Here is a 115,343-nt window from a genome sequence, read left to right as displayed (position 1 = left end):
AAGCTGGGGGTGGACGCGCATGAGATCACCCGCCATTTCGATTCGGTGTCGGTGTGCCTGTCCAAAGGGCTCGGCGCGCCGGTCGGCTCGGTGCTGTGCGGCTCAAGTGAGTTCATCGCCAAGGCCCGGCGTCTGCGCAAGATGGTCGGCGGCGGTATGCGTCAGGCTGGCATCCTGGCAGCCGCGGGGTTGTACGCGCTGGAGCATCAGGTCGAGCGTCTGGCTGACGATCACGCCAATGCCAGCGCTCTGGGCAAAGCGCTTGCAGACCTCGGCTTTGACGTCGAGCCGGTGCAGACCAACATGGTTTACGTACGGATCGGCGATCGCGCTCAGGCACTTAACGCACTGTGTGCCGAGCGCGGTATCGTGCTGAGCGCTGCGCCGCGATTGCGCATGGTCACCCATCTCGATGTGACGGCTGCGCATCTGGACAAGGTGGTGGCGGCCTTTGCCGAATTTGGCGTTCGCTGATCGGGTGATCAGCCCGATTGCCGGTTTCTATCGAATAACACGCTGTACCGAGCGTACAACGCCTATATAATGCGGCCCTTTGCCGTCGCTGCGTCGAATGACGCTATGCATGTGCCAGGCCGCAGTTTCCGTGGAAGAACCTATGAAAAGCGCAGAAATCCGTGAAGCCTTCCTTCGCTTCTTCGAAGAGCAAGGCCACACCCGAGTCGCCTCCAGCTCCCTGATCCCGGGCAACGACCCGACCCTGCTGTTCACCAACGCAGGCATGAACCAGTTCAAGGATTGCTTCCTCGGCCAGGAAAAACGGGCCTACACCCGCGCCGTGAGCAGCCAGAAGTGCGTACGCGCCGGTGGCAAGCACAACGACCTGGAAAACGTCGGCTACACCGCGCGTCACCACACCTTCTTCGAAATGCTGGGCAACTTCAGCTTCGGTGATTATTTCAAGCGCGACGCGATCACCTACGCCTGGACCTTCCTCACCGGCGTGCTGAACCTGCCCAAGGAAAAACTCTGGGTCACGGTTTACGCCTCGGACGACGAAGCCTACGACATCTGGACCAAGGAAATCGGCGTGCCGGCCGAGCGCATGGTACGCATCGGTGACAACAAAGGCGCGCCTTACGCCTCTGACAACTTCTGGACCATGGGCGACACCGGCCCGTGCGGCCCATGCACCGAGATCTTCTACGACCACGGCGCCGACATCTGGGGTGGCCCGCCGGGTTCGCCGGAAGAAGACGGCGACCGTTACATCGAGATCTGGAACAACGTGTTCATGCAGTTCAACCGTACGGCCGACGGCGTGCTGCACCCGCTGCCAGCGCCATCGGTCGACACCGGTATGGGCCTTGAGCGCGTCAGCGCCGTCCTGCAACACGTCAATTCCAACTATGAAATCGACCTGTTCCAGAGCCTGCTGGCCGCTGCTGCAAAAGCCATCGGTTGCAGCAACGACAATCAGGCGTCCCTGAAAGTCGTCGCCGACCACATCCGCTCCTGCGGCTTCCTGATTGCCGACGGCGTACTGCCGTCCAACGAAGGCCGCGGCTACGTGCTGCGCCGCATCATTCGTCGTGCCTGCCGTCACGGCAACAAGCTGGGCGCCAAGGGCAGCTTCTTCTACCAGATCGTCGCTGCACTGGTCGCCGAAATGGGCGAAGCCTTCCCCGAGCTGAAGAACCAGCAGGCGCACATCGAGCGCGTGCTGAAGGCTGAAGAAGAGCAGTTCGCCAAGACCCTGGAGCAGGGCTTGAAGATCCTCGAGCAGGATCTCGCCGAACTCAAGGGCGCCATCGTCCCCGGCGACGTGGTCTTCAAGCTGTACGACACCTACGGTTTCCCGATGGACCTGACCGGCGACATCGCCCGCGAACGCAACCTGACCCTCGACGAGGCCGGTTTCGAGCGTGAGATGGACGCCCAGCGTGAACGCGCGCGTTCCGCCAGTTCCTTCGGCATGGACTACAACAGCCTGGTCAAGGTTGACGTGGCCACGCAGTTCACCGGTTACAAAGCCACCGCAGGCGAGGCCAAGGTCGTCGCCCTGTACAAAGACGGCCTCGCGGTCGAGCAATTGAGTGAAGGCGAGGACGGCGTGGTCATCCTCGACCAGACCCCGTTCTACGCAGAGTCCGGCGGCCAGATTGGCGACAGCGGTTACCTGACCGTGGGCGATGCGCGCTTCGACGTGAGCGACACCACCAAGACCGGCGGCGCGTTCCTGCACCACGGCGTTCAAGTGTCGGGCAGCCTGAAAGTCGGCACCACCGTCAGCACCGAAGTTGCCGCCGAAGTGCGCCAGGCCACTTCGCTGAACCACTCCGCCACGCACCTGCTGCACGCTGCATTGCGCCAAGTGCTGGGCGATCACGTCCAGCAGAAAGGCTCGTTGGTCGACAGTCAGCGCCTGCGTTTCGACTTCAGCCACTTCGAAGCCATCAAGCCCGAGCAGATCAAGGCGCTTGAAGACATCGTCAACGCCGAAGTGCGCAAGAACACCGCCGTCGAAACTGAAGAAACCGACATCGAGACCGCCAAGCAGAAGGGCGCCATGGCGCTGTTCGGCGAGAAGTACGGCGACAACGTCCGCGTGCTGAGCATGGGCGGCGGTTTCTCGGTCGAGCTGTGCGGCGGCATTCACGCCAACCGCACCGGCGACATCGCGCTGTTCAAGATCATCAGCGAAAGCGGTGTGGCCGCCGGCGTGCGCCGTATCGAAGCGGTGACCGGCGCCGTGGCACTGGAATACTTGAACGCGGCTGAAGAACAACTGAAGGAAGCCGCGAACCTGGTCAAAGGCAATCGTGACAACGTTCTGGACAAGCTGTCGGCGGTGCTGGAGCGCAATCGTCTGCTGGAAAAGCAACTGGAACAACTGCAGGCCAAGGCGGCCAGTGCTGCGGGCGACGATCTGTCGGGCTCGGCAGTGGACGTCAAAGGCGTCAAGGTTCTCGCTGCCCGCCTCGACGGTCAGGATGGCAAGGCGCTGCTGGCCCTGGTTGATCAATTGAAGAACAAGCTCGGCCGCGCAGTGATCCTGCTCGGCGGGGTGCATGAAGACAAGGTCGTGCTGGTGGCAGGCGTCACCAAAGACCTGACTGGCCAACTCAAAGCCGGTGATTTGATGAAGCAGGCGGCTGCCGCAGTAGGCGGTAAAGGCGGCGGTCGTCCTGACATGGCGCAAGGCGGCGGTGTTGATGCTGCCGGACTCGAAGCAGCGCTGGCACTGGCTGTTCCGTTCGCCGAGCAAGGTATTTAAGTCGACCCACCCGGGGCCCGTCATTCGGGCTCCGGCGCTTCGCGGTTTGAATGATAACGGGCGCCCTTCATGGGCTGAGGCGGCTTTGAGATGGCTTTAATCGTACAAAAGTTTGGCGGCACCTCGGTGGGCTCGGTCGAGCGCATCGAACAGGTGGCCGACAAGGTCAAGAAATTCCGTGATGCGGGCGATGATCTGGTGGTGGTGCTTTCGGCCATGAGCGGCGAAACCAATCGCCTGATCGAACTGGCCCGGCAAATCAGCGACCAACCGGTGCCACGCGAGCTGGACGTCATCGTGTCCACCGGCGAGCAGGTCACTATCGCACTGCTGGCCATGGCGCTGATCAAGCGCGGCGTTCCGGCTGTGTCGTATACCGGCAATCAGGTTCGCATCCTCACCGACAGCGCCCATAACAAGGCACGCATTCTGCAGATCGACGATCAGAAGATCCGCGCCGACCTGAAGGCCGGTCGTGTGGTGGTGGTCGCCGGATTCCAGGGCGTCGATGAAGACGGCAATATCACGACCCTGGGTCGTGGCGGGTCCGACACCACCGGGGTGGCCCTGGCTGCGGCATTGAAAGCCGATGAATGCCAGATCTACACCGACGTCGATGGCGTCTATACGACGGACCCGCGCGTAGTTTCGCAGGCCCAGCGTCTGGACAAGATCACCTTCGAAGAAATGCTGGAGATGGCGAGCCTGGGCTCCAAGGTCCTGCAGATCCGCGCGGTCGAGTTCGCCGGCAAGTACAACGTCCCGCTGCGCGTACTGCACAGCTTCAAGGAGGGTCCAGGCACCCTCATTACCATTGATGAAGAGGAATCCATGGAACAGCCGATCATTTCGGGCATCGCCTTCAACCGCGACGAAGCCAAGCTGACCATCCGTGGCGTGCCAGACACCCCGGGCGTTGCGTTCAAGATTCTCGGTCCTATTAGCGGCGCGAACATCGAAGTCGACATGATCGTGCAGAACGTTTCGCACGATAACACCACCGATTTCACCTTCACTGTGCACCGCAATGATTACCAGGCCGCGCTGCAGGTTCTGCAGGACACGGCCAACGAAATCGGCGCCCGTGAAGTCATTGGCGACACCAAGATCGCCAAGGTTTCCATCGTTGGTGTCGGCATGCGTTCCCATGCCGGTGTTGCCAGCCGCATGTTCGAAGCGCTGGCCAAGGAGAGCATCAACATTCAGATGATCTCGACGTCCGAAATCAAGGTCTCGGTGGTGATCGAAGAGAAGTACCTGGAACTGGCCGTACGCGCACTGCATACCGCTTTCGAACTCGACGCACCGCGTCAGGGCGAGTAAGTCTTGGGCAGGAGGCCCGGTTTCGGCCGCGCCTTTTGCGGGTGGATGTGCGAGAGTCGCTATTCTTTTTCCGGCGCTGGTCGATACTGAGGCATGGACCTGCGGCCGCTTCCGGCCGGGATCATGCTGTTTGTCTGTGCAGACTGTAGTCCCTTGAATGTAAGCCGTAAGGAGATAGGTATGCTGATTCTGACTCGCCGGTGCGCGGAAAGTCTGATCATTGGTGATGGTGAAGTCACCGTGACCGTGCTCGGCGTAAAAGGCAATCAAGTACGGATTGGGGTCAACGCGCCCAAGGAAGTAGCTGTTCACCGCGAAGAGATTTACCTGCGTATAAAGAAAGAGAAGGACGAAGAACCAAGCCATTAATTTTTATTGAATTTTTGGTTTGCAAACGGGGAAAAGGGTGGTTATTATACGCCCCGTGTTGCGGAGAGCTGGCCGAGTGGCCGAAGGCGCTCCCCTGCTAAGGGAGTACACCTCAAAAGGGTGTCGGGGGTTCGAATCCCCCGTTCTCCGCCATTATTTGCGTAGTACGTTGTAATCTGGCTTGATCGGTAAGTTGTTGAATTTACTAGAAAAAGTGCTTGACCAAGAGATTTGACGGCCTATAATGCGCGGCAACAAATGCACTCGTAGCTCAGCTGGATAGAGTACTCGGCTACGAACCGAGCGGTCACAGGTTCGAATCCTGTCGAGTGCACCATTTAAGCGTTGTTTGTAGTGATACGAACATCAGTCTTAAGTTAGAAAGAGCCTGGCTTCAACAGGTCTTCGGAAGCACCACTCACTTCCAGAAGTAAAATGCGATGCCCAGAGGTGAACTGGTTTAAAAAGCGCCATCTGCACTCGTAGCTCAGCTGGATAGAGTACTCGGCTACGAACCGAGCGGTCACAGGTTCGAATCCTGTCGAGTGCACCATAAAACGAAAAGCCCGCATGCAAATGCGGGCTTTTTGCTTTCTAGCGTTTGCCTTTTACACAGCCGTGCTCATCGAATGACACCTGTCGGCTGCGTCCCTTCTTTTCCTCATACACATATCGGACTTCAGCGTTCCGGCTGATGATCTTGTCCGGTCGTCCGAGCAAATTTTCCACATCACGTTTGCTCATCCCCGTTGGCGTCTGCCGATTGATGATTGCCTTGCGGCGCTGCTCTGCGCTCAGGATATTTCCGCAACCATCATCGCGCTGACCCACGACCACCACCTCCCGGCTTTTGCGATCTTTCGTCACCTCCGCTTTTGAAGTTGGAGGAGGGGGTGTGAAAGTCATGCCTGATGCCGGGTTGATACCCTGTGGCGTTGTCGTTTGGCCGCTGGGGCAGCTCAGCGTGGTAAAGGTCACGCTGCCGCTTTGATCCTGGCAGCGATTGACGGTGGAGGCACCTGCGCCGAGTGGCGAAAGCAGTAGCAGGGTGATGAAGAGCTTTTCAGTGTTCAGCGGCATCGCGACGTCCTCCCTGGCCTGTGTCCGCAAAGGGTAGCGATGAGGATTTCTCACGGCGAGCGAGTTTTGTTCGCCGGATGTGACCGCGCGATATCAGGGACTCGGACAACGGTTAGGGATGCGATGCAACCGATTGTTTCAGGTTGAATTTTTAGCCTCCCGTCACGGCAAGCGGTGTATGATTGCGCCCGTCAGCCCCGCCGGGGCTTGTGGACTACCTCCATGGACTTACCCAGTAGCAACTCAATACTAAGTTTCACCAATCAAGAATCGACTGATTGATCTTCTGGCGGGTTCCACTGCTGGGAGTGGAGTTCGCCTATGACCCAAATCGAAGTAAAAAAGACGCAGGAAAGCCTTCAGGATCGTCTCGCCCAAGTCATCGACTTGCTGCAGCGTCAGCGCATCGTCGAAGACCTGACACACCGTCAGGAAGGCCAGCACCAGGATCGTGTCGAAAACCTCGTTCACCGGCAGAACCTCGTCGAGCTGCAGCGTAAGCTCGACGATCTGCACTCTGCCGACGTTGCCTACATCCTCGAAGCACTTCCCCTCGAAGACCGTCTGACGGTCTGGCAGCTGGTGAAGGCCGAGCGTGACGGCGACATCCTTCTCGAAGTGTCCGACTCCGTTCGGGAAACCCTGATCGCCGACATGGACGATCATGAGCTGCTGGCCGCCGCCAAGGAAATGGACGCCGACGAGCTCGCCGACCTTGCTCCAGAGCTGCCGCGCGATGTCGTCCACGAGCTGATGGAGGCGCTGGACAGTCAGCAGCGCGAGCGCGTGCGCTCTGCTCTGTCCTACGACGAGGAGCAGGTCGGCGCCCTGATGGACTTCGAGATGGTGACCATCCGTGAGGATGTCAGCCTGGAAGTCGTTCTGCGTTATCTGCGCCGTCTCAAAGAGCTGCCCGGCCACACCGACAAGCTGTTTGTGGTCGATTCCGATGGCGTGCTCAAGGGCGTGCTGCCCATCAAGCGTCTGCTGGTTAACGACCCCGAAAAGCAGGTGTCGGAGGTCATGGCCAGCGACCCGGTGAGCTTCCATCCTGACGGCGATGCATATGAAGCCGCCCAGGCGTTCGAGCGTTACGACTTGATTTCCTCCCCGGTGGTCGACAAGAACGGCAAGCTCATCGGCCGTCTGACCATCGATGAAATGGTCGACCTCATTCGCGAGGAGAGCGAGACCGAAGTGCTCAACATGGCGGGTCTGCGCGAAGAAGAAGACATCTTCGCGTCGGTCTGGCGTTCGCTGCGCAACCGCTGGTCCTGGCTGGCGGTCAACTTGATTACAGCCTTTCTCGCCTCGCGTGTGATCGGCCTGTTCGAAGGCTCCATCGAGAAGCTGGTGGCGCTGGCGGCATTGATGCCGATCGTGGCGGGGATTGGGGGTAACTCGGGCAATCAGACCATCACCATGATCGTTAGGGCCATGGCTCTTGATCAGGTCAACACCGGCAACACCTCACGCCTGATGCGCAAAGAGCTGGCCGTTGCGCTCATCAACGGTCTGGTGTGGGGCGGGGTGATAGGGATCGTTGCTTATCTTCTCTACAACAGTTGGTCCCTTGGGGTGGTGATGACCGTCGCCATGACATTGAATCTGCTATTGGCGGCGTTGATGGGTGTGCTGATCCCGATGACCCTGGCGCGGCTCGGGCGCGATCCGGCCATGGGCGCCAGTGTAATGATCACGGCCATGACGGACAGTGGCGGATTCTTTATCTTTCTCGGCCTGGCGACCGTGTTTTTGCTTTGACCTCATCGCCTCAATCGAAACCGCCTTCAGGGCGGTTTTTTAATGCGCGCAGACAAGGTATTAACCGAATTTCAGGTACAAAAAAGCCAGCGGTGCGCTGGCTTTTAAGTCTCTGACTTGCGCGACTTATTCGTCGTCGTTTGCCAGGCTAGTGTCATGTGCAATCAGGGAAACCAGCGCGTTCTGTTGGCGATGAGCCAACTGACGGAAGCGCTGCAACAGCTCACGTTCGTGAAGCGAAAGCTCCGGGCTGTCCAGACGCAGACTTGGCTCATCACCCAGCGCGCCTTCTTGAATCAGGCTCTGCTCAATACGCGCAATGATTTCCGAGTTCATGCTGCGATGGTGCTGTTTGGCGACGTCCGCAATACGCTCGCGCATGCCTTCCGGTAGACGAACTACGAACTTGTCAGCTGTGCGACTGGAATAATTGGCCTGTTTCATAGGGCTCATATATTTAACCGAATTAGTTCAAAGAGAGAGGCGGTTCTTGCATTAGGCCGCGAGATGTCATGCTCTGACTGTCTTTTAGACGAAATGTTCAACCAGCCCGCATAAAGGACCGACATCCTGCATCAATACGTCGAATCCTTGGCGTCAAATGTGTGACAAATATTGAACTAGATAAAGGCTTTTAGCCAGCACCAATTATCCGAATTGCGTGCTGGTTTGCAAAGTGAAAAGACCAATGGCCTGACAGTGCTGGGTCAGCGCCGTGATGGCTATCTGTCTCCAGCGTAGTGGGAGAGTGAGCAAAATACGAGGAGGGAGTGAATAAAAAGACGAAGGGTCGGCTGCGGCGTGACCGCTTTGCATACGCCTCGGCCGCCTTGAAGACGGCGATTCTCCTTGCAAACAGACCGGCGTGGGCCTGGCAAGGCGTCAGGGCTTGGCCTGCCGCAAGATCGGGTCGAACTTGATCCGGCGCCCTACGAAGAGTGCTGCAACGAACAGGCTGGCAAAAACGCCTGCCGCGGCTTTTGCCAAGGTGCTCATGGTTTCCATCGAAGGCACCAGTAGCTGGTCTGCGGCAAGGGCCATCAGGGCCAGGATCAGGAATGAAATTGCTGCTTTGGACATGGTTGCTCTCTATGGTTGCTCTCTGGGAGAGAGCTCATCGAACTCTTTGAAACTACCGATCAGCGATTTTTTCAGAATACCCAACGGTCCTGGCGGTTGACGGATACCGCCTCGTCACTGTCATTAGCCAGAATAGCGTCAGTGCCTTGGCTCGGCATGGCTGCGAATCTGGGAGCTTGCTGCAAGAGGTAATGAGGCTGCGCCTGTATGGCGACGTTCTCTGACCCGACCGCCGCTGACTTGCTGCCATCATCCTGGAAGTGGAAGGCGACCAATGCGACAAGCGCGGCAGCGTTAAGCAGGGACAGGGTCATGTTCATCTCGGGTACCTTCGCAGGGATGGCGTACAGAAGGGTAATTTGCGAAGAAAGGTATTGCAGCCTGCATGCCAATCTCGAACATGAATAAAACCCACATAAATCAATAGCTTAGGGCTTATTTGGCGAATTGTAGGGTTGCGTTTTGCAATATGGCCTATTGCCGTCGTTGCATTCTGCACGATGGCCCTTCGATGTGACGGACAGCCAGCGGCCTACAGCTCCCGTTGATAATGACGACATGACAAGCATGCGCCTTGCCGTTAAGATGCACGCCGTCCGTTTTAGTGTCCTCTTAGTTCAACGGATAGAACGAGCCCCTCCTAAGGGCTAGATGCAGGTTCGATTCCTGCAGGGGACATATCTGATCCATCTCCATTCCCGCCAGAACACCGTTCCTTCCCGGTAACGCGTCCCGGCCGCCGGCCATTCAAACCCATCTGTCATTCATGCCTGCGTGCTCGCTTGAGCGTGCTGATCTGCATACCAGCGATTGCGACCATTATTTTTCGCGTAGTAGAGATAGGCATCTGCCGCTTTGATCATGCCGGCGGGGGTCGTGTCTTCCTGCGCAGGAAACCTGACTGTGACGCCGGCGCTTGCGGTGACGATTCGCTCAGGATGATCGGCATGTTCCAGCGCGAGCCCACGGATAGCCTGCAGGATGTCCTCCGCAAGACGCCCTGCACCTTGGATGTCAGTGTCCGGGAGCAATATCGTGAATTCCTCTCCGCCGTAACGAACGGCGAGGTCCGCAGGGCGTTTCAGCACGCCGCTGATGGCCTGAGCGACCTGCTGGAGGCAGTCGTCACCCGCGCCGTGGCCGTAGCGATCGTTGAAGCGCTTGAAGTAATCGATGTCGAGCATGATCAGGGCAAGCGGGTAGCGCTGACGTTTCGCGCGCCCGATTTCGCTGTGGAGTGCCATGTCGAGGCGCCGGCGGTTGCCCAGCCCGGTCAGGCTGTCGGTCAGTGCCATGTCTTTGACCGCCTGGTGGGCAAGGCGTATTTCACTTTCCATGGCCATGCGGCGGCGCAGCTGGGTGAGTACGATGAAGGCAAATCCGATGAGCCCGGCAACCAGGACCAACAGCACGAGTCCGGACTTGAACAGGTCGCGACGCCACGGCCCTACGAAGGACTCTCTCGACAGCCCCGCTTCGACCACCAGCGGGTAGCTGGACAGGGCGCGGTAAGCGTACAGCCGGTACGTGCCGTCAACGATGGCTTTGACTTCCGCAACCCCTTCGTCGTCGGTCGGCAGGTAGCGTTTGAATATCTCGCTGTCGGCCAGGCTTTGCCCCACCATCGAATCCATGAAAGGGCGCCTGATCAGGATAGTGCCATCGCGCATCGCCAGGACCAGCGCACCACGATCATCAATCTTGAAGTCGCCGTAGTAATCCATGAAGTAGCTGAGCTTGATGGTGCCCAGCAGCACGCCCGCGAACGAACCGTCCGGGTTATTCAGCCGTCGGGAGACCGGGATAATCAGCTCGCCGGTGGACCGGCTCTTGACCACGTTACTGATGCGCACACGGTGATCGGTGTGGGTTCGGTGATAGTTAAAGTAATCCCGGTCTGCGTTGTTTGCAGTCTCCGGGGTGATGTCTTTGTCGGTGACGATCCATCGACCGTCGGGGCCGTAGATGAACAGCCCGTGGAGCTGAGGCATGAGCCTCGATTGCTGCACCATCAGGGCGTGAATGCGCGGAACGTTGATATTGGCCAGGCCGTCGCCTTCGACCCGCTCACCCAGGGCGTACGTCAGGATGTCGACCTGCCTGATGGCGTCCTCAGCGTGCTGCGCCGTGGCACGGGCCAGATTGGTGACCGAGTCCCGGGCGAAGTCGTACGCGTGGTTGTAGTCGCGCCAGGCGCGCCACCCCTCCACCGAGATGAACGTCAGCAGCACCAGAATCATGAAAGCAAGGGTCAGGCGAAACACCGCCGTGTTGCGCCCCGGGCCCAGGTCCAGCAGATCGAAGGCGCCTGACGGCGGTGGATGCTGTTCGCCTCCTGGCATGCTCGCGGTCTCCTGTGATAGGTCAGCTATGGACGCTGCCGACCGCTTTGATCAGCGCGTCTGCCATTTCTTCCGCACTCAGTTGAGGGCTCGATATGGTTTTTCGCATCGTCTCGATCGGCATGCTGGGCACTGGCGCCTCCTCGGGGCGCTGGACGAAACTCAACCCGCCGGCGTTCTTGACCGCTAACGCACCCTCTGCACCATCGGAGTCGCCGCCTGACAGCACCAGGCTGATCACTCGCTCGCGAAACACTTCGGCAGCAGTGATGAACAGGCGATCGGCGGCAGGGCGTGCAAGGTGCACCTTGGGTCCGTCGTCGAGATGAATGATCCCGGGGGAGACGATTTCCAGGTGTCGGTCAGGAGGTGCCAGGTACACGCGGCCAGGCAGCACCGGCTCGCCTTCCTCACCATAGCCTACAGGCAGCGTCGAGTAACGACCGAGCACTGAAGCCATGTAGTCGGGACCTGAAGGGAGCGTGTGAATGACGATGAGCACCGCAGCGGGGAAATCCGCCGGCAGCTTGACGAGCAGGTGCCGCAGGGCCTCGGTCGCGCCTTGTGAACCTGCGATGACGACGACATCCCTAAGCACCCGTGTGTTCGTGGCGTCCATACCTTTCTCCCTGATTGGTTCTACAGGATGGACCCAACGCAAGCGCTTGCCGTTCACTTTCACCTCATCAGCGGTCGCTGACGCTCTTCAGGCAATCCGCAAGGCCCTTGGGTGGGTGAACAGGCAATAAAAAAGCCACGAAACGCGGAGTCTCGTGGCTTTCGTGAACGGCTGCAGCGGAATCGATGCTAGCGGTCAGGCGTGCTTACAGCGCCATGTCGCTGGCGGGCTTGCTTTCAGCAGGCTTGCCTGGCGCAGCAGTGCTGGTGCCGACGCTCTGATCGAGCACAGGCGGTTTGCCCAGTTGCAGCACTTCGGCGGTGTAGTTCCACTCTTGCTGAACAGCAGCTGGCGACTCATTCAGCTTGGTGCCATAGCTCGGCACGATCTGATGGATCTTCGCTTGCCATTCAGGCGTCGCGACCTGAGTCTTGAACAGTTTTTCCAAGACGTTGAGCATGATCGGTGCAGCAGTCGACGCGCCTGGCGATGCGCCCAGCAGGGCAGCGATGGTGCCGTCCTGGGAGGAAACGACTTCGGTGCCCAGTTTCAGCACGCCGCCCTTGTCCGCGTCACGCTTGATGATCTGCACGCGCTGACCGGCTTGCCACAGGCGCCAGTCTTCTTTCTTGGCGTGCGGGAAGTATTCCTGCAACGCCTTGAAGCGGTCGTCGTCAGACAGCATCAACTGACCGGCGAGGTACTCGACCAGCGGGTACTGCTCGACGCCCACTTTGGTCATCGGCCAGAAGTTGTGGGTGGTCATGCTGCTGAACAGATCGAAGTACGAACCTTCTTTCAGGAACTTGGTGGAGAAGGTCGCGAACGGGCCAAACAGAATCACGCGTTTGCCGTCCAGCACGCGTGTGTCCAGGTGCGGAACCGACATGGGCGGGGCGCCGGTGGAGGCGATGCCGTAGGCCTTCGCCATGTGCTGCATGGCAACGGTCGGGTTCTCGGTCACCAGGAACGAACCACCAACCGGGAAGCCTGCGTAGTCCTGAGCTTCGGGAATGCCGGATTTCTGCAGCAGCTTCAATGCGCCGCCGCCTGCACCGATGAACAGGAACTTGGCGTCGGTACCGGTGGTGGTGCCGTCTTTCAGGTTCTTGTATTCAACGTGCCACGAGCCGTCGTCGTTGCGGGTGATGTCGTTGACTTCGCTGGACAGCTTCAAATCGAAGTTCGGGCGGGTCTGCAGGTACGACACGTACTGGCGGGTGACTTCACCCCAGTTGACGTCGGTGCCGATCGGCGTCCAGGTGGTCGCCAGCTTCTGCGAAGGATCACGGCCTTCCATCATCAGCGGGACCCACTTGGCGATCTGCGCCGGGTCTTCGGAATACTGCATCGGGCGGAACAGCGGGCTGGCTTGCAGCGCGTCATAACGCTTTTTCAGGAATTTGATGTTGTCATCGCCCCACACGAAGCTCATGTGCGGTGTGGTGTTGATGAACGAAGGCGGGTTCTTCAGGACGTTCTGGCGGACCTGCCAGGACAGGAACTGACGGGTGACCTGGAAGGCTTCGTTGATCTCGATGGCTTTGGAGATGTTGACCTTGCCGTCTTTGTCTTCAGGCGTGTAGTTCAGCTCGGCGAGACCGGAGTGACCGGTGCCTGCGTTGTTCCAGCCGTTGGAGCTTTCTTCGGCCACGGCGTCGAGGCGCTCGACCATTTCCATCGACCAGCTCGGCTCGAGTTCATTGAGCCAGACGCCCAGGGTCGAACTCATGATGCCGCCGCCGATCAGCAGTACATCGACTTTCTTGCTTTCTGCGGCATGGGCTTGCAGGAAGGTGGCCGAAATCGCGAGGCCCAGTAGAGCGGTGCTCGTTTTCTTGAACATCGAATCATCCAATAGATAGAAAGTTATCCGCCTGCAGCAATCGTCGCGCAACGTCCTGCGATGCCGGGCGCCAGTGTGCGGCGCGAACGTCAGACAGGCTTCGCTCTCGGAAAACGAGGAGGAAGGGTCAAGAGGCCAGTGAACAGGTCGACCTCGTGTTCTATGTCCCTCGGTGCTGTGCTTTTTATTCGATCATTGGAATCAGCAGCTTGAGTAAACATCATCCACCGCAGGACCTGGTCATCAGGTCCATCCCCTGCGGCGGGCGGGGATTGTACCCGAAATGTCATTTTCGACAAATCGGGTGTCAAATTAGTCAATACGCCATTTTGTCTCAGGGTGGCGATTGGCTGGCCGGGCGCCGAAACGCCAAGCCGGTTACAGCGTGAATTTACCGACCATGGCGTGGAACGACACGGCCAATCGCGACAGCGCCTGACTCGAGGCGCTGGTCTGGTTGGCGCCCGCCGCGGTCTGTGTCGACAAGTCCTGGATGTTCACCAGATTGCGGTCTACTTCGCGAGCCACTTGCGCCTGCTCTTCCGCGGCGCTGGCGATGACCAGGTTGCGTTCGTTCATCTGGCTGACGCCCTCGCTGATGCGTGCCAGTGCGTGGCCGGCCTCGGTCGCCAGCGACTGAGTGTGCACGGCGATTGCCTGACTCTTGCCCATGGCCTGTACGGCTTCGTCGGCGCCATTGCGCACCTTGGTGATCATCGACTCGATTTCGCCGGTGGAGGTCTGAGTGCGGTGGGCAAGGGCACGTACTTCGTCCGCCACCACCGCAAAGCCTCGGCCCTGCTCGCCAGCGCGGGCGGCTTCGATGGCGGCATTGAGTGCCAGCAGGTTGGTCTGCTCGGCGATCCCGCGGATCACGTCGAGCACTTTGGTGATATCGCGGATCTGCCCGGCCAGCGCTTCGACGCGTTGGGTCGAGTCGGTGATTTCCACGGTCATGGTATTCATCGCGGTGACAGCCTGTTGCACTTGTTGCTGGCCCTTGATGGCATCTTCGGAGGTCTGCGCAGACACCTGCGACGCGCTGGCGGCGTTGCGCGCCACTTCTTCCACTGCAGCGGTCATCTCATTGACGGCCGTGGCGGCTTGCTGGATTTCATCGTTCTGACGCATGAGCCCGCGGGTGCTGTCATCGGTGACCATGGTCAGTTCTTCAGCGGCGGACGCCAGTTGGTCCGACGCGGTGGCGATCTGCTGTACCGTGCCTTTGAGGCTGCCCTGCATGTTGGACAGCGCCTTGAGCAACTGGCCGGTTTCGTCCTGGCCGCCGACGTGGATGGGCTGGCTCAAATCTCCGCCCGCGACCCGGGTGGCGCTGGCCACCGATTGGTAGATAGGACGGGTGATCATTCGCGTGACGATCAGCCCCAACGCAATGGCGCACACCACCGCGATCAACGAACCGATGATCAGAATCCACGTCACCTGCTTGTCCGTTTCAACCCCCGCCTGGGCCTGTTCGTTGGCCTGGCGCATGTTGGATTCGATCATGAGTTTCAGTTCAGCCATGGTCTTGCGGTAGCTGGGCGTCACGCTGGTGGCTGCCAGTTTGCTGGCTTGCTCCAGGTCGCCGCTCTGCGCCACAGACAGCGCATTGAGGGCGGCGCTGATGTAAGCGGCCCAGTCGCGTTCGAAGTCATCGCCTGCGGCTTTTTCATCCGCTTCAAGCGGCGTTGAGCGATAGACCTTGAAGTCGGTCTCGGCCTGGGCCTGATTTTCTTTCAGTGACTGGATCGCCGCGTTGATGTCGTCCGGGTTGGCCTTGAGCGCGCTCAGTCCGATGGCCTTGAAAAAGTCGCGGTTGGTGGCGATGACGTTGGCCTTCACCGAATCGACTTTGGCGATCGATACCAGGTTGTCGCTTACCGTGTTTTCAAACAGCTCGTAGAGGCGGGAGATACCGCTCTGACCCAGCACGCCCACGACCACGGTGATCAGCGCACACAGGCAAAAAGCCGAAAGGAGCTTGGTCTTCAATTTCAGGTCGGTCAGCCAGGACATGGGGTGCACTCGAAGGGAATGGGTTGTTGCTGTTGGCTACGCGTTGCATGACTGGATATCGGCTGGGCACCCAAGGACTTTACCCGCTCGTGCACGTCTCATTCGGCGTCGATGCCCCCGTCAACCCGACGCGCGCCCGTCACTTTTCCCGCGCGGCGTGCCTAAGCTTTGCCCTGCAGCCGCCGATAACTCGGACAAGCGGCGTCATGCCGCAACTCTATTGGCCGTCTCTGCCCGACGTTGGGAACGAGACCGCCGCCCTTGCAAGTGCCTCAGGGCCGACTATTTATCCGGTGACAGGAATCTCGATGCTGGCGTGGAACCAAAAAACCTTTCTGATCGTCGACGATTTTTCCGACTTCCGCAGTTCGGTCCGCTCGATGCTGCGCGAGCTGGGCGTCAGGGCAGTGGACACTGCCGACACCGGCGAAGAGGCGTTGAAGATGTGCGCGCAGAAGCGTTACGACTTCATCCTCCACGACTTCAATCTGGGCGATGGCAAGAAAAATGGCCAGCAGGTGCTCGAAGACCTGATGACCGATCGGCTGATCAGCCATGAAAGCGTGTTCGTCATGGTCACCGCTGAAAACAGCCAGGCGATGGTGATGAGCGCTTTGGAGTGGGAGCCGGATGCATACCTTACCAAGCCGTTCAACCGCGCGAGCCTGGCTCAGCGTCTGGAGAAGATCGTTCAGCGCAAGACCCTGCTCAAACCGATCCTGCAAGCGCTCGATCGCAGCAACCCCACCGAAGTGCTGGCGGCCTGCCTTGCGCTGACCAAACAGGACCCCCGTTTTGCGCCGCTGTGCCTGCGCTACAAGGCCGACGCACTGCGTGACCTCAACCAGCACGAGCCGCTGGAAGCCTTTCTCAAGTCGATCCTCGCGGACCGCCCGCAACCCTGGGCGTATGCGGCATTGGGCAAGCTGCTGTTCAAGCGCGGACGCAATGCCGAAGCGCAAGCTGTGTACGAAGAAGCGATTCGCGCCTTCAACGCCATGCCAGTGTTGTACGACGGGCTGGCCGATGTGTTGGTGGCCAGCGGCGACAACAAGCGCGCCCAGAAGATGCTGGAAGAGGCGGTGCGCTTGTCGCCCTACGCCGTTCGCCGTCAGCGTTTGCTGGGCAAGCTGGCGCTGGAAAATGAGGACTTCGACGGTGCGTCGAAAGCGTATCGTCAGGCCGTTTCCCAAGGCCAGTTTTCTCGCTTCAAGGACCCGGAAACCAACCTGGGTTTTGCTCAGGCATTGATCAGCCGTGGCGGCGAGCGCGGACTGGATGCGCGCACTCGCGTTGAGATCAACCAGACCCTGACCGAAGTCGCCAAAGAGAACGGCAACGATGCCGGCCTGCAGGTGCGCGCGCGTCTGATGAAAGCCACCAGCGTCGCGTCTTCCGATCCGGACATGGCCGCCAAGCTGACCGAGCAGGCGATGGAGCGGCTCGAGGGCATGGAGCAGTTTCTCAGCGCCGATGCGGCGCTGGCGGTGGCGTCGCAGCTCAAAGCCCTCGGCCAGGAAAACGCCGGCGCGGGCATTCTGAAAAGCTGTGCCGAGATCTACGGCGACGATCCGGTGGTTATGCAGAACATCGCCAAGCAGACCGACGATCCCGAGATTCTCGGTGCGGGCAAAGCGGCTATCGACTTTAACGTTCAGGGCATTCGCTGCTACCGCGCCGGCAAGCTCGGCGAGGCGCAGGATCTGTTCCGCCAGGGCCTGGCCCTGCAACCGAAGAACATCAGCATCGCCCTGAACATGGCGCAGTCGCTGCTGCACATGGGCGTTCAGAACCTCGACGCGGCGAGCCTGGCGGAATGCCAGAACAGTCTCAAGATGGTCGGCAAGATGCCAGAGACCGACCCGCGCTTCGAGCGCTTCCAGAAACTGCGGCTGAGGGCTTTCGGCGAATGAAAGATCAGGATCTCGGACTCGACTTCTCTATGGTGATTGCTTCCACTGTCCATGACATGAAGAACTCGCTGGGTTCGTTGATTCAGGCCCACGGTCAATGGGTCAAGCAGCTTCCCGAGAACTGTCGTGGTACGCCGGATCAGGGTGTCATCGATTACGAATTCGCCCACCTGAACGGCATGCTGGTGCAGCTGCTTGGGCTGTACAAGCTGGGGGTCAACCAACTGCCGTTGCGCCCGGATTATCACGAGCTGGATGATTTCATCGAAGCGCAGCTGGCCTTTCATCAGGAAGTCCTCGTCAGTCGCGGCATCTCTGCCCGCTTTACCGTCGATGCTTTCGATTTGCCGGGTTTCTTTGATCGCGAGCTGGTGGGCTCGGTGGTGTCCAACGTGGTCATCAACGCCATTCGCTTTGCGCGCAGTGAAGTGCTGATTACGGCAGGACAGGTCGGCGAGCAACTGGTGATCAGCATCAACGACGACGGCCCGGGCTTTCCCGCGCGCATGATCGAGGAGCAGACCGACTACGTGCTGGGGATCAACCAGAACAGCGGCAGCACAGGATTGGGTTTGTACTTCGCGGCGAACATTGCCCGGCAGCATCAGCGCAAAGGCGTCCCCGGCCACATCGAAATCGCCAACGGCGGCGCCTTGGGCGGCGGGTTGTTCAGTATTTATCTGCCCTGAGATTGCGCGCGCTTTGCTGCGGTCGACAGCAAATCAAAGGCTTCCCGGCTAAAGCCGGTCCTACGAAGTGCATGCGTCGTTTTGTGGACTTACAACTTCACGCCTTGCCCCAACACCACATTCAGCGCGTTGCGCGCATCGTCCAGTTGCACCAGCGTGGCGTGGTGGGCGCCCAGTGCATCGCGATTTTCGATGGCAGTGAGGATCGCACGATGGCGGGGCAAGGCCAGTTCGTGCAGGTTCGGGCGTTTGTTGGAATGCTTCAACGCTTCGCGCAGTGCCAGCGACAGCATGTTGCACAAGTGCGCGAGCAGGTCGTTGTGAGTGGCGTCGGCGATGCGGCTGTGGAAATCGAGGTCGGGTTGCAGCACGTCTTCGACGGTCGGCGCGGCAGCCATGCGCTCGTAGGCTTCGCCAATGGCGGTGAGGTCTTCGGGGGTCGCATGTTGCGCGGCGAGGGCGGCGGCGGCCGGTTCGATGATGCTGCGCACGCTGGTGAGCAGGGCGAAAAATTCATTCTGCGGCGAGCTTTGCATCAGCCAGTGCAGCACGTCCGGGTCGAGGATGTGCCATTCGCGGCGCGGCTTGACCACCGTCCCCACCCGTGGCCGGGAATACACCAGCCCTTTGGCGACCAATACCCGCGTGGCTTCGCGCAGCACCGGACGACTGACCGCATATTCTTCACAGAGCAAGGCTTCGGCGGGGAGCTTGTCGTCGGGCTTGAAGCGACCCGAGACAATCTGCATGCCGATGTCCTGGACAATGCGCGAGTGCATGCTTTTACGGTCGGAGGGCTTACGGTAATCCATGGGGCGCGGGGCGATCCTGAGCGGTGAATGCGGCGCATCATAGCATTGGCGGCGAGAGAGGCGCGCCGCCCGAAATGAGCTGGGATTGTTCGGCCGAACACCGAACCTGTGGGAGCGAGCTTGCTCGCGAAAGCTTATGTCCAGCCGCCAGAGATGCAGCGGCTGGACTGACGTCTTCGCGAGCAAGCTCGCTCCCACCAGACCGTGGCTGACTTGAGATTTCGAGCCATGCCGAGGACCTGTGGGAGTGAGCTTGCTCACGAAAGCTTATGTCCAGTCGCCGGGTCTCCTGTGGCTGAAAATCAGCATTCGCGAGCAAGGCGGCGCATTCAATCAATGGCTCTCAATCAATGGGAATGCCGGGGCACTTCCGAGCCGCGCATGCCGACCAGGAAGTCGAAGTCGCAACCCTGGTCCGCCTGCATCACGTGGTCGATGTACAGCTGACGGTATCCGCCGATCAACAACTGTGGCGGCGCTTGCCAATCGGCCAGGCGCGCGGCCAGTTCCGCTTCGGGGATGTCCAGGTGCAGCCGACCGGTTGCGCAATCCAGCTCGATGAAGTCACCTTCCTGCACCACCGCCAGCGGACCGCCGGCAGCCGCTTCGGGCGCCACGTGCAACACCACTGTGCCGTACGCCGTGCCGCTCATGCGTGCATCGGAAATCCGCACCATGTCGGTCACGCCCTGGGCCAGCAATTTGGCCGGCAGCCCCATGTTCCCAACTTCGGCCATGCCCGGATAACCCTTAGGCCCGCAGTTCTTCATCACCAGAATGCTGCTGGCGTCGACGTCCAGATCCGGATCGTTGATGCGCGCCTTGTACATGTCGAAGTTCTCGAACACCACCGCACGGCCCCGGTGCTTCATCAGCGCAGGCGTGGCGGCGGACGGCTTGAGCACTGCGCCCAATGGTGCAAGGTTGCCGCGCAGCACGCAGATACCGCCATCGGCCACCAGCGGATTGTCGATGGCGCGGATCACTTCGTCGTCGCCATAGATCGGCGAGTTCTGCACGTTTTCCCACAGGGTCTTGCCGTTGGCGGTCAAGGCGTCGGGGTGGGGAATCAGATTGTTCTCGCCCAGACGACGCAGCACTGCAGGCAGGCCGCCGGCGTAATAGAACTCCTCCATCAGGAAGCGCCCGGAAGGCTGCAGGTCCACCAACGTTGGCGTGCCGCGACCGATGCGGGTCCAGTCGTCCAGTTCCAGGTCCACGCCAATACGACCGGCGATGGCCTTGAGGTGGATAACCGCGTTGGTCGAGCCGCCGATGGCCGCGTTGACGCGAATGGCGTTTTCGAAGGCTTCGCGGGTCAGGATTTTCGACAGACGCAGGTCTTCGTTGACCATCTGCACCGCGCGCATGCCGGACATGTGCGCCAGTACGTAACGACGAGAATCGACGGCAGGAATCGCAGCGTTGTGCGGCAACGAAGTACCCAGCGCTTCGGCCATGCACGCCATCGTCGAGGCGGTGCCCATGGTGTTGCAGGTACCGGCCGAGCGGGACATGCCTGATTCGGCGGAGAGGAATTCGTCGAGGCTGATCTGCCCGGCTTTGTAAGATTCGTGCATCTGCCAGACGATGGTGCCGGCGCCGATGTCCTTGCCTTTGTGTTTGCCGTTGAGCATCGGCCCGCCGGTGACGACGATGGCCGGGATGTCACAGCTGGCGGCGCCCATCAACAGGGCAGGGGTGGTCTTGTCGCAACCGGTCAGCAGCACAACGCCGTCGATGGGGTTGCCGCGGATCGCTTCTTCGACGTCCATGCTCGCCAGGTTGCGGGTCAGCATCGCGGTCGGGCGCAGGTTCGATTCGCCGTTGGAGAAGACCGGGAATTCCACCGGGAAACCACCGGCCTCGATCACGCCGCGCTTGACGTGTTCGGCGATGGTGCGGAAGTGGGCGTTGCAGGGAGTGAGCTCGGACCAGGTGTTACAGATGCCGATGATCGGCTTGCCCTGGAACTGATGGTCGGCGATGCCCTGGTTCTTCATCCAGCTGCGGTACATGAAGCCGTTCTTGTCGGCGGTACCGAACCACTGGGCGGAGCGCAGCACGGGTTTCTTATCGGAATCAGACATAAATCGGCACTCTTATTGTTAGGGCTTATTTGTAAGACTAAAGGCTGCAGGTGCCGACTAAAATAGGCCGAAAATGTCACGAGTGGAAGAGTTGTAGTCTTAAATAGTAATACTATATAGTCGATCTCGACCGAGGGACGACCCTGCCGGCTTCTTCCGCAGCGATGCGCACACGAAGGCAGAGGCGATCCCCGCAGGCTTCCATAACAAAAACAATGAGGACCGCATCCATGAGCCAGGAACTCAGGCTTATTCGTCGCATCACCCTGAAACTTATTCCCTTTCTGATCCTGCTCTACCTGATCGCATATGTGGATCGTTCTGCGGTCGGCTTCGCCAAGCTGCACATGGGCGCGGACGTGGGCATCGGCGACGCGGCCTATGGCATGGGCGCCGGCCTCTTCTTCATTGGCTATTTCCTGTTGGAGATCCCCAGCAACCTGATGCTCGAACGCTTCGGCGCGCGGCGCTGGTTTGCCCGGATCATGCTCACCTGGGGCGCCATCACCATGGGCATGGCGTTCGTCCAGGGCCCGACCAGCTTCTATGTCATGCGCTTTCTGCTGGGCGCGGCCGAAGCGGGCTTCTTCCCGGGCGTTCTGTACTACATCACTCAATGGTTCCCGGTCCGCCATCGCGGCAAAATCCTTGGCCTGTTCATTCTTTCCCAACCCATCGCGATGATGATCACCGGCCCGATTTCCGGCGGTCTGCTGGGCATGGAAGGGGTGGCCGGTCTGCACGGCTGGCAGTGGCTGTTCCTGTGCATCGGCGCGCCGGCGATTCTGCTGACCCTGCCGGTCCTGCGCTGGTTGCCTGACGGCCCGAAAGACGTGAAGTGGATGGACCCGGTCGAGAAACAGTGGCTCGCCGGCGAGCTGAAAAAGGACCTGGAAGAATACGGCCAGACCCGCCACGGTAATCCGCTGCACGCGTTGAAAGACAAACGCGTTCTGCTGCTGGCGCTGTTCTACCTTCCGGTCACCCTGAGCATTTATGGCCTGGGCCTCTGGCTGCCGACGCTGATCAAACAGTTCGGCGGCAGTGACCTGACCACCGGCTTCATCTCTGCTGTGCCGTACATCTTCGGCATCGTCGGCCTGCTGATCGTCCCGCGCAGCTCCGACCGGCTCAATGACCGCTATGGTCACCTGGCGGTGCTATATGTCATCGGCGCTATTGGTTTGTTTCTCAGCGCGTACCTGACCGTGCCGGTGCTGCAACTGGCGGCGCTGTCGCTGGTAGCGTTCTCACTGTTTTCCTGCACCGCGGTGTTCTGGACCTTGCCCGGTCGTTTCTTCGCCGGCGCCAGTGCCGCGGCGGGCATTGCGTTGATCAACTCGGTGGGCAATCTGGGCGGCTACATCGGCCCCTTCGTCATCGGCTGGCTGAAAGAACTGACCGGCAATCTGGCCAGCGGCTTGTACTTCCTTTCGGGCGTGATGATCTGCGGCCTGATTCTGACCGGCGTGGTCTACCGTGTCCTGGAACGCAAGCACGTCTTGCCCGAGTCCAAATTCGCCGCCAGCGCGCGCGGCTCTCGTTAACCTCAGGCCGCTCTCCGGGGCGGCCGTGTAGACCCCAAACAGGAGAATCCCATGCATTTAGTACAGTTCGAGCTGGGCAACGGCCAGCGTCGCGTCGGTCTGGTGGACGGCCCGCTGGTGCGCGAAATCCAGGGCGCGACCAGCACCCGTGATCTGGCCCTGGCAGCCATCGACAAAAAAATCTCCCTCGCTGAACAGGTCGACAGCCTGGGCCTGGGCGACAACCACGATTACTCGCAGCTGCGCGCCGATCTGATGATTTTGCCGCCACTGGATCACCCCGATCCGGCGCACTTGTTGGTCAGCGGCACGGGCCTGACCCATCTGGGCAGCGCCTCGGCCCGGGACAAAATGCACCAGCAGGGCAATGACGAAGCGGGCATGACCGACACCATGCGCATCTTCAAATGGGGCCTGGAAGGCGGCAAGCCAGCAGCCGGTCAGCCGGGCGTGCAGCCGGAGTGGTTCTACAAGGGCGACGGCAGCATCGTCATTCGTCCGGGTGAGTCGTTCCCGCAGCCGCCGTTCTCCGAAGACGCTGGCGAAGAGCCTGAGCTGAGTGGCCTGTACGTGATCGGTCACGATGGCAAGCCTTACCGTTTGGGCTTCGCCATCGGCAATGAATTCTCTGATCACATCATGGAACGCAAGAACTACCTGTACCTCGCCCATTCCAAACTGCGCGCCTGCTCCTTCGGCCCGGAACTGCGGGTTGGCGAGCTGCCGCAGAATCTGGCGGGCACCAGCCGCATCCACCGTGACGGCCAGGTGCTGTGGGAGAAGGAATTCCTGAGCGGCGAGGCTAACATGTGCCACAGCCTGGAAAACCTTGAATACCACCACTTCAAATACGCCCAGTTCTTGCGGCCGGGTGATGTGCATGTGCATTTCTTCGGCACCGCGACGCTGTCGTTTGCCGACGGCGTCAAGACTCAGCCGGGCGACACGTTCGAGATCAGCCAGCATGAGTTCGGCGCGCCGTTGATCAATGGCATTGCCCCGGCCGAGGCCGTTTTCCAGCCGGGCGGCATCAAGCAGCTTTAAGGCATCAAGCCCTGCAGAAGCGCGCGCTCCTGCAGGGCTTTTCGTATCCGCGTCCTGCACACCCCGACACCCCCATAAAAACAAAACGAGGTGCGACCCATGACCGCCACTGCCATCCCGCTGGAACGCCTTGATGCCGACGCCCTTGAGGACAGCATCTATCGCAAGGTGAGCTGGCGAATCGTGCCGTTGTTCATCGCCTGTTTTCTGTTTGCCTACCTGGACCGCGTCAACATCAGCTTTGCCAAGCTGCAGATGGCCAGCGACCTGGGATTCAGCGAAACCGTTTACGGCCTGGGCGCGAGCCTGTTCTTCGTCGGTTACTTCCTGTTCGAAGTGCCAAGCAATGTGCTGCTGCACAAGATCGGCGCGCGGATCTGGATCGCGCGGATCATGGTCTCGTGGGGCATCGCCTCCGCCTGCATGATGTTCGTACAGACCGAATTCTGGTTCTACACGCTGCGCTTTCTGATCGGTGTGATGGAAGCCGGCTTCGTCCCCGGCGTCCTGTATTTCTTCACCCAGTGGTATCCGGGCTCACGTCGGGCGCGGGTCAACTCCTACTTCAAAAGCTCCATCTGCCTGTGCGGGATCGTCGGCGGTCCGATTGCCGGGCTGATCCTCGGTCACTTCGACGGCGTCATGGGCCTGGCCGGCTGGCGCTGGCTGTTCCTGATCGAAGGCATTCCGTCCATTCTGCTCGGCGGCGTGGTGTTCTGGCTGGTCAAAGACCGTATCGAAGACGCCACCTGGCTCAGTGATCAAGAGAAACAGGTGGTACTGGCGCGCATGGCAAAAGAGGCCAAACCCGTCGTTAAACAGACCGTAAAGGACATCTGGAAACACCCGACCACCTACGTGATGTCTGGCATTTACCTGTGCCTGGTCATGGCGCTGACCGGGCTGTTGTTCTGGATGCCGCAGTTGATCAAAACCGCCGGCGTGACCGACACCCTGAACATTGGCTTGCTGACAGTGATTCCGTATGTGGGCGCGGTGATTGGCAATCTGCTGATCGGCGCCAGCTCCGACCGCCACGGCGAACGCCGCTGGCACATGGCGGGCTGCGCGACGCTGACCGCTGCGGGCTATCTGGTCTGTGCGTTGTTTCCCGGACAACTGGTGCCGCTGATGATCGGCATGACCATGATCATGACCGGCATCATCGCCTGGATGCCGATTTTCTGGACCATCCCGCCGCGCTTTCTCACCGGTATCGCCGCCGCTGCGGGCATCGCGCTGATCAACTCCCTGGGGCAACTGGGCGGGTTCATCGCGCCGTTCATGGTCGGCCGCATCAAGGACCTCACCGGCACGGCGACGCCGGCGCTGTTCGCGTTGTTCGGCGTCAGCGTGCTGGCCATCGCGCTGATCGTCTGGGGCATCCCTTCGCGCTACTACGCGAAGGAAGCGGTTCAGGACTGAACCTGCGGTCATCGGACGCCGAGGCCAGCGCCTCGGCGTCTTTTCACCTATCATTCGCGCTTTCACTGATGCGAACCACTGCCATGACCACCACACCTCAATCCCTTCGCACTGAACTCCAGGCCGCGCTGACCGCCCACAGCATGCTGGAAATCGACGGCCTGCACGCCTTCGAGTTCACCCTCGACGAAATGCTCCAGATCGAAAGCATGGACGGCCGCGAACGCAAGGTCTGGCGCTTCTCGCTGGCGCAGATCGACGCTGCCGAATTCGATGCCGCGCTGCAGAGCTGGGTCATCAATGACGGCAACGCCGACCACCGCATCGTCGTGCTCAATGGCATCTCGGCGAGTGACGAGGATGAAGAGGGCGAACAGGAGTAATCGCGTACTGACGCACCGCAGAAGGCTTGTGTGTGGGAGCGAGCTTGCTCGCGAAGGCGGCACAACCCCATGGATGGTTAATGGATGAACCGTCTTCGTGAGCAAGCTCACCCCCACAGAGATTGTGTTCAGCCAAGTGACACCGCAGTTTCAGCCTGACGGGTCGCCTACGCTGTCCCCGCCAGGCAACTACTTTCCGCAATACGCTGTCATAGCCGTGACATTCCGCGTGCACGGCGCGCCAACAACTCCAACAAGAGAACACTCCAATGACTCCCAGAATTCTGCCGTGGTTAGTGCTCGCCAGCAGCCTTTCCGCGCTCTCCGTTCAGGCCAAACCCATGACTGATTATGACGTACTGGTCGGTTCGTATACCGCCGGCGCCAGCGAAGGCATTTACCGCTTCGGCTTCAACACCCAGACCGGCCAGCTCGACGCCAAACCGCGTCAGGTGATCAAGAGCGACAACCCGTCCTGGCTGACGCTCTCCAAAGACCAGCGTCATATGTTCGCGGTCAACGAAAACGGTCCGGGCCAGAAAGACGTCGTCGGCAAGGTCAGCAGCTACGCTATCGACCCCAAGACCCACGCGGTGTCGTTTCTCAATCAGGTTGACACCAAAAGTGACGAGCCGACCCATTCCAGCCTGAGCCTGGACGGGCGTTTCCTGTTCGTTGCCAATTACGCCGTAAACCCTGATCCGGGTGGCGTACTGGCGGTCGTGCCGGTCGGCAAGGACGGCAAACTAGCGCCGGTGGTGCAGACCGCCACCCACGAAGCCAGCAAGGTCAATCCGGAGCGCCAGGCTTCGTCCCACGTCCACGCCGCAGTCCCCACGCCCGAGGGCAAGTACCTGATCGCCATGGACCTGGGCGCTGACAAGATGTTTGTCTTCAACTACGACGCCAAACAGCCTCAGCCGCTGCAACCGGCGAAGGTGCCTTCAGTCGACCTGCCACCGGGCAGCGGTCCGCGTCACCTGACCTTCAGCAAAGACGGCAAGCACGCCTGGCTGACCATGGAAATGAGCGCCCAAGTCGCGGTGTTTGACTATCACGACGGCGTGTTCAAGCAGACCCAACTGGTGGACCTCGCCAACAAGGAAGGTCAGCAAAACCGCGCTGCCGGCGGCCTGCACACGTCGCCGGACGGCAAATTTCTCTACGTTGCCAACCGTGGCGAAGTGAACGAGCTGCTGGTGTTCAGCATCGATGCCGCGAATGGCCAGCTCAAGGAAATTCAGCGCCGCACCGTGGAAGGCAAGGAGCCCCGCGAGTTCGCCTTCGACCCAAGCGGCCACTTCGTGCTGATTGCCAACCAGAAAAGCAACCAGATCGTGACCGTCCGCGTTGACCCGAAGACCGGCCTGCTGGGTGACACCGTGCAGAAAGTCGACTTCGATTCGCCGTCTGACTTCCATTTCCTTACCGCGCACTGACATCCCGTGACGCTTTGACGCAGGCTGAGCCCTTGATTTTCAAGGGCTCAGCCGGTGTATCAATTCAAGTGATAAGGGCTAGTGCCAGAAAAGATTTTTTCCAAATCCTCCTCGGGCGTAACTTTCATTCCACGGCCACGACGGTCAAGACTTGAAACGACACACCACAGCGAGGTACCCACCATGAACTTCAATCTCTTCTCCATCATCGCCGCGTCCGCCATCTCCGCCACCGTTGCATTGCCTGCCAGTGCCAGCGTTGAAGCGACCGACAAAAAAGTCAGCTCGACCCAGAGTTACACCCCGAAGTACCTGCAACAAAGCGCCAACTTCTACGCCGCTCTGGATCACAAGATTCAACAATGAATAGGAACTCGAAGTGAATCCATTCCCCGTTAACGAACGTATCGTTGCCGGGGAATGGATTTGTAAGAACCTGGTTTTCAACGGCAAGTTTTTGATCACCGGAAAACGCTTTCGCGAGCAACTTCGTCTTCTACAGGTCGATGCGACCCACTGACCACTGCGTGTCAGGCCATGCATCAAGTGTCGGCGAGCTTGTTAGCGAAAGTGTTGAATTTCCTCCCCTTTGGTCCCCGTCTGCTGAATAAGCGATGGGGATTTTTTTGTGGGTTGTATTCAAGGGGGCGACGCCCGGTTTCCGACAGCAGGCACTGATCCTGTGGAAACGAGCTTGCTCGCGACGACTGCATTTCAGCCTCTGGAGATTGGGTGGATGTCCCAGCCTATTCGCGAGCAAGCTCGCTCCCACTTGGATTGATGTAAATATGACCAATGCGTTGGTCTATTAACCTGATTAACTTCTTGAATAATCAACCCCATCGATGTTTTGAATCGCCAGCCATCGTTATTTAATAACTATCACTTCAAGCATTCTGGGCGCCTGAAACAGACACGTCCCGGAGCAACAAACATGGCCACTGCCATCCTCACTTCAATCAAACACGGCGCTTACACCGCCATCGCGTTGTATGTTGTTTTCATCGCAGTGGTCACCGTCATCAGCACGAACCCACAAATAAATGCCCCGTCACAGATGTCGACGCAAACAGCGTCCGTTGACCTCAATCGTGCGGCTGTTCAGTCCCAGGGGCGTGCATCGTGAAAGGCGCGAACTTCTGGGTGATTGTGTTCTTCGCACTTATCAACAACGGCTGCTCATTGCTCGGCCATGGCGAGAGTTCAGTGGGCGGTGTGGCGCGCAGCATGGAGTTCAAGACCGAGGTCGCGGAAGCGGTCGAGATGCAGCGCTCGCAGAAGCTCAACGCCGGAAATCCGCCGCCACGGCACAGCGAGATGATCTCGCCGATCTTTCAGTTGGACGTGGTGTAGCGAAGTGGTTTGGCTATTAACCGATGCGGTTGCAATCAGCGTTTGGCCATCGCGGTGATGAACAGGTCCGAGGCGAGAAATCGCTGTAACCAGCGTTGCAGGTTGGGGTAGGGGCTTTGCCAGAACCAGTCCGCATCCACCGCGCAAAATTGCCGTATGAAGGGCGCTATGGCGATGTCGGCCAGGGTCAGTCGATCGGCGATCAGAAAGTCCCGTGACGCCAGTAAATCGTTCAGCCTGCGCAGAAACCTCTCTCCCCGCTGGCGGTAGTCTTCCTGGGTGAATTCGGGATAACGCACGGCGTATTTGTAGTGATCCAGATCCTGCTTGAACCTGCCGTCGTTTTCCTCGATCAGCTCGGCGATGTGCCGCTGCCCGTTAAGGTCTTGGGCCAGGGACCAATCGTCCGGGTCATGCTGCGCCAGGGCCCAATGCATGATGTCCAGACTTTGCTCCAGTACCCGGTCGTGCAGCACCAGAACCGGCACGGTGCCCTTGGGTGAGCGTTCGAGCATCTCGACCGGTTTGGCCTTGAGGCTGACTTCCACTGTGTGCACCGGTACGCCGCAATACCCCAGCGCCATGCGGGCGCGCATGGCGTAGGGGCAGCGGCGGAACGAGAAGAGCGTCGGCACCGTCGATTCAGCGTGAGGCGCCGACGTCATGCTCAGGCCTCGGTCAGTTCGCCGCAATCGGCGATGACGACTTTCTTGCTGGTGCGGCCGGATTGCGAACCCAGCGCTTCGATGGCCTTGACCACGTCCATGCCTTCAACGACTTTGCCGAAGACGACGTGCTTGCCGTCCAGCCACTCGGTGACGATGGTGGTAATGAAGAACTGGCTGCCGTTGGTGTTCGGGCCAGCATTGGCCATCGACAGGTCACCAGGCGCGGTGTGCTTGAGGGTGAAGTTTTCGTCTTCGAACTTGTTGCCGTAGATCGACTTGCCGCCGGTGCCGTTGTGGTTGGTGAAGTCACCGCCCTGCAGCATGAAGTTCTGGATCACACGGTGGAAGGACGAACCCTTGTAGCTCAGGCCGTCGCCTTTTTCGCCGGTGCACAGTGCGCGGAAGTTTTCAGCGGTTTTCGGAACGACGTCGTTGTGCAGCTCCATGACGATGCGGCCCATTGGCTCGTCGTTGGCAGTGATGTCGAAGAATACTTTTGAGTTTGCCACGTGGTTTTACCTTCTTTCGAGTTTGGCGCGACTGTCGCGCAAGGGATACAGGGTTGCACAGAAACGCCATCGGGCGCTTCCGTGCGTCGTGAAAAAACGGATTAGCCGCTGCTGACCTCGACGCTGCTCAGGCCATTGCCCTGACGCCGCACCTGAATCTGCACGGGGATTCGCTCGTGCATTTCCTGTACGTGGGAGATGACGCCGACCTTGCGGCCCTGGGCTTGCAGCCCGTCAAGGGCGTCCATGGCCAGTTGCAGGGATTCAGGATCGAGGCTGCCGAAGCCTTCGTCGATGAACAGCGATTCAATCTTCAGCGTGCTTGACGCCATGGAGGCCAGGCCCAGCGCCAGGGCGAGGGACACCAGGAACGTTTCCCCGCCCGACAGCGAATGAACCGAGCGCAGTTCGTCGCCCATCTCGGTGTCCATCACCAGCAAGCCGAGCATGCTGCCGCCGCGTTTCAGGCGATAGCGACGCACCAGTTGCTTGAGTTGCGCGTTGGCGTGGTGCACCAGCAGATCAAGGTTGTAGGCCTGGGCGATCTTGCGGAACGTGTCGCCGGTGGCGGAGCCGATCAGCGCGTTGAGCCGGCCCCAGCGCTGATATTCAGAGTGCGCTTGGGCGATGCGTTCCTGCAGTGCGCTGCTGGCGTCGCGACGGCGGTTGTCTTCACTGACCTGGGCGCGCAAGTCGGCGCACAGCTGGTCCTGAATGACCGATTGCGCCTGGGCTTCGGTCAACGCGGTCAGTAACTGCTCGGCATCGCCGCTGTCGCTGTGCTGGGCCTGATGTTGTTGCAACTGCGCCGCACGCTCTTCCATCAACACCCTGGCTTGCTCCAGCGCCTTTTCGCTGGACTGCAATTGCTGACGTAACTCGCCAACACTGTCGTCGCTCATCCCCAGCAAGGTCTCAAGCGCGGCATCATCCAGCTCGCTGTGGCTGCTGCGCCACTCGGCGATCTGCCGTTCGAGTTCTGCCAATTCCTGTTCAAGGGCCAGCAAGCGGTGTTGCTCACCCTCCAGTTCGGCGGTCAGCTTGATCAGTTCGCTGCGCGCCGCTTGCAGTTCGTGTGCGACGGCGGCCTGAGCCTCACGGGCCTGTTCGACCGCCTGTTCAAGGGCGTGCTGCCAGCGCTCGGGCGACGCGTGATCGCCGAGGGTCTGTGCCAGGCGCTGTTGCACCGTCTGTTGCTGCTGATGACGGGCCGCGAGTTGCGCTTGCACCTTTTGATGTTCGGTCTCGCGACTCTGCTGCGCAACTTGCTCGCGTTCTAGTTTTTGCGCCCGCTCGCTGTGCTCCTGCTGCTCGGTCTTCTGCTGATCGAGCTGCTCGACGCGTGCGGCAATGTCGTTGTCCAGCTGCATGAAGCTCTGGGTCGCCGACTCGCGCCACTGGCTCAGGCTTTCGGCGGGTAGCAGGGGTTCGAACTCCTGCAGCGCCGCTTCGAAATCCTGGTTGTCCAAGGCGATGTGGCGTTGCTGATCGTCCAGCAGCTTCATGGCCTGCTGACTGGCCTCGCGCGCCTCAAGCACTTGCTGCTGCAGGGACTCGGCATCCCGCTGCACTTTCAGCAGACGGGTCTGGCGCTGCTCGGCGCTGACGATGTCCTGAGCCAATTGGTGCAGGCGTTCGCTCAGCCAGTCGCCGCGCAGGTGCTCGGGTTGCTCCAGCAAGCGCGGATACAGCGGGTGAGCTTCCAGCTCAGGTGCCAGGGTTTGCAGCTGTTCGGCCAGTTGGTCCTGCTGCGGTTTGGATTGCTTAAGCTGGTTATTGAGCTCGGCAACTTCGGCGCGCAGCTCGGCGAGCTTTTCGCTGAGCTGCCCGACGGTTTGCCGGGCGCGCGCCTCTTCGCCATCGTCATGGCCGGACAGCGCTTCCAGCAACGCGGCCGACTGGTGATACGGATGCTCTTCGCTGCCGCACACCGGGCACGGTTGCTGATCGACCAATTGCTCGCGCAGTTGCTCGACACTGGCGCTGCGGGCCAGGCGCTGGCGCTGCAGCAGTTCAACGGTGACCTTCAGCGCCTGCTCGGCGGCTTCGTGTTCGGCCTTGAGTTTCAGGCCTTGGGCGATGCCTTGGGCGCGACGCTCAGTGGCCTGCTGCTGGCGGGTTTGCACGTCCAGCAACCGGCCGGCGACGTCCTGATGGCGCTGCCACAGGCGTTCGAGGGAGTCGCTGGCGCTGTGCTGCTGACGGTTGTCCTGCAGCAGTTGCCCCAGCCGCTCGATGTCGTGGCTGACCGCGTCGGCCTTGACCTCGGCATCGTCGTAAAGCGCCTGCAAGGCGCTGCGGCGTTCGCTCAGGGTCTGCTCGGCGAGGGTGGCGTTTTTCTCCAGCTGCGGCAGCTCGGCACGGCCCTGAATCAGGCGCGCGCTGAGTTGCACGGTTTGCTGCAAACGCGGCCGGTAGGCGCCCCACGACTGACTCAAGGTGGTCAGTGACGCGCTCTGTTCCAGTTGCTCGGCGATCGACTGCAAGCGCGCTTGGACCTGGCGCTGCTGCTCGGCGAGTTGATCGAGTGTCGACTGGCCCTCGGTGCTCGCCTGCTGCGCGGCGCGTGCCTGCTCGCCGAGCGGTTGCAGCTCCTGATTCAGATGATTGAGCTGAGCCTGTTGCTCGAACGCTTCACTCAGGGCCGGCCGCGCGTTGGCCAGTTGTTCCTGCGCCTGCTGCAGCGCGCTGTCGGCGCTGATGCGCTTGCTGTCCAGCGCGGCGATGTGCCCATCAAGCCCGGTTTGCTTGAGCTGATGGGCCTGAATCGCGGCGGTGAGCGGCGCGAGCTGAGCTTGAAGCCGGGCGCGCTGACCGAACAGATGCCGCTGTGGCGCCAGACGCTCCAACAGCGCAAGCCGCTGGCGATCAGCGCTGTATGCGTCCCATGTCTGTTGGGCGCTGGTGAGCTGTTCGTTGGCGGCCTGATGGCTGTCGCGCAGGCGATTCAATTCCTTGAACCACTGCTGCTTGAGCTCCAGCTCGCGCAGGTGCGCCTGTTGCAGTTTCAGCTGCTGCTGAGCGTCGTTGAAGCGCTGCTCAAGCTCGGCGCGCTGCTCCGGCTCCATCGGCGTCAGCGTGCCGGCCTGGGCCTGAAGGGTTTTCAGCGCTTCTTCGGCTTCCTTGCTTTTGCTGTAGGCGCGGCGGCCCAACTGGCTGTAGATCGCCGTGTCGGTGAGCTTTTCCAGTAGCTCACTGCGGTCTTTGTCGTCGGCCTTGAGGAAGGCGCTGAACTCGCTTTGCGCGAGCATCACCGCGCGGGTGAACTGCTCGAAGTTCAGCCCCAGGCGCGCTTCCAGCAGGGTCTTGTACTCGGTCTTGTTCTGGGTGCTGAGAACCTGCTCGCTGTCCAGGTCGATCAGCGTCTGGCGGCTGGCCTGCAGTTTTTTCGTGGCGTTGTCGCGGGCGCGGTTGGCTTCCCAGCGCGCGCGATAACGACGCTTGTCGATGCCGACGAAATCCACCTCGGCGTAACCGCTGCCGGTGCCGCGACGCAGCAGGTTGCGCGGGTCGTTGGTGCTGATGTCGCCATCGATCTCCGGCACGCGGGACTGGCCGATGTTGTTCAGCCGGGGAATCGCGCCGAACAGCGCCAGGCACAGGGCGTCCAGCAACGTGCTTTTGCCCGCGCCGGTGGGGCCGGTGATGGCGAACAGGCCGGCGCTGGCGAGGGGCTCGGCGGTGAAATCCAGCTCGAAGGGGCCGGCCAGCGAGGCGAGGTTTTTCAGGCGAATGGCGAGGATTTTCATGGCTGCTCGCTCTCCAGCTGCACGTCCTGAAGCAGGGTCGCGAAGTCCTGCAGCGTCTGCTCATCCACTTCGCTGCCGTAACTGTCCTGCCAGGCGCGGCTGAACAGTTCCTGCGGGCTCAACTGGTCCAGTTCGATCAGGTCTTGATTGGCGTCTTCGCGTCCGCCCTTGCCGGCGTATTCGGCGGCGATCCGCACCAGCCGCACGGCCTTGCCTTCCAGCGCGGCCTCGATCTGGTTGCGCAGGTCGGGTTGCGGTTCGTCCAGGCGCACGCGGACTTCGAGCCACGGCTGGCGGTCGACGTCGGCGAGCAGGTCTATGTCCGGCAGATCCCGCAGTTGCAGCAACAGCTCGGCCAATGGCGCCGGGCCGACCCTTTGCAGATTGACGGCGCGGGGTATTAACAGCGGTTTCACGCTGACCAGCTTGTCACCGTCGCACTCGATTTCGAGGATCTGATGCTGGTAGCCGATTTCCGAAAACGACAGGGGAATGGGCGAGCCGCTGTAGCGAATGCGGTCTTCGCCGTTAATCCGCTGGGGCTTGTGCAGGTGACCCAGTGCGACGTAGGTGATGCTGTCGCCGAACAGGCTCGCGGGCAGAGCCTCGGCGTTGCCGATGATCAGGCTGCGTTCGGAATCTTCCGACACCGAGCCGCCGGCCATGTGCGCGTGGCTGATGGCGATCAGCGCCTGGCCTTTCTTGCGCCGCTGATTCGCGGCGCCGATGAGCATTTCATGGACCTGACCGATGCCACGCAAATAGTTGTCGCCCAACGCCGCGCCGGTCACTTCGGCCGGCCGCAGGAAGGGCAGCGCCAGGCACCAGCCGACGATTTTGCCCTTGGCGTTGCTCAGCGGCAGCAACAGGCGGTCAACGTCGAGCACGCCGTCGTCGAGCCAGAGCACCCGGCCCAGCGCGTGGGTGCGCAGGCGTCGCATCAGCGGCGCGGGCAGTTCGATGCGCGAGCCGGAGTCGTGGTTGCCGGCGATCATGACGATGGTCAGCTGCGGATTCTGTTCATGGGCGCTGACGATGAAGTCGTACAGGCGCTCCTGGGATTTGACCGGCGGATTGACGGTGTCAAAGATGTCGCCGGCGATCAGCAGGACATCCGGTTTGCGCTCGGCCAGACGGGCCAGCAGCCAGGTCAGAAAGCTGGCGTGTTCAAAATCTCGCTCCTGACCATGAAGGTTCTGGCCGAGGTGCCAGTCGGAGGTGTGGAACAGACGCATGGGGGTACCTTGGTTTAACAATCAGCGCATTGTGTCTGTGACCGGAGAATGCGCTGATCGATGGAAATCATTTTGGATAAAGCGGCGGCAAGCTGTCGCCTCCGCTCGGGTCCTGGGGGTTTTCGATGGCGGGCAGCGCTTTGACGGCGCGCCAGAGGTCGTCGCCCAGCCACAGTTTTTCCGTCTCGCTGTACAGCGCGCCATTCAGGCCATCCAGCGCGTGGGAAAGCGGCACGAAGCGCGCGGCCATGTCGGCGAGGGTTTCCGGCTGCTGACGGGCCCAGGCGTCCAGGGCCTGGCGGGTGGCGTGGGGGTCGTTGGCCAGGCACGCGCGTTTCAGGTCGTCGAGCACTGTACGCGGACTCGGCCCCGTTTGCGCGACCCGGGCCAGCGCCGGTTGCCAGCGACCGCGCCACCACAGGCCGAAGCCCAGCAGCGTGGTGAAACTCAACAGCACCGTGCTCAACTGCCATGGCCAGACCGGCGGCCCAATCACCGTCACATTTGCGTTGTCGCTCACCGGCGTGTCCACGGCAAAAGCAGGGTTGAGGCTGACCTGCAAGGTGCGAGCGGGAAGGGCGCTGTGCTCCAGGTGATCCTCATGGGTATTCCACCAAACCAGATCGACAGCGGGGATTTCGATGGCACCGGGACGATTGGGCACCAGCGCTTCACGCTCCTCGCGCACGCCGGTCAAACCGCGTTCGCCGGGCTGATTGCTGAGTTGCGGCTGATCGGGGTAACGGCGCAACGCACTGACGTCAGTGGCGGGCAGCGGCGGCAACTGCGCGCTGGACAAGCCTTCGGCCTTGAGCTGCAAGGTGCGCGTGAGGGAATCACCGACCTGACTGTGGGCGGGATCAGGGCTCCAGCTTTCGCTGAGGCTGACGCTGCGTGCCGGCAGCCATGGCGTGTCGGCCGGGTAGTGCGCGGGTTGCGGCTTGACGTCGAGGGTCAAGGGCAGCGACGTCACGTGCATCAGTCGGCCGGGTTTCGGCCCGCTGGCAATCGCGCCCGGCGCCATGGCGGCGGCCGCAGCGGCGTCGGTAGTGTCCTGAACCAGCGTGGCGCTGAACGCCTGTGCCGGGATGGTCAGCACACCGCTGTGCTGGGGGTACAGCGCGTAACGCATTTCGATTACGCCGTGGCGAACGCCATTGATTTGCTTCTCGTACGTGCGCGTCTCGCCGAGCTTTTCGATGCGCGCGTCCGGCACTTGCAACGGTGTCAGGCTGCTGTCGTCGAACAGCGACACCGAGTGGTAGATGCGCACGGTGAGCAAGACCTGCGCCTGAACATACACGCTGTCCTGATCGAGGCTCGCCTCCATGAACACCGGGGCGAGCTTCTGCTCCTGACCCTGGGCGGCAGGGCCGACGTCGACCACTTGCAGCACGATCGGCTGGCTGGTCATTTCGCCCAGCTTCAGCGGCGGGATTTCGATCGAACCGCTGTGGCGCGGCATCAGCGTGATCAGCCAGCGGGTCGTCGCGTGGACGTTGCCTTCCAGCGTGGTCAGGCTGTTGAGCTGGCGGGTGTCGCGGACCTCGAAGTCGGCGTCCAGCGCGCTCATGTCCGGCCGGCCGAAGACGGTCGCGTCGTCGGTTTCAAGGGTCAGTTCAACGGTTTCGCCGGTGTTGACGCGCGTGCGGTCGACGCTGGATTGCAGGGTGGAGCCTGCACTGTCGGCCTGCGCCAGCTGCGCCACCAGGGCGAACAGGCACCACATTCCTGCGATCAGCAACCTGTGCAGACGACTCATCGGGTCTTTTCCTGATGCTGCTGTTGTTCGTACCAGAATTTGCGCCGCAACAGCTCACCGGGTTCGTCGGGGATCTGTCGCAGCCATTGTTCGAGCGCCTGTTTCTGCTCGCCATCGATTTGCCCGTCCCCCGGTTTGCCGGAAGCGCGGGCAGGCTCATCGCTGTCGGATCCTGCGCCGGAAGCCTGCTCGTCGGTGGCGCTTTGCTGATCGCTGGCCGAGCGGTCTGCATTGGCATCCTGCGGCGCTGACTGCGCGTTCGATGACGTCTGTCCGGCATTGCCTTGGCGGGCATTGTCGGCGTTCTCGTCAGTCTTTGCCTTCTCGTCTGCTTTTGCCTGATCCGACGCTTTGCTTTGCTCCAGGAGCTGTTCCACCAACGCCTTGTTGGCCAGTGCCGCCGGGAAGTCCGGTTGCCGTTCCAGCGCCTGTTCATAAGCGTCGATGGCGGCTTCCAGCTCACCACTTCGGGCCAGCGCATTACCACGATTGTAATGGTCCGCGGCGCTGCTGCCCTGGGCAAAGCGCTGGACGGCGCCAGCGTAGTCACCGGCCTGATAGAGGGCAACGCCTTGCCACTGCGGGTCTTCGAAGTGCCGCGCGGCTTCTGCCGGATGATGCCGCTTGAGCAGGTGCTCGCCCTGCTGATCGGGACGGCGCCACAAGTCTTCGAAACCAAAGGCATAGCTGGGTTGCGGTACGGCCATCAACAGCAACGGCAACCCCAACAGCCAGCCGCGACGCCCGGCGCAACCGGCCAGCAGCAGAAGCGGCAGCAGCAACCAGTAGCCCTGATCCGCCCAGCGGTCGAGCCGCACTTTCTGGCCCTGGCTGATAAGGCTCTTCGGACCGTCGAGCAGGCTGAGTTCGTCGAGGTCCTGATTGTCCAGGCGCAGCGCGGTGTAGCGACCGCCCATGCTGTCGGCGAAATCCTTGAGCACAGGCCCGTCCAGACGCGGCACGAGAATGCCGCCCTGGGCGTCCTTCAGGAAACCGCCTTTCTCTTGCGTGACTGGCGCGCCTTCCGCCGTGCCGACACCGAGCATTAACAAAGGGGGGGCATCGCGTCCGGTCATCGCGGCGCGAATCCCCTGACGTTCGGCGTCGCTGAGGGATGAACCGACCCACAGCAGTCGCCCCTGGCCCAGGTCGCCCTGTTCTAGCAAATCCAGCGCCTTGCGCACGGCGAGGTCTGCGCGCTGGCCGGCTTCAGGCATGATCGATGGCTTGATCGCATCCAGCAGGTTTTTGCTGGTCGCCAGGTCATCGGACAGCGGCACCAAGGTGTGGGCGCTGCCGGCGTACACGATGATCGCGGTCTGTGAATCGCTGCGCGCCTGTAGCAGATCGAGCAACTTGCGCCGCGCCTGTTCGAGTCGGGTGGGCGGGCTGTCAGCCGCGAGCATTTCCGGGGTCAACTCGATCATCACCACCAACGGATCGACCGGCCGCTGGCTGTTCTGCTCAACCCGCTGCCAGCTCGGCCCGAGCAGTGCCAACACCGCCAGCAACCAGCCAAGGCCCAGCACCACCCACGGCAATTTGCTTTCCCGACCGCCGCCACCGCTGAGCAAAGCAGAATGAAAGGCGCTGGGAATAATCATCTGCCAGCGCCCGACGCGCTTCTGCCGATTCCATAACCGCCACAACAGCCAGCCAAGCGCTGGCAGCATCAGCAGCCACCCCGGGCGCGACCAATGGGGCCAGAGACCGGACAGGAACTCGATCATGGGCGCCTCGTCAGGCGCTTCAAGTGCTGAATCCACTGCGTGCGCCGAACGAACGTCGGCCGGCGCGCGAAGAAGTGATAAACCGGGTTGTTCGGCCAACGCTCCTGAACCACCAGCAGCAGGCTCAACAACAGGGCCATCGTCAGCGGCACGTGATAAAGCGCCCGGGCCGGACGTGCCTGGGTGGGTTGTTGCGCGACAGGCTCCAGCCGGTCCAGCGCCTTGCCGATGCTGGCGAGTTCGGCGCCGTTTCGCGCACGGAAATACTGCCCACCGCTGACCGCGGCGATTTCCCGCAGCGCAGGCTCGTCCAGATCCAGGCTCGGGTTGAGGCCGAGAATGCTGGTGGCGCCTTTGTCAGGGTCGGCGCCGATGCCGATCGGGTAGATTTTCACGCCTTCGCTGGCGGCCAGGCGCGCGGCGGTTCGCGGGTCGATCTGGCCCGCATTGTTGGCGCCGTCGGTGACCAGAATCAGCACACGGCTCTCGGCCGGACGCTGGCGCAGACGCTTTAAAGCCAGGCCGATCGCGTCGCCGATGGCGGTGTTCTTGCCGGCGATGCCGATGCGCGCTTCGTCCAGCCAGACCCGTACGGTCTTGCGGTCGAAGGTCAGCGGCGCCTGCAGGTACGCTTGGCTGCCGAACAGAATCAGGCCGATGCGATCGCCCTGACGGTGCTCAAGAAAGTCCCCGAGCAGCGTTTTCACCAAGGTCAGCCGGCTGACCTCATCGTTTTTCCAGACCATGTCCGGGTAATCCATCGAGCCCGACACGTCCACCGCCACCAGCAAATCGCGGCCGCTGGCGGCAACCGGCAACGGCTCGCCGAGCCATTGCGGGCGGGCGGCAGCGACCAGCAGCAGGAGCCAGACGGTAATGAACGGCAACTGACGCCGCCAGCCCGGCAAACGGGTTCGGGCGCGGCGACCGGCGAGGCCTTCCAGCTCGGGGAGAAAGCTGATTTTCAACGCCGCTTCGCCGCTGTCTGCGGCGGGCAGCACGAGGCGCATCAGCCATGGCAGCGGGAGAAGGGCAAAAAGCCACGGCCAGGCGAATTCAAACATGCTTGCGAATCCAGGTCTCGACCGACTGGGTCAGGCCGTTGATGGCCTTGTCGTCGAGCTTGCATTCCGGTTTGTAGGCGCCCTCGACGAGAATCATCCAGCGCGTCAGGCCGGCGGCCGGGCAGCGGTTGTCGAGAAACGCCAGCCATTTGCGGCCGTTGAGGGTGTGGCTCTGGCTGTAGGGGTAGTGATTGCGGCACAGGCGCTTGAGCAGGCCATTGATCTGCTGCAGCCAGGCACCGGCCGGGGCGCCGTCGTAGGGTTTGGGCATCTGCGCGAGTTCGATCAGCGCGGCCTGGCGCAAAGGGTCCAATGGCTCGACGGTTTCGCGGCTGGCCTTTTTCGGCAGCAGCGTGCGCGCGCGCCACAGGCCGTAGCCCAGCGCCGGCAGCAGAATCAGCAACAGCCACCAACCCGGCGCGGGCGGCCAAAAACCGACCGGCTCCGGGAGAATCAACGGTTGCAATTGGTCCAGCGCACTCATGGCTGTTTCACCGGACGCTGACCGTTGAGGTATTCGCGCAGTTGCTCGACCATTTCCCGCTGGGTGCTCAGCGGCATCATCAGCACGCGCAGCTTCTGAGCCAGCAATTCCCAGCGCGCCTGACGCGCCTCGCCCTGGTCGCGGTAGCTCTGGCGCAGGTCGGCGTTCAGCGTGTCGAGTTCCAGGTGCGCGCCGCGATCAGCAAAGCGCAGCAGGCCGGCAGCGGGCAAGGCGTGATCCAGCGGATCGGACAGCGGCAGCAGCAACAGGTCGCAGTGCCGTGACAGCAAGGTCAGTTGTTGTTCGGCCGAGTCGGACAGCGCGCGCTCATCGCACAGAATGATCGCCAGACTGCCCGGACGCATCACCTCCCGCGCACGACGCAGCGCCACGCCAAAGGTGTCGCGGTCAGCAGCGGCTTCGGTGTGCAGCGACTGATTGACCCGCACCAGCCGGTTCAGCAGTTGCAGCAGGCTTTGTTTGCTGCGTCGCGGTTTGATTTCGTAATGCTCGTTGTCACCAAACACCAGCCCGCCGACACGGTCGTTGTGGCCCAGCGCTGCCCATCCCACCAGCGCAGCGGCTTGGGCGGCGAGGACTGACTTGAACATCAGCCCGGACCCGAAAAACAAACGGCGGCTTTGCTCGACCATGATGAAAATCGGTCGCTCGCGTTCTTCGTGAAACAGTTTGGTGTGGGGCTCCTGGGTACGAGCGGTGACGCGCCAGTCGATGGTCCTGACGTCGTCGCCGGCCTGATAGACCCTGACCTGATCGAAATCGACCCCGCGCCCGCGCAGCTTGGAGTGGTGCAGACCGATCAACGGGCTGCGCTGGCTGGGCGTTGAAAACAGCTGCACTTCCCGCACGCGATGACGCATTTCAATCAGCTCGGCGAGGCTGATGCGAATGCCCGGTTGGGAGATCAGATAGGGTTGCATGGGGTCAGGCGACGGCCACGACGTCGAGAATGCGCTGGATCACGCGGTCTTGATCGATGCCGGCCGCTTCTGCTTCAAACGACAGAATGATGCGGTGTCGCAACACGTCGAACACCATCGCCTGAATGTCTTCGGGGCTGACGAAATCGCGCCCGGCCAGCCAGGCGTGGGCCCGGGCGCAGCGGTCCAGGGAAATCGAGCCCCGGGGGCTGGCGCCATAACCGATCCACTCGGCCAGCTCGGCATCGAACTTGGCCGGCGTGCGGGTCGCCATCACCAGCTGCACCAGGTATTCCTCAACGGCATCGGCCATGTACAGACCGAGGATTTCCTTGCGCGCGGCGAAAATCGCCTGCTGGCTGACCCGGCGCTCGGGCTTGGTCTCGCCATTGAGCGCTTCGCCCCGGGCCTGCTGGAGAATCTTGCGTTCGACGGTGGCGTCCGGAAAACCGATCTTGACGTGCATGAGAAATCGATCGAGCTGCGCCTCGGGCAGCGGGTAGGTGCCTTCCTGCTCGATGGGGTTCTGCGTCGCCATCACCAGAAACAGCGGCGACAGGTCGTAAGTGCTGCGCCCGACGCTGACCTGACGCTCGGCCATCGCCTCCAGCAAGGCAGATTGCACCTTGGCCGGGGCGCGGTTGATTTCGTCGGCGAGCACCAGGTTGTGAAAAATGGGGCCTTGCTGGAACACGAAACTGCCGGTTTCCGGACGATAAATCTCGGTGCCGGTGATGTCGGCGGGGAGCAGGTCGGGGGTGAACTGAATGCGATGGAATTGCGCTTCGATGCCTTCAGCCAGCTCTTTGATCGCTTTGGTCTTGGCCAGACCGGGCGCGCCTTCGACCAGCATGTGGCCGTCGGCCAGCAGCGCGATCAGCAAACGCTCAACCAGTTTCTCCTGCCCGAGGATCTGGGTGGAGAGAAAGGTTCGCAGCGCGATCAACGCTTCACGATGTTCCATCGATGACGGTTCCTGGCAGGTTCGCAGCAGCGCCAAGTCGGCACCGAAGCTGGGGGCGTTACTTTAATCGATCCGGGGCTTGGCGACTAACGGCGAAGGGGGTTTTTGCAGGATTTTCAGGGAAGGGTGTCGCAAAGTGGTGAATCAGTTGAAGGATACGAATCCTCGCTCGGCTCGTCAGCGCTAGCAGAAAGCATTTCTCAGAGCTGCCAGCGCATTGCTCAAACTTTTTTACGGGTGCTTACCCTCTGTAGTCGCGGGTCGCAGGCTGAAGCTTCTTGTATGACTACGCCGTTAGTCGGTTCTGACCGGCGGATTGGCGTGGGTCTGCTTGACTTATTTTAAGGATCTTGTGCGGTGATCCATTAATGGAAGCGTTATCTCAGGATGAGGACCGTCATGAAGAAGATCGTCAAGAATTCCGCCAAGTCCGTTTCGGCCCTGGATATGCTGCTGGGCAATACACGGCAGACCAAGGCTGGAATTTCTGCGCTGACCCAGCAGTTCAGTTCGGTTCTGAGCCTGGCCCAAGCCAATATTCCCCGCTTGATGAAGCAAAACCCGCAGATGCACATCACTGAAGCCCGCGATATCCATTCGCGTGCGCAGGCGATGTCTGTCGTGATTGCCCGACAGTTTCGCGAGCAACGTCTGACTGCCTCAGTGCGCCAGGCTAATCGCCCGCCGTCAGGAATCAGAGGGTTGGTGGATGGCCCTACCTACACGGACATGTTCAACCCGGACTGGGCCAATCACTGTCCGCCGGATGCCATTGAAGCCACCACTTCACCCGTTGCCTATCTGGCGGATCTGTATCGGTTCGCGCTGGAGTTGGAGGCCTCCGGTGATCAGAGCGCAATCATCAGCCTCGACGCGCGGCGGCCTGATCTGAAGGACCTGCTGCTCGACCACACTGCGCTCAACCGCGTAGAGCCGACCATTGTGTTGGTCAACGAGATTCTGGAGAGCTCGATCCGTGGTCATCTGGACAGCATCGCGCTTGTGGACAAGCCGGTCGACGATGCGCTACTGGAGGCGCGCTACCCCAATGCGCTGCCGTTCGAGCGCTACACCAGCCAGATCAACTACGCCCTCGGCCGCAAGAATTACACCCTGGGCGATGCCATACGCGCGGCGGACCCTGATTATCCGTACTTCAAGGAGCCCGGTGTGCATTCCTTGCTGTCGGACATCGCGCTGATTCAGGACACCGGGTTTGGTCCAGTGCAGCAGGGGTTGCTGCTCGAAGCACCGTATTTTCCTCAAGACGATGCCCCGGCACATCCGCTGAGTTCAAGCCGAGGCCGCATCGATCCGCGCACCCGCCTGTTGCGCGATGAAACCGACCTGGGCACCCCCACAACGTTTTATCTGGACAACTTTGGTGTGGGCGGTTTTACCGATTTGGAGGACACCCAGACGTTTTGCCTTCGCACCGGGCTTACCACCGAGGAACTTGAAGCCTTATTGTCCGTCGGTGCGTTCGCAACGACCCGTTCATCCAACGTCACTCAGGGCGCGGGGCAGGCAGTGGATGGCAGCCTGTCCGGTTCGGTCTACATCAACGCTGGCGCATCGCCGGCGATGGGCATTGAAACGCTGCCAGCGCAGAACGGCGGTCCCGGGCCAAGGCATCGCCTCACCGGCAGCTCGCCTGATCGATTTGATCGCATGAACCGGATGATCCGCTTATCGCGCTGGCTTGAGCTGCCATTTCACGAAGTGGACCTGCTGCTGGTGGCCTCGTTGCAAGCCGAGCAACAGGCATCCACTGTCGCTCGCAGAGTCAAGGCAGGCGACTCGAACCCCTACCACATCACCCAGAACACACTCCGCTCGCTGGGCCTGTTTCAGATCGTGCGCAAACGTTTTGGCGCGACCGCCGAAGATTTTGCCGCGTTGCTGTACGGGTTGGGCACGTATGGACGGGGGAAGACCGCGTCGCAATTTGATCAGGTGTTTAACGGCCAGGCGTTGTTTGAGGTGCCGCTGATTCTCGACGACCAGCCGTTTTCGATCATCCCCGAGAACGAGGCTGAGCGGCAGAAGATCAATCACTTGTGCGCGGCGCTGGGGATGACCTACGAGGTGTTTCGCTATGTCGCCAAGGTGGTGCGACAGACCTACGCCGGGCAATCGTTGAGCTGGTCCCGCGAGGTGGTTTCAGCGTTTTATCGCCTGGTGAAACTGCCGCGTTATCTAGGCCTCAATACCGTTGAAGCGCTGGCGCTGCTGGAGTTGCTGGATGACGGCGGCAGCCATCTGGTTTCCAAGCTGGCTGGGGTAACTCAGATCGCGACCTATTACGCCTCGTCCAACACCGACACCTTGAGTGTGCTTCATGCACTGGTGGACTTCGGCGGCTGGATCAAAGAAAACAAGTGGGGCGTCGCTCAACTGTGCCAGCTGGTGCTGCCACCTGCGACCCAGCCCATTGCCACCGAGGCCGAACAGGGTCTGCTCGAGCAAATACATTCGCGCCTGACAGCCGCGCTGATCACCGACAGCAGCTTTGCGCAAGTCGGGGCGCCGGACGTATCGGTGACGGTGAAGCGGGATGAGCTGGGCAAGGAGTTTTATGCCAGTGACCCGATTGACTGGTTTGCTCAATTGTCCGGCTTTATTGATGAGGGTCAGACCGGTGCCCCCTCCAGAGGGTTGGTCAAGAATCTTGACGGTGAAACAGAGGATTCTTTTGAAAGCGCATTGAGCGGGCAGGTGTCCAAAATATTGGTCGACCTTGGCCTGGCCGTGGACGAGCTGCATCCGAAAATCACCAACATGGTCATGCGCGCTCGAGGGGCACAGGAAGCTTTGCTCATGGAGGGGCTGGCCAGCTATTTGAGTACCTCGGCCGACCTTGCAAAGGCTCTGTTGTCCTGGGCACATGGCAGTCGTTATCAGCTTCTGCAGGAAGTGGTGAGGGTTTATGGCGCACGGTCTTCGACGACCGTAGAAATTGGCGACGAGGTTTTGCTGGTGCTTCAGGCGCTGACGAAGCGCGGTGTTGTCAGTTCGCACTTGGGGTTAAGCCCCGCACTGATCGCGCAACTGGTAGAGCATTACCCATGGTTTGGCTTGGAAAACGCCGAGATGTCACTGAAATTGGTGTTTTTTCTCACCCAGTACGCCATGGTTTTACGGCTGAGTGAGCAGAATGAAGAAACCCTGTTGGACTATTTTCGGCTGATCAACACCCTCTGGGTGGATGCAAGCGATGCGGACAAACGTCTGATCCGCGAAAGTGCTGCCAGCAAACTGGCAGGATTTTTGCGCTGGGGCGCCCGCGAGGTGCTGGCGTCGTCCTACCACATCAACCCTGATGACGGTGTGGTTTTCAGCTTGCGAGACTTCGACACGGTCGTCCGGGTTTCCCTCCTGAGTCATCGCACAGGGCTGGACGCCAGAGCGTTATTGGCACTGCATTTACTCGCGCCCACCAGTGTCATTGGGGCTTACCGCGAGGCTGCTGAACTGGCTTTGAGCTGCCTTACCCAGTCGTTGCAGATCGTTCCTGCTGAAGAAGTTGGACAGAGCTTAAATAGCACTATCACCGTAACACCCGATTATCTGGTTGCTAACCGCGCAGGTGAGACTGCGACCTATACCATTACATTGCGCGATTTCATGGATGTGCCGTTTGAGGGCATCAGGGTTAGATGGGCGACCGATCTGGGCGCATTGCAGCAGACGGAGACAGTCACAGATAAAAACGGTGTCAGCTATACGACACTGGAAAGCGGACCTGACATGGGCGTTGCAAATGTGGTCGCCAGCTATGGACTCGGTGAAACGCTCAAGGCACCTGGCGTCACAATTGATTGTGATGAAGAGACCATTCACTTCATTGAGGGCACTTATGAAGGGGATCCGGCATTGGCCAATAAACTGGAACCGATCTATTTCACACTGAACGCGGTGGACGATTTCGGTAATCAGGCTGCCGACCGCGCGGTCGAGTGGGGTACAAGCCTGGGCGAGTTTCAGCGCTATCAAACCATTACCGATCAGGCCGGCCGTACCCGCGCTGAACTGCGCAGCAGCTCGGCCGGAAAATCCGCTGTGATCGCACACTATAGAAACGGCCGAGACTTCGAGTTTATAGAGGTCGAGTTCGTCAGCATCCCTTACTTTCAATACGTCAGATTCTCGACAACGGTGGTTGTCGGTATTGAAGTGGAAGTTTCTTGTGCGCTGGTTGAACTCAATGGCACGCCCAAAGAAGGGGAAGAGGTCACGTGGAGCTCCGATCTCCCCGGCCTGCTTGACGAGGTGAGTACGACGAATAGCGACGGCGTGGCCACGGCAACGTACGTGGCCTCCGCAGTGGGCAGTGTCACGGTTGAAGCGAAATGGCAAAGCACGTCGAAAAGCAGCGAAAGCACGGTCGTTTATCCATTAGCGGAAATTGTGAAACAAGAGGCAAGCAGTGATCAGTTCTTGGTGGGAAGCCCCCATCCTATTTTGTTTAAGGTTTGGCTGGAATTGGACGGAGAGGTTGCTCCACGTACGCTGGTGGAGTGGTCGACGACGGAGGGTGTCGAAAGCACGAGTTATAGCGATAAAGATGGGGTGGCAGTTTTTAATTCGACGTTCAAGCACGGGGAGCATGTGGTGACAGCCAGGGTGAGTGGCACTGACGATTCGGTAACCTTCAATGTCTCCGCAATGCCTCCGGTAGAGTTCACCGTGGAAATGAAGAAAGGCATGTTCGATGAAAACTCGCCTCTTCTCCTTTCCCGTAGCGTGCCCAATAATCTTCTCGTCAAAGTAACCGATGAGTCCGGAACGCCTATTCCCGGTGTTGAGTTTCAATTGGATTTTGTCGGTGAGGACCCGGCTTTAATGGGCGTCACCATCCAGGGCCTGGGCGAAACACAGCTTTCAACCCTGGAAGGTGTCAACTTTGGTATCCAAGCGGCGCCTGGTGATAAGGGCACCATGACCCTCAAACTGACCGGTGCCCTGCTGGAAGAGTGGCGCGAAACTTACCAGCTTGGGTGGATTTATCAATTTTATACGTCGAGACTTTTGCCTGACGATAATCTGAATTTGAGGTGGGTCTGCGAAGTCACTCTGCCTGATCCTTACGATGGGCCAGTTGTCGACGACCTGGGAGTTATCACTATAAGTGCGGTTGAGCAAGATATCAGTTTTCCGGTGTCCGTAAAGCTTGACGGACGCCCCCTTTATTTGGGTATCCCATCGAAAGACCTGTCAAGCGTGCCTAACGGCGCCGTCATGACGGCTTCACGTCTCGAAGCGTTGGAGGGGTATTTAGTCGTACTGGCTGGGCAGAGTACCCTTACTAGAAATTAGCGCTCTGGCAGGTGTTCAGGGTGGATGAACGACATAGAACTAGTACCTGACGAAGCGCTATGGAGTTTAGTTGTTCTGCCATTGTTTGTTAGCAAAACCCTTGTTGGTGTTCGCGCATGTGCGATGACAAGGAGCGGATGCGTGGCTTCGTACAATCTTGTACAGGCTGCGTGGTGGTAGATTGATGTAAATATCCGATATCAAAGGAATGACGTGATGAAAACTGAAGACGCGAAAAGTGTGCAGCAAGAACCTGGCTTCTCTTTTAGCTGGGCGTTGAAAGGTGAAAGGCTAGAGCGTGAAGATGCACCCTGGCTACTCGGGCGAGATGTTCGTTATGAATTGACGGTTAATACCGTGAATCTGGATGGAAATCCAATGAGCGGTATTAAATACCAGCTTAAAGTAAATGCCGAGTTGTTTGACAAATACTTATTTTTAGTGTCCCCGGTAAACAAAGATGTGGTCAGCACTACGAGGGGCGATGCTTTCGAGATTTTCGCTCGGTTACGCCCTAACGCGTCGAATTACGAACACACCAATGTTACGTTTGAAATATCTCTGGAGTCTGAAGGCGGTGTCGTCCAGAAAATTGCATTTGCCATGGGTAGATTAGCCCAGTGGTCGCTGTTTTCTGTTATAGAAGAAAATAGTTCCTATTGGTTTTCGGCCATCAGTGCGTGGGCAGGCGAAGGGAATCCAGGTTTCTGGGATTGGGATACCTCTAAGATTAATGAGTGCGACATCAGTATTCCAGTTCCAGGTTTAGAAGTGAAGGCGAGATCGGTGGACTATACTGACGACGGCAGGCTGAGAGTATTTCATCGCGTCGATAAGGCGTCGTTCCCAGGCTTGGCTGGGACTGACGTGGAGGTAAACTATAAACCTGGATTTTCGGGTAATGGATACTGGGGAACACTCCCTCATACGCATGTTTTTCAGTTGCCTGAGAGTCGAAATCCAAGGGCGTAAGTTTGTTTGAAGAGTCAATACGACGGGGCGGTATCATCATGGACGATAACTTTCATTCGCAGCTTCATCAACAACACCGCGACGCCCTGGTCGCTTACTACCTGGGCCAGCTCGTGCCCAACGCAGACGCTCCTGCACTGGCTAAACTCGTAGCGCCGGACGATCTTTACGAATACCTGCTGATCGACAATCAGGTCAGCGCCGAAGTAGACACCAGTCGGGTTGCGCAAGGCATTGCCAGCATTCAACAGCACGTGCACGCCATCTATAACGGCATGGAGCCGGGGTTTGGGGAGATTCCCGATCTCGCCGAGCACACTCGTACGCAGCAATTGTGGCGTGAGGGCATGAGTGAATACAGCACCTGGGCGGGTTACCAGATGCTGGCCGACTATCCGGAAAACTATCTCGACCCGTCCTTGCGACTGGGCAAGACCGAGGCGTTCAAGGCGCTGGAAGGGGATCTGGCGCAGGCGCGACTGACAACGGATACGGTGCAAAAAGCGCTGGGCAACTACCTGACGCTGTTCGAAGAAGTCAGCAACCTCAATACGGTGGCCTGTTATATCGACGGCGTGGATTTTCGCCAGTCCGACTATTACTTTATCGGCCGCCAGACAGTGGAGCCGTTCGCTTGTTACTGGCGCAAGGCGGCCATTGATCTGGATGGGAGCAGCCCGGTGGTGCCACCGGCCGCGTGGACTGAGTGGAAGAAGATCGAAACGCAAACGTCTGGACAAGTTACTCACATCCGCCCGGTGGTGGTGGAGGGGCGTCTGCATGTGGTGTGGCTGGAACAACTACGAGAAGGACTGGACGCAAATGAAAAGCCCAAGGCTGACAGTTTTATCTATCGACTGAACGTGAGTTACCTGCAAAGCAACGGGCGATGGAGTGCTGCAATCGCGTTGCGTGAATGCACGATGCCTTCGTTTGAAACACTCGAAGCGTCGGATTATATGCTGATAGCTACGTTTGATAACCGCTCTCATGCAGATCCCAGACTCATCATCGGCTTTTTAAAACGACACGTTACTGTCGTGGAAGGCTACGCATTCGTGCTGGTGAAGGATAAGTACTGGCAGTCCGTCACACCGACTTCGGCATCCATGACCTCAGCACTTTCCGCGCTGGTGAAGCAACTGGGTGGCGATCGCGGGCGCGCACAAGTTCTGATGGAAGGTGCCGACGCTGACGGGAAAGTGTGGACCCTGGACCGCGTGGACCTGAATCCAAGCGGTGACAACGATCCTGGCGTCTTGACTCCGTTTCTCGATCTCAATGTACGCATCAAAGTGATTGACCAGGTTTGCAACATTGAGTCCATCGGCGTGTGCAGCAAGCCGCTGTATGAGGACGCTGAAGGGATCACTCCCCTACGTCGCAACTTCGGTATCTGGAAAAGCGTGCCAGACGCCGATCTTGCTGTTGTGCTGAACGGCTCGGCCAGAACGATTGCGCAAGTTGATCCATGGAGCGGCGAGTTGACGTATCCGATGCGCTTCGGCATGAAAAAAGAGGCGGGCAGCCTGGGCTACAACGAATTCACCATCACCCGCAAAGAACGTTCCGATGCGATGCCCACTATCGTCACCACCGCCGATGGTAGCCAGTTCATCGATCTGGAATGCCTGTTGGTGCCGTCTCTGCGTTACGTGCGGCTCAACACCGCCTTCGCCGGTGAGCTTGTGCGCAGGGCCGAGGTCTCTGTGGAGGCAGCGCTGGGCTGGGAGGCACAGCACATGCTCGAAGGCGCTGCACCGTACAAGCAGCCCCAGCCCGTCGATTTCAACGGCGCCAACGGGCGGTACTTCTGGGAGCTGTTCTTTCACCTGCCACACCTGGTCGCGACGCGTTTGCATCAGTCGTTCGACTACGCGGGCGCTGAACAATGGCTGCATTATCTGTTCAATCCACAGGCGCGGGTGGCGCCGTTGCATCCCGCTCCTGCGCTTGTGGACTGGCTGCCCTACTGGACCAGCCGACCTTTGGCGTTCGCCGATGACCCGTCGCGCGACACCGCCGCGCCACGGGACCCGGACACCATCGCGTATGGCGCGCCTTCACACTATCGCAAAGCCATTTTCATGCTCTATGTGGACAACCTCATTGCCTGGGGCGACTCGCTTTACCGGCAGGTGACGCGCGACACCTTGAACGAAGCCCAGCTGCATTACGTCCGTGCACTGTCGCTGCTGGGGCCTCTGTCCAAGGGGCGCAGCATCAGCCAATGGACGCCGCAAACCCTGGCTCAAGCCGCCCGTCATGAGGATGACGCCTTGGCAGCTTTCGAGGTATCAACCGCCGCGTCCCTCGAACACGTGACTTGCGCGTCTCTGGGTGCCGAATCCTGGCTTCGCCTGATCGACGCTCCCTGGTTTCGCCTGCCGGTCAATACCCGCCTGCTGGACGTGTGGGACCAGCTGGACGCGCGTCTCTACAACCTGCGCAACAACCTGACGCTGGATGGCCGGCCGATGAAGTTGGCGTTGTATGAGGCCCCGGCCAACCCGCAGGACCTTCTGCGTGCTCAACTGGCAGGCAGCAGCGCCGCCGTCCGGCGTCTGGGTGCACTGGCGATCATTGCGCCTTACCGCTTTACGGCGATGCTGATGGGTGCGCGGTCGGCGGTGGACACGCTTATGGCGTTTGGCAGTCAACTGCAGGCGCATATGGAAAACCGCGACCGCGCCGAACAGCAGAGTCTGCAACAGGCTCATCTGCTGGAGCTGACACGGTTCGTGGAAACCTTCGACACTCAGGCCATCGAGCAGGCGGAACTCAACCTCGCAGCGTTGAAGTCACGTCGTGAGCAACTGCACGCCAAAATCGCGTCCTACGACAAGTGGCTGGAACAGGATGTCAGCGATGCGGAATTGGCGGCGGAACAGATGCTCGCCGGAGCCAGTGCCTCACGGATGGTAGCGGCCGGATTACGCTCAGCCGGCAGCGCGTTGAGCGCGCTTCCCAACACCATCACCTTGATATGCGCCCCGGTGCCTATCCCGGTACCGGGTGGATGGACCTGGGGAGGGCCGCCCTGGGCGGCGGCTTCACTGCTGGAGGGTTCGGCCCTCTATTTTTCGGACAGTGCCGAAGCGCAGTTACGTGCCGATGCCCGTGAGCGGCGGCGCACCGAGTGGGCGTTCCTCAAGGACGAGGCGCAAAATCAGCTCGAGGCGCTCGCCCTGCAGGATGAGCTGCAGCAGATGTTGATTCGTTCAGCACAACTGAAACGCGATCGCTCTCGCAAATCCAGTGAAGCGGCGCAGGCGCTGTATGCATTTATCCAGAACCGCGCCACCAATGCTGCCCTGTATCAGTGGTTGGGCGGGCAGATGGCCACGCTTTATTTTCAGGCCTACGACGCCGTGTTTTCGCTGTGCCTGGCCACCGAAGCATGCTGGCAGTACGAGATCGGAGATAGCGACACGCGCTTCATACCGGTCAATGCGTGGCAGGACAACCGCCACGGGCTTACGGCAGGAGAAAGCCTGGGGCTGGGGCTGATGCAAATGGAGTCGGCCTTTCTTGTGCGCAATGAGCGGTCCCTTGACCTGGCAAAAACCGTATCGCTAAGACGCTTGCTGGCTGACTACCAAACCGACGGAAACGAGGCAGGCTGGCCTTCCGTGATCGCCCAGTTGCGTGCGTCCGGCACACTTGATTTTGCCTTGAAGCCATCGCTGTTCGACCGGGATTATCCGGGCCACTACTTGCGTCGACTGGGACAGGTAACGCTGTCGCTGCCCGGCGTGCTGGGGCCGTTCGAGAACGCCCGGGCGGTGCTCGGACAACTCACTAACAGCTACTTGCTGAAGGCTGATCCGGGTGGTTGCAAACACATGTATCAGCAGGCCAATGAGTTGCCGGGCGAGCACGATGACGTCAATCCCAGGTTTGTCATCGCCAATCCCAGATCAGGGCAGCAGATCGCGATCTCAGGTGATACCGAAGACAGCGGTCTGCATACGCCCCTGGGGGGGGATGAGCGTTACCTGCCCTTTGAAGGGACTGGCGCAGTATCGAGCTGGACGCTGACGTTTGCCCGACATGAATGTGTCACGCAGCAACGGATGTTCGATGAGTTGCAGGACATCATCATCCACCTGCGCTATCGCGCTATGGACGGTGGAAAAGTGTTTGCCGAACAGGTCAAGGCGCTGCTGCCACCCCCTGACCAGCGTCGGTTAGCGGCGACGCTGGCCGCCAGTCTTTAACAGGATCGTGCCGCTCTGGCGGCGCGGCGTACGCACATCAACGGATGATGAGGGCAAGGCCATGAGCCAGGCAATTATTGGGGTTCTGGAAGAACAACGACGGGATGCTTTGGTCGCCTACTACCTGGGCCAGCTCGCTCCGCAGGGAAACGCGGCGTTGAGTCCGGCGCTGACCCAAGACGATCTCTACGAGTATCTGCTGATCGACAATCAGGTCACCGGGCAGGTGGACACCAGTCGAGTGGCGCAGAGCATTGCCAGCGTCCAGCAACATATTCACGCCATCTACAATGGCATGGAGCCAGGCTACGCCAACGCATCCCGCGAATCGCTGACGCTCTGGCGCGAGGGCATGTCGCAGTACAGCGTGTGGGCGGGCTACCAGATGCTTGCGGATTACCCCGAAAACTATCTTGACCCGACGCTGCGACTCGACAAGACGAGCATGTTCGAGACTTTTGAGTCAGAAATCGCCCAGGCCCGGTTGTCTCGGGACTCGGTTCAAAGCGCGTTGGGCAACTACCTGCAGGCATTCGAGGTGATCAGCAATCTGCAGATCACCGGTTGTTATGTGGACAGCACGAAGTTTGTGGATGCCGATTACTATTTTATCGGACGGCAAAGCATCGAGCCGTTTGGGTTCTATTGGCGCAAGGCGCATTTATATCCGGGAGACGATGCAACCAAGGCGACCATGGCGGGCTGGACACAGTGGTTGCCGATTGACTCGGTTTCGGGTGCACATATAAAACATTGTCGGCCGGTTGTCATGGATGGGCGTTTATATGCGGTCTGGGCTGAATCAGGGAAAGCGATGTATGACGATGCCGGGGCGACGACCGGTGAGTTCGAATATCATCTGAAGCTGGCGTATCGAAGGCTTGATAATGGCTGGAGTGTGCCAATTCATCTTCAGTCGGGCGTGGCACCGGATGAGTTGCTCGCCAATGAGGTGAGTGCCGAGGGTGTTGTTACAAAAGGCTATCGACTCGGTGTTGGCACTGACCGGGCCGCTGATGGTGGTCGGCTGTTAGCGGTGCACTTTGTCTCACAAGGATTCGAGCCTGATATCAACACTTACCACGTGCGCGACAGTCTTTTACACCCTGTCAACCTTGATGTCTCCGGGAGCATGGGTGCAATGCTTGGCGCAGACAGCCGTCGGGTTCAGTTCGCCTTCGACGATGTGGCCAGCAAGTATACGATTGCGCCGATAACGTGGGATCAAGCAAGCGAGGGAACTGTACTCGGGAGAGGAGAGTTGGCGGTCAATCAATACTTGACACTTCACGTCGATTGGAAAAACGGAGTCGGGACCCTTCAAGGGTTCTGCAATAAGGCAGTCAATGTAAAGCGAGACAGTGATTTTATTTATAGTAAATCCATCGACTACAGTCAGCGGTATGGATTTCATGTGGACGTCATCTCAGGTATCGGCGATTTAACATTCAGCGTGATCAGGTTCATCGACAAGCACCTGGAGATTCCTTCTATAGACGCATCACTCATTTATGCTGGAGAGGTGCTCTGTACCGTTACTGAAGCCGACTTCGTGGACTACGCTGACGAGTATTTCAGTTATATGCAGGCACAGAAAGTTATTAAGTTTGATCAAGAGGCGTTTGAATTGACGGGCAGTGACGGTGAGTTCATCGCCAACATTAGCGATAGCATGGACTGGCCACTGGATTGTGCTCACTACAAGCCTAATTACCAACCGGCGGAGATGGAGTGGGTTATCCGCCGCTTCGATCCTAATATATCGGTAGGGAGTGGCACATTAATTTTAAATGGCGCTGCCAAGACGCCCTTGCTCGATCACGAGTGGGGGACGCAATATGACCCCAATCGTGTGTATCAGTGGGGTGAAAAACTTGGTGATGACATGAATTTCGGCGCAAACGCATTCAAGGTCGAGCGGGTGCCTGTATCCAACCCCGCTCCATTGATCAAAACAACCCCAGCCGGCGCGCATTACCTTGATCTCAGCACCATCGGCATCGATGCCAGCGCCGCTTCCATTCGCCTCAACACCCTTTTCGCGAAGGAACTGTCGCACAAGGCTGCTTTCTCGCTGGAAAGTGCGTTGTCCTGGGAAACCCAGCACACCGTAGAACCTGAATTACCCGGCCAGACCGCGCCGGTTTACCTGGACTTCGATGGCGCCAATGGCCTTTATTTCTGGGAGATTTTCTTTCACGTCTCGCACTTGGTCGCCTGGCGCTTACAGCAGGAGTTCGACTACTCAGAAGCGCAGGCGTGGCTGGAGCGCCTGTTCAATCCGCAAATGCGCGTGGCTCCACTTTACCCGCCGCCTTCGACAACCGATTGGCTGCCTTACTGGAGTTGCCGTCCGCTGGGCCTGCCTGATCACTTCAACACCGAGCTGGAAGGTTTGGGCAATCCTGACGCCATCGCGCGAGGGGCGCCGTCGCACTACCGCAAAGCGATATTCATGCTCTACGTGAACAACCTCATGACCTGGGGCGACATGCTGTATCGCCAGGTCACCCGCGACACCCTCAACGAGGCCAAGCTGCTGTACGTTCGGGCAGGCTCCCTGTTAGGCCCGTTGTCGAATGGCCGCAGTATCAGCCGCTGGACGCCCGCGACCCTGTCTGCTGTGCTGGAACCGGAGAAGCGTTCCTTTGCCTTGATCGAGTCGTCCATGCTCGACGCGCTGCGTGACTTGATCCCGCTGCGCGATGACGGCGCACCCTGGCTGCGTCTGCTTGATCTCCCGGCTTTCCGACTGCCGGTCAACAGCCAGTTGCTGGACCTGTGGAGCCAGCTGGAGCAACGGCTGTTCAACCTGCGGAACAACCTGACGCTGGATGGCAAGCCGATGCAATTGGCGCTGTACGAAGCCCCGGCCAATCCGCTGGACCTGCTGCGTGCGCAGTTGAGCGGCTCGAGCCTGAGCCAGCGGCGCCTGGGCTCGCTGGCAATCATCCCACCGTATCGTTTTCGCGCCATGCTGCCGCGCACCCAATACGCGGTGGAAATGTTGATCCGTTTTGCCCAGCTAGTGCTCAACCACATGGAATCCCGGGACCGAGCCGAGCAGGATGAGCTGCAGCAGGGGCAGATCGTCGATGATCTGGCGACCTTTGCCGAGCGGCTACAACAAAATGCCATCGATGAGGCCGGCAAAAGCCGCGACGCGTTGCAAGCAAGTCGGCGCGGTGTCGCCGCGCGCAAGGCGTATTACGACGCGTTAGTGCGCAAGGATGTCAGCGCCCTGGAAAAATCTGCCCATGGCAAGCGTATGGCTGCGATGGGCTCTACCGTTGCTGCCCGGGCGCTGGGTGCCGCGGGACACTTCGCCAACCTGGCGCCTAACCTGTTCGGTGGTGCCACCGGTGGCATGCACTGGGGCGGCGCTGCTTTTGGCCCGGCGGAATTAGCCGAAAGTGCCGCTGCAGTATTGTCGGAGCTGGCCCAGGTACAACTGACCACTGACCTGCAAAATCGCCGTCGTGACGAGTGGCAGTTCATGGCCAAACAGGCTGAGTTCGAGCTGGAAATACTCGATCAGCAGATCCAGGCGCAGGAAGTGAACATGCAGTCGGCCACAACCAGTCTGGAACAGGCCACCAAAGCGCGGGAACAGGCGCAAGCGATGTACGCCTTCATCAAAGGGCGGGCCTGCGGCGCTGGGCTGTATCAATGGTTGTTGAGCCAGATGTCGACGCTGTATTTCCAGGCCTACGACGCCGTGCTCTCGATGTGCTTGAGCACCGAAGCCTGTTGGCAGTATGAAATCGGCGACCGCGATACGCGGTTTATCTCGACCACCGCCTGGGCTGATAACCGCTTCGGGTTGACAGCGGGCGAGTCCCTTAAATTGGGCTTGCTGCAGATGGAGTCGGCGTATCTGAGTCGTCATGAGCGGCGCCTTGAACTGACAAAAACCGTGTCGCTCAAAGCGCTATTGCAGGATTACGATCCAGGCGCCGCTTTATCGTCGCAGACCGCTGCCACGGGTTGGGACGCGGTGGTCGAGACACTGCGGGCCGAAGGTGAAATCAATTTTCAGCTCAAGTCCTCGACATTCGACAAGGACTACCCCGGCCATTACTTGCGCCAACTGGTGCGGGTGTCGGTGTCATTGCCAGTCGTGCTCCAACCCTATCAGGACATTCATGCAACGCTGAGCCAGCAGTCCAGCAGTTATTTGTTGAAGCCGCAGATTGGCAATGTGAAATACCTTTATCAACAGGCTGGGGAGCTGGCAGAAGGCGACGAAGATATTCGTCAGGATCAGATCGTCTTTAACCCGCGATCCAATCAGCAGATTGGTCTTTCCAGCGGTGTTGATGACCATGGCATGGCTACGCTGGACTTTGGCGATGAGCGTTATTTCCCGTTTGAAGGCACGGGCGCCATCTCCAGTTGGACGCTGAGTTTCCCCAACCATGAATCCGAGAGTCAGCAGGCTATGCTTGCAACGCTGACCGACGTCATCTTGCATGTGCGATACATGGCGCTCGACGGCGGAAAAGCGTTCAGTGAAGAGGTCGAGGCGTTGGTGGCGTCGGTCGAAGAAGGGGAGGCCCGTCGTCGCTCACCGCCGGGTGTACTCCACGACCGGGTCACTCACTAGCGGATTTCGCTGATGTATGCCCCTACATCCTTGAGGATGATTCGCAACGTCGCATCCAGATCGGCCAGCTCACTGGCCGGCGTGCTGTGCAGGATTTCGTAGGACGTATCTCCGCCCAGATGGATGGCGTCCCCGGCGTCAATCTCCAACAGCAGGCGGGTGGCGCTGAAGGTGACGATGATCTGCTCGTCGACGTGAATGGTGTCGTCGCGGAAGGTGATGTCGACTTCGTCCTCGTCCGGAAAGCGCGCCAGCATGAACAGGTCGCCGTTTGACCCATGGCAACACGCCAGCGCCATGTCATCTTCTTCCTCGTCACAGGGGTTGTAGATGAAACTGTCGGTGGTCATGAGCATGGGGATGTTCCTTGAGGGCGTCTGGGGGGGCTGAGCGGGATTTTGCCAGTGTTCGCGCACATTTGCCCACTCACTCGTACAAGGCCCGGGTTGTCATCTCAGCCAGGTGGCGCCTTCGCCGCTTTCGCAACATCCCGTAGCAACCCGATGTCCGAATATGTCGCAGCACCGCAAGCAGGCGCGCGGCTGGTCTCGTTAAGCTGCGTAGCAGATGAAACGCTGTACAGCCGAGCCTGCCTGGGCGACGGTGTACACGGTTCATTCGGGTCGGCCAGATGTGACGGCGCACACACGACAAGCGTTAGTACTTAAGCAAAGCGCTACGCTTTGCCCGTAGTCACGTTTTCCTGACTATCCTCGTGCAGCGGTAAACGCGACACTCGACCCGGCACCACGCATCTCTCCTAAGACCGTATATAAAAGCCCAAGCGGAGTACCAAAGATGGCGTTCTTCACCGCAGCCAGCAAGTCCGACTTCCAGCACCAACTGCAAGCGGCACTGGCCCAGCACATCAGTGAACAGGCACTGCCACAAGTGGCGCTGTTCGCTGAGCAGTTCTTCGGCATCATTTCCCTGGACGAGCTGACCCAGCGTCGGCTCTCCGATCTGGCAGGCTGTACCCTTTCTGCCTGGCGTTTGCTTGAGCGCTTTGAACATTCCAGCCCGCAAGTGCGGGTCTACAACCCCGATTACGAGCGCCACGGCTGGCAATCCACGCACACCGCCGTGGAAGTCCTGCACCACGACCTGCCGTTTCTGGTGGACTCGGTGCGCACCGAGCTCAACCGCCGCGGCTACAGCATCCACACCTTGCAAACCACCGTACTGAGTGTGCGACGCGATGCCCGTGGCCAACTGGTCGAACTGCTGCCCAAAGGCACCAGCGGCGACGACGTCCTGCAAGAATCGTTGATGTACCTGGAGATCGACCGTTGCGCCAATGCCGCGGAGCTGAACGTGCTCGCCCGCGAACTGGAGCAGGTGCTGGGTGAAGTCCGCGTCGCGGTGGAAGACTTCGAGCCGATGAAAGCCAAGCTCCACGAGCTGCTGGCCGGCATCGACGCCACCGAGTACAACATTGACCCCGAGGAGAAATCCGAGGTCAAGGTGTTCCTCGAATGGCTGGTGAACAACCACTTCACCTTCCTCGGTTACGAAGAATTCACCGTCAGTGACGAAGGCGAGGGCGGTCAGCTCCAGTACGACCCGTCGTCCTTCCTCGGCCTGACCAAACTGCTGCGCGCGGGGCTCACCGCCGATGACCTGCACATCGAAGGTTATGCAGTGAAGTACCTGCAGGAGCCGACCCTGTTGTCGTTCGCCAAGGCCGCGCACCCAAGCCGCGTGCATCGCCCGGCGTATCCGGACTACGTGTCGATCCGCCAGATCGACGCCGACGGCAAGGTCATCAAGGAGTCTCGCTTCATGGGCCTGTACACCTCGTCGGTGTACGGCGAAAGCGTGCGCGCCATTCCCTACATCCGCCGCAAGGTCGCCGAAGTCGAGCGCCGTTCCGGGTTCGACGCCAAGGCGCACCTGGGCAAGGAACTGGCGCAAGTGGTTGAAGTGCTGCCGCGCGACGACCTGTTCCAGACCCCGGTGGACGAGTTGTTCACCACCGTCATGTCGATCGTGCAGATCCAGGAGCGCAACAAGATTCGCGTGTTCCTGCGCAAAGACCCGTACGGTCGTTTCTGCTACTGCCTGGCCTATGTGCCGCGCGACGTGTATTCCACCGAAGTCCGTCAGAAGATCCAGCAAGTGTTGATGGATCGCCTGAAAGCCACCGACTGCGAGTTCTGGACCTTCTTCTCCGAATCGGTACTGGCGCGCGTGCAGCTGATCCTGCGGGTGGACCCGAAAGTCACCCTCGACATCGACCCGCAGCAGCTGGAAAACGAAGTCGTTCAGGCCTGCCGTTCGTGGAAAGACGACTACGCCAGTCTGGTCATCGAAAGCTTCGGCGAAGCCCAGGGCACCAATGTCCTGGCCGACTTCCCGAAAGGTTTCCCGGCAGGCTACCGCGAGCGTTTCGCCGCGCACTCTGCCGTGGTCGACATGCAACACGTGCTGAGCCTGTCCGAAGCCAATCCGCTGGTGATGAGCTTCTATCAGCCGCTGTCGGGGGACAAGGCGCAGCTGCACTGCAAGCTGTACCACGCTGACACGCCGCTGGCGCTGTCCGACGTGCTGCCGATTCTTGAGAACCTCGGCCTGCGCGTGCTCGGTGAATTCCCGTACCGCCTGCGCCACACCAATGGCCGCGAATTCTGGATTCACGACTTTGCGTTCACGTACGGCGAAGGCCTGAAGCTGGACCTGCAACAGCTCAACGACACGTTGCAGGACGCCTTTGTCCACATCGTGCGCGGCGAAGCCGAGAACGATGCCTTCAACCGTCTGGTGCTGACGGCCGGTTTGCCGTGGCGCGATGTGGCGTTGCTGCGGGCCTACGCCCGTTACCTGAAACAGATCCGTCTGGGCTTCGACCTGGGTTACATCGCCAGCACGCTGAACAACCACGCCGACATCGCCCGCGAGCTGACGCGTCTGTTCAAGACCCGCTTCTACCTGGCGCGCAAGCTGAGCGGCGGCGACCTCGACGACATGCAGCAGCGCCTGGAACAGGCGATTCTGACCGCGCTGGACGGCGTGCAAGTGCTCAACGAAGACCGCATCCTGCGTCGCTACCTTGACCTGATCAAAGCGACCATGCGCACCAACTTCTACCAGAGCGACGCCAACGGCCAGAGCAAGAGCTACTTCAGCTTCAAGTTCAACCCGCGCCTGATCCCCGAGCTGCCGAAGCCGGTGCCGAAGTTCGAAATCTTCGTTTACTCGCCGCGCGTCGAAGGCGTACACCTGCGTTTCGGCAACGTAGCCCGGGGCGGCTTGCGCTGGTCCGACCGTGAAGAAGACTTCCGCACCGAAGTGCTGGGTCTGGTCAAAGCCCAGCAGGTGAAGAACTCGGTCATCGTGCCGGTCGGCGCCAAGGGCGGCTTCCTGCCCCGTCGTCTGCCGACCACCGGGACCCGCGACGAGATCCAGGCTGAAGCCATCGCCTGCTACCGCCTGTTCATTTCCGGTCTGCTGGACATCACCGACAACCTGAAAGAAGGCGCGCTGGTACCGCCGGCCAACGTCGTGCGTCACGACGACGATGACCCGTACCTGGTCGTGGCCGCCGACAAAGGCACCGCGACCTTCTCCGACATCGCCAACGGCATCGCTATCGACTACGGCTTCTGGCTCGGCGACGCCTTCGCTTCCGGCGGCTCGGCGGGTTACGACCACAAGAAAATGGGCATCACCGCCAAGGGCGCGTGGGTTGGCGTGCAGCGCCATTTCCGCGAGCGCGGCATCAACGTGCAGCGGGACAGCATCAGCGTGATCGGCGTCGGCGACATGGCCGGTGACGTGTTCGGCAACGGCCTGTTGATGTCCGACAAGCTGCAACTGGTGGCGGCTTTCAACCACCTGCACATCTTCATCGACCCGAATCCGGACCCGGCCAGCAGCTTCGTCGAGCGTCAGCGTCTGTTCGACCTGCCGCGTTCGGCGTGGACCGATTACGACACCAGCCTGATGTCCGAAGGCGGCGGTATCTTCCCGCGCAGCGCGAAAAGCATCGCGATCACCCCGCAGATGAAAGCGCGCTTCGACATCACCGCTGACAAGCTGACCCCGACCGAACTGATGCACGCGCTGCTCAAGGCGCCGGTGGATCTGTTGTGGAATGGCGGCATCGGCACTTACGTCAAGGCCAGCACCGAATCCCACGCAGACGTGGGTGACAAAGCCAACGACGCGCTGCGCGTCAACGGCAATCAGCTGCGTTGCAAAGTGGTGGGCGAGGGCGGCAACCTCGGCATGACCCAACTGGGCCGTGTCGAGTTCGGCCTGATGGGCGGCGCGACCAACACCGACTTCATCGACAACGCCGGTGGCGTGGACTGCTCCGACCACGAAGTGAACATCAAGATCCTGCTGAACGAAGTGGTTCAGGCCGGTGACATGACCGAGAAGCAGCGCAACCTGCTGCTCGAAAGCATGACCGACGAAGTGGGCAACCTCGTCCTCGGCAACAACTACAAGCAGACTCAGGCCCTGTCCCTGGCGGAGCGCCGTGCCTACGAGCGCATCGCCGAGTACAAACGCCTGATGAGCGACCTGGAAGCGCGCGGCAAGCTGGACCGTGCCATCGAGTTCCTGCCGGCGGAAGATCAACTGGCCGAGCGCATCGCGGAGAAGAAAGGCCTGACCCGGGCCGAGCTGTCGGTGCTGATTTCCTACAGCAAGATCGACCTCAAGGAAGCGCTGCTGGAATCCCGCGTGCCGGATGACGACTACCTGGCCCGCGACATGGAAACGGCGTTCCCGCCGTCACTGGGCGCGAAGTTCTCCGAGTCGATGCGTCGTCACCGTCTGAAGCGCGAAATCGTCAGCACGCAGATCGCCAACGACCTGGTCAACCACATGGGCATCACGTTCGTGCAGCGACTCAAAGAGTCGACCGGCATGACCGCCGCTAACGTGGCCGGTGCTTACGTGATCGTGCGTGACATCTTCCACCTCCCGCACTGGTTCCGTCAGATCGAAGCGCTGGACTACAAGGTTCCGGCCGAGATTCAGCTGGCGTTGATGGATGAGCTGATGCGTCTGGGCCGTCGCGCGACGCGCTGGTTCCTGCGCAGCCGTCGCAACGAGCTGGACGCGGCGCGTGATGTGGCGCACTTCGGTCCGCACATCGCGGCACTGGGTCTGAAGCTGGACGAGTTGCTGGAAGGGCCGACCCGTGAGGTCTGGCAGACGCGTTATCAGGAGTACGTCGCGGCCGGCGTGCCGGAGTTGCTGGCGCGGATGGTGGCGGGTACGAGTCACCTGTACACGCTGTTGCCGATCATCGAGGCGTCGGACGTGACCGGTCAGAACGCAGCGGACGTGGCGAAGGTGTATTTCGCGGTGGGCAGTTCGCTGGATGTGACGTGGTATCTGCAGCAGATCAGTGCGTTGCCGGTTGAAAACAATTGGCAGGCGCTGGCTCGTGAGGCGTTCCGCGATGATATCGATTGGCAGCAGCGGGCGATCACGGTGTCTGTGTTGCAGATGGCGAATGGTCCTGCAGACGTCGAGGAGCGTTTGAGTCTGTGGCTGGAGCAGCATTTGCCGATGGTCGAGCGCTGGCGCGCGATGTTGGTGGAGTTGCGTGCGGCGAGTGGTCACGATTATGCGATGTATGCGGTCGCTAACCGTGAGTTGCTGGATCTGGCAATGAGTGGGCAGACGGCTGTGGTTTGAGGGTTTAGTCGTCTGTAATCGAAAGCCCCGCGTTGAGAGACGCGGGGCTTTTTTGTTTTTGCGTTGGGAGATCAGGGTCAAGGGCGTCTGCCTGGGGGCAGACTGTTTCGCCTTCGGCGAGTTACTTGGAAAAGCACCCCAAGTAACCAAGGGTGCTTGCTCCTGGCTAGGCCCGACTTCGTCGGGTTCCCTCACTTCGACGATGCTCCGTGGGCCCGCGCCGAACGGACATCCATGTCCTGACGGCGCTCTCGCCGCATCCATGCGGCTCGGCCCACTGCGCATCATCTACGTTCGGCCTGCGCCCAAGTCGCGTTTGGCGGTGTCTGGGCTTTTTGCGTATGAAGATCAAAAGCAAAGCAGATCAAAATCAACAGCTTCCCGGCTAAAGCCGGTCCCACAGGGTGTACACGGTGTGCTTTTTAGTGGGACTTGCTTAGCCGGGAAGACGGCCCCACTGACTGCACCCGTTGCTTTTAGTGGGACCGGCTTTAGCCGGGAAGGGGCCAGTGTGGACGCTGGCAGTTTTGCTGATCGGACATCTTGTCTGTGGGAGCGAGCTTGCTCGCGAATGCTGTTGATCGTTCCCACGCTCCGCGTGGGCATGTATCCCCAGACGCTCTGCGTCGCTCTTCCAAAGGCTGAGCGGTTATTTCAGTCGCGCCATGCTGATGGCGTCGACGAGGACGCCGTCGCGTATGGCGTAGTCACGCAGGCGGCCTTCGGTTTCGAAACCGAATTTGCGGTACAGCGCCAGGGCGGCTTCGTTATCGGCGAACACCGTCAGTTCAACCCGATGCAGGTTCATCCAGTTGTCCGCGACTTCCAGCACGGCAGCCATCAGCCGCGACCCCACCCCTTTGCCCTGCCACGCCGCCGCTACGCCCATGCCGATCGCGCCGACATGGCGCTGGCGAATGCGCGCGTATTGCTCCAGACCAATGTTGCCGATCACCTGGCCCTGATGCAAAGCGACAAGTTTCACCGAACGGTCATCCGCCCCCGCCAGCCGTTTGCGCCAGACATCGGTGGACTGATACGGCATCTGAAGCACCTGACGACACACCTCGGGGTCGTTATACAACGCCGTGACACCTTCGATATGGGCCTCGGTAAAGCGATGGATCACCACTTGATCGACAGCAACATTCACTGGATTCGTCCTTTGAAAACAGAAAGAGGGAACAGTCTAAGCGGCTGATTGCTGCCATGGCTACGGCGACCCGTGCCCTAAAGCATGAACATCGCGCGTTGTGACGCGGAGCGTCACGGGATGCATGCCCACGCAGAGCGTGGGAACGATCAAGCGTCATGCCGTGAAATTACCGTCGCCCACACCGGCCCCTTCCCGGCTGAAGCCGGTCCCACTAAAAGTAACGCGTGCAGTCAGTGGTACCGCCTTCCCGGCTAAAGCCGGTCCTACAAAAAGCATGCGTACCGTCAGTAGGACCGGCTTCAGCCGGGAAGCTTTTGATCTGCTTCTGATCTGCTTTTGATCTTCATACGCAAAAAGCCCAGTCACCGCAAAACGCGACTTGGGTGCAGGCCGAACGTAGACGACGCGCAGTGGGCCGAGCCGCATGGATGCGGCGAGAGCGCCGTTAGGACATGGATGTCCGTTCGGCGCGGGCCCACGGAGCATCGTCGGAGAGAGGGAATCCCGACGGAGGAGGGACCTAACCAGGAGTAGGCACCCTTGGTTACTTGGGGTGCTTTTCCAAGTAACTCGCCGAAGGCGAAACAGTCTGCCCCCAGGCAGACCCCTATCAGCATCACCGCACAATTCCCGGCTGAAGCCGGTCCTACGAATAAACTAGCCATAAAAAAACCCCGCCGAAGCGGGGTTCTCTCAACACGGTCTCAGCTATTAAGCCTGAACAACCGGGATATTAGCGTTCGCCGCAGCCTCACGGAATTCCGCGATCTGATCGAAGCTCAAGTACCGGTAAACATCGGCAGCCATGCTGTCGATCTTGCCCGCATACTCCATATACTCCTCGACCGTCGGCAGACGACCCAGAATCGACGCCACAGACGCCAACTCAGCCGACGCCAGATACACGTTCGCCCCATCACCCAAACGGTTCGGGAAGTTACGCGTCGACGTCGATACTACGGTCGAATTCGGCTCCACACGTGCCTGGTTACCCATGCACAGCGAGCAGCCCGGCATTTCCATGCGCGCGCCAGCCTTGCCGTAAATGCCGTAGTAGCCTTCCTCGGTCAATTGATGAGCATCCATCTTGGTCGGCGGCGACAGCCACAGACGCGTAGGAAGCTGACCTTTGACCTGATCCAGCAACTTGCCCGCAGCGCGGAAGTGTCCGATGTTGGTCATGCACGAACCGATGAACACTTCGTCAATCTTCTCGCCAGCAACGCTGGACAGCAGACGGGCGTCGTCCGGATCGTTTGGCGCGCAGAGCACAGGCTCTTTGATGTCGGCCAGATCGATCTCGATGATTTCTTCGTACTCGGCATCAGCGTCCGCAACCATGAGCTCCGGATTGGCCACCCAGGCTTCCATCGCTTGAGCACGACGTTCCAGGGTGCGCGGATCGCCATAACCCTGTTCGATCATCCAGCGCAGCAGGGTGATGTTCGAGTTCAGGTATTCGGTGATCGACTCTTTCGACAGCTTGATCGTGCAACCTGCGGCAGAACGCTCGGCCGAGGCGTCGGACAGCTCGAATGCCTGCTCGATGCTCAGGTTGTCCAGGCCTTCGATTTCCAGGATGCGACCCGAGAAGGCGTTTTTCTTGCCCTTCTTCTCGACGGTCAGCAAACCCTTCTGGATCGCGAAGTAAGGAATCGCGTGAACCAGGTCGCGCAGGGTGATGCCCGGTTGCATCTCGCCCTTGAAGCGGACCAGGATCGACTCCGGCATGTCCAGCGGCATTACGCCAGTGGCCGCGGCAAACGCCACCAGACCGGAACCGGCCGGGAACGAAATCCCCATCGGGAAACGGGTGTGCGAGTCACCACCTGTGCCGACGGTGTCCGGCAGCAACATGCGGTTCAGCCAGCTGTGGATGATGCCATCGCCCGGACGCAGGGAAACGCCGCCGCGGGTCATGATGAAGTCAGGCAGCGTGTGGTGCGTGGTCACGTCGATCGGCTTTGGATACGCCGCGGTGTGGCAGAACGACTGCATCACCAGATCGGTCGAGAAGCCCAGGCACGCCAGGTCTTTCAGTTCATCACGGGTCATTGGACCGGTGGTGTCCTGGGAGCCGACGGTGGTCATCTTCGGTTCGCAGTAGGTGCCAGGACGCACACCTTTGCCTTCCGGCAGACCGCAGGCCTTGCCCACCATTTTCTGCGCCAGGGTGAAACCTTTGCCGGTGTCGACAGGGGCTTCAGGCAGCTTGAACAGGTCGGTCGGGCCCAGGCCCAGCTCGGCACGCGCCTTGTCGGTCAGGCCACGGCCGATGATCAGCGGGATACGACCGCCGGCACGGACTTCGTCCAACAGCACAGGGGTCTTCAGTTCGAAGGTGGTGATGACTTCTTCGCTGTCGTGCTTGCAGACTTTGCCAGCGTACGGGTAGACGTCGATCACGTCGCCCATGTTGATGTTCGAGACATCGAATTCGATTGGCAGAGCGCCGGCGTCTTCCATGGTGTTGTAGAAGATCGGGGCAATCTTGGTGCCGAAGCAGAAACCGCCCGCGCGCTTGTTCGGTACGTTCGGGACGTCGTCGCCGAAGAACCACAGCACCGAGTTGGTGGCCGACTTGCGCGAAGAACCGGTGCCGACCACGTCGCCCACGTAGGCGATAGGGAAACCCTGACCGCGCATTTCTTCGATCTGTTTCATCGGGCCGATGGAGCCTTGCACGTCAGGCACGATGCCTTCCCGGGCCATCTTCAACATGGCGAGGGCGTGCAGCGGGATATCCGGACGCGACCAGGCGTCAGGCGCAGGCGACAGGTCGTCGGTGTTGGTTTCGCCGGTGACCTTGAAGACGCGCAGGCTGATCTTCTCGGCCAGGGTCGGACGCTTGCGGAACCACTCACCGTCAGCCCAGGACTGCAGAACGCCTTGGGCGATTGCATTACCGTTTTTGGCTTTTTCAGCGACGTCGTGGAAGGCGTCGAACATCAGCAGGGTGTGCTTGAGTTGGTCGGCAGCGACCTGGCCCAATGCAGCGTCGTCCAGCAGCTCGACCATGGTCACGATGTTGTAACCGCCCTGCATGGTGCCGAGCAGCTCTACAGCGTGTTTACGGTCCAGCAGAGGGGAAGTGACTTCGCCCTTGGCCAGGGCAGAAAGGAAACCGGCTTTGACGTAGGCAGCTTCGTCAACGCCCGGTGGAACGCGATTGGTGATCAGATCAAGCAGGAAAGCTTCTTCGCCAGCCGGTGGGTTTTTCAGCAGCTCGACCAGGCCTGCAGTTTGTTCGGCGTTAAGCGGCTGGGGCACGATACCCTGGGCGGCACGCTCTTCGATGTGTTTACGGTAGGCTTCAAGCACAGTATTACCCTCATCAGTGGTCCCAAATGGGTGTCCGGGACGCTCATCCAGAGAAGGTCCGCATCGGCGCTCTCGAACTTTTTAAAGTTTCTTGGCAGGAAGCTGACGATCTCCAACAGAAGCTGTTTTCAAAGTTTTACGCCTGCATCGAACGGTTTGGGAGGGGAACGCAGGGCGAACCTGCGTTAAACCGGACTGCGGGGTTGGGCTCTCTACGAGGGTAAAAAGCCCTGACTGTGCTCGTGACGCTTTGAAAACAGCTTCCAACGGACATTGGCGCCTTAAAAGGCCCGGTGATTCTACGGTAAAAAACCGCTGAAGGTAAGTTAGCCCCTACAGGTTGAAGGGTGTACCTCGTTAGACAAAGGGCTAACATGCCGGCTTGTTTCGTTCGCCGTCGTGTTCCCTTGCCATGCCCAATCAAATCATCAAGACGCCCTGCGTGGGCCTGTGCTCCACCGTCTACGGCGACCTCGTGTGCCGGGGATGCAAGCGCTTTCACCACGAAGTGATCCACTGGAACGGCTACGACGAGGATGCAAAGCGTGCCGTCTGGCTGCGCCTTGAACAGCTGCTGGTGCAAGTGATGGCGGGGAAAGTCGAGGTGTTCGACCCGGCCAGGCTGCGGGCGCAACTGGAGCAGCGCAAGATTCGCTTCGTTCCCCATCAGTCGGAATATTGCTGGGCGTATCAGTTGATCGCCCGGGGCGCGCGGGTGATCAACCAGCTGGACGCCTACGGCATGGTGCTGCTGCCGGAGTTTCGCGACTGGTCGCTGCCTGAACTGCGCGATGCCATTGATCGGGAATTCTTCCTGCTGTCCGAAGCGCACTATGAACGCTACATCGCGCCCAGCTTCCTCAAGGATGCGATGGGCGCGGTCTGACAGCGGCGTGACGCTCAGGCGCCTGCGGTAAATCCTGCGCTTTTCATCTGCGCAGGCTGGCTCTGCCGGTCAGGCTCCGTATAATGCTGCGCCTTGCCCAGCCAGCCATCCGTGAACCCATGCAGATTTATCCAGAAATCGACGCCTTCCTGCTTTGCCCCACGCCCGACAGCTGGGTTCAGGCCGCCTTGCAGAATCTGGATATCCTGCTGATCGATCACGCCAACAATGAAAAGAAGGCCGCCGGTGCGGCGTTTCAGTTCATGTTCCAGTACAACGACAAGTTCGATCTGCTGGCAAAGATGTCGCGGTTGGCGCGCGAAGAGCTGCGTCACTTCGAGCAGGTGATCGGCATCATCAAGAAGCGCAACATCCCGATGGCTAACATCAGTTCAGCGCGCTATGCCGGTTCGCTGCGCAAACTCGTTCGCACTCACAACCCCTACCGACTGACCGACGCGCTGATCGTCGGCGCCATCGTCGAAGCGCGATCTTGCGAACGCTTCGCTGCGCTGGTGCCGCATCTGGATGAAGACCTGTCGAAGTTCTACGCCAGCCTGCTCAAGTCCGAAGCCCGGCATTTTCAGGATTACCTGAAGCTCGCCTACACCTACGGGACTGAAGCGGACGTCGACGCCAAGATCGAAGAAATCCGCCAGGCCGAGCGCGAGCTGATCTTGAGCCCGGACGAAGACTTCCGCTTTCACAGCGGCGTGCCGGCCCTTTAAATCGTCTTTGGTTAACGCGTCATTTCAGACGCCTCCTCATAATTCAGGCGCCGCGCTGTCGGCAGCAATCAACGTCCATGTGGGAGTGAGCTTGCTCACGAAGACGGCGTTACATCCGCTGAATATCTAGCGGATGTACGTACCACTTCGCGAGCAAGCTCACTTCCACAGTTTCCCATCCGCATTAGATGCGTTAGATCCCCACATCATCAAAGCCTCCGCGTCAGCAGGCGAATCACGTTCGTCCGATTTCGTGCACCTTAAATATTGTTTCATTGTGTGTTCACTGCCTAGGCAGTAAGATCCGCCCCATTCACTGCCTAAGCAGATAATGGTTGGCTATCAATGGCGCATTTCACTCCCGAAAACTTTCACGACAGTCTGCTGGGCATGTTGCTGGGCCGGACTGAACAGCTGAAAAACCGCATCCTCGACCGGCATCTCGAGCCCCATGGCGTCACCGCGCAGCAGTTCAAAGTGCTGGTGATGATCGCGCGTTTCTGCGCCGAGACCCCGGCTGACATCTGTCGCATGTTGAACCTGGACAGTGGCTCGATGACCCGCATGCTTGATCGCCTTGAACAGAAAAACCTGCTGTCCCGCGCGCGCTCGGAATCCGATCGACGCCAGGTGCAGTTAGTGCTGACCGATGAAGGCAAGGCGCTCTCTGACCTGTTGCCGGAAATCGGCGCACACGCGATGAACGAAATGGTCGGCGTGCTGGAAGACAGCGAGCTGCTGGCACTGGAAAAGATTCTGACAAAAATTCTGGTTGCCTCGGGCGACCCCATCACGATTGCCCGGATCGCCGAACGATGAGCACTCACATTCAGCGGGGCTCGACCCTGCGCACGTCCCTGAGCCTGATAGTCGTGGCACTCGTGCTGGCCGGTTGCGCCAGTTCCAAAGGCCTGAAAACCGAAGGCGTCGGCATTGATGCCAACACGCTGCAGGCGGCCCAGAGCCTCAACGGCATCACCCTGTCGCCCGCGGCCTGGCCGAAGCGCGACTGGTGGACCAGCCTCGGCGATCCGCAGCTCAACAGCCTGATCACCGAAGCGCTGCGCGACAGCCCGGACATGCAGATCGCCGCTGCCCGCACCCATCAGGCCAATGCCCAGGCGTACGCCGCCGACGCCGAACGCATGCCGACCGTCGATGCCGATGCCAGCATCAGCCGCTCCCGTCTGGCCCGGGATCAGGACCCGACCGGGGCCGGCGGTCGCTACAGCACTTTGCGCAGCCTGAGCGCCGGCTTTAATTACAACTTCGATCTGTGGGGCGGCCAGCGCGCTGCCTGGGAAGCGGCATTGGGCCAGGCCCGTGCCAGCGAAGTCGATCAGCAAGCGGCGCAGCTGACCCTCGCTGCCGACGTTGCCCGTGCCTACAGCGACCTGGGCCAGGCCTATATCGTCCGCGATCTGGCGGCCGAAGACCTCAAGCGCACAAGTCAATTGCTGGACCTCGGCTCGCGGCGCTTTAAGTCGGGCATCGACAGCGAGTACCAGTACGAGCAGACCCAGAGCCTTGAAGCCAACTCCCGCGAGTCGCTGGCGGACGCCGAAAAGAACCTGCGCAGCGCCAGGATCCAACTGGCCGTGCTCATGGGCAAAGGCCCGGACCGCGGCGAAAAGTTGAGCCGACCCGCCGTGTTGCAACCCGCTGCGGTGGCCTTGCCGTCGGTGGTGCCTGCGGAATTGCTGGGCCGTCGCCCGGATCTGGTCGCCGCGCGCTGGCGGGTTGAAGCAGCGAGCAAGAACATCGACGTCAGCAAGACCAACTTCTACCCGAACCTCAACCTGAGCGCCTCGGCAGGGGCGGAGTCGCTGCTGGGTGATGCGATGTTCGGCTCGGCCAGTCGCTTCTTCAACGTGGCGCCGACGGTGTCGCTGCCGATCTTCGACGGCGGCCGTCGCCGTGCCGACCTTGATGCGCGGGACGCCGACTACGACCTCGCCGTGGCGCAATACAACAAGACGCTGGTCCGGGCGCTGGGGGATGTCAGTGATGGCATTGGCCAGTTGCGCGACATCCGTCGCCAGATCGAGGCCCGCCAGCAGGCGACCGACGTGATTCAGAAATCCTACGACACCGTCGTTCAGCGCTACTCATCCGGCATCGGTAATTACCTGGACGTGCTGAGCGTCGAGCAACAACTGCTGCAATCGCAACGCCAACAGGCTGATCTCAACGCGGAACGAATCGATCTTTCGATCCAGTTGATGCAGGCCCTCGGGGGAGGCTTCGAAGAAAGCAAGTCCGGCGAAAACGCCGCCCCGGTCGTCCCGTCAACTGCTTCGCTGACTCATTAAGGTAATCGTCATGGCCACTGCCACTACCGACAATAACGCTGAAAACGAACAAAAGGATGTCAACGCTTCGGCGCCCGACAAGGCCGCTGACAAGCCAGCCGGCAAACCCGCCGAGAAGGGCGCCGAGCAGACCACACCGACCAAGAACCCGCGCAAGCGCAAGTTGCTGCTGCTCGGCTTGCTGCTGATCGTGGTGCTCGGCGTGATTGGCGTCTGGGCCTGGTACGAAATGTATGGTCGCTGGAGCGAGAGCACCGACGACGCCTATGTGAACGGCAACGTCGTGGAGATCACCCCGCAAGTCACCGGCACCGTGGTAAGCATAGGCGCTGACGACGGCGACCTGGTGCGTGAAGGTCAGGTGCTCGTCCAGTTCGACCCGAACGACGCCGAAGTGGCGCTGCAAAGTGCCGAAGCCAATCTGGCCAAAGTGGTGCGTCAGGTGCGTGGTTTGTACAGCAACGTCGACGGCATGAAAGCGCAACTGGCGGCCCAGCGCGCCGAAGTGCAGAGAGCCCAGGACAACTACAACCGTCGTCGCAGTCTGGCGGCGGGCGGGGCGATTTCCCAGGAAGAGCTGTCCCACGCCAAGGATGACCTGACCACCGCGCAGAACGCGTTGACCAACATTCAGCAGCAGTTGGCAACCAGCACCGCGCTGGTGGACGACACCCAGGTTTCCTCGCACCCGGACGTCAAATCGGCGGCTGCGCAACTGCGCCAGGCCTACCTGAGCAACGCGCGCAGTACGCTGATTGCGCCGGTCACCGGTTACGTCGCCAAGCGCACCGTGCAGTTGGGCCAGCGGGTTCAGCCGGGCACTGCGCTGATGGCGGTGATTCCCCTCGACCAGCTGTGGATCGACGCCAACTTCAAGGAAACCCAGCTGGGCCAGATGCGCATCGGCCAGCCGGTGGACATTGAAGCAGACCTGTACGGCGGCGACATCAAATACAGCGGCACCGTGGACAGCGTCGGCGCCGGTACCGGCAGTGCGTTTGCGTTGCTGCCCGCGCAGAACGCCACCGGTAACTGGATCAAGATCGTCCAGCGTGTGCCGGTGCGGATTCACATCAACGCCGACGAACTGGCCAAGCACCCGCTGCGCATCGGCCTGTCGACCACCGTTGACGTCAACCTGCACGACCAGAGCGGTCCGGTGCTGGCGCAGCAACCGCCGAAGCAGCCGCTGTTCACCACCGATGTCTACGCCAAACAACTGGCCGACGCCGACACGATGATTGCCCGCGTGATCCATGAGAACAGCGCGTCAACCAGCGGCAAGACGGCCCTGCGCTGATTCGCCAATCCATCTGCCCCGGCCTGTGTGTACAGGCCGGGGTGATCTTCGAGTGTCAAAGGATTCGCGATGAGTAATAACGCTCCCGCTTCTTTCACGCCGCCAAGCCTGTTGCTGACCACCATAGGCCTGTCGCTGGCGACTTTCATGCAAGTGCTCGACACGACCATCGCCAACGTGGCCTTGCCGACCATTTCCGGCAACCTCGGCGTGAGTTCCGAGCAGGGCACCTGGGTCATCACCTCGTTCGCGGTCAGTAACGCCATCGCGCTGCCGCTGACCGGCTGGCTCAGCCGACGCTTCGGTGAAGTGAAGCTGTTTCTGTGGGCGACGTTGCTGTTCGTGACTGCCTCGTTCCTCTGCGGCATTTCCACCTCGATGCCTGAGCTGGTGGGCTTTCGGGTACTGCAGGGCATGGTCGCCGGGCCGTTGTACCCGATGACACAGACGCTCCTGATTGCCGTATATCCTCCTGCGAAACGGGGGATGGCATTGGCATTGCTGGCGATGGTGACGGTTGTGGCGCCGATTGCCGGGCCGATTCTCGGCGGCTGGATCACCGACAGTTACAGCTGGCCGTGGATCTTTTTCATCAACGTGCCGATCGGTCTGTTCGCGGCGTTCGTGGTGCGTCAGCAGATGGCCACGCGACCGGTCAGCACCAGTCGCCAGCCCATGGACTACGTGGGGCTTATCACGCTGATCATCGGCGTGGGCGCGTTGCAGATCGTGCTCGACAAAGGCAACGACCTGGACTGGTTCGAGTCGAATTTCATCATTATCGGTTCGGCGATTTCGGCGATTGGCCTGGCGGCATTTGTCATCTGGGAAATGACCGATGACCATCCCGTGGTCAACCTGCGGCTGTTTGCGTTCCGCAACTTTCGCTACGGGACGATCTGTCTGGTGGCGGGCTATGCGGGGTTCTTCGGGATCAACCTGATCCTGCCGCAGTGGCTGCAAACGCAGATGGGTTACACGGCGACCTATGCAGGGCTGGCGGTGGCGCCACTGGGCGTGCTGCCAGTGCTGATGTCGCCCTTTGTGGGACGTTACGCGCATAAGTTCGACTTGCGTCTGTTGGCCGGTCTGGCGTTTCTGGCGATCGGCCTGAGCTGCTTCATGCGTGCGGATTTCACCAGTCAGGTGGATTTCACCCACATCGCGCTGGTGCAGTTGTTCATGGGGGCGGGCGTTGCGCTGTTCTTCATGCCGACCTTGAGCATCCTGCTGTCGGACCTGCCGCCGTCGCAGATTGCCGACGGCTCGGGGCTGGCGACGTTCCTGCGTAACCTGGGCGGCAGCTTCGCAGCGTCGTTGACCACCTGGATCTGGATCCGCCGCGCCAATCAGCATCATGCGTATTTGAGCGAAAACGTGAACGCCTACGAGCCGACAACGCGGCATGCGCTGGAGACCCTGGGCGGGGCGAGCAATCAGGCGTATGCACAGCTCGATTCGATGGTGACCAGTCAGGCCTACATGATGTCCACGGTGGACTATTTCTACATGATGGGTTGGATCTTCCTGTCGCTGATCCTGATCATCTGGCTGGCCAAGCCGCCGTTTACCGCGAAGGCGGCGCCTGGGGGAGGGCATTGATTGACGCCGCGCTGTCGGCGTCAAACACGATACTTGTGGGAGTGAGCTTGCTCACGAAGAGGCCGGGACATTCAGCCACTTTCTCTGATGTCAGAAAGTAAGCCTTCGCGAGCAAGCTCGCTCCCACAGGTTCTGCGTTCGACGATCATCGGTGTTCACTTCTGACGCACCGGTGATCTGGTCAGGACTCAAACGCAAACGACTCCAGATGAAAGCCCGATCCATCGATCTGCAGCAACCACCCCTCGCGATCCCAATCCCCCAGCACGATGCGCTGCGCCGTGGTTCCGCCAAGCTCGACCTGATGAACCGCGGGCCGATGGGTGTGCCCGTGGATCAGCGTCTTAACGCCAGACTCGTTCATCACCCGCGGCACTTCGTCCGGCGTGACGTCGACAATGTCGTTGGCCTTCATCCGCGTCTGCGCGCGGCTCTCGCTGCGTAGCTTGCGGGCCAGCTTGTGCCGGGTGCTCAACGGCAGATGCCGCAGCACCCACAGCGTCAGCGGATGGCGCAGATAACGGCGCATACGCATGTAGGCTTCGTCCCGCGTACACAGGCTGTCGCCGTGCATCAGCAGCACCGGTTCGCCGTTGAAATTCACGACGCTCGGGTCCTTGAGCAGCGTGCAGCCCGCCGCCTTGCAAAATCCCTGGCCGATCATGAAGTCGCGATTGCCATGCATCAGGAACACCCGCGTGCCGCTGTCGCTTAATACGCGCAACGCCTGGCAGATTGATCGCTGGAAGGGCGACATGGCGTCATCGCCAATCCAGGCCTCGAAAAAGTCCCCGAGGATGTACAGCGACTCGGCCCCACGAGCGCGCCCATTCAGCAGACCGAGAAACGCCCGGGTAATGTCCGGGCGTCCCTCCTCCAGGTGCAGATCGGAGATCAGCAATATCACTCAACGATCTCGGCTTTCTCGATGATCACGTCGTCAGCCGGCACGTCTTGATGACCCGCCTTGGACGTGGTGGCGACGCCCTTGATCTTGTCGACCACGTCAGTGCCTTCGATGACTTCAGCGAACACCGCGTAACCCCAGCCCTGCACGGTCTTGGCGCTGTGGTTGAGGAAGTCGTTGTCGGCAACGTTGATGAAGAACTGCGCCGAGGCTGAATGGGGCTCCATGGTGCGGGCCATGGCCACTGAGTACTTCTTGTTCGGCAGGCCGTTGTCGGCTTCGTTCTGGATGCTCGGGCGCTTGTCTTTCTTCTCTTTCATGCCCGGTTCGAAGCCGCCGCCCTGGATCATGAAGTTGCCGATCACGCGGTGAAACAGGGTGTTTTCGTAGTGACCTGCTTTGACGTATTCGATGAAGTTGGCGACGGTGAGCGGCGCCTTCTCTGCGTTCAGTTGCAGAACGATTTCACCGTGGTTGGTGGTCAGCTTTACTTTCGACATGGTCAGCTCGCTCTTTGAAGTCTGTGGTGAGGGGCGGTGATCGCAGCAGTCGGCCATCGGGGTGCGAGGCCTGTTCCTTTGATCACACCAGGCGCGCAGTTTACAGAGGGTCGCCGTCGCTCGGGTAGTTGCGATTGCCCCGGCGGTTCTCGCTGAGTACACGTCCATCTCGGCAGTTTTGTCACAGCGCGCTGTCAGGGGCTTGACAGCTTCGGCTATGATAGGCGCTTTGATTTAACCGGCCTTCCTGGCCGCGACCCGTACAAGGATCCTATGAGCAAGCCCACTCAAGATGCCGCTGCGAATTCAAAGGCAGGCCCTGCCATTCCAACCAACTTCCTGCGCCCCATCGTGCAGGCAGACCTGGATTCGGGCAAGCACACCCAGATCGTGACCCGCTTCCCGCCGGAGCCCAACGGCTACCTGCACATCGGTCATGCCAAGTCGATCTGCGTCAACTTTGGTCTGGCTCAGGAATTTGGCGGCGTCACGCATCTGCGCTTCGACGACACCAACCCGGCGAAGGAAGACCAGGAATACATCGACGCCATCGAAGCCGACGTCAAATGGCTGGGCTTCGAGTGGTCCGGCGAAGTGCGTTATGCCTCGCAATACTTCGACCAGCTGTACGCCTGGGCGGTCCATCTCATCGAGACGGGCAAGGCCTATGTCGATGACCTGACCCCCGAGCAGGCCCGCGAATACCGCGGCACCCTGACCGAGCCGGGCAAGAACAGCCCGTTTCGCGATCGCAGCGTCGAAGAAAACCTCGACCTGTTCAGCCGCATGAAAGCCGGCGAGTTCGAAGACGGCGCCCGCGTCCTGCGCGCCAAGATCGACATGGCGTCGCCGAACATGAACCTGCGCGATCCGATCCTCTACCGCATTCGTCACGCCCACCATCACCAGACCGGTGATAAGTGGTGCATCTACCCGATCTACGATTTCACCCACGGTCAATCGGACGCCATCGAAGGCATCACCCATTCGATCTGCACTTTGGAATTCGAGAGCCATCGCCCGCTCTACGAGTGGTTCCTCGACAACCTGCCGGTGCCGTGCAAACCGCGCCAGTACGAGTTCTCGCGCCTGAACCTGAACTACACCATCACCAGCAAGCGCAAGCTCAAGCAACTGGTCGATGAAAAGCACGTGCATGGCTGGGACGATCCGCGCATGTCGACGCTCTCGGGCTTCCGCCGTCGCGGTTACACCCCGGCGTCGATCCGCAATTTCTGCGAAATGATCGGCACCAACCGTTCCGACGGCGTGGTCGATTTCGGCATGTTGGAATTCAGTATCCGTCAGGACCTGGACCACAACGCCCCGCGCGCCATGTGCGTGCTGCGTCCGCTGAAAGTCGTGATCACCAATTACCCGGAAGGCCAGGTCGACCACCTCGAACTGCCGCGCCATCCGCAGAAGGAAGAGCTCGGCGTGCGCAAGCTGCCGTTCTCCCGCGAGATCTACATCGACCGTGAAGACTTCATGGAAGAGCCGCCGAAAGGCTACAAGCGTCTGGAGCCCAACGGCGAAGTGCGCCTGCGTGGAAGCTACGTGATTCGCGCCGACGAAGCGATCAAAGACGCCGACGGCAACATTGTCGAGCTGCGTTGCTCCTACGACCCGGAAACCCTGGGCAAGAACCCTGAAGGCCGCAAGGTCAAAGGCGTTGTGCACTGGGTGCCGGCAGCGGAAAGCATCGAGTGCGAAGTGCGTCTGTACGACCGTCTGTTCCTGTCGGCAAACCCTGAGAAAGCAGAAGAGGGCAAGACCTTCCTGGACAACATCAACCCAGGCTCCTTGCAGGTGTTGACCGGTTGTCGCGCTGAACCGTCATTGGCTGACGCTCAGCCGGAAGACCGTTTCCAGTTCGAACGCGAAGGCTATTTCAGCGCGGATCTGAAGGACTCGAAACCCGGTCATCCGGTCTTTAACCGGACTGTGACGCTCCGCGATTCGTGGAGCTAAGGTAGGCAACGTGCTTTCTATCTACAACACGCTCAGCAAGAGCAAAGAAGTCTTCAAACCGCTAAACGGCAACAAGGTGCGCATGTACGTCTGCGGGATGACCGTGTACGACTACTGCCACCTGGGCCACGGCCGCAGCATGGTGGCGTTCGATGTCGTGACCCGCTGGCTGCGTTTCAGCGGCTACGACCTGACCTACGTGCGCAACATCACCGACATCGACGACAAGATCATCAACCGAGCCCGTGAAAACGGTGAGGCGTTCGATGCCCTGACCGCGCGCATGATCGACGCGATGCACGAGGACGAAGCGCGCCTGAACATCCTCAAGCCGGACATGGAGCCGCGTGCCACCGATTACATCGGCGGCATGCACGACATGATCCAGCGCCTGATCGACAAGGGCTATGCCTACGCACCGGGCAATGGCGACGTGTATTACCGCGTCGGCAAATTCCTCGGTTACGGCAAGCTGTCGCGCAAGAAGATCGAAGACCTGCGCATCGGCGCGCGGATCGAGGTTGACGAAGCCAAGGACGACCCGCTGGATTTCGTGCTGTGGAAAGGCGTCAAGCCGGGCGAGCCGAGCTGGGAATCGCCGTGGGGCGCAGGGCGTCCGGGCTGGCACATCGAGTGCTCGGTGATGTCCACCTGCTGCCTGGGTGAGACCTTCGACATCCATGGCGGCGGCAGCGATCTGGAATTCCCGCACCACGAAAACGAGATTGCCCAGAGCGAAGCCGCGACCGGCAAGACCTACGCCAACGCCTGGTTGCACTGCGGCATGATCCGCATCAATGGCGAGAAGATGTCCAAGTCCTTGAACAACTTCTTCACCATTCGCGACGTGCTGGATAAATACCACCCGGAAGTGGTGCGTTATCTATTGGTTTCGAGCCACTACCGCAGCGCGATCAACTATTCCGAAGACAGCCTGAAGGAATCCAAAGGCGCTCTGGAGCGGTTCTATCATGCGCTCAAAGGCCTGCCGGTTGCCGAGCCTGCGGGTGGTGAAGCGTACGTCGAGCGTTTTTCGGCGGCGATGAACGACGACTTCGGCACGCCTGAAGCGTGCGCCGTGCTGTTTGAGATGGTTCGCGAGATCAACCGTCTGCGCGACAGCGATGTCAACGCAGCGGCAGGTCTGGCGGCGCGCTTGAAGGAACTGGCCAGTGTGCTGGGTGTGTTGCAACTGGAAGCCGACGACTTCCTGCGCGCCGGCGCCGAAGGGCGAGTGGATGCCGCTGAAGTCGAAGCCTTGATTGCCGCACGCCTGCAGGCGCGCGCTGACAAGAACTGGGCTGAAGGCGACCGCATCCGCGATCAACTCACCGCCATGGGCGTGGTGCTGGAAGACAGCAAAGGCAGCACCACCTGGCGCTTGGCGGATTGATCGACCGTCCAGACGCTACGACGTCGCGCTGGAAACACGGTTAATGTGGGAGTGACCGGGGTGGCGCTCCCACAGGTCACCTGCCAGTAGATACATCTGCAGCGATCGTTCCCACGCTCTGCGTGGGAATACCTCGTCTGACGCTCCGCGTCTAATTTGACGCGGAGCGTCATCGGCGGGTTGCCATGCGGAGCGTGGGAACCATCTAAGACTTCAAAACCCCTGTTCCCGCAGTCGCTTGTACAGCGTATTCCGGCTCACCCCCAGCCGCTTCGCCAGCTGCGAGATATTCCCGCCTGCCGCCTGCAACAACTCGCTCAGTTCCTCAGGCGTATCCAGCGCAGCCTTGCGGTTGAGCACTGTCTCGGGCTCGACGCGCTCGCAGCCCATCGCCAGATCCGCAAAAAAGTCTTCCGGCAGATGCTCGGTGGAAATCGGCTGATCGTCGGCGAGCGCCAACGCCACCTGAATCACGTTGCTCAACTGCCGCAGGTTCCCCGGCCACGGGTGCCGTTCGAACAACTCCATCACCTGCGGCTCAAACCCCGCGGTCTGCTGCGGTTCGCGGTGCTGCTCCCAAATGGCACGCACCAGCGCGGGTTTGTCGCTGCGATCCCGCAACGGCGGCAACTCCAGGTTCAGGCCGCTGATGCGGTAGTACAAATCCTGACGAAACCGCCCGTTCTGCACATGCTCGCGCAGTGAACAATGGGTCGCGGAAATCACCCGGATGTCCACCGGGTACAACTCGCTGCTGCCCACCGGCTGCACGCACCGTTCCTGCAACACCCGCAGCAAGCGCGCCTGAACCGGGAGCGGCATGTCGCCGATTTCATCGAGGAACAGCGTGCCTTTGTCGGCCTTGCGGATGAGCCCGATGCTGCCTTTATGGTGGGCGCCGGTGAACGCGCCTTTTTCATAGCCAAACAACTCGGCCTCGACCAGTTCCGACGGGATCGCCGCGCAGTTCACGGCAATCATGGGCTGATCGGCGCGGGAGCTGGCACGGTGCAGGGCCTTGACGAACACTTCCTTGCCTACGCCTGTTTCGCCGAGGATCAACAGCGGGACGTTCTTCTCCAGCAGTCGCTGACCTTGGCGCGCGGCTTTCTCAACCCGCTCATCACCCAGCCCTGGCTCAATGGCGCCAACGGTGACCGACCGTGACACAACCGGTGCTTGCACCGGAATTGGCACCGGTACCGTTCTGAGCTTGAGCACCGGCGCCTTCGGCCGCTTCAGCACGCAATGAAAACGGTTGTGGCCAGAGGCCTGAAGCGGGAAAGGCTGGCCTTCCGGTTGATCAAGCAGGTCGGCGATCGGCGCCTTGAACAGGTTTTCGATGTTGGCGTTGAGCAGGCTGACGCCCAAAAGGTTGTCGGCGCGGCGGTTGGCACAGAGCACCCGGCCGCTTTCGTCGAACACCAGCAGCCCGGCCCACTGGCTGTCGAGGTTGTTCAGGCCGGTATTGAACACCAGCTGGAAATGGCTGTGCTGAAATTGGTCGAGGATCAACCGGTTTTCGATGGTCTGGCCCATCATCTTGACCATCCCAAGGGTGTGGGAGGGCGGCAGGAAGCTGTCGCTGGACACATCGAGCACTGCGATCATCCGCCGCGACGCATCAAAAATCGGCGCCGCCGACCCGGTCATGAAACGGTTGGCCTTGAGAAAGTGTTCATCGTGTTCAATGTGAACAGCCTGTTCACACGCCAGGGCCGTACCAATAGCATTGGTGCCGGCGCTTTGCTCCAGCCAGCTGGCCCCGGCGACGAAACCCGGTTGTTGATCTGGCTCGACGAAGCGCTTGTTGCCCCAGGAATTGAGCACTTGGCCCTGATGATCGGCGAGCAGAATCAGGCAATTGGAATTGCTCAGGATGTTCTCGTAGAAGGGCAGCACCTGCTGATGGGTGGTCTGCACCAGTGAATGATGGCGCTCGAGCAGTTGCGAAACCTGCTGATCGGGCAGGCGGCCAAAGGACGGCCGTGACTGGTGGTCGAGGCCGAACTCGCGGCAACGGGCCCACGAGTCCTGAATGATGGTGTCGTGGCTGGGGGATGCGCCTGCTGTGGCCATGAAATGGCTCCGTCCGAGTACTTTTTATTTATTGTTGTCGAGATGCCGCTAGGCAGAGCATCCGTGCTCGAAAACGTCCACCCATTGTTGTTCAGGATTGTTCAAAGTCAATGTTCATTTTGTTCAGGTGTTCAGCCTTTCCTGTTCATTTATGTTCATCAACGAATGCCGATATCTGCGGCAAATTGTCGCAACCGCTCTAGTCCGCGCATTTCAGCCAGAAAGCGCCTGAGCAGGCCGGTTGGCACGATTGTCGCTATCCAACAAGCGGTCAGCACAATCGGTCAACGGATGTCACGACCTGCCATACGGCACACACGCAACACCCCGAACAAAACAAATAAAAAGGGCACGCCATGTCTCTCACGCTTGAGCACGTCAGCCGCGCCGTCGACGGTCAGATCTGGATCGACGATGCTTCGCTGAGCTTTGAACCCGGCTCATTCAACGTATTGCTGGGGCGCACCTTATCAGGCAAAACCAGCCTGATGCGCTTGATGGCCGGTCTGGACAAGCCAGACAGCGGCCGGGTACTGATGAATGGCAAGGATGTCACCCAGGTCGCGGTGCGTCATCGCAACGTCTCCATGGTGTATCAGCAGTTCATCAACTATCCGAGCATGACCGTCTACGACAACATCGCCTCGCCACTGCGCCAGGCGAAGATGTCGAAGGATGAAATCGACCGCCGCGTCCGCGAAACCGCGAAGATGCTGCGCATCGAAAAATTCCTCAGCCGCCACCCCCTCGAATTGTCCGGCGGCCAGCAGCAGCGCACGGCGATGGCGCGGGCACTGGTCAAGGACGCCGAACTGATCCTGTTCGATGAGCCACTGGTCAATCTGGACTACAAGCTGCGCGAAGAGCTGCGTCAGGAAATGCGCCAGCTGTTCGAGACGCGCAATACCATCGCTATCTATGCCACCACCGAGCCGAACGAAGCGCTGGCGCTGGGCGGGACCACCACGATTCTGCACGAAGGTCGCGTGATTCAGAGCGGCCGTACGCCCGAGGTGTATCACCAGCCGAAAACCGTGCTGGCCGCCGAGTTGTTCTCCGAGCCGCCGATCAACCTGATGCCAGGCCGCATCGAAGGCAACGAAGTGAGCTTTGCCAACTTCGTGCACTTTCCGCTGAACGTCGACCTGCGCACCATCGGCGACGGCGAGTACCGCTTTGGCGTGCGCCCGAGCCACCTGAGTCTGGTGCCGTCCAACGACGACGACCTCGAGTTGGCGGTCACCGTCGAACTCGCCGAGATCAGCGGTTCGGAAACCTTCCTGCACGTGCGCAACGAGCATTTCTCGCTGGTGCTGCATTTGCCGGGCGTCCATGAGTACGACGTGGACACGCCGATCCGCGTGTACATCCCGACTCACAAACTGTTCGTATTCGATCAGCAGGGCGGCCTGATTCAGGCACCGGGCCTGCGCATGGCGAGGGTTGCCTGATGGCCGAGATCCGCTTGCAACAACTCGCGCACAGCTACAGCGCCAATCCGACCGGCCCTGAAGACTATGCCATCCGCGAAATGACCCACATATGGGAGCAGGGCGGCGCGTATGCCTTGCTCGGCCCGTCCGGCTGCGGCAAGTCGACCCTGCTCAATATCATCTCCGGCCTGCTCAGCCCGTCCGAAGGCAAGGTTCTGTTCGACACCACCGTGGTCAACGACATGTCGCCGGAAGAGCGCAACATCGCTCAGGTTTTCCAGTTCCCGGTGGTCTACGACACCATGACGGTGTATGACAACCTCGCCTTCCCGCTGCGCAATCAGGGCATGCCGGAAGCGAAAGTAAAGATCAAGGTGCAGGAAATCGCCGACGTGCTGGATCTGCAGCCGTTGCTGAAGAAGAAAGCCAAAGGCCTCACCGCTGACGAAAAACAGAAAGTCTCCATGGGCCGCGGGCTGGTTCGCGATGACGTGTCGGCGATTCTGTTCGACGAACCGCTGACGGTGATCGACCCGCACCTGAAGTGGAAACTGCGCCGCAAGCTCAAGCAGATTCACGAGCAGTTCAACATCACCATGGTCTACGTCACCCACGATCAGCTGGAGGCGTCGACGTTCGCCGACAAGATTGCAGTGATGTACGGCGGCCAGATCGTCCAGTTCGGCACCCCGCGCGAACTGTTTGAAAAGCCGCACCACACCTTTGTCGGCTACTTCATCGGCAGCCCCGGGATGAACCTCATCGAGGTCAAGCCTGAAGCCGGCGGGGTGGGCTTTGGTGGCATTCATCTGCCGTTGTCCGACGCCTTGCAGCAGCGCTTGGCAGTCACTAAATGGAGCACGTTGAAAGTCGGTATTCGTCCCGAGTTCGTGCACGTGTGGGACGGCCCGGTGGATGACGCCATGCAGGCTGAAGTCACCTACGTTGAGGACCTGGGGACCTACAAGATCCTCACCCTCAAGCTGGCTGGCCAGCTGTTGAAAGTACGCCTGCAGGAAGACAAGCCGGTGCCTCAGGGCCAGGCCTGGGTCAGTTTCCCTGCGCAATGGCTGATGCTCTACGCCGATGAATTTCTGCTGGAGGCCGCGACGAACACACTGTCGGCCAGCGAGGTGTCCCATGACTAAAGTGCAAAACAACAAGGCCTGGTGGCTGGTGCTGCCGGTGTTCCTGCTGGTGGCATTCAGCGCCATCATTCCGATGATGACCGTGGTCAACTATTCGGTGCAGGACATCTTCGACCAGTCCAGCCGTTACTTCGTCGGCGCCGACTGGTTCCGGCAAGTGCTGCAGGACCCGCGCCTGCATGACTCCCTGCTGCGCCAGTTCATCTACTCCGCCTGCGTGCTGCTGATCGAAATCCCGCTGGGCATCGGCATCGCCCTGACCATGCCGACCAAGGGACGCTGGTCGTCGCTGTGCCTGATCGTCATGACCATTCCGCTGCTGATCCCCTTCAACGTGGTCGGCACCATCTGGCAGATCTTCGGCCGTGGCGATATCGGTCTGCTGGGCTGGGTCCTCAACGATGTGCTGGGCATCAGCTACAACTACGCAGCGAATGCGTCGGACGCCTGGGTGACCGTGCTGGTCATCGACGTCTGGCACTGGACCTCACTGGTGGCGTTACTGTGCTACTCGGGTCTGCGCGCCATTCCGGACGTGTACTACCAGGCCGCGCGAATTGACCGGGCGTCCAACTGGGCGGTGTTCCGACACATCCAGCTACCGAAGATGAAGAGCGTGCTGCTGATCGCGGTGATGCTGCGCTTCATGGACAGCTTCATGATCTACACCGAGCCGTTCGTGCTCACCGGTGGCGGTCCGGGCAACTCGACGACCTTCCTCAGCCAGACCCTGACGACCATGGCGCTCGGCCAGTTCGACCTGGGCCCTGCGGCGGCGTTCTCGCTGGTGTATTTCCTGATCATTCTGTTGGTGTCGTGGGTGTTCTACACCGCCATGACCCACAGCGAAAAGAACTGAGGAGCGCCCATGAACAAGCGCGAGAAAGTGTCGTTCAAAAAGCTCATACCGCTGTGGATCTACCTGCTGTTTCTGCTGGTGCCGATCTACTGGCTGGTCAACATGTCGTTCAAGACCAACACCGAAATCCTCGGCGGCCTGACCCTGTTCCCACAGGACTTCACGCTGGCGAACTACAAGGTGATCTTCACCGACGAAAGCTGGTACAGCGGCTACATCAACTCGCTGTACTACGTCTGCCTGAATATGGTGATATCGCTGAGCGTCGCATTGCCTGCGGCCTACGCGTTTTCACGCTATCGTTTCCTCGGCGACAAACACCTGTTCTTCTGGCTCCTGACCAACCGCATGGCGCCACCAGCGGTTTTCCTGCTGCCGTTCTTCCAGCTGTATTCGTCGATCGGTCTGTTCGACACGCACATTGCGGTAGCGTTGGCGCATTGCCTGTTCAACGTGCCGCTGGCGGTGTGGATTCTGGAAGGCTTCATGTCCGGGGTGCCCAAGGAGATTGACGAAACGGCCTACATCGACGGCTATAGCTTTCCCAAGTTCTTCGGCAAGATTTTCATCCCGCTGATTGGCTCGGGCATCGGTGTGACGGCGTTCTTCTGCTTCATGTTCTCCTGGGTCGAGTTGCTGCTGGCGCGGACGCTGACTTCGGTCAACGCCAAGCCGATCGCGGCGGTCATGACCCGCACTGTTTCAGCGTCGGGGATCGATTGGGGGGTACTGGCGGCGGCGGGGGTGTTGACCATTCTGCCGGGCATGCTGGTGATCTGGTTCGTTCGTAATCACGTGGTCAAGGGCTTTGCTCTTGGTCGTGTCTGAGGAGTCGAAAAATGGAGTGGATGTCCTGGACCCTGCCAACTGCTATTTTCTTTGCGTCCATCGCTGCGATCCTGGTAGCGATGACGGCCTGGGAACTGCGTTCGGCGAGCATTGAGCGGCGTGGGTTTCTGCCGATCGCCACGACGCGCGGCGATCGTCTGTTCATTGGCCTGCTCGGAAGTGCTTACCTGCACCTGCTGGTCATCGGCGCGACGAGCTGGGATATCTGGGTGGCCTCCGGGTTATCCCTGGTCTGGCTGTTGGTGGTGATGCGTTGGGGTTGAAAAGGTTTTGCCAGCAGGTGGCAGACGTACCCCCTGCTGCAAGCGAATGACGAAGGTTGAAACGCGGGATCACATAAGATTCAACACAAGAGGTGTCTATGTTCAATAAGAAAAACAAGCTGCGACATAGTGTGACGGTAGCAACGATGGTGATGCTCAGTGGCTTGAGCGTGTCGGCATGGGCCGATCAGTACGAGGATGCGGCGAAGAAATGGGCCGACAGCGAGTTCAAGCCGAGCACGCTCTCCGATGCCGATAAGCTCAAGGAACTGGAGTGGTTCATCAAGGCCGCCGAGCCGTTCCGCGGCATGGACATCAAGGTGGTTTCCGAAACCTTGACCACCCATGAATACGAATCCAAAACCCTGGCCAAGGCGTTCACCGAAATCACCGGCATCAAGGTCACCCACGACCTGCTGCAGGAAGGCGACGTGATCGAGAAACTGCAGACCGCCATGCAGTCCAACCAGAGTATCTACGACGGCTGGGTCAACGACTCCGATCTGATCGGTACGCACTTCCGCTACGGCAAGGCGATGTCTCTGACAGATCTGATGGCCAGCCCGGAAGGGGCGAAAGTCACTTCTCCGACGCTTGACCTCAAGGACTTCATCGGTACGTCCTTTACCACCGCGCCGGACGGCAAGCTTTACCAACTGCCTGACCAGCAATTTGCCAACCTGTACTGGTTCCGCGCTGACTGGTTCGAGCGTCCTGATCTGAAAGAGAAGTTCAAAGCCAAATACGGCTACGAGCTGGGCGTGCCGGTGAACTGGTCTGCGTATGAAGACATCGCCAAGTTCTTCAGCGAAGACGTCAAAGAGCTCGACGGCAAGAAAGTCTATGGCCACATGGACTACGGCAAAAAAGACCCGTCGCTGGGCTGGCGCTTCACCGATGCCTGGTTCTCCATGGCCGGCAGCGGCGACAAAGGCTTGCCGAATGGCTTGCCGGTCGACGAGTGGGGCATCCGCGTAGAGGACTGCCACCCGGTCGGTTCGAGCATCACCCGCGGCGGCGACACCAACGGCCCGGCCGCTGTGTACGCCACTCAGAAGTACATCGACTGGCTCAAGGCCTACGCGCCGCCTGAAGCGGCAGGCATGACCTTCTCCGAGTCCGGTCCGGTGCCGTCCCAGGGTAACGTCGCGCAGCAGATATTCTGGTACACCGCTTTCACCGCTGACATGACCAAGCCGGGTCTGCCGGTCATGAACGCCGACGGCACGCCGAAATGGCGGATGGCACCATCGCCAAAAGGTCCTTACTGGAAAGAGGGCATGAAGCTGGGTTATCAGGACGTGGGCTCCTGGACCTTCCTCAAGTCCACCGAAGAGAAGAAACGCCTGGCCGCCTGGCTCTACGCGCAGTTCGTGACGTCGAAGTCCGTCTCGCTGAAGAAAACCATCGTGGGCCTGACGCCGATTCGTGAATCGGACATCAACTCTAAAGAGATGACCGCCCTGGCGCCGAAACTCGGTGGTCTGGTCGAGTTCTACCGCAGCCCGGCCCGTGTGCAATGGTCGCCAACCGGCACCAACGTTCCGGATTATCCGAAGTTGGCTCAGTTGTGGTGGAGTCACGTCGCTGAAGCCGTTACCGGCGAGAAAAGCGCGCAAGCGGCCCTCGACGGTCTGGCCAAGGATCAGGATGCAATCATGACCCGCATCGAGCGCTCCAAGGTTCAGGAACCAAGCGGTTGCGCGCCGAAGATGAACCCGGAAACCTCGGCCGAAGAGTGGTACACCAAAGCCGAGAAGAGCAACGGTGCGTTCCTCGCGCCACAACGCAAATTGGCCAACGAGAAACCGAAGGGCGAAACCATCGCTTACTCGGACCTCTTGAAGAGCTGGGAAGCCGCGAAGAAGTAACCTGCACGTTTCTACGTTCGGCGCATAAAAAAACGGCACCCTTGGGTGCCGTTTTTCATGTGTGCGCTGTGGGGCTCGTGGCTTGGGAAATCAGCCGTGCAGCGTTTCAGCCGCGTACAGCGTGTTTTCCAGCAGGCAGGCGCGGGTCATCGGGCCGACGCCGCCTGGCACCGGAGTGATCCAGCCGGCGCGGGGCACGGCGGTGTCGTACACCACATCGCCCACCAGCTTGCCGTCATCCTGACGGTTGATGCCGACGTCGATGACGATCGCGCCTTCCTTGATCCACTCGCCCTTGACCAGGCCCGGCTTACCGGCAGCCACGACCACCAGATCGGCGCGCCCGACGTGTCCGGCCAGATCCTGGGTGAAACGATGGGTCACGGTCACGGTGCAGCCCGCCAGCAGCAGCTCCATCGCCATTGGTCGACCCACAATGTTGGAGGCGCCCACCACTACAGCGTCCTTGCCGTACAGATCGACACCGGTGCTTTCCAGCAGGGTCATGATGCCTTTGGGTGTGCAGGGCCGCAGCAGGGGAATGCGCTGGGCCAGACGACCCACGTTATAGGGGTGGAAGCCGTCGACGTCTTTATCCGGGCGGATGCGCTCCAGCAGGCTGGAAGATTCCAGATGCTCGGGCAGCGGCAGTTGCAGCAGGATGCCGTCGATGGCCGGATCGTCGTTGAGGCGATCGATCAGATCGGTCAGTTCGGTCTGGGTGGTTTCACTGGGCAGGTCGTAGGCCTGCGAGATGAAGCCGACCTCTTCGCAGTCTTTGCGTTTGTGCGAGACGTAAACCTGAGAGGCCGGGTCGCTGCCAACCAGAATCACCGCGAGGCCCGGCGTGCGCAGGCCTTGCTCGCGACGCTGGGCGACTCGTTGAGCGATCTGCTGGCGCAGGTTGGCTGCGATCGCTTTGCCGTCTATTAGTTTTGCAGTCATTACGCGTGATTAACCATCGGAAGGGGAGGGAAAAAGAGCGCGCATTCTCGCATGACCTGACCCAAGGGCAAAGACGGTTGGTCCGCTTAATAAGCTAAGCCCTTTAATTAACTGAATTTTTTAGAAAAAAGTGTTGACGACCTTTTGGGCCGTCTATAAGATTCGTCGCACTTGTCGGGCACAACCCCACACAGGATAAGCCGGAAGCGGTAGATCAGGTCGAAAGGTTGAATAAGTCAGGTAGAGTTAAGATCGGCTCAGCGTGATTGAAAGCTCTTAATTTGCAGTCTCATGAAGGCAAATGAAATAAGTGCCCGTAGCTCAGCTGGATAGAGCATCCGCCTTCTAAGCGGATGGTCGCAGGTTCGAGTCCTGCCGGGTGCGCCATTAGGCAGCTTTGGCACAAGTGGCATTCAGTTTGAATGCGTCGGTTACAACGCAATATGGTGGGCGTAGCTCAGTTGGTAGAGCACGGGATTGTGACTCCCGTTGTCGAGGGTTCGATCCCCTTCGTCCACCCCATATTCGAAAAGGCGCCAGATTCTTGATCTGGCGCCTTTGCTTTAAGCGCTTCAAAACGCGGATGTGGTGGAATTGGTAGACACACTGGATTTAGGTTCCAGCGCCGAAAGGTGTGAGAGTTCGAGTCTCTCCGTCCGCACCAGTTACAAGTCTCGCAACACCTCGGGTGTTGAGGGGCGAAAGAAAGCCGCCTAGTGCGGCTTTTTTTGTTTCAGCGTGCTGCTTTTTAACGCGGTGCGAGCTTGATGGGCCTATGACACAGGGCTCGTCCGGTGTGCTTCCAGGGACTGGATCATGTTTCGGTCGTCCTTTTGCTTCCTTTTATATAGGGGCGTATCAGGTGCGTTCCAGACACCTCCCGCAGGCTGAAACAGTCGTCTGCGATTCCCGGGCTGCATGCCACTTTATTTACCCTTGTTCAGTAGGGTGACTTCTTGAGTTTGACCCACTAGAATGCTTGCCCTTGATTCTGGGGTCGGAAACGGCCGGCTAACGTCTGTGCAACGAGGAATATCCATGCAAGTTTCTGTTGAAAACACTTCCGCTCTCGAGCGCCGCATGACCATTGGCGTGCCCGCTGAGCGCATCGAGACTGAAGTCAACAAGCGTCTGCAGCAGACCGCACGTAAAGCCAAGATCCCGGGCTTCCGCCCAGGCAAAGTGCCTATGAGCGTGATCCGCCAGCGTTACGAAGACGGTGCTCGTCAAGAAGCACTGGGCGACCTGATCCAGGCGACCTTCTACGAAGCAGTCGTCGAGCAAAAGCTGAACCCGGCCGGCGCACCGTCCGTCGAGCCTAAAACCTTCGAAAAGGGCAAGGACCTCGAGTACATCGCTACTTTCGAAGTGTTCCCTGAATTCACCGTTGCCGGTTTCGAGTCCATTTCCGTCGAGCGTCTGTCGGCTGACGTCGCTGATTCCGACCTGGACAACATGCTGGAAATCCTGCGCAAGCAGAACGTCAGCTTCGAAGTCGTTGACCGCGCTGCGCAAAATGAAGACCAACTGAACATTGACTTCGTCGGCAAGATCGACGGCGAAGCGTTCGCTGGCGGTTCGGCCACCGGTACTCAGCTGGTGCTGGGTTCGGGTCGCATGATCCCGGGTTTCGAAGACGGTCTGGTCGGCGCCAAAGCCGGTGAAGAGCGCGTTCTGAATCTGACCTTCCCAGAGGATTATCAGAATCTGGAACTGGCTGGCAAAACCGCCGAGTTCACCGTCACTGTCAACACTGTGTCGGCACCGACACTGCCTGAACTGAACGAGACCTTCTTCAAGCAGTTCGGCATCAAGGAAACCAACATCGAAGGCTTCCGCACCGAAGTTCGCAAGAACATGGAGCGCGAGCTGCGTCAGGCCATCAAGTCCAAGGTCAAGAATCAGGTAATGGACGGTCTGCTGGCCGCCAACCCGATCGAAGTGCCTAAAGCGCTGCTGGAAAACGAAGTGAATCGTCTGCGCGTTCAGGCTGTTCAGCAGTTCGGCGGCAACATCAAGCCTGACCAACTGCCGGCAGAGCTGTTCGAAGAGCAGGCCAAGCGCCGCGTTGAACTGGGCCTGATCGTGGCTGAAGTCGTCAAGCAATTCGACCTCAAGCCTGAAGACACTCGCGTTCGCGAGCTGATTCAGGAAATGGCTTCCGCTTACCAGGAGCCAGAGCAGGTTGTGGCCTGGTACTACAAGAACGAACAGCAAATGAACGAAGTTCGTTCGGTTGTGCTGGAAGAACAAGTTGTGGATACTGTTTTGCAGAAAGCGAGCGTGACCGACAAAGCGGTCTCGTACGAAGAGGCAGTCAAGCCGGTTGAAGCTCCACAAGCCGACTGATTTCCTTCTCTCGTTCGAAAACACCATAAGCCAGCCTTCGCGCTGGCTTATGCGTATTCAAGACATGACTATTTGGGAGTGAATGCGAGACATGTCCCGCAATTCTTATATTCAGCAGAACTCTGACATCCAGGCCGCTGGCGGCCTGGTCCCGATGGTTATCGAGCAGTCCGCCCGTGGCGAGCGCGCCTATGACATCTACTCCCGCCTGCTCAAGGAACGCGTCATCTTCCTGGTCGGTCCGGTTGAAGACTACATGGCCAACCTCATCTCGGCGCAGCTGCTGTTCCTTGAAGCGGAAAACCCGGACAAGGACATCCATCTTTACATCAACTCCCCAGGCGGTTCGGTGACTGCGGGCATGGCGATCTACGACACCATGCAGTTCATCAAGCCGGACGTTTCGACGACCGTCATGGGCCAGGCCTGCAGCATGGGCGCTTTCCTGCTGGCCGGTGGCGCCAAGGGCAAGCGGTTCGCACTGCCGAACTCTCGCGTCATGATTCACCAGCCGTTGGGCGGTTTTCAGGGCCAGGCGTCGGACATTGACATCCACGCGAAAGAAATCCTGTTCATCCGTCAACGTCTGAACGAGCTGCTGGCGCACCACACCGGCCAGACGCTGGAAGCAATCGAGCGCGACACCAACCGCGACAACTTCATGAGCGCCGAACGCGCTGCTGAATATGGTTTGGTGGACTCGGTGATCGACCGGCGTCAAATGACCAAATGATTGCGTGAAGGGCAATAATCCCGGGCGGTTGATACATCCATGCCGCCTGTGGACTTGAAAAATCGAGCAATTGCCCTCATCTTGTGTTGCAAGCCTACCGGATTGGATCGATCGAATGACTGACACCCGCAACGGCGAGGACAACGGCAAACTGCTTTATTGCTCCTTCTGTGGCAAAAGCCAGCATGAAGTGCGCAAGTTGATTGCCGGCCCCTCGGTATTTGTTTGTGACGAGTGCGTCGACCTGTGCAACGACATCATCCGCGAGGAGGTGCAGGAAGCACAGGCCGAGAGCAGCGCGCATAAACTGCCATCGCCTAAAGAAATCAGCGGCATCCTTGACCAGTACGTCATTGGTCAGGAACGTGCCAAAAAGGTTCTCGCAGTAGCGGTGTACAACCACTACAAGCGACTGAACCAGCGTGACAAGAAAAACGACGACGTTGAACTGGGCAAGAGCAACATCCTGCTGATCGGCCCCACGGGCTCCGGCAAGACGCTGCTGGCGGAAACGCTGGCTCGGTTGCTCAACGTTCCGTTCACCATCGCTGACGCCACCACCCTGACCGAAGCCGGTTATGTGGGTGAGGACGTCGAGAACATCATCCAGAAGCTGTTGCAGAAGTGCGATTACGATGTTGAGAAGGCCCAGATGGGTATCGTCTACATCGACGAAATCGACAAGATTTCGCGCAAGTCCGACAACCCTTCCATCACCCGTGATGTGTCGGGCGAAGGCGTGCAGCAGGCCTTGTTGAAGCTGATTGAGGGCACTGTCGCTTCCGTTCCGCCTCAAGGCGGTCGCAAGCATCCGCAGCAGGAATTCCTGCAGGTGGACACGCGCAATATCCTCTTCATCTGCGGCGGTGCGTTCTCTGGCCTGGAAAAGGTCATCCAGAATCGCTCCACCAAAGGCGGCATCGGCTTCAACGCCGAGGTGCGCAGCAAGGAAGAAGGCAAGAAGGTCGGCGAGTCCCTGCGTGAAGTCGAGCCTGACGATCTGGTCAAGTTTGGTCTGATTCCGGAATTCGTGGGTCGTCTGCCTGTACTGGCGACGCTGGACGAGCTGGACGAAGCTGCGCTGATGCAGATTCTGACCGAGCCGAAGAACGCGCTGACCAAGCAATACGGCAAGCTGTTCGAGATGGAAGGCGTGGACCTCGAGTTCCGCCCGGATGCGTTGAAATCGGTTGCCCGTCGTGCGCTTGAGCGCAAGACCGGTGCTCGCGGTCTGCGCTCCATCCTCGAAGGCGTTCTCCTCGACACCATGTACGAGATCCCGTCGCAGTCCGACGTGAGCAAGGTGGTGATCGATGAAAGCGTGATCGAGGGCACCTCCAAGCCGCTGTTGATTTATGAAAACAGCGAGCCACCTGCCAAGGCGGCACCCGACGCGTAGCCTGCTGGCAACGTACCGGGCGACTGGAAACGAAAAGGGCCCTCGGGCCCTTTTCGCGTTTCTTCCGAAGCCGGTCTGCGTTTAAGCATCCTTTCGTTTTAACTCAACCCGGCGCTTGTTTTTTTAAGGTTCTACCCCCATCTTGATTTTCAGCTTATTTATATCTGTCCATGGCCTGAAGGCCGCCGTAGAGGCGAAATCATGAAGACGACCATTGAACTGCCTCTCTTGCCATTGCGCGATGTTGTGGTTTACCCGCATATGGTTATCCCGCTGTTCGTGGGGCGCGAGAAGTCGATCGAGGCCCTGGAAGCGGCGATGACCGGCGACAAGCAGATCCTGCTGCTGGCGCAACGAAACCCGGCGGACGACGATCCCGGCGAAGACGCGTTGTACAACGTCGGCACCGTTGCCACCGTGCTGCAATTGTTGAAGCTGCCGGACGGTACCGTGAAGGTGCTGGTCGAAGGCGAGCAGCGTGGCTCGGTCGAGCGCTTCATTGAGGTAGACGGCCACTGCCGCGCCGAGGTTGCGTTGATCGATGAAGTCGACGCCCCGGATCGTGAATCCGAAGTCTTCGTTCGCAGCCTGCTGGCTCAGTTCGAACAATACGTACAGCTGGGCAAAAAAGTCCCGGCTGAAGTGCTTTCCTCCCTCAACAGCATCGATGAGCCGGGTCGTCTGGTCGACACCATGGCTGCTCACATGGCGCTGAAGATCGAGCAAAAGCAGGAGATCCTCGAGATCATTGACCTGCCAGCCCGTGTTGAACACGTGCTGGCGTTGCTAGATGCCGAAATCGACTTGCTTCAGGTCGAGAAGCGCATCCGCGGTCGCGTGAAAAAGCAGATGGAGCGCAGTCAGCGCGAGTACTACCTGAATGAGCAGATGAAGGCCATTCAGAAGGAACTCGGTGACAGCGAAGAAGGCCACAACGAAATTGAAGAGCTGAAAAAGCGCATCGATGCCGCCGGCCTGCCCAAGGACGCGATGACCAAAGCCACCGCCGAGCTGAACAAGCTCAAGCAGATGTCGCCGATGTCAGCGGAGGCCACTGTCGTTCGCTCCTACATCGACTGGCTGGTCCAGGTGCCGTGGAAGGCCCAGAGCAAGGTGCGTCTTGACCTCGCCCGCGCCGAGGACATCCTTGACGCTGACCACTACGGTCTGGAAGAAGTCAAAGAGCGGATCCTTGAATACCTCGCCGTGCAAAAGCGCGTGAAGAAGATTCGTGGCCCGGTGTTGTGTCTGGTCGGTCCTCCTGGCGTGGGTAAAACCTCGCTGGCCGAGTCGATCGCCCACGCCACCAATCGCAAGTTCGTGCGTATGGCTCTGGGCGGCGTGCGCGATGAAGCTGAAATTCGCGGTCACCGTCGCACCTACATCGGTTCGATGCCTGGTCGTCTGATCCAGAAAATGACCAAGGTTGGCGTTCGCAACCCGCTGTTCCTGCTCGATGAAATCGACAAGATGGGCAGCGACATGCGTGGTGACCCGGCGTCGGCGTTGCTGGAAGTGCTCGACCCCGAGCAGAACCACAACTTCAACGACCATTACCTCGAAGTCGATTACGACCTGTCCGACGTGATGTTCCTGTGTACCGCCAACTCAATGAACATTCCGCCGGCGCTGCTCGACCGTATGGAAGTCATCCGTCTGCCCGGCTACACCGAAGACGAGAAGATCAACATCGCGACCAAGTACCTCTCGCCCAAGCAGATCGCTGCCAACGGCTTGAAGAAAGGGGAGATCGAGTTCGAAGTCGAGGCGATTCGCGACATCATCCGCTACTACACCCGTGAAGCGGGCGTGCGCAGCCTTGAGCGTCAGATCGCCAAGGTGTGCCGCAAGGCGGTCAAGGAACATGCCCACGAGAAGCGTTTTTCCGTGGTCGTTACGGCGGATATGCTCGAGAACTTCCTGGGCGTGCGCAAATTCCGTTATGGCCTGGCCGAGCAGCAGGATCAGGTCGGTCAAGTGACCGGTCTGGCCTGGACGCAGGTGGGCGGCGAGTTGCTGACCATCGAAGCGGCGGTTGTTCCGGGCAAGGGTCAATTGATCAAGACCGGCTCGCTGGGCGATGTCATGGTCGAATCGATCACGGCAGCGCTGACTGTTGTGCGCAGCCGTGCGAAGAGCCTGGGCATTCCTCTGGACTTCCACGAGAAACGCGACACGCACATCCATATGCCGGAAGGTGCGACGCCAAAAGACGGCCCAAGCGCAGGCGTAGGCATGTGCACGGCACTGGTGTCGGCCCTGACGGGGATTCCTGTCCGTGCTGACGTTGCCATGACGGGTGAAATCACCCTGCGTGGACAGGTGCTGGCCATCGGTGGTCTCAAGGAGAAATTGCTGGCCGCTCACCGTGGTGGCATCAAGACAGTGATCATCCCGGAAGAGAACGTTCGCGATCTGAAGGAGATTCCGGACAACATCAAGGCAGACCTGCAGATCAAACCGGTTAAATGGATTGACGAGGTCCTCCAAATTGCGCTGCAATACGCGCCGCAGCCCTTGCCGGATGTGGCTCCCGAGATGGTTGCCAAGGATGAAAAGCGCGAGTCTGATGCCAAGGAGAGGATCAGCACGCATTAGTCTGGGAGGCCTTCCTTGACAGGTTTTTGGGGCCCTTGCTATAAAGCGGCTCTTCAAGCCTGTTCAGGCCGCTCAGTGTTCGTTTGGTTACACCAAAAAAAACTTAGAAATACTCAAATATATAAGGGGACTTAGAGTGAACAAGTCGGAACTGATTGATGCCATCGCCGCATCCGCTGACATCCCGAAAGCTGCTGCTGGCCGTGCGCTGGACGCTGTAATCGAATCCGTCACTGGCGCTCTCAAGGCTGGCGACTCTGTTGTACTGGTGGGCTTCGGCACTTTCTCCGTCACTGATCGTCCTGCCCGTACCGGCCGTAACCCTCAGACCGGTAAAACCCTGGAAATTCCAGCGGCCAAGAAACCAGGCTTCAAAGCCGGTAAAGCTCTGAAAGAAGCCGTCAACTAAGTTTCTTTTTACTTTGCCCGTCCTGGACAGCGTTATCTCTGTTCGGGGCGTGAAGCGGTACGTGCGGTTGGTCAAGCGCTGGACTGTCACTCGGGGAACGCACATCGAACCCCGTCCGCTCTGCAAGTTACGAGAAGGCGCATCCTCGGATGCGCCTTTCTTCTATCCGGATTCAACCCACGCTCCGCGTTACCGTGTGCAGCAGCCTGGTGAGTCGAGTACAACCCTCTGGGGGATACATGCTGCAGAATATCAGGGACAATTCACAGGGCTGGATTGCCAAAACCATCATCGGGGTCATCATCGCCCTGATGGCCCTGACCGGCTTCGATGCCATTTTTCGGGCTACCAGCCATTCTCAGGACGCTGCGAAGGTCAATGGCGAGGAAGTCACCCAGGCTGAACTGGGTCAAGCGGTTGAAATGCAGCGCCGCCAACTGATGCAACAGCTGGGCAAGGATTTCGATCCTGCGATGCTCAACGAAAAGATGCTGCGTGACTCGGCCCTCAAAGGCCTGATCGAGCGCAAGTTGCTGTTGCAGGGCGCCGCTGACTCCAAATTCGGCTTCTCCGAAGCTGCGCTGGATCAGCAAATGTTGCTGACACCGGAATTCCAGGTCGACGGTAAATTCAACGCCGATCGCTTCGATCAGGTCATTCGCCAGCTTGGTTACACCCGCCTGCAGTTCCGCCAGATTCTGGGTCAGGAAATGCTGATCGGCCAGATTCGTGCCGGCATCGGCGGCAGTGCGTTCGTGACTGACGCCCAGGTCGACGCGTTCGCCCGCCTGGAAAAACAGACCCGCGATTTCGCTACGCTGACCCTTCCGGCCGATCCGTCGAGCGTTAAAGTCACCGACGACGAGATCAAGGCGCACTACGATCAACACGCCAAAGAGTTCCTGAGTCCTGAGCAAGTGGTGCTCGACTACATCGAACTGAAGAAGTCTTCCTTCTTCGATAAGGTTTCGGTGAAGGACGAAGACCTGCAGGCGGCCTATCAGAAAGAAATCGCGAACCTGGCCGAGCAGCGCCGTGGGGCGCACATCCTGATCGAAGTCAACGACAAGACCACGGATGCTCAGGCGAAAGCCAAAATCGAAGAGATCCAGCAGCGCGTGGCCAAAGGCGAAGATTTTGCGGCGCTGGCAAAGGAATTCTCTCAGGATCCGGGCTCGTCGACCAAAGGTGGTGACCTGGGCTACGCCGGCAAGGGCGTCTACGATCCAGCGTTTGAAGACGCGCTGTACGCGCTGAACAAGGATCAGGTTTCGGCACCCGTTCGCAGTCAGTTCGGCTGGCACTTGATCAAGCTGCTGGGCGTTGAAGCGCCGTCGGTACCGACGTTCGCCAGCCTGAAGGAGAAGCTGACCCACGAGCTGAAGTCTCAGCAGGTCGAGCAGAAGTTTGTTGATGCGAGCAAGAAGCTGGAAGACGCTGCGTTCGAAGCGTCCGACCTGTCTCAACCGGCTCAGGATCTGGGTCTGAAAGTGCAGACGACCGCGCCGTTCGGTCGCGAGGGTGGCGAAGGGATTGCAGCCAACCGCGCGGTGATTCAAGCGGCGTTCAGTCCGGAAGTGATGGAAGAGGGTTCCAACAGTTCTGCGCTGGAACTGGATCCGGAGACTGTGGTGGTGGTGCATGCCAAGGAGCACCGTCAGCCGGAGCAATTGCCACTGGAAGCGGTGTCGGCGCCGATTCGTGCGCAACTGGCGAAAGAACATGCCAGCGATGCGATGAAGGCCAAGGGCGAGGCGCTCCTGGCAGGCCTGCGTGACGGCAAGGTGCCGTATACGGCGACCAAGCAGGAAGGTCAGAGCTGGAAGGTCGTGGAAGCGGCCTCACGCAGCCAGGAAGGTGTCGATCCTCAGGTGTTGCAGGCGGTGTTCCGTATGCCGAAGCCTGAAGGCAAGGACAAGCCGGTATATGGCAGCCTGACGGCGGCGGATGGCAGTTTTGTGATTGTGCGTCTGAACGGCGTGAATCAGGCGGCGCCGGCGTCGGATGAGGAGAAGAGCCAGTATCGTCGTTTCCTGTCATCCCGTGAGGGTCAGCAGGATTTCGCGGCCTACCGTAAGCAGTTGGAGGCGGCGGCGAAGATCGAGAAGTATTGATCGACACAGAACGCTGCTAACAGAAAGCCCCGACTCGCAAGAGTCGGGGCTTTTTTTGTGGCCGGTGTTCGGAGCATGCGGTCCGAGGCACCTGCGGCGAGGTGTATGAAGAGCACAAGCGTCTGCCTCACGGCAGACATTTCGCCTTCGGCGAGTTACTTGGAAAAGCACCCCAAGTAACCAAGGGTGCCTGCTCCTGGTTAGGCCCTTCCTTCGTCAGGGTTCCTTCACTCCGGTCTCGCTCCGTGGGCCCGCGCCGAACGGACATCCATGTCCTGACGGCGCTCTCGCCGCATCCATGCGGCTCGGCCCACTCCGCGAGACCTCCGTTCAGCCTGCACCCAAGTCGCGTTCTGCGGTGTCTGAGCTTTCTGTGTTCAAAGATCAAAAGCAGGTCAACAGCTTCCCGGCTGAAGCCGGTCCTACTGTGGGTCCGCGGTGCCTTAAGTGGGACCGGCTTTTAGCCGGGAAGAGGCCAGTTTGGACACCCTCACATTTGCGTTGTAGCACCTGACGCCTTCCCGGCTAAAGCCGGTCCCACAAGGTGTACGCGGTGTGCTTTTTAGTGGGACCGGCTTTAGCCGGGAAGCTGTTGCTGTTGATCTAGATCTTGATCTTCAAGCACATAACGTCCAGACGACCCCTATCGCGACTTGGGTGCAGGCCGAACGCAGACGACGCGGAGTGGGCCGAGCGGCATGGATGCCGCGAGAGCGCCGCTAGGACATGGATGTCCGTTCGGCGCGGGCCCACGGAGCGTCGTCGGAGTGAGGGAACCCCGAGGAACGAGGGGCCTAGCCAGGAGCAAGCACCCTTGGTTACTTGGGGTGCTTTTCCAAGTAACTCGCCGAAGGCGAAATATCTGCCGTTAGGCAGATCCTACCAGCGTCGCCCGTAACCTCGGATTTTCACACCGACGCCAGCGCCAAAGCCGGAGCCAAAAAAAACGGCAGATCATCCAGCCACAGGGCCGTCTGATCCACCGCTTTCGCCAGCTAGCCAGCGCTTACAGGTTTTGCGCCAGTTTCAGAGCGTCGTCACTCTGAAAACGGGCAAGCAACCATCAACCTTCCAGATCACCCATCGCCGTGGTGTTGAAACCACCGTCGACGTACATGATCTCGCCGCTGACACCGGACGCCAGGTCAGAGCACAAGAACGCGCCAGCGTTACCCACTTCTTCAATGGTCACGTTGCGACGCAGTGGAGTCTGTGCCTCGTTCGCGGCTAGCATTTTGCGGAAGTTCGAAATCCCCGACGCCGCGAGGGTACGGATCGGGCCAGCCGATACTGCGTTGACGCGTGTACCTTCCGGGCCGAGGCTGCGGGCCAGGTAACGGACGCCGGCTTCAAGGCTGGCCTTGGCCATGCCCATCACGTTGTAGTTCGGCATGGTGCGCTCGGCGCCCAGGTACGACAGGGTCAGCAGGCTGCCATTGCGGCCCTTCATCAGATCGCGGCCGGCCTTGGCCAGGGCCACGAAGCTGTAGGCGCTGATGTCGTGAGCAATACGGAAACCTTCACGGGTGGTGGCTTGGGTGAAGTCACCGTCCAGTTGGTCGCCCGGCGCGAAGCCAACGGAGTGCACGATGCAGTCCAGACCGTCCCACTTCTTGCTCAACTCTTCGAAGACCTTGGCGATTTCTTCGTCGCTGGCGACGTCGCAAGGGAAGCACAGGTCAGCGTTCGAACCCCAGCCCTCGGCGAATTCCTCGACGCGCTTCTTGAGTTTTTCGTTCTGATAGGTGAAAGCAAGCTCGGCGCCTTCACGGTGCATGGCGGCAGCGATACCGGATGCGATGGACAATTTGCTGGCGACACCGACGATCAGGACGCGCTTACCGGCGAGAAAACCCATTGTTTTGTTCCTCTTCAGGTTAATCGACAGCTGCCGGCGCCAAGAAGGCGGCCTCCAGCAGCTGCTGTGTATAAGGATGTTGCGGTGCGGCGAAGATGGCTTCTGCCACACCCTGTTCGACCACTTGGCCTTGCTTGACCACCATCAGTTGGTGGCTTAACGCCTTGACCACCGCCAGATCATGGCTGATGAACAAATATGTCAGGTTGTACTTGGTTTGCAGGGAGCGTAACAGCTCCACCACTTGACGCTGAACGGTGCGGTCGAGGGCCGACGTCGGCTCGTCCAGCAAAATCAGCGCCGGTTTTAACACTAATGCCCGGGCAATGGCGATCCTTTGCCGTTGTCCCCCGGAAAACTCGTGGGGGTAGCGGTGCCGGGTCGCTGGATCAAGGCCCACTTCCTTGAGCGCTTCGATCACCGCCGCTTCCTGCTCGACCGGCGTGCCCATCTTGTGGATTCGCAGGCCTTCGCCGACGATGTCACACACCGACATGCGCGGGCTCAGGCTGCCGAACGGGTCCTGAAACACCACCTGCATCTGCCGCCGCAGCGGCCTGACCTGATGTTGATTCATCGCGCCCAGCGAATGCCCGTGAAAGCGTATCTCGCCTTCGCTGCGAATCAACCGCAGGATCGCCAGGCCGAGCGTTGATTTGCCTGAGCCGCTCTCGCCGACAATCCCCAGCGTCTGGCCCTTGGGCAGACTGAAGTGGATGCCGTCGACGGCCTTGACGTGATCGACGGTGCGCTTGAACACGCCTTTCTTGATCGGAAACCAGACCCGCAGGTCCTCGACTTCCAGCATTGGCGCGCCCGGCGGGTTGTTCGCCGGCCCGCCTTTGGGCTCGGCGCTGAGCAATTCCCGGGTGTACGGATGCTGCGGCGCGCGGAACAGCTCTTCGCACGATGCCTGTTCGACGATGCAACCGCGCTGCATGACACATACTCGGTTGGCAATTTGCCTGACGACGTTCAAATCGTGGCTGATCAGCAGCAAGGCCATGCCCAGCCGGGCCTGCAATTCCTTGAGCAGCTCGAGGATTTTCAGCTGCACCGTGACGTCCAGCGCGGTGGTCGGCTCATCGGCGATCAACAGCTCGGGCTCGTTGGCCAGGGCCATCGCAATCATCACCCGCTGGCGTTGGCCGCCGGACAGCTCGTGGGGGAGGGCTTTCAAGCGCTTGGCCGGCTCCGGAATGCCCACCAGATCGAGCAGCTCCAGCGTCCGTCGCGTCGCGGCTTTGCCGGTCAGGCCCTTGTGCAGGCCGAGCACTTCGTTGATCTGTTTTTCGATGGACTGCAGCGGGTTCAGCGACGTCATCGGCTCCTGGAAGATCATCGCGATGCGATTGCCGCGAATGCCGCGCAGGCGCTTCTCACTGACTTTCAGCAGGTCATCACCGGCGTAGCGAATCGTCCCCGTCGGATGGCGCGCGAGGGGGTAAGGCAGCAGCCGCAGGATCGAGTGGGCGGTGACTGACTTGCCCGATCCGCTTTCTCCGACCAGCGCCAGGGTTTCGCCCTTGCGGATGTCGAAGCTGATGCCCTCGACCACCCGCTGCACGTTGGTGCCGTTCACGAATTCGACGGAGAGGTCGCGGATTTCGACCAGATTGTCCTGATTCATCTCATTTCCTCGGGTCGAATGCGTCGCGGGCGGATTCGCCGATAAACACCAGCAGGCTCAACATGATCGCCAGCACGGCGAAGGCGCTGATGCCCAGCCACGGCGCCTGCAGGTTGGATTTGCCTTGCGCGACCAGTTCGCCCAGGGACGGTGAGCCAGCAGGCAGGCCGAAGCCGAGGAAGTCCAGTGCGGTCAGCGTGCCGATGGCTCCAGTGAGAATGAACGGCATAAAGGTCATGGTCGACACCATCGCGTTGGGCAGGATGTGACGGAACATGATCGCGCCGTTCTCCATGCCCAGCGCCCGGGCGGCGCGCACGTATTCGAGGTTGCGGCCACGCAGAAACTCGGCGCGCACCACGTCCACCAGGCTCATCCACGAAAACAGCAACATGATGCCCAGCAGCCACCAGAAGTTGGGCTGGACGAAGCTGGCGAGGATGATCAGCAGATAAAGCACCGGCAGCCCGGACCAGATTTCCAGAAAGCGCTGGCCGATCAAGTCCACCCAGCCGCCGTAGAAACCCTGCAGCGCCCCGGCGATCACGCCGATGATCGAGCTGAGGATCGTCAGCGTCAGGGCGAACAGCACCGACACCCGGAAGCCGTAGATCACCCGCGCCAGCACGTCGCGGCCCTGATCGTCGGTGCCCAGCAGGTTCTCCCGCGAAGGCGGGGCCGGGGCGGGGACTTTCAAGTCGTAGTTGATGCTCTGGTAGCTGAACGGAATCGGCGCCCACAGCGTCCAGCCGTCTTTGGCCGCCAGCAACTCCTTGATGTACGGGCTCTTGTAGTTGGCTTCCAGCGGGAATTCGCCGCCGAAGGTGGTTTCCGGGTAGCGCTTGAACACCGGGAAATACCACTCGCCGTCGTAGCGCACGGCCAGGGGTTTGTCGTTGGCGATAAGTTCGGCGCCAAGGCTTGCGCCGAACAGGATCAGAAACAGCCACAGGGACCACCAGCCACGCTTGTTGGCCTTGAAACGTTCGAAACGGCGTCGATTGAGAGGGGACAACGTCATATCAATGATCCCTGCGGTCGAAGTCGATGCGTGGGTCAACCAGCGTGTAGGTCAGGTCGCCGATCAGTTTCACCACCAGCCCCAGCAGGGTGAAGATGAACAGGGTGCCGAACACCACCGGGTAATCGCGGTTGATCGCGGCTTCAAAACTCATCAGGCCAAGGCCGTCGAGGGAAAAGATCACTTCAACCAGCAGGGAGCCGGTGAAGAAGATGCCAATGAACGCCGACGGGAAACCTGCGATCACCAGCAGCATGGCGTTACGGAACACGTGGCCGTAAAGAACTCGGCGCTGGGTCAGGCCCTTGGCCTTGGCGGTGATCACGTATTGCTTGCCGATCTCGTCGAGAAAGCTGTTTTTCGTCAGCAGGGTCATGGTGGCGAAATTGCCGATGACCAGCGCGGTGATCGGCAGCACCAGGTGCCAGAAGTAGTCGCCCACTTTGCCCAGCCAGCTCATCTCATCGAAGTTGCTCGATGTCAGCCCGCGCAATGGGAACCAGTCGAAGTAACTGCCGCCGGCAAACACCACGATCAGCAAAATGGCGAACAGAAACGCCGGAATGGCGTAGCCGACGATGATCGCCGAGCTGGTCCAGACGTCGAAATGGCTGCCGTGGCGTGTGGCTTTGGCGATCCCCAGGGGGATCGACACCAGGTACATGATTAAGGTGCTCCACAGCCCGAGGGAGATCGACACCGGCATCTTCTCGACGATCAGGTCGATGACCTTGGCGTCGCGGAAGAAGCTGTCGCCGAAATCCAGATGGGCGTAGTTCTTGACCATGATCCACAAGCGTTCCGGCGCCGACTTGTCGAAGCCGTACATGTGCTCGATTTCCTTGATCAGGCCCGGGTCCAGGCCCTGGGCGCCGCGATAGGTCGAGCCGGCCACCGAGACTTCCGCGCCGCCGCCGGCGATGCGGCTGGTGGCGCCTTCGAAGCCTTCAAGCTTGGCGATCATCTGCTCCACCGGACCACCCGGCGCGGCCTGGATGATGACGAAGTTGATCAGCAAGATGCCGAACAGGGTCGGAATGATCAGCAGCAGACGCCGCAGAATGTAGGCCAGCATGTTATTGCTCCGTGCCTTTTGGCTGGTCGGTTTCAGGCTCGGCGGCGTCCGGCGCGACCTGCACGGGAATGGCCGGCGTCGCGTCGGGTTTGACCCACCAGGTCACGGTGCCGATGTCGTACAGCGGGGTTTTGCCCGGGTGGCCCAGGTGATCCCAGTACGCGACGCGCCAGGTCTTGATGTGCCAGTTCGGGATCACGTAGTAGCCCCACAGCAGCGCGCGGTCGAGGGCGCGGGTGTGGTCGATCAGGCTCTGGCGCGAGTCGGCGTTGATCAAGCCGTTCACCAGCGTGTCGACCGCCGGGTCCTTGAGCCCGATGACGTTATAGCTGCCCGGCTTGTCGGCGGCTGAGGAATCCCAGTATTCGCGCTGCTCGTTACCCGGCGAGCTCGATTGCGGGAAACTGCCGACGATCATGTCGTAGTCCCGTGAGCGGCGGCGGGTGATGTACTGGGAGACGTCGACCCGGCGGATTTCCAGATCAATGCCGATGTCGGCCAGGTTGCGTTTGTACGGCAGCAGCACGCGCTCGAATTCGGTCTGGGCCAGGAGAAACTCGATGGTGACGGGCTTGCCGTCGGTGTCGACCATCTTGTCGCCAACGATTTTCCAGCCAGCCTCCTTAAGCAACTGAAACGCCTTGCGCTGTTGCTCGCGGATGATGCCGCTGCCATCGGTGACCGGCAGTTTGAATGCCTCGGTGAACACCGATTCCGGCAGCTTGCCGCGCAAGGGCTCGAGAATCTTCAGCTCGGCAGGCGTCGGCAGGCCTTTGGCGCCCATGTCGGAATTGTCGAAATAGCTTTTGGTGCGGGTGTAGGTGCCGAAGAACAGCTGCTTGTTGGTCCACTCGAAGTCGAGCAACAGGCTAAGGGCCTGACGCACGCGCACGTCCTGGAACATCGGCTTGCGCAGGTTGAAGATGAAACCCTGCATGCCCTGGGGATTGCCGTTAGGGATTTCTTCCTTGATCAGACGACCCTCTCTGACAGCCGGAACGTCATAGGCCGTCGCCCAGTTCTTCGCCGCCATTTCCTGCCAGAAGTCGAAGGCGCCGGCTTTAAGTGCTTCGAGGGCCACCGTGTTGTCGCGGTAGTAGTCGGTGGACAGCCGGTCGAAGTTGTAGAAGCCCTTGTTGATCGGCAGGTCCTTGCCCCAGTAATCCTTGACCCGCTCGTAGCGCACCGAGCGGCCGGCCTTGACCTCGACGACCTTGTACGGCCCGCTGCCCAGCGGAATTTCCAGGTTGCCCTTGCTGAAGTCGCGGGAGGCCCACCAATGTTTTGGCAGCACCGGCAACTGGCCGAGGATCAGCGGCAGTTCGCGGTTGTTGTTGTGCTTGAACTTGAACAGCACCGTGGTCGGGTTTTCGGCGACGGCCTGATCCACGTCCGCATAGTAACTGCGGTACAGCGGCGAGCCGTCCTTGATCAGGGTCTCGAAGCTGAACACCACGTCTTCGGCGCGTACCGGGTGGCCGTCGTTGAATTTCGCTTCAGGGCGCAGGTAGAAACGCACCCAGCTGTTGTCCGGGGCCTTTTCGATCTTGCCGGCGATCAGGCCGTACTCGGTGAACGGCTCGTCCAGGCCCTGGCGGGCGAGGGTGTCGTAGATCAAGCCGATGTCGTCGGCGGGCACGCCTTTGCTGATGAACGGGTTGAGGCTGTCGAAGCCGCCAAAACCGGCGCTGCGCAGGATTCCGCCTTTGGGCGCGTCCGGGTTCACGTAATCGAAGTGCTTGAAGTCGGCCGGGTACTTCGGCGCTTCGTTGTACAGGGTGATGGCGTGTTGCGGGGCCGCGTGGGCTGCACCGGTCACGCCCAGCAGAAGCGGGGCCAGCACGAACGGACTCAGAAACAGGCCGCCGGCGCGGGTCAGGGAGCGCAGGGCAGTCATTGGGTTTTCTCCGAAGGCTTGAGCCACCACGCACGCAGGCCCAGGGTATAGGGCGGGGTGGCGACCATGGCGAACCGGTTGCGATACGCCAGACGATGATTATTGAGGTACCAGTTGGGGATCATGTAGTGCTGCCACAGCAACACGCGATCCAGGGCGCGGGTCGCCGCCACTTGATCGTCCCGGGTCTTCGCGGCCAACAGCTGGTTGAGCAGGTTGTCGACCACCGGATTGGCGACGCCGGCGTAGTTTTTACTGCCTTTGATGCTGGCCTGGCTGGAATGGAAATACTGCCATTGCTCCAGCCCCGGACTGAGGGTCTGGTTCAGGGTCATCAGAATCATGTCGAAATCGAACTGGTCCAGCCGCTGTTTGTACTGGGCGCGGTCGACGGTGCGCAGGTGCGCGTCGACGCCGATCCGCGTGAGGTCTTCGATGTAGGGCTGCAGGATTCGTTCTAGGTTGGGGTTGACCAGAAGTATTTCGAAACGCAACGGCTGGCCGGCGCGGTTGGTCAAGCCGCGCTCGGTGAACGTCCAGCCTGCGTCGGCCAGCAGCCCCAGCGCCTTGCGAATGGAATCCCGGGGCACGCCGCCGCCGTCGGTTTTTGACACGGCGAAGGGCTGGGTGAACAGCCTGGCCGGCAGTTGCTCGCGGTAGGGCGAAAGCATTAGAAACTCACGGCCGGCGGGCAGTCCGCTGGAGGTGAATTCACTGTTGGGGTAGTAACTGGTCGAGCGCATGTAGGCGTCGTTGAACAGCGTGCGGTTGGTCCATTCGAAGTTAAACATCAGCCCCAGGGCCTCGCGCACGCGGATGTCGGCGAACGCGCCGCGGCGGGTGTTCATGAACAGCCCCTGGGTCTGCGTCGGGATTTGGTGCGGGATCTGCGCCTTGATCACCTTGCCCTCGGTTACCGCCGGAAAGTCATAGCCGGTGAGCCAGTTTTTCGCCTGATGCTCGATGTAGATGTCGAACTCGCCCGCCTTGAACGCTTCGAACGCCACGTCGGCGTCGCGGTAGAACTCCACTTCCACCCGATTGAAGTTGTACTTGCCGCGGTTGACCGGCAGGTCCTTGCCCCAATAATCCTTCACGCGCTCGAACACCAGACTGCGCCCCGGCCGCACCTGGGTGATGCGATAGGGGCCGCTGCCCAACGGGGGCTCGAATGAGGTGGCCTTGAAGTCCCGGTTCTTCCAGTAATGCTGCGGCAGGACCGGCAGTTCGCCGAGGCGCAAAATCAATAATGGATTGCCGGCGCGCTTGAACACGAAACGAATGCGGTGGCGGTTGAGGATGTCCACCCGCTGCACTTCCTGAAGCGCGGTGCGGTACTGCGGGTGGCCGTCCTTCAACAGCGTCCGGTAGGAAAACGCCACGTCGTAGGCGGTAATCCGCTTGCCGTCGTGAAAGCGCGCTTCGGGGCGCAGGTTGAAGACCACCCAGCTGCGGTCCTCGCTGTACTCGACGGTTTTGGCGATCAGGCCATAGCTGGAGGTGGGTTCATCGCCGGACGGGTCGTATTGGCCGGTGCCGACCATCAGCGGTTCGTTGAGTTCGCTGACGCCGTACTGGCCGAAGTTGGCCGTCGAAATCGGGCTGCTGCCCTTGAAGGTGTAGGGGTTGAGGGTATCAAACGTGCCGTTGGCCATGATTCGCAGGGTGCCAGCCTTCGGCGCCTCAGGATTGACCCAGTCGAAATGCGTGAAGCTGGCAGGGTACTTGAGGACACCGAACTGTGCGTAACCATGGCTTTCGCTGATGGTCGCGGCGGCTGTCGTGCTCAAGACCAGGCTGAAAGTCAGCAGCAGGTGACGTATCAAGTCGGCGGTCGATCCAGGCAGCGGTCGGTCACAGTAACAGCTTGTATCGGCTGGAAAAAGGGTGGGGCGGAGGTGTCAGGCCGACGCTCCTACACGGCGCGTCGGCACGGCGGGCGTAAGATCAATGCGGCAGGTACACCGTCAACGTCTGCCCTGGCTTGAGGGCCTGGCCGCTGCGTGGGTTCCAGCGCTTGAGGTGCTGCATTTCGACGTTGAAGCGCTTGGCGACGAGGTACATCGAATCGCCTTTCTGGATCTTGTACTGCATCGATTTCTTGCCGGCGTCTTCGCCCCTGGCGCTGTTGTCGGCCTTGGCCACGGCGCGGGAGCTGGCTTTCGCCGGTTTGCTGTTGTCCTGCATGACCAGCGTCTGGCCAACCTTGAGGTTCTGGCCCGACAGCTTGTTCCAGTGCTGCAAATCCTTGACGTCGACCTTGTTGATGCGCGCGATCTGCACCAGGTTGTCGCCCTTCTTCACCCGGTAGCTGCGAGTGCGCGCTGGCTTCTCGTCCACCTCGGCGACTTCTTCGAACACTGGCATCGCGAATTGCATGCCCGGTTGTACTGGAATCGTCAGCGCCTGGCCGCGTTTGACCTGGTTGCCGGACAGCTTGTTGATGTCCTTGAGGGTGCTGGTCGAGACCTTGTAGCGGCTGGCGATGCTGGCCAGGCTGTCGCCCGGACGTACGCGGTACTGCTGCCAGTCGACCAGCTCTTCAGGCTTCATGTTCGACAGGTTGGTGGTCAGCAACTGGGATTTCGAGGTTGGCACCAGCAAGTGCTGCGGGCCGTCGATGGTCAGGCGCTTCTTGAAGGCCGGGTTGAGCTGCACCAGCTCGTCTTCATCGATGTTCGCCATGGCGGCGACCTTCGACAGGTCCATGCGCTGATTCAGCTCGACCACCTGAAAGTACGGCTTGTTGTCGATCGGACTGAGGTTAACGCCGTAAGCATCTGGCGACATGACCACCTGGGACAGCGCCAGCAGCTTGGGCACGTAGTCGCGGGTTTCCTGCGGCAGCGGCAGGTTCCAGTAATCGGTGGGCAGGTTGAGCTTGTCGTTGCGCTCGATGGCGCGGCTGACCGTGCCTTCGCCGGCGTTATAGGCCGCCAGGGCCAGCAGCCAGTCGCCGTTGAACATGTCGTGCAGCTTGGTCAGGTAGTCCAGCGCTGCCGTCGTGGACGCCGTGATGTCCCGGCGGCCATCGTAGAAATTGGTCTGACGCAGGTTGAAGTAGCGGCCGGTGGATGGAATGAACTGCCAGATCCCCGCCGCATCGCTGCGCGACAAGGCCATTGGGTTGTATGCGCTCTCGATCACCGGCAGCAGCGCCAGTTCGAGGGGCATGTTGCGCTCTTCCAGTCGCTCGACGATGTAGTGCATGTACAGGCTGCCACGGTTACCGGCCGTCTCGAGGAACGACGGGTTGTTGGCGTACCAGAGGCGCTGTTGATCGATACGTGGGTTTTGGTCGTTGCCGTCCTGCAGCTGGAAACCCTGACGCATTCGCTCCCAGACATCGTGGGGCGGGGCCAGCGGCACAGGTTTGCGCGCAATGTAAACAGGCTTTGGCTTGGTACTGGCGACGGGATGAGACGTGCTGCTGCCATGCCCGGATTCGAGGCTGCCGGAGCTCTGGCAGCCTGCCAGTGTCGCGCTCGCGACCACCGCGATCGCCTGGGCCAACCGAGTCAATGTGTCGGAATTGAAGGTTTTACGTATAGATGACGACATTGGCTGGGGGATAGTTCCAGGCGAAAATGTCGGGCGATTCTAGAAAGTGGCTGCTGAACGGTCAACCTTTCAGAATTTCCGTGCTGATTCGCAGCCTGTTTAGAACTTATCTTTCCATGCCCGCAGTACGGCAAAGACCTCTGTGGGCGTTGCGTTGAGGGTTCCGCTCCGTTCGTCTGCTTTTTGTTTCACGGAGATGACGGCAGCGCGCAGAAACGGATTGGTCCTGCGCTCCAGTGACAGTGTCGATGGCACGCTGATGCGATTTTGCGCACGCCATTGCGTCACTTGCTCGAAACGTTGCAGCACGTCAGGGTTGTCCGGTTCGACCGCGACAGCAAAGCGCAGATTGCTCAGGGTGTATTCGTGGGCGCAGTAGACGAGGGTGCTGTCGGGCAGCTCGGCGAGTCGGCTGAGGGAATGATGCATCTGCTGCGGGGTGCCTTCGAACAAGCGGCCACAACCGGCAGCGAACAGCGTGTCGCCACAAAACAGCAGGGGCTGTTGCGCGTCGGCGTGGTAAAAGGCGATGTGGCCCAGGGTGTGGCCGGGAACCGCATGGACGACAAATGTCAGGCCGAGTACGGTGAGCTGATCATTGTCGGACAGGGCCACGTCCCGCGCTGGAATCTTCTCGTTGGCCGGGCCGTACACCTTGGCGCCGGTGAGCGCTTTAAGTTGCGCGACGCCACCGGTGTGGTCGGCGTGGTGGTGAGTGATAAGAATGTCGGTCAGGCGCCAATCCGGGTTGCGCTCAAGCCAGGCAATGACCGGAGCGGCGTCACCCGGGTCAACCACGGCGCAGCACTTGGCGGCATTGTCTTGTAACAACCAGATGTAGTTATCGCTGAAAGCGGGCAGGGCATCGACCTGTATCATGGCGCGGTTCGCTTGGCTGGAAACATAGAGAAGCATCTTAGGGTCTGAACTGACTCGAGGCGAGTCTCTATCGCAATGACCTTCTCATGGAGACCGGAAATGACCGATGAAGCGTTCGCCCAGGCCGATCCTGAATGGCTTGAGCTGATCAGCGCCGCCCGCGACTGGCTGTCCGGGCCCCTGGGACAGTTGTTGCTGGAAGAAGAAAGTCGCGTGCTGGAGCAAGAGCTCGAGCGTTTTTTCGGCGGCTATCTGGTGCATTACGGTCCGTCCGCGCAGACCCCGCCGGCCGCAAAGCAGGTGCAGCGCAACGTACGGCTCGGCGCACCGTTGCCGGGTGTCGAGATTGTCTGTGAAGAGCAGGCCTGGCCGTTGAGCGAGCACGCCGCCGATGTGGTGGTCATGCAGCATGGCCTGGATTTCTGCTTGTCGCCCCACGGCCTGTTGCGCGAAGCGGCCAGCAGCGTGCGGCCCGGCGGGCATCTGGTGATCGTCGGCATCAACCCCTGGAGCACTTGGGGCATTCGTCATTTTTTCGCCAACGACGCCCTGCGCAGGGCGCGTTGCATCTCGCCTTCGCGGGTTGGTGACTGGCTCAACCTGCTGGGCTTCGCGCTGGAGAAACGCCGCTTCGGGTGCTATCGTCCGCCGCTTGCTTCGCCCAAGTGGCAGGCCCGTCTGGCCGGACTCGAACGTCTCGGCGATGGCTGGCAAAGTCCCGGCGGCGGCTTCTATCTATTGATCGCGCGCAAGATGAGTGTAGGACTGCGACCCGTGCGCATGCCGCGTCGCGAGCCCATGGGCAAATTGCTGCCGTTGCCGATGGCCAAGGTCAATCGGCGCACGCCCGAGCCTTGATTCACCGGCTGGCGCCACGCTTTCTCAATTTTCTGGAAACATCGTAATGAGCGATACCGTAGAACTCTTCACCGATGGCGCCTGCAAGGGCAACCCGGGGCCCGGCGGCTGGGGTGCGTTGCTGGTGTGCAAAGGCGTCGAAAAAGAACTCTGGGGCGGTGAAGCCAACACCACCAACAATCGCATGGAGCTGCTCGGCGCCATTCGCGGGCTGGAAGAGCTGAAGCGGCCGTGTGAAGTGATCCTGGTGACCGACTCGCAGTACGTGATGAAGGGCATCACCGAGTGGATGACCAACTGGAAGAAGCGCGGCTGGAAGACCGCAGCGAAGGAACCGGTGAAAAACGCCGATCTGTGGAAGCAGTTGGACGAGCAGGTTGGCCGCCACAAGGTAAGCTGGCAGTGGGTGCGTGGGCACATTGGCCATCCTGGCAACGAACGCGCCGACCAGTTGGCGAACCGCGGCGTGGATGAAGTGCGCGGTATCAAGCACACTGGATGACAGTCGTGATCGGTGACGCCGGATAAACCTGGAGCGACCGGGGTGGCGTTCCACCTTGCTCGCGAAAGCGGTACACCACCCGCTGAAGATGTGATGAATGTGCTGGCCACTTCGCGAGCAAGCTCGCTCCCACAGATTTAGCGTGCGCTGAAGATTATGGTCGCTGCAACAGTGGTGTCCGTCGCCCGAGGGGAGCGCACATCCCAAAATCCCCATGCTAATATCCGCGCCTGAAGCTGAGGCGGTAGGCAATGACTGTACAAAACATCATCACTGAAAGAAGGGTTGTCCTCGATACCGAGACCACCGGTATGCCCGTCACCGACGGCCACCGGGTTATCGAAATCGGCTGCGTCGAGCTGATTGGCCGACGTCTGACCGGGCGGCATTTCCACGTTTACCTGCAACCGGACCGGGAGAGTGACGAGGGGGCCATTGGCGTTCACGGCATCACCGACCAGTTCCTGATCGGCAAACCGCGTTTCGCTGAAGTGGCCGACGAATTCTTCGAGTTCGTCAAAGGCGCTCAGCTGATCATCCACAACGCGGCGTTCGACGTTGGCTTTCTGAACAACGAATTCGCCCTGATCGGCCAGCACGATCGCGCCAACCTGAGCGATTACTGCACGATCCTCGACACCCTGGCGATGGCCCGCGAACGTCACCCGGGCCAGCGCAACAGCCTCGATGCGCTGTGTAAACGCTACGACGTCGACAACTCTGGCCGCGAGCTGCACGGCGCCTTGCTCGACTCCGAGATTCTCGCCGAAGTCTATCTGGCGATGACCGGTGGCCAGACGACCCTGTCGCTGGCGGGCAACAACGATGGTGAGGGTGGCGCCGACCGTCCTTCCGAGATCCGCCGGATCGCCAATCGCACGCCGGGCCGCATCATCATCGCCAGCGAGTCAGAGTTGGCGGAGCACGAGGCGCGTCTGGCCGTTATCGCCAAATCCGCCGGCGCCCCGGCCCTGTGGACCCAGCTGCTCGAAGCGCAGACTCAGACTCAGGCAGAAGCCTGACGGCAGCAGCGACGCGAAGACTCTGCTTGCGTGAGACGGCGGCTCTGATAGAAGGTGATGTCGATCCGGTAATGGTGCAGGAGGCCCATGGTGAACACGTCCAGCCCGACGTTCAGCATTCGTGTTGCTGACGAGTGCTTCGAAGACTACATCCTCAACAGCGAATTCACCTTCACCGTCACCGGCTATGCACGGGTGCAGATCGGCGAGCCGGTTGCGCACTGGCCCGTCGATGCGGTCGAGCCTTACCTGAAAAACTACGGCATCGATTCGGAAGAGTTCTGCGATTATCGGGACGCCGCCGACAGCACCGTGCTGGTGGCCTGGCTTGACGAACAGCCGGTGGGGCATGTGGTGGTCAGTCAGCACTGGAATGGCTTCGCCCATATCGACGAGCTGGCGGTGGACACCGGGGCGCGGCGCAATGGCGTGGCGCGAAAGCTGCTGGACGTGGCGCAGTTCTGGAGCCGCAAGCGCGGTCTGCCGGGCATCACCCTGGAAACCCAGAACAATAATCTGGAGGCGTGCCGGTTATATGAGCGCTACGGATTTGTGGTCGGCGGGGTGGATCATCTGCGTTATCGCGCGATAGATCCGGCGACGCAGGAAACGGCGATTTTCTGGTATCTGCTGTTCGACGCGCCGGGCGTCGATCACTGTGGCAAGCCCCTCTAACCGGACTCGTGGCCGCGCGAGTTGCACGGCCTGTGGGGAGAGAGGCGGGCTTGCAGGGTGTTTCAATGCTCTCGTATGAGCTTGACCTTGCCCTGAATCAACTCGAATTCTTCTCCGCCCAAATGTTTGACGCGGTCGCCAATGGCCAGGCGATAAGTGGAAACGGGCTCCTCGCCATCAACCTCGTCAGGCTGTGATTCACGGAATTCATGCACCGAGTAAACGCGACCCTCCGCATCCCTCGCATGAAATTGCCCAACTAGAACTGAAGCCATTTGCTTTGTAACCTCTGGAAATAACTGCTCGTTTTCGCTCGCATCCTAACACCGCGAGTGAATAAACCGTGGCCGCTTGTAAGGTAATTCCCAAATTTCTACAGGGACCTTATTCGCCTAAGGCAGTCAGACCGCCGTTTCAAGGGGTAGTTTTCGCCGCGTAAAAAAATAGTCGCGACCAACGGTAGCGCCGGGATCGAGGGGTCCTGTCGATGGACGCGCTGAAGGCCAACGCTTCAGGATCGAACCTTTCGATGATCAGCAACGGAAAAACAACGCAGAATGTCGCACCTGTTTCATCTATAACTGTTGTTTCCTCCCACAGCAGAAGGTCCGTTTCATGAGCCAGGTTCATTCGATTGCAGTCATCGTCGGCAGCTTGAGGAAAGACTCCATCAACCGCAAAGTGGCCCGTGCATTGGCCGAACTGGCGCCGCCAAGCCTGAAGCTGAGCATCGTCGAAATTGGCGACCTGCCGTTGTACAACGAAGACATCGACCTCGACTCGCCGCCTGCCGCGTACACCGCGTTCCGCGAAGCCTTGCAGGGCGCGGACGGCTTTCTGTTCGTCACCCCTGAATACAACCGCTCGGTACCGGGCGCGCTGAAGAATGCCATCGACGTCGGCTCGCGCCCTTATGGCAAAAGCGCGTGGGGCAAAGCAAAGCCGGCGGCGGTGGTCAGTGCGTCGCCTGGGGCGATCGGCGGTTTCGGCGCCAATCAGCATTTGCGCCAGTGCTTCGTGTTCCTCGACGTGCTGTGCATGCAGCAGCCGGAAGCGTATCTGGGCAACGCCGGCACCTTCTTTGACGAGCACGGCAAACTGAGCGAGAAAACCCGGCCGTTCCTGCAGAACATCATTGATGCGTTCGCCGGCCACGTTGAGCGCACGTTGAAAGCCTGATCGGCTGGACTGTCTGCTGATTAAAAGGCCCGCACGCCACTCGACGTGCGGGCCTTTCGCATTCATGGCCTGACGTCGCCGCGCCTTCGCCAGTCAATCCTGAATTTTCCTTCCCGTGTACAGCGTTATGTACCGCAGTCGCGGTGGATTTCTTCCCTACGCTCCCAGCCTTCCTGCCCACAGCCGGCCAACGCCAGCCGTGGGCGCTTGTGCTCAAGGAGCTGTCATGTCCACCGTTACCACCACGTACTTCAACAGCGCGTCACTGCGACAGCGCTTTCTCGACGAACTCGACCACGCTTTCGCTGCGGGCGTGCTTGGCTCATCCGAACAAAACTGGCTCAGACGCGCAGCAGGCGCGATGGCTGCCGATGATCCCGATCCGGTCAGGGTCGATCGGCTGTTGCTCAATGACGGCCCGCCCACGTCGCTTGAGCTCAGCGCTGCGCTGATGTTCAGCCACGGCCAGACCCCCGACCCACGGATTTTTCTGTTTACCCTGGCGTCCGGCATCGAAGCGTTTGACGATCGCCATGCTTTGCTGGAGGCGCTGCTTGGACGCTTTGCGAACAGCGACCGCTCGGCGGCGTTCGAGTACGAGAAAATCGAAGATCAGTTTTTTCACGCGCAGATGCAGGCCATCGTCGAATATCAGGCGCAGTCAGTGAGGCAGTTCACCGAGAGGCTGAAGTTGACCCCTGACCTGGTTGGCGCTGTCACGTCGGCTCTGGCCCTGCAACTGCGCCGGCTGCTGCCGGATCAGGCTATTGATCCGGCGAAGCACCTTATGCGCATGGTGCAACCTGCTTTCAGTGCTGACGAAGAGCGGGTGCTGATGACGCAAACCCTGGCGCAGACGGCCTTTGAAGCGTTTTGCAAGGCCGAGCAGACTGCGGGGGTGACGCAGCAATTTCTGGATGAGCAGGGGCGGGTGGTAAGCGATCGCGACGCGCAATTATTCACGCAGGCCATGGCCGATGCGATGCCTGCGCTGCCTGACCGATTTGCCGCGCTGCTGCGCGATTACTGGAGCCAGCAACGTACGACCGGTTCCTGCCGCGACATGGCTATTCAGGTCTACGCGACCAGCCTGTGCCATGAGCTGTACCGCTACGGCCACGAGGGCAACCTCACTCGGCAAGAGTACGAAAGGCTGAAGCCGTTGCTCATCTCGGCGCCGCTCTACACCTCGTCAGACGCTCAAGTGCGCTGCAGACGTCTTGTGCTGCACCTGGCTGACGGAACCGTCACGCAACTGGCCGGCACACTGGTTTTCGATTTCAGCCCGGCCGACCTGCCGCTGCTGTGGTTTACGCCGGAGCACGGCCTGCGCCGATTCGCCAACCTGACGTCGCTGAGTTCATTTTGCTCAACCCCGGAAGGACGCGAGCTGTTGCGCCCGACACTGGGGATTGCCGACCAGCCACTGTTGCTGCGTGAAGGCTCCTTGACCGTGTCGCTGGAGATCATCGGCGGGCCCATGCTCCGCGAACGGGTGGATTCCATCCTTGCGCTTCAGCTGCGCAATCTGCAGTACGTCACAGGTTTGTCGGCTGAGTCGGTGAAGGTGTCGGCGATGTATGACGACGCGCTGGACGTGCGTCACCTGATCGATCCGCGTCAGGTGCATTTCACTGCGGGCCGCTGGCGGCACAATCAACCGATGGACTTCGCCGCCGTCTGGTGCAGCAGCGCCGCGGACAACCTGATTCAGGTCGCCCTGGCGCCGGGGCCTGACAGTGCCGTCCATGAACCCCCCGCCTCCGGACCCTCCCAGACCGCTGTGCTTCAGCCGTCGCCACCGTCCTGGC

At 60.1% G+C, this 115,343-nt stretch carries 81 protein-coding genes, 7 tRNA genes and 2 pseudogenes (2 of these 90 running past the window's edge); 53 read left to right on the top strand and 37 right to left on the bottom strand.

Annotated elements, in window-relative coordinates; genetic code table 11:
• The 7 genes from ltaE to AC3ISG_RS18070 form a co-directional block, all read left to right on the top strand.
• Positions 1–474: the 3' portion of a low-specificity L-threonine aldolase gene (ltaE, locus tag AC3ISG_RS18100; protein ID WP_489297610.1), read on the top strand. Its footprint begins 531 nt before the window's first position; only the last 474 of its 1,005 coding nucleotides appear in the window; the start codon falls outside the window, past its left edge; its stop codon occupies positions 472–474.
• Positions 475–616: 142 nt separating this feature from the next.
• Positions 617–3,235 carry an alanine--tRNA ligase gene (alaS, locus tag AC3ISG_RS18095; RefSeq protein WP_122624638.1) on the top strand — a complete coding sequence of 873 codons (2,619 nt, stop codon included), beginning with the start codon at positions 617–619 and terminating at the stop codon, positions 3,233–3,235.
• A 90-nt stretch (positions 3,236–3,325) separates the two neighbouring features.
• Positions 3,326–4,558 carry an aspartate kinase gene (locus AC3ISG_RS18090; RefSeq protein WP_489297609.1) on the top strand — a complete coding sequence of 411 codons (1,233 nt, stop codon included), beginning with the start codon at positions 3,326–3,328 and terminating at the stop codon, positions 4,556–4,558.
• Positions 4,559–4,738: 180 nt separating this feature from the next.
• Complete coding sequence (gene csrA, locus AC3ISG_RS18085) at positions 4,739–4,927, top strand: carbon storage regulator CsrA (RefSeq protein WP_122537560.1); 189 nt, start codon at positions 4,739–4,741, stop codon at positions 4,925–4,927.
• A gap of 62 nt (positions 4,928–4,989) precedes the next feature.
• A tRNA-Ser gene (locus tag AC3ISG_RS18080) sits at positions 4,990–5,080 on the top strand.
• Positions 5,081–5,187: 107 nt separating this feature from the next.
• Positions 5,188–5,264, top strand: a tRNA-Arg gene (locus tag AC3ISG_RS18075).
• A 139-nt stretch (positions 5,265–5,403) separates the two neighbouring features.
• Positions 5,404–5,480 (top strand) — tRNA-Arg (locus AC3ISG_RS18070).
• Between the two features lie 41 nt (positions 5,481–5,521).
• Here the strand turns inward: AC3ISG_RS18070 and AC3ISG_RS18065 are convergent.
• Positions 5,522–6,007, bottom strand: a complete 486-nt coding sequence (locus tag AC3ISG_RS18065; protein ID WP_489297608.1) for a DUF4124 domain-containing protein — start codon at positions 6,005–6,007, stop codon at positions 5,522–5,524.
• 321 nt (positions 6,008–6,328) lie between these two features.
• Here AC3ISG_RS18065 and mgtE point away from each other — a divergent pair, with 321 nt between their 5' ends.
• Entirely contained in the window at positions 6,329–7,771 is a 1,443-nt protein-coding gene (mgtE, locus tag AC3ISG_RS18060) for a magnesium transporter (protein WP_122537562.1), read from the top strand.
• 126 nt (positions 7,772–7,897) lie between these two features.
• On the opposite strand, the gene AC3ISG_RS18055 is transcribed toward mgtE, so the two are convergent.
• From AC3ISG_RS18055 to AC3ISG_RS18045, 3 genes are all read right to left on the bottom strand, one after another.
• Positions 7,898–8,224 carry an Arc family DNA-binding protein gene (locus AC3ISG_RS18055; protein WP_065986187.1) on the bottom strand — a complete coding sequence of 109 codons (327 nt, stop codon included), beginning with the start codon at positions 8,222–8,224 and terminating at the stop codon, positions 7,898–7,900.
• 429 nt (positions 8,225–8,653) lie between these two features.
• Positions 8,654–8,851: a PA3371 family protein gene (locus AC3ISG_RS18050; protein WP_122537563.1), complete on the bottom strand. Its 198-nt coding sequence runs from the start codon at positions 8,849–8,851 to the stop codon at positions 8,654–8,656.
• A gap of 71 nt (positions 8,852–8,922) precedes the next feature.
• Entirely contained in the window at positions 8,923–9,171 is a 249-nt protein-coding gene (locus tag AC3ISG_RS18045; RefSeq protein WP_489297607.1) for a hypothetical protein, read from the bottom strand.
• 286 nt (positions 9,172–9,457) lie between these two features.
• Between AC3ISG_RS18045 and AC3ISG_RS18040 the strand changes: the two genes are divergently transcribed.
• A tRNA-Arg gene (locus AC3ISG_RS18040) sits at positions 9,458–9,529 on the top strand.
• Between the two features lie 86 nt (positions 9,530–9,615).
• On the opposite strand, the gene AC3ISG_RS18035 is transcribed toward AC3ISG_RS18040, so the two are convergent.
• The 4 genes from AC3ISG_RS18035 to AC3ISG_RS18020 form a co-directional block, all read right to left on the bottom strand.
• Complete coding sequence (locus tag AC3ISG_RS18035) at positions 9,616–11,193, bottom strand: sensor domain-containing diguanylate cyclase (protein ID WP_489297606.1); 1,578 nt, start codon at positions 11,191–11,193, stop codon at positions 9,616–9,618.
• Between the two features lie 22 nt (positions 11,194–11,215).
• A complete protein-coding gene (locus AC3ISG_RS18030; protein ID WP_122624641.1) occupies positions 11,216–11,812 on the bottom strand; it encodes a chemotaxis protein CheB in 597 nt (198 codons plus the stop codon).
• A gap of 205 nt (positions 11,813–12,017) precedes the next feature.
• Complete coding sequence (gene mqo, locus AC3ISG_RS18025) at positions 12,018–13,658, bottom strand: malate dehydrogenase (quinone) (protein WP_489297605.1); 1,641 nt, start codon at positions 13,656–13,658, stop codon at positions 12,018–12,020.
• Between the two features lie 378 nt (positions 13,659–14,036).
• Positions 14,037–15,677, bottom strand: a complete 1,641-nt coding sequence (locus AC3ISG_RS18020) for a HAMP domain-containing methyl-accepting chemotaxis protein (protein WP_122624643.1) — start codon at positions 15,675–15,677, stop codon at positions 14,037–14,039.
• Between the two features lie 308 nt (positions 15,678–15,985).
• Between AC3ISG_RS18020 and AC3ISG_RS18015 the strand changes: the two genes are divergently transcribed.
• Positions 15,986–17,590, top strand: coding sequence for a response regulator (locus AC3ISG_RS18015; protein WP_122537569.1), 1,605 nt, complete (start codon positions 15,986–15,988; stop codon positions 17,588–17,590).
• Positions 17,587–18,279: a sensor histidine kinase gene (locus AC3ISG_RS18010; RefSeq protein WP_122537570.1), complete on the top strand. Its 693-nt coding sequence runs from the start codon at positions 17,587–17,589 to the stop codon at positions 18,277–18,279. The genes AC3ISG_RS18015 and AC3ISG_RS18010 overlap by 4 nt, the downstream gene beginning before the upstream one ends.
• A gap of 89 nt (positions 18,280–18,368) precedes the next feature.
• Here the strand turns inward: AC3ISG_RS18010 and AC3ISG_RS18005 are convergent, their stop codons facing one another.
• A complete protein-coding gene (locus AC3ISG_RS18005) occupies positions 18,369–19,091 on the bottom strand; it encodes a FadR/GntR family transcriptional regulator (protein ID WP_037013719.1) in 723 nt (240 codons plus the stop codon).
• Between the two features lie 347 nt (positions 19,092–19,438).
• A complete protein-coding gene (locus AC3ISG_RS18000) occupies positions 19,439–21,181 on the bottom strand; it encodes an IlvD/Edd family dehydratase (RefSeq protein ID WP_122537572.1) in 1,743 nt (580 codons plus the stop codon).
• Between the two features lie 230 nt (positions 21,182–21,411).
• Between AC3ISG_RS18000 and AC3ISG_RS17995 the strand changes: the two genes are divergently transcribed.
• The 8 genes from AC3ISG_RS17995 to AC3ISG_RS17960 all read left to right on the top strand — a co-directional run bounded on the left by AC3ISG_RS17995 (position 21,412) and on the right by AC3ISG_RS17960 (position 28,372).
• On the top strand, positions 21,412–22,728 hold the full coding sequence (locus AC3ISG_RS17995; protein WP_122537573.1) for an MFS transporter: 1,317 nt from the start codon (positions 21,412–21,414) through the stop codon (positions 22,726–22,728).
• 51 nt (positions 22,729–22,779) lie between these two features.
• The gene (gene araD1, locus AC3ISG_RS17990; protein WP_489297604.1) at positions 22,780–23,772 is read left to right on the top strand and encodes an AraD1 family protein; all 993 of its coding nucleotides are present in this window, start codon (positions 22,780–22,782) and stop codon (positions 23,770–23,772) included.
• Between the two features lie 99 nt (positions 23,773–23,871).
• Positions 23,872–25,197: an MFS transporter gene (locus AC3ISG_RS17985; protein WP_489297603.1), complete on the top strand. Its 1,326-nt coding sequence runs from the start codon at positions 23,872–23,874 to the stop codon at positions 25,195–25,197.
• A gap of 83 nt (positions 25,198–25,280) precedes the next feature.
• Positions 25,281–25,580 (top strand): DUF5629 family protein, encoded by a 300-nt coding sequence (locus AC3ISG_RS17980; protein WP_122537576.1) that lies wholly within the window; start codon positions 25,281–25,283, stop codon positions 25,578–25,580.
• Positions 25,581–25,849: 269 nt separating this feature from the next.
• Complete coding sequence (locus tag AC3ISG_RS17975) at positions 25,850–27,019, top strand: lactonase family protein (RefSeq protein WP_489297602.1); 1,170 nt, start codon at positions 25,850–25,852, stop codon at positions 27,017–27,019.
• Positions 27,020–27,202: 183 nt separating this feature from the next.
• Entirely contained in the window at positions 27,203–27,385 is a 183-nt protein-coding gene (locus tag AC3ISG_RS17970; protein ID WP_065986171.1) for a hypothetical protein, read from the top strand.
• A 568-nt stretch (positions 27,386–27,953) separates the two neighbouring features.
• Entirely contained in the window at positions 27,954–28,145 is a 192-nt protein-coding gene (locus tag AC3ISG_RS17965) for a hypothetical protein (protein WP_272630941.1), read from the top strand.
• Complete coding sequence (locus tag AC3ISG_RS17960) at positions 28,142–28,372, top strand: hypothetical protein (protein ID WP_489297601.1); 231 nt, start codon at positions 28,142–28,144, stop codon at positions 28,370–28,372. The genes AC3ISG_RS17965 and AC3ISG_RS17960 overlap by 4 nt, the downstream gene beginning before the upstream one ends.
• A 35-nt stretch (positions 28,373–28,407) precedes the next feature.
• Here AC3ISG_RS17960 and AC3ISG_RS17955 read toward each other — a convergent pair whose 3' ends face one another.
• The 10 genes and pseudogenes from AC3ISG_RS17955 to AC3ISG_RS17910 all read right to left on the bottom strand — a co-directional run bounded on the left by AC3ISG_RS17955 (position 28,408) and on the right by AC3ISG_RS17910 (position 41,478).
• A complete protein-coding gene (locus AC3ISG_RS17955; RefSeq protein ID WP_489297600.1) occupies positions 28,408–29,037 on the bottom strand; it encodes a glutathione S-transferase in 630 nt (209 codons plus the stop codon).
• A 2-nt stretch (positions 29,038–29,039) separates the two neighbouring features.
• The gene (locus tag AC3ISG_RS17950) at positions 29,040–29,549 is read right to left on the bottom strand and encodes a peptidylprolyl isomerase (protein WP_074892129.1); all 510 of its coding nucleotides are present in this window, start codon (positions 29,547–29,549) and stop codon (positions 29,040–29,042) included.
• A 101-nt stretch (positions 29,550–29,650) separates the two neighbouring features.
• Positions 29,651–33,298, bottom strand: coding sequence for an AAA family ATPase (locus AC3ISG_RS17945; RefSeq protein WP_489297599.1), 3,648 nt, complete (start codon positions 33,296–33,298; stop codon positions 29,651–29,653).
• The gene (locus AC3ISG_RS17940) at positions 33,295–34,533 is read right to left on the bottom strand and encodes an exonuclease SbcCD subunit D C-terminal domain-containing protein (protein WP_489297598.1); all 1,239 of its coding nucleotides are present in this window, start codon (positions 34,531–34,533) and stop codon (positions 33,295–33,297) included. Before AC3ISG_RS17940 ends, AC3ISG_RS17945 begins: the two co-directional genes overlap by 4 nt.
• A 67-nt stretch (positions 34,534–34,600) precedes the next feature.
• Complete coding sequence (locus tag AC3ISG_RS17935; protein WP_489297597.1) at positions 34,601–36,295, bottom strand: BatD family protein; 1,695 nt, start codon at positions 36,293–36,295, stop codon at positions 34,601–34,603.
• Between the two features lie 361 nt (positions 36,296–36,656).
• Positions 36,657–38,013, bottom strand: a pseudogene (locus AC3ISG_RS17930) (VWA domain-containing protein); the annotation flags it as partial.
• 8 nt (positions 38,014–38,021) lie between these two features.
• Complete coding sequence (locus AC3ISG_RS17925; RefSeq protein WP_489297596.1) at positions 38,022–39,089, bottom strand: vWA domain-containing protein; 1,068 nt, start codon at positions 39,087–39,089, stop codon at positions 38,022–38,024.
• Entirely contained in the window at positions 39,082–39,573 is a 492-nt protein-coding gene (locus AC3ISG_RS17920) for a DUF4381 domain-containing protein (RefSeq protein ID WP_122537585.1), read from the bottom strand. The genes AC3ISG_RS17925 and AC3ISG_RS17920 overlap by 8 nt, the downstream gene beginning before the upstream one ends.
• The gene (locus tag AC3ISG_RS17915; protein WP_122537586.1) at positions 39,570–40,514 is read right to left on the bottom strand and encodes a DUF58 domain-containing protein; all 945 of its coding nucleotides are present in this window, start codon (positions 40,512–40,514) and stop codon (positions 39,570–39,572) included. Before AC3ISG_RS17915 ends, AC3ISG_RS17920 begins: the two co-directional genes overlap by 4 nt.
• A 4-nt stretch (positions 40,515–40,518) precedes the next feature.
• The gene (locus AC3ISG_RS17910) at positions 40,519–41,478 is read right to left on the bottom strand and encodes an AAA family ATPase (RefSeq protein ID WP_037013687.1); all 960 of its coding nucleotides are present in this window, start codon (positions 41,476–41,478) and stop codon (positions 40,519–40,521) included.
• A 399-nt stretch (positions 41,479–41,877) separates the two neighbouring features.
• Between AC3ISG_RS17910 and AC3ISG_RS17905 the strand changes: the two genes are divergently transcribed.
• The 4 genes from AC3ISG_RS17905 (at position 41,878) to AC3ISG_RS17890 (ending at position 56,595) form a co-directional block, all read left to right on the top strand.
• Positions 41,878–46,797 carry a Tc toxin subunit A gene (locus AC3ISG_RS17905; protein ID WP_489297595.1) on the top strand — a complete coding sequence of 1,640 codons (4,920 nt, stop codon included), beginning with the start codon at positions 41,878–41,880 and terminating at the stop codon, positions 46,795–46,797.
• A 216-nt stretch (positions 46,798–47,013) separates the two neighbouring features.
• Entirely contained in the window at positions 47,014–47,769 is a 756-nt protein-coding gene (locus AC3ISG_RS17900) for a hypothetical protein (protein ID WP_489297594.1), read from the top strand.
• Positions 47,770–47,807: 38 nt separating this feature from the next.
• Complete coding sequence (locus tag AC3ISG_RS17895) at positions 47,808–51,989, top strand: Tc toxin subunit A-related protein (protein WP_489297593.1); 4,182 nt, start codon at positions 47,808–47,810, stop codon at positions 51,987–51,989.
• Positions 51,990–52,050: 61 nt separating this feature from the next.
• Positions 52,051–56,595, top strand: coding sequence for a Tc toxin subunit A-related protein (locus tag AC3ISG_RS17890; protein WP_489297592.1), 4,545 nt, complete (start codon positions 52,051–52,053; stop codon positions 56,593–56,595).
• Here AC3ISG_RS17890 and AC3ISG_RS17885 read toward each other — a convergent pair.
• Positions 56,592–56,951: a hypothetical protein gene (locus AC3ISG_RS17885; protein WP_122537594.1), complete on the bottom strand. Its 360-nt coding sequence runs from the start codon at positions 56,949–56,951 to the stop codon at positions 56,592–56,594. The two genes, AC3ISG_RS17890 and AC3ISG_RS17885, sit on opposite strands and share 4 nt — an antisense overlap.
• Positions 56,952–57,393: 442 nt before the next feature.
• Here AC3ISG_RS17885 and AC3ISG_RS17880 point away from each other — a divergent pair, with 442 nt between their 5' ends.
• Positions 57,394–62,250, top strand: coding sequence for an NAD-glutamate dehydrogenase (locus AC3ISG_RS17880; protein ID WP_489297591.1), 4,857 nt, complete (start codon positions 57,394–57,396; stop codon positions 62,248–62,250).
• A 649-nt stretch (positions 62,251–62,899) separates the two neighbouring features.
• Here the strand turns inward: AC3ISG_RS17880 and AC3ISG_RS17875 are convergent.
• Complete coding sequence (locus AC3ISG_RS17875; protein ID WP_489297590.1) at positions 62,900–63,403, bottom strand: GNAT family N-acetyltransferase; 504 nt, start codon at positions 63,401–63,403, stop codon at positions 62,900–62,902.
• 714 nt (positions 63,404–64,117) lie between these two features.
• Entirely contained in the window at positions 64,118–66,727 is a 2,610-nt protein-coding gene (gene acnB, locus AC3ISG_RS17870; RefSeq protein ID WP_122537599.1) for a bifunctional aconitate hydratase 2/2-methylisocitrate dehydratase, read from the bottom strand.
• Positions 66,728–67,139: 412 nt separating this feature from the next.
• Here acnB and AC3ISG_RS17865 point away from each other — a divergent pair, with 412 nt between their 5' ends.
• The 6 genes from AC3ISG_RS17865 (at position 67,140) to AC3ISG_RS17840 (ending at position 73,555) form a co-directional block, all read left to right on the top strand.
• Positions 67,140–67,613, top strand: coding sequence for a DUF1289 domain-containing protein (locus AC3ISG_RS17865; RefSeq protein WP_489297589.1), 474 nt, complete (start codon positions 67,140–67,142; stop codon positions 67,611–67,613).
• A 119-nt stretch (positions 67,614–67,732) separates the two neighbouring features.
• Positions 67,733–68,341 (top strand): MiaE family protein, encoded by a 609-nt coding sequence (locus AC3ISG_RS17860; RefSeq protein ID WP_205487635.1) that lies wholly within the window; start codon positions 67,733–67,735, stop codon positions 68,339–68,341.
• Positions 68,342–68,686: 345 nt separating this feature from the next.
• Complete coding sequence (locus AC3ISG_RS17855; protein WP_065986418.1) at positions 68,687–69,160, top strand: MarR family winged helix-turn-helix transcriptional regulator; 474 nt, start codon at positions 68,687–68,689, stop codon at positions 69,158–69,160.
• Positions 69,157–70,653, top strand: a complete 1,497-nt coding sequence (locus AC3ISG_RS17850) for an efflux transporter outer membrane subunit (protein WP_122537602.1) — start codon at positions 69,157–69,159, stop codon at positions 70,651–70,653. Before AC3ISG_RS17855 ends, AC3ISG_RS17850 begins: the two co-directional genes overlap by 4 nt.
• A gap of 10 nt (positions 70,654–70,663) precedes the next feature.
• A complete protein-coding gene (locus tag AC3ISG_RS17845; RefSeq protein WP_122537603.1) occupies positions 70,664–71,953 on the top strand; it encodes an HlyD/EmrA/EmrK family protein in 1,290 nt (429 codons plus the stop codon).
• Positions 71,954–72,022: 69 nt separating this feature from the next.
• Positions 72,023–73,555: a DHA2 family efflux MFS transporter permease subunit gene (locus AC3ISG_RS17840; RefSeq protein ID WP_122624737.1), complete on the top strand. Its 1,533-nt coding sequence runs from the start codon at positions 72,023–72,025 to the stop codon at positions 73,553–73,555.
• Positions 73,556–73,736: 181 nt separating this feature from the next.
• Here AC3ISG_RS17840 and AC3ISG_RS17835 read toward each other — a convergent pair whose 3' ends face one another.
• Together AC3ISG_RS17835 and AC3ISG_RS17830 are read right to left on the bottom strand one after the other, a co-directional pair.
• Positions 73,737–74,462: a UDP-2,3-diacylglucosamine diphosphatase gene (locus tag AC3ISG_RS17835; RefSeq protein ID WP_272630982.1), complete on the bottom strand. Its 726-nt coding sequence runs from the start codon at positions 74,460–74,462 to the stop codon at positions 73,737–73,739.
• Positions 74,459–74,962 (bottom strand): peptidylprolyl isomerase, encoded by a 504-nt coding sequence (locus AC3ISG_RS17830; protein WP_489297588.1) that lies wholly within the window; start codon positions 74,960–74,962, stop codon positions 74,459–74,461. The genes AC3ISG_RS17835 and AC3ISG_RS17830 overlap by 4 nt, the downstream gene beginning before the upstream one ends.
• A 273-nt stretch (positions 74,963–75,235) precedes the next feature.
• On the opposite strand from AC3ISG_RS17830, the gene AC3ISG_RS17825 reads away from it, so the two are divergent.
• On the top strand, positions 75,236–76,933 hold the full coding sequence (locus tag AC3ISG_RS17825) for a glutamine--tRNA ligase/YqeY domain fusion protein (protein WP_074892090.1): 1,698 nt from the start codon (positions 75,236–75,238) through the stop codon (positions 76,931–76,933).
• A gap of 10 nt (positions 76,934–76,943) precedes the next feature.
• The gene (cysS, locus tag AC3ISG_RS17820) at positions 76,944–78,326 is read left to right on the top strand and encodes a cysteine--tRNA ligase (RefSeq protein WP_489297587.1); all 1,383 of its coding nucleotides are present in this window, start codon (positions 76,944–76,946) and stop codon (positions 78,324–78,326) included.
• 213 nt (positions 78,327–78,539) lie between these two features.
• On the opposite strand, the gene AC3ISG_RS17815 is transcribed toward cysS, so the two are convergent.
• A complete protein-coding gene (locus tag AC3ISG_RS17815) occupies positions 78,540–80,405 on the bottom strand; it encodes a sigma-54-dependent Fis family transcriptional regulator (protein ID WP_108121396.1) in 1,866 nt (621 codons plus the stop codon).
• A gap of 356 nt (positions 80,406–80,761) precedes the next feature.
• Between AC3ISG_RS17815 and AC3ISG_RS17810 the strand changes: the two genes are divergently transcribed.
• From AC3ISG_RS17810 to AC3ISG_RS17785, 6 genes are all read left to right on the top strand, one after another.
• Positions 80,762–81,856, top strand: a complete 1,095-nt coding sequence (locus AC3ISG_RS17810) for an ABC transporter ATP-binding protein (protein ID WP_074892082.1) — start codon at positions 80,762–80,764, stop codon at positions 81,854–81,856.
• Positions 81,856–82,986, top strand: coding sequence for an ABC transporter ATP-binding protein (locus AC3ISG_RS17805; RefSeq protein ID WP_489297586.1), 1,131 nt, complete (start codon positions 81,856–81,858; stop codon positions 82,984–82,986). Before AC3ISG_RS17810 ends, AC3ISG_RS17805 begins: the two co-directional genes overlap by 1 nt.
• Positions 82,979–83,845 (top strand): carbohydrate ABC transporter permease, encoded by an 867-nt coding sequence (locus tag AC3ISG_RS17800; RefSeq protein WP_065986434.1) that lies wholly within the window; start codon positions 82,979–82,981, stop codon positions 83,843–83,845. The genes AC3ISG_RS17805 and AC3ISG_RS17800 overlap by 8 nt, the downstream gene beginning before the upstream one ends.
• A 27-nt stretch (positions 83,846–83,872) precedes the next feature.
• Positions 83,873–84,673, top strand: coding sequence for a carbohydrate ABC transporter permease (locus AC3ISG_RS17795; protein ID WP_074892149.1), 801 nt, complete (start codon positions 83,873–83,875; stop codon positions 84,671–84,673).
• 11 nt (positions 84,674–84,684) lie between these two features.
• Positions 84,685–84,957: a DUF2160 domain-containing protein gene (locus AC3ISG_RS17790; protein WP_065986436.1), complete on the top strand. Its 273-nt coding sequence runs from the start codon at positions 84,685–84,687 to the stop codon at positions 84,955–84,957.
• Positions 84,958–85,055: 98 nt separating this feature from the next.
• Entirely contained in the window at positions 85,056–86,828 is a 1,773-nt protein-coding gene (locus tag AC3ISG_RS17785) for an ABC transporter substrate-binding protein (RefSeq protein WP_489297585.1), read from the top strand.
• Between the two features lie 90 nt (positions 86,829–86,918).
• Here AC3ISG_RS17785 and folD read toward each other — a convergent pair whose 3' ends face one another.
• Complete coding sequence (gene folD, locus AC3ISG_RS17780; protein WP_489297584.1) at positions 86,919–87,773, bottom strand: bifunctional methylenetetrahydrofolate dehydrogenase/methenyltetrahydrofolate cyclohydrolase FolD; 855 nt, start codon at positions 87,771–87,773, stop codon at positions 86,919–86,921.
• Between the two features lie 310 nt (positions 87,774–88,083).
• On the opposite strand from folD, the gene AC3ISG_RS17775 reads away from it, so the two are divergent.
• The 9 genes from AC3ISG_RS17775 to AC3ISG_RS17735 all read left to right on the top strand — a co-directional run bounded on the left by AC3ISG_RS17775 (position 88,084) and on the right by AC3ISG_RS17735 (position 97,375).
• A tRNA-Arg gene (locus AC3ISG_RS17775) sits at positions 88,084–88,160 on the top strand.
• Between the two features lie 59 nt (positions 88,161–88,219).
• Positions 88,220–88,295, top strand: a tRNA-His gene (locus AC3ISG_RS17770).
• A 57-nt stretch (positions 88,296–88,352) separates the two neighbouring features.
• Positions 88,353–88,437 (top strand) — tRNA-Leu (locus tag AC3ISG_RS17765).
• A 374-nt stretch (positions 88,438–88,811) separates the two neighbouring features.
• Complete coding sequence (tig, locus tag AC3ISG_RS17760) at positions 88,812–90,122, top strand: trigger factor (RefSeq protein WP_122537613.1); 1,311 nt, start codon at positions 88,812–88,814, stop codon at positions 90,120–90,122.
• A gap of 91 nt (positions 90,123–90,213) precedes the next feature.
• Positions 90,214–90,855 (top strand): ATP-dependent Clp endopeptidase proteolytic subunit ClpP, encoded by a 642-nt coding sequence (gene clpP, locus AC3ISG_RS17755; protein WP_122537614.1) that lies wholly within the window; start codon positions 90,214–90,216, stop codon positions 90,853–90,855.
• A gap of 115 nt (positions 90,856–90,970) precedes the next feature.
• A complete protein-coding gene (clpX, locus tag AC3ISG_RS17750; RefSeq protein WP_037013640.1) occupies positions 90,971–92,254 on the top strand; it encodes an ATP-dependent Clp protease ATP-binding subunit ClpX in 1,284 nt (427 codons plus the stop codon).
• Between the two features lie 201 nt (positions 92,255–92,455).
• Complete coding sequence (lon, locus tag AC3ISG_RS17745) at positions 92,456–94,852, top strand: endopeptidase La (RefSeq protein ID WP_122537615.1); 2,397 nt, start codon at positions 92,456–92,458, stop codon at positions 94,850–94,852.
• Positions 94,853–94,973: 121 nt separating this feature from the next.
• Positions 94,974–95,261 carry an HU family DNA-binding protein gene (locus tag AC3ISG_RS17740; RefSeq protein ID WP_272631174.1) on the top strand — a complete coding sequence of 96 codons (288 nt, stop codon included), beginning with the start codon at positions 94,974–94,976 and terminating at the stop codon, positions 95,259–95,261.
• A gap of 239 nt (positions 95,262–95,500) precedes the next feature.
• Positions 95,501–97,375: a SurA N-terminal domain-containing protein gene (locus tag AC3ISG_RS17735; protein ID WP_489297583.1), complete on the top strand. Its 1,875-nt coding sequence runs from the start codon at positions 95,501–95,503 to the stop codon at positions 97,373–97,375.
• A gap of 1,063 nt (positions 97,376–98,438) precedes the next feature.
• Here AC3ISG_RS17735 and fabI read toward each other — a convergent pair.
• From fabI to gloB, 9 genes and pseudogenes are all read right to left on the bottom strand, one after another.
• The gene (gene fabI / locus AC3ISG_RS17730) at positions 98,439–99,233 is read right to left on the bottom strand and encodes an enoyl-ACP reductase FabI (RefSeq protein ID WP_331106262.1); all 795 of its coding nucleotides are present in this window, start codon (positions 99,231–99,233) and stop codon (positions 98,439–98,441) included.
• Between the two features lie 19 nt (positions 99,234–99,252).
• Complete coding sequence (locus AC3ISG_RS17725; RefSeq protein ID WP_489297582.1) at positions 99,253–100,863, bottom strand: ABC transporter ATP-binding protein; 1,611 nt, start codon at positions 100,861–100,863, stop codon at positions 99,253–99,255.
• A gap of 1 nt (position 100,864) precedes the next feature.
• On the bottom strand, positions 100,865–101,884 hold the full coding sequence (locus AC3ISG_RS17720; RefSeq protein ID WP_074891214.1) for an ABC transporter permease: 1,020 nt from the start codon (positions 101,882–101,884) through the stop codon (positions 100,865–100,867).
• A gap of 1 nt (position 101,885) precedes the next feature.
• Positions 101,886–102,959 carry a microcin C ABC transporter permease YejB gene (locus AC3ISG_RS17715; protein WP_074891212.1) on the bottom strand — a complete coding sequence of 358 codons (1,074 nt, stop codon included), beginning with the start codon at positions 102,957–102,959 and terminating at the stop codon, positions 101,886–101,888.
• A gap of 1 nt (position 102,960) precedes the next feature.
• Positions 102,961–104,856: an extracellular solute-binding protein gene (locus AC3ISG_RS17710; protein ID WP_489297581.1), complete on the bottom strand. Its 1,896-nt coding sequence runs from the start codon at positions 104,854–104,856 to the stop codon at positions 102,961–102,963.
• Positions 104,853–106,682 (bottom strand): extracellular solute-binding protein, encoded by a 1,830-nt coding sequence (locus AC3ISG_RS17705; RefSeq protein WP_489297580.1) that lies wholly within the window; start codon positions 106,680–106,682, stop codon positions 104,853–104,855. Before AC3ISG_RS17705 ends, AC3ISG_RS17710 begins: the two co-directional genes overlap by 4 nt.
• Before the next feature lie 121 nt (positions 106,683–106,803).
• Positions 106,804–108,240: a lytic transglycosylase gene (locus tag AC3ISG_RS17700; protein WP_420793030.1), complete on the bottom strand. Its 1,437-nt coding sequence runs from the start codon at positions 108,238–108,240 to the stop codon at positions 106,804–106,806.
• A gap of 65 nt (positions 108,241–108,305) precedes the next feature.
• Positions 108,306–108,417: pseudogene (locus AC3ISG_RS17695) on the bottom strand (lytic transglycosylase domain-containing protein); the annotation flags it as partial.
• 99 nt (positions 108,418–108,516) lie between these two features.
• Positions 108,517–109,296, bottom strand: a complete 780-nt coding sequence (gene gloB / locus AC3ISG_RS17690) for a hydroxyacylglutathione hydrolase (RefSeq protein WP_122624819.1) — start codon at positions 109,294–109,296, stop codon at positions 108,517–108,519.
• A gap of 99 nt (positions 109,297–109,395) precedes the next feature.
• Between gloB and AC3ISG_RS17685 the strand changes: the two genes are divergently transcribed.
• The 4 genes from AC3ISG_RS17685 to AC3ISG_RS17670 all read left to right on the top strand — a co-directional run bounded on the left by AC3ISG_RS17685 (position 109,396) and on the right by AC3ISG_RS17670 (position 112,353).
• Complete coding sequence (locus AC3ISG_RS17685) at positions 109,396–110,154, top strand: class I SAM-dependent methyltransferase (protein ID WP_065986459.1); 759 nt, start codon at positions 109,396–109,398, stop codon at positions 110,152–110,154.
• 46 nt (positions 110,155–110,200) lie between these two features.
• The gene (gene rnhA / locus AC3ISG_RS17680) at positions 110,201–110,656 is read left to right on the top strand and encodes a ribonuclease HI (protein ID WP_272631015.1); all 456 of its coding nucleotides are present in this window, start codon (positions 110,201–110,203) and stop codon (positions 110,654–110,656) included.
• Positions 110,657–110,925: 269 nt separating this feature from the next.
• On the top strand, positions 110,926–111,678 hold the full coding sequence (gene dnaQ / locus AC3ISG_RS17675; RefSeq protein ID WP_122537838.1) for a DNA polymerase III subunit epsilon: 753 nt from the start codon (positions 110,926–110,928) through the stop codon (positions 111,676–111,678).
• Positions 111,679–111,765: 87 nt separating this feature from the next.
• Positions 111,766–112,353, top strand: a complete 588-nt coding sequence (locus tag AC3ISG_RS17670; RefSeq protein WP_489297579.1) for a GNAT family N-acetyltransferase — start codon at positions 111,766–111,768, stop codon at positions 112,351–112,353.
• A 62-nt stretch (positions 112,354–112,415) separates the two neighbouring features.
• Here the strand turns inward: AC3ISG_RS17670 and AC3ISG_RS17665 are convergent, their stop codons facing one another.
• Entirely contained in the window at positions 112,416–112,628 is a 213-nt protein-coding gene (locus AC3ISG_RS17665) for a hypothetical protein (RefSeq protein ID WP_272631017.1), read from the bottom strand.
• Positions 112,629–112,968: 340 nt separating this feature from the next.
• Between AC3ISG_RS17665 and AC3ISG_RS17660 the strand changes: the two genes are divergently transcribed.
• Both AC3ISG_RS17660 and AC3ISG_RS17655 read left to right on the top strand, forming a co-directional pair.
• Positions 112,969–113,532, top strand: coding sequence for an NADPH-dependent FMN reductase (locus tag AC3ISG_RS17660; RefSeq protein WP_122537624.1), 564 nt, complete (start codon positions 112,969–112,971; stop codon positions 113,530–113,532).
• Between the two features lie 226 nt (positions 113,533–113,758).
• Positions 113,759–115,343: the 5' end (the start) of a hypothetical protein gene (locus tag AC3ISG_RS17655; protein ID WP_489297578.1), read on the top strand. 3,713 nt of this gene lie beyond the right edge of the window; 1,585 of the gene's 5,298 nt are visible here — the first part of the coding sequence; its start codon is at positions 113,759–113,761; its stop codon lies beyond the right edge, outside the window.

It is taken from the genome of Pseudomonas sp. GL_135 (assembly GCF_057834665.1).
The sequence above is the reverse complement of the archived record's forward strand: the minus strand, read 5'-3'. Positions and strand labels throughout refer to the sequence as shown.

Excerpts from the sequence above, each read along its gene's own strand:
- alaS (WP_122624638.1), top strand. The coding sequence starts at position 617 with ATGAAAAGCGCAGAAATCCGTGAAGCCTTCCTTCGCTTCTTCGAAGAG.
- AC3ISG_RS18090 (WP_489297609.1), top strand. The coding sequence starts at position 3,326 with ATGGCTTTAATCGTACAAAAGTTTGGCGGCACCTCGGTGGGCTCGGTC.
- csrA (WP_122537560.1), top strand. The coding sequence starts at position 4,739 with ATGCTGATTCTGACTCGCCGGTGCGCGGAAAGTCTGATCATTGGTGAT.
- AC3ISG_RS18065 (WP_489297608.1), bottom strand. The coding sequence starts at position 6,007 with ATGCCGCTGAACACTGAAAAGCTCTTCATCACCCTGCTACTGCTTTCG.
- mgtE (WP_122537562.1), top strand. The coding sequence starts at position 6,329 with ATGACCCAAATCGAAGTAAAAAAGACGCAGGAAAGCCTTCAGGATCGT.
- AC3ISG_RS18055 (WP_065986187.1), bottom strand. The coding sequence starts at position 8,224 with ATGAGCCCTATGAAACAGGCCAATTATTCCAGTCGCACAGCTGACAAG.
- AC3ISG_RS18050 (WP_122537563.1), bottom strand. The coding sequence starts at position 8,851 with ATGTCCAAAGCAGCAATTTCATTCCTGATCCTGGCCCTGATGGCCCTT.
- AC3ISG_RS18045 (WP_489297607.1), bottom strand. The coding sequence starts at position 9,171 with ATGAACATGACCCTGTCCCTGCTTAACGCTGCCGCGCTTGTCGCATTG.
- AC3ISG_RS18035 (WP_489297606.1), bottom strand. The coding sequence starts at position 11,193 with ATGCCAGGAGGCGAACAGCATCCACCGCCGTCAGGCGCCTTCGATCTG.
- AC3ISG_RS18030 (WP_122624641.1), bottom strand. The coding sequence starts at position 11,812 with ATGGACGCCACGAACACACGGGTGCTTAGGGATGTCGTCGTCATCGCA.
- mqo (WP_489297605.1), bottom strand. The coding sequence starts at position 13,658 with ATGTTCAAGAAAACGAGCACCGCTCTACTGGGCCTCGCGATTTCGGCC.
- AC3ISG_RS18020 (WP_122624643.1), bottom strand. The coding sequence starts at position 15,677 with ATGTCCTGGCTGACCGACCTGAAATTGAAGACCAAGCTCCTTTCGGCT.
- AC3ISG_RS18015 (WP_122537569.1), top strand. The coding sequence starts at position 15,986 with ATGCTGGCGTGGAACCAAAAAACCTTTCTGATCGTCGACGATTTTTCC.
- AC3ISG_RS18010 (WP_122537570.1), top strand. The coding sequence starts at position 17,587 with ATGAAAGATCAGGATCTCGGACTCGACTTCTCTATGGTGATTGCTTCC.
- AC3ISG_RS18005 (WP_037013719.1), bottom strand. The coding sequence starts at position 19,091 with ATGGATTACCGTAAGCCCTCCGACCGTAAAAGCATGCACTCGCGCATT.
- AC3ISG_RS18000 (WP_122537572.1), bottom strand. The coding sequence starts at position 21,181 with ATGTCTGATTCCGATAAGAAACCCGTGCTGCGCTCCGCCCAGTGGTTC.
- AC3ISG_RS17995 (WP_122537573.1), top strand. The coding sequence starts at position 21,412 with ATGAGCCAGGAACTCAGGCTTATTCGTCGCATCACCCTGAAACTTATT.
- araD1 (WP_489297604.1), top strand. The coding sequence starts at position 22,780 with ATGCATTTAGTACAGTTCGAGCTGGGCAACGGCCAGCGTCGCGTCGGT.
- AC3ISG_RS17985 (WP_489297603.1), top strand. The coding sequence starts at position 23,872 with ATGACCGCCACTGCCATCCCGCTGGAACGCCTTGATGCCGACGCCCTT.
- AC3ISG_RS17980 (WP_122537576.1), top strand. The coding sequence starts at position 25,281 with ATGACCACCACACCTCAATCCCTTCGCACTGAACTCCAGGCCGCGCTG.
- AC3ISG_RS17975 (WP_489297602.1), top strand. The coding sequence starts at position 25,850 with ATGACTCCCAGAATTCTGCCGTGGTTAGTGCTCGCCAGCAGCCTTTCC.
- AC3ISG_RS17970 (WP_065986171.1), top strand. The coding sequence starts at position 27,203 with ATGAACTTCAATCTCTTCTCCATCATCGCCGCGTCCGCCATCTCCGCC.
- AC3ISG_RS17965 (WP_272630941.1), top strand. The coding sequence starts at position 27,954 with ATGGCCACTGCCATCCTCACTTCAATCAAACACGGCGCTTACACCGCC.
- AC3ISG_RS17955 (WP_489297600.1), bottom strand. The coding sequence starts at position 29,037 with ATGACGTCGGCGCCTCACGCTGAATCGACGGTGCCGACGCTCTTCTCG.
- AC3ISG_RS17945 (WP_489297599.1), bottom strand. The coding sequence starts at position 33,298 with ATGAAAATCCTCGCCATTCGCCTGAAAAACCTCGCCTCGCTGGCCGGC.
- AC3ISG_RS17940 (WP_489297598.1), bottom strand. The coding sequence starts at position 34,533 with ATGCGTCTGTTCCACACCTCCGACTGGCACCTCGGCCAGAACCTTCAT.
- AC3ISG_RS17935 (WP_489297597.1), bottom strand. The coding sequence starts at position 36,295 with ATGAGTCGTCTGCACAGGTTGCTGATCGCAGGAATGTGGTGCCTGTTC.
- AC3ISG_RS17925 (WP_489297596.1), bottom strand. The coding sequence starts at position 39,089 with ATGTTTGAATTCGCCTGGCCGTGGCTTTTTGCCCTTCTCCCGCTGCCA.
- AC3ISG_RS17920 (WP_122537585.1), bottom strand. The coding sequence starts at position 39,573 with ATGAGTGCGCTGGACCAATTGCAACCGTTGATTCTCCCGGAGCCGGTC.
- AC3ISG_RS17915 (WP_122537586.1), bottom strand. The coding sequence starts at position 40,514 with ATGCAACCCTATCTGATCTCCCAACCGGGCATTCGCATCAGCCTCGCC.
- AC3ISG_RS17910 (WP_037013687.1), bottom strand. The coding sequence starts at position 41,478 with ATGGAACATCGTGAAGCGTTGATCGCGCTGCGAACCTTTCTCTCCACC.
- AC3ISG_RS17905 (WP_489297595.1), top strand. The coding sequence starts at position 41,878 with ATGAAGAAGATCGTCAAGAATTCCGCCAAGTCCGTTTCGGCCCTGGAT.
- AC3ISG_RS17900 (WP_489297594.1), top strand. The coding sequence starts at position 47,014 with ATGAAAACTGAAGACGCGAAAAGTGTGCAGCAAGAACCTGGCTTCTCT.
- AC3ISG_RS17895 (WP_489297593.1), top strand. The coding sequence starts at position 47,808 with ATGGACGATAACTTTCATTCGCAGCTTCATCAACAACACCGCGACGCC.
- AC3ISG_RS17890 (WP_489297592.1), top strand. The coding sequence starts at position 52,051 with ATGAGCCAGGCAATTATTGGGGTTCTGGAAGAACAACGACGGGATGCT.
- AC3ISG_RS17885 (WP_122537594.1), bottom strand. The coding sequence starts at position 56,951 with ATGCTCATGACCACCGACAGTTTCATCTACAACCCCTGTGACGAGGAA.
- AC3ISG_RS17880 (WP_489297591.1), top strand. The coding sequence starts at position 57,394 with ATGGCGTTCTTCACCGCAGCCAGCAAGTCCGACTTCCAGCACCAACTG.
- AC3ISG_RS17865 (WP_489297589.1), top strand. The coding sequence starts at position 67,140 with ATGCCCAATCAAATCATCAAGACGCCCTGCGTGGGCCTGTGCTCCACC.
- AC3ISG_RS17860 (WP_205487635.1), top strand. The coding sequence starts at position 67,733 with ATGCAGATTTATCCAGAAATCGACGCCTTCCTGCTTTGCCCCACGCCC.
- AC3ISG_RS17855 (WP_065986418.1), top strand. The coding sequence starts at position 68,687 with ATGGCGCATTTCACTCCCGAAAACTTTCACGACAGTCTGCTGGGCATG.
- AC3ISG_RS17850 (WP_122537602.1), top strand. The coding sequence starts at position 69,157 with ATGAGCACTCACATTCAGCGGGGCTCGACCCTGCGCACGTCCCTGAGC.
- AC3ISG_RS17845 (WP_122537603.1), top strand. The coding sequence starts at position 70,664 with ATGGCCACTGCCACTACCGACAATAACGCTGAAAACGAACAAAAGGAT.
- AC3ISG_RS17840 (WP_122624737.1), top strand. The coding sequence starts at position 72,023 with ATGAGTAATAACGCTCCCGCTTCTTTCACGCCGCCAAGCCTGTTGCTG.
- AC3ISG_RS17830 (WP_489297588.1), bottom strand. The coding sequence starts at position 74,962 with ATGTCGAAAGTAAAGCTGACCACCAACCACGGTGAAATCGTTCTGCAA.
- AC3ISG_RS17825 (WP_074892090.1), top strand. The coding sequence starts at position 75,236 with ATGAGCAAGCCCACTCAAGATGCCGCTGCGAATTCAAAGGCAGGCCCT.
- AC3ISG_RS17815 (WP_108121396.1), bottom strand. The coding sequence starts at position 80,405 with ATGGCCACAGCAGGCGCATCCCCCAGCCACGACACCATCATTCAGGAC.
- AC3ISG_RS17810 (WP_074892082.1), top strand. The coding sequence starts at position 80,762 with ATGTCTCTCACGCTTGAGCACGTCAGCCGCGCCGTCGACGGTCAGATC.
- AC3ISG_RS17805 (WP_489297586.1), top strand. The coding sequence starts at position 81,856 with ATGGCCGAGATCCGCTTGCAACAACTCGCGCACAGCTACAGCGCCAAT.
- AC3ISG_RS17800 (WP_065986434.1), top strand. The coding sequence starts at position 82,979 with ATGACTAAAGTGCAAAACAACAAGGCCTGGTGGCTGGTGCTGCCGGTG.
- AC3ISG_RS17790 (WP_065986436.1), top strand. The coding sequence starts at position 84,685 with ATGGAGTGGATGTCCTGGACCCTGCCAACTGCTATTTTCTTTGCGTCC.
- AC3ISG_RS17785 (WP_489297585.1), top strand. The coding sequence starts at position 85,056 with ATGTTCAATAAGAAAAACAAGCTGCGACATAGTGTGACGGTAGCAACG.
- folD (WP_489297584.1), bottom strand. The coding sequence starts at position 87,773 with ATGACTGCAAAACTAATAGACGGCAAAGCGATCGCAGCCAACCTGCGC.
- tig (WP_122537613.1), top strand. The coding sequence starts at position 88,812 with ATGCAAGTTTCTGTTGAAAACACTTCCGCTCTCGAGCGCCGCATGACC.
- clpP (WP_122537614.1), top strand. The coding sequence starts at position 90,214 with ATGTCCCGCAATTCTTATATTCAGCAGAACTCTGACATCCAGGCCGCT.
- clpX (WP_037013640.1), top strand. The coding sequence starts at position 90,971 with ATGACTGACACCCGCAACGGCGAGGACAACGGCAAACTGCTTTATTGC.
- lon (WP_122537615.1), top strand. The coding sequence starts at position 92,456 with ATGAAGACGACCATTGAACTGCCTCTCTTGCCATTGCGCGATGTTGTG.
- AC3ISG_RS17735 (WP_489297583.1), top strand. The coding sequence starts at position 95,501 with ATGCTGCAGAATATCAGGGACAATTCACAGGGCTGGATTGCCAAAACC.
- fabI (WP_331106262.1), bottom strand. The coding sequence starts at position 99,233 with ATGGGTTTTCTCGCCGGTAAGCGCGTCCTGATCGTCGGTGTCGCCAGC.
- AC3ISG_RS17725 (WP_489297582.1), bottom strand. The coding sequence starts at position 100,863 with ATGAATCAGGACAATCTGGTCGAAATCCGCGACCTCTCCGTCGAATTC.
- AC3ISG_RS17720 (WP_074891214.1), bottom strand. The coding sequence starts at position 101,884 with ATGACGTTGTCCCCTCTCAATCGACGCCGTTTCGAACGTTTCAAGGCC.
- AC3ISG_RS17715 (WP_074891212.1), bottom strand. The coding sequence starts at position 102,959 with ATGCTGGCCTACATTCTGCGGCGTCTGCTGCTGATCATTCCGACCCTG.
- AC3ISG_RS17710 (WP_489297581.1), bottom strand. The coding sequence starts at position 104,856 with ATGACTGCCCTGCGCTCCCTGACCCGCGCCGGCGGCCTGTTTCTGAGT.
- gloB (WP_122624819.1), bottom strand. The coding sequence starts at position 109,296 with ATGATACAGGTCGATGCCCTGCCCGCTTTCAGCGATAACTACATCTGG.
- AC3ISG_RS17685 (WP_065986459.1), top strand. The coding sequence starts at position 109,396 with ATGACCGATGAAGCGTTCGCCCAGGCCGATCCTGAATGGCTTGAGCTG.
- rnhA (WP_272631015.1), top strand. The coding sequence starts at position 110,201 with ATGAGCGATACCGTAGAACTCTTCACCGATGGCGCCTGCAAGGGCAAC.
- AC3ISG_RS17670 (WP_489297579.1), top strand. The coding sequence starts at position 111,766 with ATGGTGAACACGTCCAGCCCGACGTTCAGCATTCGTGTTGCTGACGAG.
- AC3ISG_RS17665 (WP_272631017.1), bottom strand. The coding sequence starts at position 112,628 with ATGGCTTCAGTTCTAGTTGGGCAATTTCATGCGAGGGATGCGGAGGGT.
- AC3ISG_RS17660 (WP_122537624.1), top strand. The coding sequence starts at position 112,969 with ATGAGCCAGGTTCATTCGATTGCAGTCATCGTCGGCAGCTTGAGGAAA.